General features: G+C 44.8%; 98 protein-coding genes, 3 tRNA genes and 3 pseudogenes. 55 read left to right on the top strand and 49 right to left on the bottom strand.

Annotated elements, in window-relative coordinates; translation table 11 throughout:
• Positions 1–238: 238 nt before the first annotated feature.
• On the bottom strand, positions 239–1,330 hold the full coding sequence (gene ald / locus H6F74_RS15525; protein WP_190442625.1) for an alanine dehydrogenase: 1,092 nt from the start codon (positions 1,328–1,330) through the stop codon (positions 239–241).
• Positions 1,331–1,849: 519 nt separating this feature from the next.
• On the opposite strand from ald, the gene H6F74_RS15520 reads away from it, so the two are divergent.
• The 5 genes from H6F74_RS15520 to H6F74_RS15500 all read left to right on the top strand — a co-directional run bounded on the left by H6F74_RS15520 (position 1,850) and on the right by H6F74_RS15500 (position 4,605).
• Entirely contained in the window at positions 1,850–2,020 is a 171-nt protein-coding gene (locus tag H6F74_RS15520) for a chlorophyll a/b-binding protein (protein ID WP_190425002.1), read from the top strand.
• Positions 2,021–2,242: 222 nt separating this feature from the next.
• Positions 2,243–2,536, top strand: coding sequence for a hypothetical protein (locus tag H6F74_RS15515; RefSeq protein WP_190442646.1), 294 nt, complete (start codon positions 2,243–2,245; stop codon positions 2,534–2,536).
• Between the two features lie 21 nt (positions 2,537–2,557).
• Positions 2,558–2,986: a heavy metal-responsive transcriptional regulator gene (locus H6F74_RS15510; RefSeq protein ID WP_190442623.1), complete on the top strand. Its 429-nt coding sequence runs from the start codon at positions 2,558–2,560 to the stop codon at positions 2,984–2,986.
• A gap of 236 nt (positions 2,987–3,222) precedes the next feature.
• Positions 3,223–4,134 (top strand): WD40 repeat domain-containing protein, encoded by a 912-nt coding sequence (locus H6F74_RS15505; RefSeq protein ID WP_199301265.1) that lies wholly within the window; start codon positions 3,223–3,225, stop codon positions 4,132–4,134.
• Between the two features lie 273 nt (positions 4,135–4,407).
• Entirely contained in the window at positions 4,408–4,605 is a 198-nt protein-coding gene (locus H6F74_RS15500; RefSeq protein WP_190442619.1) for a hypothetical protein, read from the top strand.
• A gap of 60 nt (positions 4,606–4,665) precedes the next feature.
• Here H6F74_RS15500 and H6F74_RS31050 read toward each other — a convergent pair whose 3' ends face one another.
• The 5 genes from H6F74_RS31050 to H6F74_RS15480 form a co-directional block, all read right to left on the bottom strand.
• Entirely contained in the window at positions 4,666–4,896 is a 231-nt protein-coding gene (locus H6F74_RS31050) for a hypothetical protein (protein ID WP_347269521.1), read from the bottom strand.
• Positions 4,897–4,967: 71 nt separating this feature from the next.
• Positions 4,968–5,051, bottom strand: a tRNA-Leu gene (locus tag H6F74_RS15495).
• Positions 5,030–5,905 (bottom strand): M48 family metallopeptidase, encoded by an 876-nt coding sequence (locus H6F74_RS15490; RefSeq protein WP_190424990.1) that lies wholly within the window; start codon positions 5,903–5,905, stop codon positions 5,030–5,032. Before H6F74_RS15490 ends, H6F74_RS15495 begins: the two co-directional genes overlap by 22 nt.
• Before the next feature lie 349 nt (positions 5,906–6,254).
• Positions 6,255–6,674 carry a tetratricopeptide repeat protein gene (locus tag H6F74_RS15485; protein WP_190442616.1) on the bottom strand — a complete coding sequence of 140 codons (420 nt, stop codon included), beginning with the start codon at positions 6,672–6,674 and terminating at the stop codon, positions 6,255–6,257.
• Between the two features lie 106 nt (positions 6,675–6,780).
• Positions 6,781–7,137, bottom strand: coding sequence for an iron-sulfur cluster assembly accessory protein (locus H6F74_RS15480; protein ID WP_190424984.1), 357 nt, complete (start codon positions 7,135–7,137; stop codon positions 6,781–6,783).
• 305 nt (positions 7,138–7,442) lie between these two features.
• Here H6F74_RS15480 and H6F74_RS15475 point away from each other — a divergent pair, with 305 nt between their 5' ends.
• The 4 genes from H6F74_RS15475 to H6F74_RS15460 all read left to right on the top strand — a co-directional run bounded on the left by H6F74_RS15475 (position 7,443) and on the right by H6F74_RS15460 (position 11,695).
• Positions 7,443–9,122: a hypothetical protein gene (locus H6F74_RS15475; RefSeq protein ID WP_190442615.1), complete on the top strand. Its 1,680-nt coding sequence runs from the start codon at positions 7,443–7,445 to the stop codon at positions 9,120–9,122.
• A gap of 58 nt (positions 9,123–9,180) precedes the next feature.
• Positions 9,181–9,666, top strand: a complete 486-nt coding sequence (locus H6F74_RS15470; RefSeq protein ID WP_242022113.1) for a DUF29 domain-containing protein — start codon at positions 9,181–9,183, stop codon at positions 9,664–9,666.
• A gap of 73 nt (positions 9,667–9,739) precedes the next feature.
• Complete coding sequence (gene zds, locus H6F74_RS15465; RefSeq protein WP_190442611.1) at positions 9,740–11,203, top strand: 9,9'-di-cis-zeta-carotene desaturase; 1,464 nt, start codon at positions 9,740–9,742, stop codon at positions 11,201–11,203.
• 33 nt (positions 11,204–11,236) lie between these two features.
• Positions 11,237–11,695 carry an SRPBCC family protein gene (locus H6F74_RS15460; protein WP_190442609.1) on the top strand — a complete coding sequence of 153 codons (459 nt, stop codon included), beginning with the start codon at positions 11,237–11,239 and terminating at the stop codon, positions 11,693–11,695.
• 62 nt (positions 11,696–11,757) lie between these two features.
• Here H6F74_RS15460 and H6F74_RS15455 read toward each other — a convergent pair whose 3' ends face one another.
• The 4 genes from H6F74_RS15455 to H6F74_RS15440 form a co-directional block, all read right to left on the bottom strand.
• Positions 11,758–13,410 (bottom strand): site-2 protease family protein, encoded by a 1,653-nt coding sequence (locus H6F74_RS15455; protein ID WP_190442607.1) that lies wholly within the window; start codon positions 13,408–13,410, stop codon positions 11,758–11,760.
• 28 nt (positions 13,411–13,438) lie between these two features.
• Positions 13,439–13,678, bottom strand: coding sequence for a 2Fe-2S iron-sulfur cluster-binding protein (locus H6F74_RS15450; protein WP_190425062.1), 240 nt, complete (start codon positions 13,676–13,678; stop codon positions 13,439–13,441).
• 70 nt (positions 13,679–13,748) lie between these two features.
• Positions 13,749–15,251 carry a cobyric acid synthase CobQ gene (gene cobQ, locus H6F74_RS15445; RefSeq protein ID WP_190442605.1) on the bottom strand — a complete coding sequence of 501 codons (1,503 nt, stop codon included), beginning with the start codon at positions 15,249–15,251 and terminating at the stop codon, positions 13,749–13,751.
• Between the two features lie 94 nt (positions 15,252–15,345).
• Complete coding sequence (locus H6F74_RS15440) at positions 15,346–15,750, bottom strand: Npun_F0494 family protein (protein WP_190442603.1); 405 nt, start codon at positions 15,748–15,750, stop codon at positions 15,346–15,348.
• 213 nt (positions 15,751–15,963) lie between these two features.
• Between H6F74_RS15440 and H6F74_RS15435 the strand changes: the two genes are divergently transcribed.
• On the top strand, positions 15,964–16,404 hold the full coding sequence (locus H6F74_RS15435) for a peroxiredoxin (protein WP_190442602.1): 441 nt from the start codon (positions 15,964–15,966) through the stop codon (positions 16,402–16,404).
• A 148-nt stretch (positions 16,405–16,552) separates the two neighbouring features.
• Here H6F74_RS15435 and H6F74_RS15430 read toward each other — a convergent pair whose 3' ends face one another.
• From H6F74_RS15430 to uvrC, 5 genes are all read right to left on the bottom strand, one after another.
• Positions 16,553–16,936 (bottom strand): hypothetical protein, encoded by a 384-nt coding sequence (locus tag H6F74_RS15430; protein WP_190442600.1) that lies wholly within the window; start codon positions 16,934–16,936, stop codon positions 16,553–16,555.
• Between the two features lie 38 nt (positions 16,937–16,974).
• Positions 16,975–17,862 (bottom strand): ABC transporter permease, encoded by an 888-nt coding sequence (locus H6F74_RS15425; protein WP_190442598.1) that lies wholly within the window; start codon positions 17,860–17,862, stop codon positions 16,975–16,977.
• Positions 17,863–17,971: 109 nt separating this feature from the next.
• Entirely contained in the window at positions 17,972–18,991 is a 1,020-nt protein-coding gene (locus H6F74_RS15420; RefSeq protein ID WP_190442596.1) for an ABC transporter ATP-binding protein, read from the bottom strand.
• A 66-nt stretch (positions 18,992–19,057) separates the two neighbouring features.
• Positions 19,058–19,627 (bottom strand): Uma2 family endonuclease, encoded by a 570-nt coding sequence (locus H6F74_RS15415; RefSeq protein ID WP_190442594.1) that lies wholly within the window; start codon positions 19,625–19,627, stop codon positions 19,058–19,060.
• A 66-nt stretch (positions 19,628–19,693) separates the two neighbouring features.
• A complete protein-coding gene (uvrC, locus tag H6F74_RS15410) occupies positions 19,694–21,574 on the bottom strand; it encodes an excinuclease ABC subunit UvrC (protein WP_190442645.1) in 1,881 nt (626 codons plus the stop codon).
• Between the two features lie 445 nt (positions 21,575–22,019).
• Between uvrC and H6F74_RS15405 the strand changes: the two genes are divergently transcribed.
• Positions 22,020–22,199, top strand: a complete 180-nt coding sequence (locus H6F74_RS15405) for a hypothetical protein (protein ID WP_190442592.1) — start codon at positions 22,020–22,022, stop codon at positions 22,197–22,199.
• 10 nt (positions 22,200–22,209) lie between these two features.
• On the opposite strand, the gene H6F74_RS15400 is transcribed toward H6F74_RS15405, so the two are convergent.
• Positions 22,210–22,659: a response regulator gene (locus H6F74_RS15400; RefSeq protein WP_190442590.1), complete on the bottom strand. Its 450-nt coding sequence runs from the start codon at positions 22,657–22,659 to the stop codon at positions 22,210–22,212.
• Positions 22,660–23,071: 412 nt separating this feature from the next.
• Here H6F74_RS15400 and H6F74_RS15395 point away from each other — a divergent pair, with 412 nt between their 5' ends.
• Entirely contained in the window at positions 23,072–24,907 is a 1,836-nt protein-coding gene (locus H6F74_RS15395) for a M3 family metallopeptidase (RefSeq protein WP_190442643.1), read from the top strand.
• 73 nt (positions 24,908–24,980) lie between these two features.
• On the opposite strand, the gene H6F74_RS15390 is transcribed toward H6F74_RS15395, so the two are convergent.
• From H6F74_RS15390 to H6F74_RS15380, 3 genes are all read right to left on the bottom strand, one after another.
• Complete coding sequence (locus H6F74_RS15390; protein WP_190442589.1) at positions 24,981–25,166, bottom strand: hypothetical protein; 186 nt, start codon at positions 25,164–25,166, stop codon at positions 24,981–24,983.
• A gap of 50 nt (positions 25,167–25,216) precedes the next feature.
• A complete protein-coding gene (locus H6F74_RS15385; RefSeq protein ID WP_190442587.1) occupies positions 25,217–25,435 on the bottom strand; it encodes a type II toxin-antitoxin system HicB family antitoxin in 219 nt (72 codons plus the stop codon).
• Between the two features lie 160 nt (positions 25,436–25,595).
• Positions 25,596–25,775 carry a hypothetical protein gene (locus H6F74_RS15380; RefSeq protein ID WP_190442585.1) on the bottom strand — a complete coding sequence of 60 codons (180 nt, stop codon included), beginning with the start codon at positions 25,773–25,775 and terminating at the stop codon, positions 25,596–25,598.
• 121 nt (positions 25,776–25,896) lie between these two features.
• On the opposite strand from H6F74_RS15380, the gene H6F74_RS31045 reads away from it, so the two are divergent.
• Positions 25,897–27,627: an NACHT domain-containing protein gene (locus tag H6F74_RS31045; protein WP_190442583.1), complete on the top strand. Its 1,731-nt coding sequence runs from the start codon at positions 25,897–25,899 to the stop codon at positions 27,625–27,627.
• Complete coding sequence (locus H6F74_RS15370; RefSeq protein ID WP_190442581.1) at positions 27,614–28,600, top strand: hypothetical protein; 987 nt, start codon at positions 27,614–27,616, stop codon at positions 28,598–28,600. Before H6F74_RS31045 ends, H6F74_RS15370 begins: the two co-directional genes overlap by 14 nt.
• Before the next feature lie 146 nt (positions 28,601–28,746).
• On the opposite strand, the gene H6F74_RS15365 is transcribed toward H6F74_RS15370, so the two are convergent.
• Positions 28,747–29,334 carry a Uma2 family endonuclease gene (locus H6F74_RS15365; protein WP_190442578.1) on the bottom strand — a complete coding sequence of 196 codons (588 nt, stop codon included), beginning with the start codon at positions 29,332–29,334 and terminating at the stop codon, positions 28,747–28,749.
• A 232-nt stretch (positions 29,335–29,566) separates the two neighbouring features.
• The gene (locus H6F74_RS15360) at positions 29,567–30,748 is read right to left on the bottom strand and encodes an RtcB family protein (RefSeq protein WP_190442576.1); all 1,182 of its coding nucleotides are present in this window, start codon (positions 30,746–30,748) and stop codon (positions 29,567–29,569) included.
• Positions 30,749–30,989: 241 nt separating this feature from the next.
• On the opposite strand from H6F74_RS15360, the gene H6F74_RS15355 reads away from it, so the two are divergent.
• From H6F74_RS15355 to H6F74_RS15325, 7 genes are all read left to right on the top strand, one after another.
• Positions 30,990–31,880: a class I SAM-dependent methyltransferase gene (locus H6F74_RS15355; RefSeq protein ID WP_190442575.1), complete on the top strand. Its 891-nt coding sequence runs from the start codon at positions 30,990–30,992 to the stop codon at positions 31,878–31,880.
• The gene (locus tag H6F74_RS15350) at positions 31,877–32,578 is read left to right on the top strand and encodes an HAD family phosphatase (RefSeq protein ID WP_190442573.1); all 702 of its coding nucleotides are present in this window, start codon (positions 31,877–31,879) and stop codon (positions 32,576–32,578) included. Before H6F74_RS15355 ends, H6F74_RS15350 begins: the two co-directional genes overlap by 4 nt.
• Positions 32,579–32,624: 46 nt before the next feature.
• Positions 32,625–32,697: transfer RNA gene (locus H6F74_RS15345), tRNA-Ala, on the top strand.
• A 359-nt stretch (positions 32,698–33,056) separates the two neighbouring features.
• Positions 33,057–35,177, top strand: a complete 2,121-nt coding sequence (locus H6F74_RS15340; protein WP_190442570.1) for a DUF87 domain-containing protein — start codon at positions 33,057–33,059, stop codon at positions 35,175–35,177.
• A 3-nt stretch (positions 35,178–35,180) separates the two neighbouring features.
• The gene (locus H6F74_RS15335) at positions 35,181–36,545 is read left to right on the top strand and encodes a DNA double-strand break repair nuclease NurA (protein ID WP_190442562.1); all 1,365 of its coding nucleotides are present in this window, start codon (positions 35,181–35,183) and stop codon (positions 36,543–36,545) included.
• Complete coding sequence (locus tag H6F74_RS15330) at positions 36,542–37,663, top strand: DNA methyltransferase (RefSeq protein ID WP_190442561.1); 1,122 nt, start codon at positions 36,542–36,544, stop codon at positions 37,661–37,663. The genes H6F74_RS15335 and H6F74_RS15330 overlap by 4 nt, the downstream gene beginning before the upstream one ends.
• Before the next feature lie 573 nt (positions 37,664–38,236).
• Complete coding sequence (locus H6F74_RS15325; RefSeq protein ID WP_190442559.1) at positions 38,237–38,536, top strand: hypothetical protein; 300 nt, start codon at positions 38,237–38,239, stop codon at positions 38,534–38,536.
• Between the two features lie 98 nt (positions 38,537–38,634).
• On the opposite strand, the gene H6F74_RS15320 is transcribed toward H6F74_RS15325, so the two are convergent.
• Positions 38,635–38,949, bottom strand: a complete 315-nt coding sequence (locus H6F74_RS15320; RefSeq protein WP_190442557.1) for an RNA-binding protein — start codon at positions 38,947–38,949, stop codon at positions 38,635–38,637.
• A gap of 840 nt (positions 38,950–39,789) precedes the next feature.
• Here H6F74_RS15320 and H6F74_RS15315 point away from each other — a divergent pair.
• On the top strand, positions 39,790–40,023 hold the full coding sequence (locus H6F74_RS15315; protein ID WP_190423680.1) for a hypothetical protein: 234 nt from the start codon (positions 39,790–39,792) through the stop codon (positions 40,021–40,023).
• Between the two features lie 73 nt (positions 40,024–40,096).
• Here the strand turns inward: H6F74_RS15315 and H6F74_RS15310 are convergent, their stop codons facing one another.
• Both H6F74_RS15310 and ribD read right to left on the bottom strand, forming a co-directional pair.
• Positions 40,097–40,708 (bottom strand): hypothetical protein, encoded by a 612-nt coding sequence (locus tag H6F74_RS15310; RefSeq protein WP_190442555.1) that lies wholly within the window; start codon positions 40,706–40,708, stop codon positions 40,097–40,099.
• A 69-nt stretch (positions 40,709–40,777) separates the two neighbouring features.
• Positions 40,778–41,911 carry a bifunctional diaminohydroxyphosphoribosylaminopyrimidine deaminase/5-amino-6-(5-phosphoribosylamino)uracil reductase RibD gene (ribD, locus tag H6F74_RS15305; protein ID WP_190442553.1) on the bottom strand — a complete coding sequence of 378 codons (1,134 nt, stop codon included), beginning with the start codon at positions 41,909–41,911 and terminating at the stop codon, positions 40,778–40,780.
• 220 nt (positions 41,912–42,131) lie between these two features.
• Between ribD and H6F74_RS15300 the strand changes: the two genes are divergently transcribed.
• A complete protein-coding gene (locus tag H6F74_RS15300; protein WP_190442551.1) occupies positions 42,132–42,941 on the top strand; it encodes an HAD family hydrolase in 810 nt (269 codons plus the stop codon).
• Between the two features lie 29 nt (positions 42,942–42,970).
• Here the strand turns inward: H6F74_RS15300 and mreD are convergent, their stop codons facing one another.
• The 3 genes from mreD to H6F74_RS15285 all read right to left on the bottom strand — a co-directional run bounded on the left by mreD (position 42,971) and on the right by H6F74_RS15285 (position 45,517).
• The gene (gene mreD, locus H6F74_RS15295) at positions 42,971–43,516 is read right to left on the bottom strand and encodes a rod shape-determining protein MreD (protein WP_190442550.1); all 546 of its coding nucleotides are present in this window, start codon (positions 43,514–43,516) and stop codon (positions 42,971–42,973) included.
• Between the two features lie 84 nt (positions 43,517–43,600).
• A complete protein-coding gene (gene mreC, locus H6F74_RS15290; protein WP_190442548.1) occupies positions 43,601–44,335 on the bottom strand; it encodes a rod shape-determining protein MreC in 735 nt (244 codons plus the stop codon).
• A gap of 174 nt (positions 44,336–44,509) precedes the next feature.
• On the bottom strand, positions 44,510–45,517 hold the full coding sequence (locus tag H6F74_RS15285) for a rod shape-determining protein (RefSeq protein WP_190423691.1): 1,008 nt from the start codon (positions 45,515–45,517) through the stop codon (positions 44,510–44,512).
• Between the two features lie 299 nt (positions 45,518–45,816).
• Here H6F74_RS15285 and H6F74_RS15280 point away from each other — a divergent pair, with 299 nt between their 5' ends.
• The gene (locus H6F74_RS15280; protein ID WP_190423693.1) at positions 45,817–46,179 is read left to right on the top strand and encodes a single-stranded DNA-binding protein; all 363 of its coding nucleotides are present in this window, start codon (positions 45,817–45,819) and stop codon (positions 46,177–46,179) included.
• A 73-nt stretch (positions 46,180–46,252) separates the two neighbouring features.
• Here the strand turns inward: H6F74_RS15280 and H6F74_RS15275 are convergent, their stop codons facing one another.
• The gene (locus tag H6F74_RS15275; RefSeq protein WP_190442546.1) at positions 46,253–46,987 is read right to left on the bottom strand and encodes an SIMPL domain-containing protein; all 735 of its coding nucleotides are present in this window, start codon (positions 46,985–46,987) and stop codon (positions 46,253–46,255) included.
• Positions 46,988–47,321: 334 nt separating this feature from the next.
• Between H6F74_RS15275 and H6F74_RS15270 the strand changes: the two are divergent.
• From H6F74_RS15270 to murI, 3 genes and pseudogenes are all read left to right on the top strand, one after another.
• Positions 47,322–47,945: pseudogene (locus tag H6F74_RS15270) on the top strand (cation:proton antiporter); the annotation flags it as partial.
• A gap of 445 nt (positions 47,946–48,390) precedes the next feature.
• Positions 48,391–50,319 carry an N-acetylmuramoyl-L-alanine amidase gene (locus H6F74_RS15265; RefSeq protein WP_190442543.1) on the top strand — a complete coding sequence of 643 codons (1,929 nt, stop codon included), beginning with the start codon at positions 48,391–48,393 and terminating at the stop codon, positions 50,317–50,319.
• A gap of 51 nt (positions 50,320–50,370) precedes the next feature.
• Positions 50,371–51,234, top strand: coding sequence for a glutamate racemase (gene murI / locus H6F74_RS15260; protein ID WP_190442542.1), 864 nt, complete (start codon positions 50,371–50,373; stop codon positions 51,232–51,234).
• Between the two features lie 63 nt (positions 51,235–51,297).
• Here murI and H6F74_RS30565 read toward each other — a convergent pair whose 3' ends face one another.
• A complete protein-coding gene (locus H6F74_RS30565; RefSeq protein ID WP_277873836.1) occupies positions 51,298–51,426 on the bottom strand; it encodes a hypothetical protein in 129 nt (42 codons plus the stop codon).
• A 597-nt stretch (positions 51,427–52,023) separates the two neighbouring features.
• On the opposite strand from H6F74_RS30565, the gene sds reads away from it, so the two are divergent.
• Together sds and menB are read left to right on the top strand one after the other, a co-directional pair.
• Complete coding sequence (gene sds / locus H6F74_RS15255; protein WP_190442541.1) at positions 52,024–52,995, top strand: solanesyl diphosphate synthase; 972 nt, start codon at positions 52,024–52,026, stop codon at positions 52,993–52,995.
• A 150-nt stretch (positions 52,996–53,145) separates the two neighbouring features.
• On the top strand, positions 53,146–53,979 hold the full coding sequence (menB, locus tag H6F74_RS15250; RefSeq protein ID WP_190423705.1) for a 1,4-dihydroxy-2-naphthoyl-CoA synthase: 834 nt from the start codon (positions 53,146–53,148) through the stop codon (positions 53,977–53,979).
• A 198-nt stretch (positions 53,980–54,177) separates the two neighbouring features.
• Here menB and H6F74_RS15245 read toward each other — a convergent pair whose 3' ends face one another.
• Positions 54,178–54,492, bottom strand: coding sequence for a hypothetical protein (locus H6F74_RS15245; protein ID WP_190442648.1), 315 nt, complete (start codon positions 54,490–54,492; stop codon positions 54,178–54,180).
• Between the two features lie 553 nt (positions 54,493–55,045).
• Positions 55,046–55,612 carry a DciA family protein gene (locus H6F74_RS15240; RefSeq protein ID WP_190442540.1) on the bottom strand — a complete coding sequence of 189 codons (567 nt, stop codon included), beginning with the start codon at positions 55,610–55,612 and terminating at the stop codon, positions 55,046–55,048.
• Positions 55,613–55,773: 161 nt separating this feature from the next.
• On the opposite strand from H6F74_RS15240, the gene H6F74_RS15235 reads away from it, so the two are divergent.
• The 3 genes from H6F74_RS15235 (at position 55,774) to H6F74_RS15225 (ending at position 59,002) form a co-directional block, all read left to right on the top strand.
• Complete coding sequence (locus H6F74_RS15235; protein ID WP_190442539.1) at positions 55,774–57,075, top strand: hypothetical protein; 1,302 nt, start codon at positions 55,774–55,776, stop codon at positions 57,073–57,075.
• A gap of 142 nt (positions 57,076–57,217) precedes the next feature.
• The gene (locus tag H6F74_RS15230; RefSeq protein WP_190442538.1) at positions 57,218–57,976 is read left to right on the top strand and encodes a PspA/IM30 family protein; all 759 of its coding nucleotides are present in this window, start codon (positions 57,218–57,220) and stop codon (positions 57,974–57,976) included.
• Positions 57,977–58,222: 246 nt separating this feature from the next.
• Positions 58,223–59,002: a PspA/IM30 family protein gene (locus H6F74_RS15225; RefSeq protein ID WP_190442537.1), complete on the top strand. Its 780-nt coding sequence runs from the start codon at positions 58,223–58,225 to the stop codon at positions 59,000–59,002.
• 312 nt (positions 59,003–59,314) lie between these two features.
• Here the strand turns inward: H6F74_RS15225 and H6F74_RS15220 are convergent.
• Positions 59,315–60,195, bottom strand: a pseudogene (locus H6F74_RS15220) (IS982 family transposase).
• A gap of 136 nt (positions 60,196–60,331) precedes the next feature.
• A complete protein-coding gene (locus H6F74_RS15215) occupies positions 60,332–61,198 on the bottom strand; it encodes a hypothetical protein (protein WP_190442536.1) in 867 nt (288 codons plus the stop codon).
• A 304-nt stretch (positions 61,199–61,502) separates the two neighbouring features.
• Between H6F74_RS15215 and H6F74_RS15210 the strand changes: the two genes are divergently transcribed.
• The 3 genes from H6F74_RS15210 (at position 61,503) to H6F74_RS15200 (ending at position 64,547) form a co-directional block, all read left to right on the top strand.
• Positions 61,503–61,829 (top strand): thioredoxin family protein, encoded by a 327-nt coding sequence (locus H6F74_RS15210; RefSeq protein ID WP_190442535.1) that lies wholly within the window; start codon positions 61,503–61,505, stop codon positions 61,827–61,829.
• A 66-nt stretch (positions 61,830–61,895) separates the two neighbouring features.
• Positions 61,896–63,128 carry an LL-diaminopimelate aminotransferase gene (locus tag H6F74_RS15205; RefSeq protein WP_190442534.1) on the top strand — a complete coding sequence of 411 codons (1,233 nt, stop codon included), beginning with the start codon at positions 61,896–61,898 and terminating at the stop codon, positions 63,126–63,128.
• A 300-nt stretch (positions 63,129–63,428) separates the two neighbouring features.
• Complete coding sequence (locus H6F74_RS15200) at positions 63,429–64,547, top strand: NF038130 family PEP-CTERM protein (RefSeq protein ID WP_206756325.1); 1,119 nt, start codon at positions 63,429–63,431, stop codon at positions 64,545–64,547.
• Between the two features lie 333 nt (positions 64,548–64,880).
• Here H6F74_RS15200 and H6F74_RS15195 read toward each other — a convergent pair whose 3' ends face one another.
• The 9 genes from H6F74_RS15195 to arsM form a co-directional block, all read right to left on the bottom strand.
• Positions 64,881–65,552: a TVP38/TMEM64 family protein gene (locus H6F74_RS15195; RefSeq protein WP_190442532.1), complete on the bottom strand. Its 672-nt coding sequence runs from the start codon at positions 65,550–65,552 to the stop codon at positions 64,881–64,883.
• A 1-nt stretch (position 65,553) separates the two neighbouring features.
• Complete coding sequence (gene arsS / locus H6F74_RS15190; protein ID WP_190442531.1) at positions 65,554–66,555, bottom strand: arsenosugar biosynthesis radical SAM (seleno)protein ArsS; 1,002 nt, start codon at positions 66,553–66,555, stop codon at positions 65,554–65,556.
• Positions 66,556–66,702: 147 nt separating this feature from the next.
• On the bottom strand, positions 66,703–67,338 hold the full coding sequence (gene arsH, locus H6F74_RS15185; RefSeq protein ID WP_190442639.1) for an arsenical resistance protein ArsH: 636 nt from the start codon (positions 67,336–67,338) through the stop codon (positions 66,703–66,705).
• Between the two features lie 87 nt (positions 67,339–67,425).
• The gene (locus H6F74_RS15180) at positions 67,426–67,899 is read right to left on the bottom strand and encodes a dual specificity protein phosphatase family protein (protein ID WP_190442530.1); all 474 of its coding nucleotides are present in this window, start codon (positions 67,897–67,899) and stop codon (positions 67,426–67,428) included.
• A 7-nt stretch (positions 67,900–67,906) separates the two neighbouring features.
• Positions 67,907–68,320: an arsenate reductase, glutathione/glutaredoxin type gene (gene arsC, locus H6F74_RS15175; RefSeq protein WP_190442529.1), complete on the bottom strand. Its 414-nt coding sequence runs from the start codon at positions 68,318–68,320 to the stop codon at positions 67,907–67,909.
• A 13-nt stretch (positions 68,321–68,333) separates the two neighbouring features.
• Entirely contained in the window at positions 68,334–69,047 is a 714-nt protein-coding gene (locus H6F74_RS15170) for an MIP/aquaporin family protein (protein ID WP_190442528.1), read from the bottom strand.
• A 73-nt stretch (positions 69,048–69,120) separates the two neighbouring features.
• Positions 69,121–70,173, bottom strand: coding sequence for a PstS family phosphate ABC transporter substrate-binding protein (locus tag H6F74_RS15165; RefSeq protein ID WP_190442527.1), 1,053 nt, complete (start codon positions 70,171–70,173; stop codon positions 69,121–69,123).
• Between the two features lie 123 nt (positions 70,174–70,296).
• Positions 70,297–70,620, bottom strand: coding sequence for a metalloregulator ArsR/SmtB family transcription factor (locus H6F74_RS15160; protein ID WP_190442632.1), 324 nt, complete (start codon positions 70,618–70,620; stop codon positions 70,297–70,299).
• Between the two features lie 177 nt (positions 70,621–70,797).
• Complete coding sequence (gene arsM / locus H6F74_RS15155; protein ID WP_190442526.1) at positions 70,798–71,766, bottom strand: arsenosugar biosynthesis arsenite methyltransferase ArsM; 969 nt, start codon at positions 71,764–71,766, stop codon at positions 70,798–70,800.
• A gap of 144 nt (positions 71,767–71,910) precedes the next feature.
• Here arsM and H6F74_RS15150 point away from each other — a divergent pair, with 144 nt between their 5' ends.
• The 3 genes from H6F74_RS15150 to H6F74_RS15140 all read left to right on the top strand — a co-directional run bounded on the left by H6F74_RS15150 (position 71,911) and on the right by H6F74_RS15140 (position 74,910).
• On the top strand, positions 71,911–72,234 hold the full coding sequence (locus tag H6F74_RS15150) for a (2Fe-2S) ferredoxin domain-containing protein (RefSeq protein WP_190442525.1): 324 nt from the start codon (positions 71,911–71,913) through the stop codon (positions 72,232–72,234).
• Between the two features lie 198 nt (positions 72,235–72,432).
• On the top strand, positions 72,433–73,404 hold the full coding sequence (locus H6F74_RS15145) for a M48 family metallopeptidase (RefSeq protein WP_190442523.1): 972 nt from the start codon (positions 72,433–72,435) through the stop codon (positions 73,402–73,404).
• 213 nt (positions 73,405–73,617) lie between these two features.
• Positions 73,618–74,910, top strand: a complete 1,293-nt coding sequence (locus tag H6F74_RS15140) for a hypothetical protein (protein ID WP_199301261.1) — start codon at positions 73,618–73,620, stop codon at positions 74,908–74,910.
• A gap of 31 nt (positions 74,911–74,941) precedes the next feature.
• Here H6F74_RS15140 and H6F74_RS15135 read toward each other — a convergent pair whose 3' ends face one another.
• On the bottom strand, positions 74,942–75,907 hold the full coding sequence (locus H6F74_RS15135; protein ID WP_190442520.1) for a YbhN family protein: 966 nt from the start codon (positions 75,905–75,907) through the stop codon (positions 74,942–74,944).
• Positions 75,908–75,969: 62 nt separating this feature from the next.
• Between H6F74_RS15135 and H6F74_RS15130 the strand changes: the two genes are divergently transcribed.
• The 3 genes from H6F74_RS15130 to H6F74_RS15120 all read left to right on the top strand — a co-directional run bounded on the left by H6F74_RS15130 (position 75,970) and on the right by H6F74_RS15120 (position 77,676).
• Entirely contained in the window at positions 75,970–76,110 is a 141-nt protein-coding gene (locus H6F74_RS15130; protein ID WP_190442518.1) for a hypothetical protein, read from the top strand.
• A 246-nt stretch (positions 76,111–76,356) separates the two neighbouring features.
• Positions 76,357–76,914, top strand: a complete 558-nt coding sequence (locus H6F74_RS15125) for a DUF6658 family protein (protein WP_190442516.1) — start codon at positions 76,357–76,359, stop codon at positions 76,912–76,914.
• A gap of 93 nt (positions 76,915–77,007) precedes the next feature.
• Positions 77,008–77,676 carry a DUF6658 family protein gene (locus H6F74_RS15120; protein ID WP_190442514.1) on the top strand — a complete coding sequence of 223 codons (669 nt, stop codon included), beginning with the start codon at positions 77,008–77,010 and terminating at the stop codon, positions 77,674–77,676.
• A gap of 82 nt (positions 77,677–77,758) precedes the next feature.
• On the opposite strand, the gene larC is transcribed toward H6F74_RS15120, so the two are convergent.
• Positions 77,759–79,108: a nickel pincer cofactor biosynthesis protein LarC gene (gene larC / locus H6F74_RS15115; RefSeq protein ID WP_190442512.1), complete on the bottom strand. Its 1,350-nt coding sequence runs from the start codon at positions 79,106–79,108 to the stop codon at positions 77,759–77,761.
• Positions 79,109–79,306: 198 nt separating this feature from the next.
• Between larC and H6F74_RS15110 the strand changes: the two genes are divergently transcribed.
• The 4 genes from H6F74_RS15110 (at position 79,307) to H6F74_RS15095 (ending at position 83,371) form a co-directional block, all read left to right on the top strand.
• Positions 79,307–79,960 carry an L-threonylcarbamoyladenylate synthase gene (locus H6F74_RS15110; protein ID WP_190442510.1) on the top strand — a complete coding sequence of 218 codons (654 nt, stop codon included), beginning with the start codon at positions 79,307–79,309 and terminating at the stop codon, positions 79,958–79,960.
• Positions 79,961–80,413: 453 nt separating this feature from the next.
• Positions 80,414–81,610 (top strand): HetZ-related protein, encoded by a 1,197-nt coding sequence (locus H6F74_RS15105; RefSeq protein WP_190442507.1) that lies wholly within the window; start codon positions 80,414–80,416, stop codon positions 81,608–81,610.
• Positions 81,611–81,823: 213 nt separating this feature from the next.
• The gene (locus H6F74_RS15100) at positions 81,824–82,525 is read left to right on the top strand and encodes a PHP domain-containing protein (RefSeq protein WP_190442505.1); all 702 of its coding nucleotides are present in this window, start codon (positions 81,824–81,826) and stop codon (positions 82,523–82,525) included.
• 672 nt (positions 82,526–83,197) lie between these two features.
• Entirely contained in the window at positions 83,198–83,371 is a 174-nt protein-coding gene (locus tag H6F74_RS15095) for a hypothetical protein (RefSeq protein ID WP_190442503.1), read from the top strand.
• A 5-nt stretch (positions 83,372–83,376) separates the two neighbouring features.
• Here the strand turns inward: H6F74_RS15095 and H6F74_RS15090 are convergent, their stop codons facing one another.
• From H6F74_RS15090 to H6F74_RS15080, 3 genes are all read right to left on the bottom strand, one after another.
• Complete coding sequence (locus H6F74_RS15090) at positions 83,377–84,063, bottom strand: response regulator transcription factor (RefSeq protein ID WP_190442502.1); 687 nt, start codon at positions 84,061–84,063, stop codon at positions 83,377–83,379.
• 238 nt (positions 84,064–84,301) lie between these two features.
• Positions 84,302–85,414, bottom strand: a complete 1,113-nt coding sequence (gene mraY / locus H6F74_RS15085; RefSeq protein WP_190442499.1) for a phospho-N-acetylmuramoyl-pentapeptide-transferase — start codon at positions 85,412–85,414, stop codon at positions 84,302–84,304.
• A 100-nt stretch (positions 85,415–85,514) separates the two neighbouring features.
• Positions 85,515–85,766, bottom strand: a complete 252-nt coding sequence (locus tag H6F74_RS15080) for a DUF3134 domain-containing protein (RefSeq protein ID WP_190442496.1) — start codon at positions 85,764–85,766, stop codon at positions 85,515–85,517.
• Positions 85,767–85,962: 196 nt separating this feature from the next.
• Here H6F74_RS15080 and H6F74_RS15075 point away from each other — a divergent pair, with 196 nt between their 5' ends.
• From H6F74_RS15075 to H6F74_RS15030, 10 genes are all read left to right on the top strand, one after another.
• Positions 85,963–86,553: a PAP/fibrillin family protein gene (locus tag H6F74_RS15075; RefSeq protein WP_190442629.1), complete on the top strand. Its 591-nt coding sequence runs from the start codon at positions 85,963–85,965 to the stop codon at positions 86,551–86,553.
• 80 nt (positions 86,554–86,633) lie between these two features.
• The gene (locus H6F74_RS15070; protein WP_190442493.1) at positions 86,634–87,449 is read left to right on the top strand and encodes a PD-(D/E)XK nuclease family protein; all 816 of its coding nucleotides are present in this window, start codon (positions 86,634–86,636) and stop codon (positions 87,447–87,449) included.
• Between the two features lie 22 nt (positions 87,450–87,471).
• On the top strand, positions 87,472–88,143 hold the full coding sequence (locus H6F74_RS15065) for a GNAT family N-acetyltransferase (protein ID WP_199301257.1): 672 nt from the start codon (positions 87,472–87,474) through the stop codon (positions 88,141–88,143).
• Positions 88,144–88,419: 276 nt separating this feature from the next.
• Positions 88,420–91,011, top strand: a complete 2,592-nt coding sequence (locus tag H6F74_RS15060; protein WP_190442491.1) for a sigma 54-interacting transcriptional regulator — start codon at positions 88,420–88,422, stop codon at positions 91,009–91,011.
• Positions 91,012–91,288: 277 nt separating this feature from the next.
• Positions 91,289–91,999 carry a hypothetical protein gene (locus H6F74_RS15055; protein WP_190442489.1) on the top strand — a complete coding sequence of 237 codons (711 nt, stop codon included), beginning with the start codon at positions 91,289–91,291 and terminating at the stop codon, positions 91,997–91,999.
• Positions 92,000–92,008: 9 nt separating this feature from the next.
• Positions 92,009–93,766 (top strand): zinc ribbon domain-containing protein, encoded by a 1,758-nt coding sequence (locus H6F74_RS15050; protein WP_190442487.1) that lies wholly within the window; start codon positions 92,009–92,011, stop codon positions 93,764–93,766.
• Between the two features lie 341 nt (positions 93,767–94,107).
• Positions 94,108–96,477, top strand: a complete 2,370-nt coding sequence (gene recJ, locus H6F74_RS15045) for a single-stranded-DNA-specific exonuclease RecJ (RefSeq protein ID WP_190442485.1) — start codon at positions 94,108–94,110, stop codon at positions 96,475–96,477.
• A 113-nt stretch (positions 96,478–96,590) separates the two neighbouring features.
• Complete coding sequence (locus tag H6F74_RS15040) at positions 96,591–97,664, top strand: tocopherol cyclase family protein (RefSeq protein ID WP_190442483.1); 1,074 nt, start codon at positions 96,591–96,593, stop codon at positions 97,662–97,664.
• Positions 97,665–97,712: 48 nt separating this feature from the next.
• A tRNA-Arg gene (locus tag H6F74_RS15035) sits at positions 97,713–97,786 on the top strand.
• 127 nt (positions 97,787–97,913) lie between these two features.
• Positions 97,914–98,537: a YdcF family protein gene (locus tag H6F74_RS15030; protein ID WP_190442481.1), complete on the top strand. Its 624-nt coding sequence runs from the start codon at positions 97,914–97,916 to the stop codon at positions 98,535–98,537.
• A 282-nt stretch (positions 98,538–98,819) separates the two neighbouring features.
• Here the strand turns inward: H6F74_RS15030 and H6F74_RS15025 are convergent, their stop codons facing one another.
• Together H6F74_RS15025 and H6F74_RS15020 are read right to left on the bottom strand one after the other, a co-directional pair.
• The gene (locus tag H6F74_RS15025) at positions 98,820–99,011 is read right to left on the bottom strand and encodes a hypothetical protein (protein ID WP_190442479.1); all 192 of its coding nucleotides are present in this window, start codon (positions 99,009–99,011) and stop codon (positions 98,820–98,822) included.
• Positions 99,008–99,291, bottom strand: a pseudogene (locus H6F74_RS15020) (hypothetical protein); the annotation flags it as partial. The gene H6F74_RS15025 and the pseudogene H6F74_RS15020, both read right to left, overlap by 4 nt.

The following is a 99,291-nucleotide window of genomic DNA, read 5'->3' as shown; positions in this document are numbered from 1 at the left end:
ACCCAGTCTGGGGCTGCTTTTTTACTGCATCTACTTAATCACAATCAATCCCAGAATTCAAGCCCCGCAACAAATGTCACTTCTTATACCTATTCTGTTTCTGCTATTTTGATTAGCTATTTTTAACATTTTTACATAACAAGTTCGGTAGAGCCAAATTTACCCTTGGTAATTGGTAGATTTTTTCCCAATTGTAGAGACGTTGTACACGTCTCTACAATATCCCCTTATCAATTATCTAATGGGCTAAATCTGGGAAAACCTCCTGCACAGCAGGATGCACCAACCGATGATTCTGTACATTCACACCCCTCGCCAAAGCAGGGTCTAATTCTAATGCTTTCATGCCTTGATTCGCCAATTTCAAGACATAGGGTAAGGTACTATTATTAAGTGCCTGAGTTGCAGTCCAGGGAACTGCTCCCGGCATATTAGGAACGCCGTAATGAACAACACCTTCCTCTATATATGTAGGATTAGTGTGAGAAGTAGGGCGCAGCGTCTCCACACATCCACCTTGGTCTACAGCCACATCTACAATTACCGAACCAGGAAGCATCTGTTTTACTAAACTTCTCGGTACGAGGATGGGGGCGCGACGGCCTAAGACTAACACTGCACCAATAAGTAAGTCGGCTTCTCTGACAACCGCTTCAATTTGCAGAGAGTTACTATAAAGCAGTTCAACTCTGGAACCAAAGAGGGTTTCCAAATAAGCTAAACGCTCGACATTGACATCCAAAATCTGCACATGAGCGCCTACGCCTACCGCCATTCTTGCGGCTTCTGTACCAACGACGCCGCCTCCTAAAATTACGACTTTACCAGGACGAACGCCAGGAACGCCGCCTAAGAGAACTCCGCGACCTCCTTGCTGGCGTTCGAGAAATCTTGCCCCAAATTGGACGGCGAGGCGACCAGCAATGATACTCATGGGGGTGAGGAGGGGCAGAGTTTTTTTGTCTGGTATTTCTACGGTTTCGTAAGCGATCGCGCAAACTCCACTATCAATCAAATTCTCAGTTAAAGTCCGATCTGCTGCTAAGTGTAAATAAGTAAACAGTAGCTGCTCTTTGTGGATAAACTCGTACTCGTGCTTGAGTGGTTCTTTCACCTTAACCACGAGTTCTCGACTCCAAGCATCCTTAGCTTGGGAGACAATTTTCGCCCCAGCAAGAATAAAATCTTCATCGGTGAAGCCAGCACCAACACCAGCGCCGCTTTCCACAAATACTGCATGACCATTTTCATACAACACCCGGACGCTGCTAGGACTTAACCCGACTCGAAATTCTTGATCTTTGGTTTCCTTGGGAACGCCAATTTCCATTTCTTACCTCGATGATTAGCTTCGTTATTATTGACTGTATTTACAACTAATATTTATTAGTTGCACATTGGAAAAGTTACTCTATAAAGGTATAGAGAGTTGAAGTTTTACTTTTCTTCAACTGAATTTTTGTGTATTTGTCTCTATGCAAAGAGTGAAGTTTTTCTCTCCTATTCGGGAGAAGCCTTTTAAGAAGGCTGCTATAACAATTATAATTGAGTTATGAAAGTTACAATTTCCACCAAACTCGGTAACTTTATCAAAACCAGGTTTCTTTGGCTTCACAAAGCATAAAAGAATTGCTATCTCCTATGGAAAGCATTTAAAAGCCAAAACAGAAAATCTCAAAATTCCGTTGCAGATGAAGTAACTGCCCCACCCAAAGCAAGCTAAGGCATGGTCATCACAGAAGTTTATGAGATTTTCTGCTTTCCCATTGACTCAAGGACTAGCACCTTTAAAATATATTAAGGATTGTAAAATACTCTAGAAGCATCAAGAAGTAAGGATTGCCAAACTATGACCCAACTTCAACCGACCGTCACTCCCAAGCTGGAGCAGCCAAAGTTTGGCTTTAATGATTACGCAGAGCGCTTGAATGGTCGAGCAGCAATGATTGGCTTTCTGCTGATGGTGATTATCGAATACGTGACCGGGAAAGGTGTACTATCCTGGCTGGGCTTGCAATAATCAGGAATCTTGACGTTAGGACTGAGGAATGAGGGAGAAGATAAGCGATAGGATATGTCTTATTCACTCAGCACTCAGTCCGCGATAGAAGCGCCGCGAGAGCTAATATGGCTCAGTCTGGGAGCAGCCGATGTGTGATGCTTGTTTTCTTTCAGGCTCCTGGCTGCTAGATGAGATAACCTGAAATTAGAATAAATACTATAGGGAATAGAGTAAGTCGTGATGAATGCTTTGATGCCTAGATTTTTGAAGTCAGCTTACCGTAAAGAACCAATTACCAGTTTTATTGTCATTGTTGGTGCCGTAGATGCAGTGATTGGTGGAGTGGATCAAAGCTGGTCATTGCTGACCTTTGGAGTGGCGATGGTGGGGATAGCGATCGCTCTGCGGTGGTGGCAGCAGCAGCAGCATGAAGTTGAACCCCAACCCCAAAAAGCACAACGCTATCTCCCCGCTTCTTCCCCCCGGACTGCTTTACCTACACTGAGTGCATCTAAGCACAATCCACGCCAGTAAAGACTTTGTAAGCATACAAGAATGATAGCCACTTCTACTTCAGGTAAATGGCTGAAAATTGGTGAAGTTGCAGATCGTAGTGGTCTTTCGGTGAAAACTATTCGCTACTACGAAGATATTGGGCTATTGTCGCCAGTGGTGAAACGAACAGAATCCGGCTATCGACTGTTTAGTAGCGAGATAATTAATCGGCTGGCGTTCATCAAGCGATCGCAATCTCTCGGACTCAGTTTGGGCGAGATACAAGAAATTTTAGCTGTCCACGATGGGGGTGAGTTGCCTTGTGGTGCATTAAAACAGCATCTGCTTTCCAAAGTAGACGCGATCGCTTCTCAAATTGAATCCCTCGAAATCCTCAAAGCTGAACTACAAGGGTTACTCTCTGGTTGGCAAGACCGTCCACCCGCTCATCGCATCGATCGGACTATTTGCCCAAATATCCAAGATTAAAGGCAAAACAAAAAAGGTAAAAAATCAGAATGAAAAGGGACAGGTGCCAAAATTTAAAGTTACGTACATCGAGAAAAATAGAAAAACGTAATATATTTTACACTTTTCTCTTTTTTCCTACTTTTGTCTTTTGCCTTTTACCTTTCGCCTTTGTTCAAGTTAAGGCTCAGACTGAAATTCCCCAGGTTCTGCCGTCTGAAACTTTAGACACCTTACTACCTCAAGCCTGGAGAAATGTGCAGCTTATCCGCACACTCAAAGGTCACTCCACAACTGTTGAATCCTTAGCCTTCAGTCCTGATGGGACAATTCTTATTAGTGGGGGCAGTGACAATGAGGGCAGAATTAGATTTTGGTGGTTGAAAACAGGGAGGCAAGTTTCTAGCCTCCGGGCGCATCGTCGGGCAGTTCTTGCCTTAAAATTTAGCCCCGATGGAGAAACATTGACCAGTTCTAGTAATGACTCCTCGCTCAATTTTTGGAACTGGAAAACTGGAAAATATACTCGTACCTTTTTAGACCATACGAGTAACATTTTGTCAACAGCAATCACGCCAGATAATGAAATTCTGGTGACAGGTGCTTTGGATGGAATTAGAGCATGGAATCTGAAGACACAGCGCCCTATATATACTTTGGTGCGGTTTGATAACCAAACCTACGCTGTAGCGGCTAGTTCGCAAGGAGATATCCTTGCAAGTGGGGGTAGAGACCCAGTAATTAAACTGTGGAACATAAGGACTGGAAGCTCCATTGGTTCAATTCCGGGGCATTCTGGTGCAATCAGCACCCTGGCATTTGACCCTAGAGGTAATATTTTGGTCAGTGGCAGCTATGACCGCACAATTAAAGTTTGGAATTTAACAACTGCGCGATCGCTCTACACGCTTTCGGGACATACAGGCTTGATTCGGGCTATTGCCATCCATCCTTCGGGAGAAATGCTTGCTAGTGCCAGTCGTGATGGTGTCCGCTTGTGGAATCTGAGAACTGGGGAGCTAATAGCCTTACTTGTAGGACATTCAGACTGGGTGAACTCGGTAGCTTTTAGTCCTGATGGAAGCACCCTTGCTACTGGCGGTTTTGATAGAACAATTAAAATTTGGCAAGTTCCCGGCACACAAACCGATACTCAAGTAAGGAAATAGATTGTTTGACCTCTCCCCCAACCCCTCACCTGGAAGGAGAGAAAAGTTTCACCCCCTTCCCAGAAAAAAAGTTCTTCTTTGAGGGGCAATTCTTTAGGTCTGTGTTGGGGGCTTCTGTAGGGACATTGCCATGTCCCTGTTGTGGACTGAACATTATAATCGCGATATATTCCAGCCAACGGAGAAACGCTATATAACGCTATATAGAGGTTAGGAGTCCAGTTTTGGGAAAACTAATTTTAGTTTTTTATAAGACTTAGGAAGTAAAGACTGGTGATGATTGACAATGCCAGCGAAGTAAGTAGTATAAATGATTACAAAAAACCAGCGGTAGAGCGTTTTTTCAATCTATCCCTAGAGATGCTTTGTATCGCTGATGCTGATGGATATTTTCAGCACCTAAACCCAGCATGGGAAAAAACGCTAGGCTTCACTCTCTGCGCGAACTCCAACACACTCAAGCTCAACTGATTGGAACTGAGTTTTTAATTGCCATCCCAATTTGCCAACGCCAATAGTGAACAAAAATTTTCATCCAACGCTTGTGCGCGCGAGAGTGCATGAACCTGTCACACAAAAAAACAGAGGGAAGTTAACCTTCCCTCTGTTTGATTTTTTGTTGTTTTCAGCTTCGCCCTGGTCTTTTAGCTTTTTCCGGAGCATCTGCTGTTGCTTTTTCAGTTGTCTAGCTCTTGCAGACCCGCCTTTACCTTTGTCGTTTCTCCCCTGTTTGCGGGGAGATTCCCAGCTTTTTAGTCTCATGGTTATGGCCCCTAATCCAACATCTGATACCCGCAGCCCCCTTTTTAAGGGGGCTTCTAATAATTGAAGAGTGGGCAGGGAGAGAATCGAACTCTCACAACCTTGCGGTCGTCAGATTTTGAGTCTGATGCGTCTACCAGTTTCGCCACCCGCCCTTGGGTTTAGCTTTATCATTATAGCCTATTGAATGCTGTTCTAGCAAGTTTTGGTATTCTTGGCTACTTGCCCAGCGATCAATTTCTCTAGCCCGTAAAACTGGGACTGGGTGGGAGAGTTGGGCTGTTTGGGCTGATTTGAGCATTTCACCTAGCTGGTTGTTGCTGATATCGTCGTAAGCTTTGGCTTGGGCTAAAAATGCCTCCAGGTTTAGTTGAGGCGCGATCGCGGGTGAACCTCCCGCAAGTTTCATTAAAACGGAACTCACTACTCTAGGGTTTTGGGTGGCTAGTAGTGCAGCGCGATCGCACGTAAACTCAGCACATCGCAACCACTCCATCATCTGCGATCGCACGCTTTCAGCTACTACACTCCCCCAAGTGGGAATTAATCCCGCCGCTAACACGATAATATTCAACGGTGTCAGGTAAACCCCATGTTCGCATTTGAGGTGTCCCAATTCATGGGCAATTACTGCCTGAATTTCTTCCTGTGTCAGCATATCAATTAACGAGGTATGCAACACGATAAACGGTTGCTTCCCTCGCATGGCAAATGTGTAGGCGTTTGGCGCTGGATGCTGGCGCACATACAGTTGCGGTGGTTCGAGATCCAGAATCTGGCAAGCTTCTAACAGCAGTTTGTGCAGATGCGGCAGCTGTTGAGGCCCGACTAGCACTCCCGCCGCTATATTTTCTAGGTAAAAAACTTGTTCTGCTAGCGGCCCCAGCAGATTCCGCACTAGCATATCCAACCCCGGCACCTGTTTCAAGGCTGTGGTTGCCTCCAAATCCAGCGGATGGCGGAACTTGTCTGCGGAAAGACCAATTAACGGTGTCTTTGTTGGCAACATGGAGACAATCTCAAAAAATAAGGCTTTTATGTGGTGCTGTTCTGGTTCTTGGCTTTGGTTATTGCCCCTAGAACAGGTAATACTCAATTAGTATAGCGAGGGATCTAGGATTTTCGTTGCTATTGTCTGCCTTCACGGTGACAAATTGTTGTAATTTTTTATACGTCTTTTTATACCGTATATGGTATATTTAAATAATGGAAATCTGTACTTTACCAACAGATACACATATTTCTATTATTCAAAAAATCGTTTTCAAGTAAATAATATCATTAAAATAGAGGAAAAAGATAGCTGTTTTTTCAAAGAAAAGAAAGTAAAAAAACAGCTTGATTTAATGAGAGTAGAATTAGGCAAATAACCAATTTTTGACTTTAGTTAAACTATCCCAGTCAGGTTTTCTGGAGAAGCCATCGGCGATACTTTCTTCAACGTCTTCGCGTAATTCAGATTCAATCGCGATCGCACGCCCAGCGACTTCAACGTGTTGGCGGACACCCTTTTGTCCAGTTTCGAGCATAGCGAGCGCCAAGTTAATCCGAGCTTGAGGATCGGCGGGATTCAACTTGACAGCTTTTTGAGCAGCTTTTGCAGCCAAAGATGGGTTGTTATCCAACAAATATAACCAAGACAGACAAACCCAGGCAGCATTTGTTTTAGGGGAGCGATCGCAAATTTCCTTAAAAACAGGAATCAAAGTATCCGGGCCTTCACCCGCTTTATAGCGTTCCAGTCCGGTATCGAAAAGGTCGTTAACTTGCTCGGTCATTTTAAAAAGGCAATCAAGTAAAAAGTAATTCGTACTTGGGGACTGGGAAGAAGAAAAATTTGCATTCTTGTTTTACCCAGTCCCCAGTCCCTAGTCCCCATCCAATTTAGACACCAAAAGACTTACCACAGCCACAGTTTTGAGCAGCATTGGGATTGGTGAATTGAAAGCCGCCGCCAATCATAGCATCGCTGTAGTCAAGCACTAAGCCATAGAGATATAGCATACTCTTGGGGTCACAGACAATTTTGAAGCCCTCGTAGTCGTAAATCTCATCATTTTCCTGGATTTTGCTGGCATCTTCAAAATCCATCATGTAAGACATTCCCGAACAGCCTCCTTGGCGGACACCGACGCGCAGGCACAAATCCTTACCTTGTTTCTCCCGCAATTGAAGAACGTGCTTTAGAGCCGCTTCTGTCAACTGTATACCTCGTGTTTGCGACTGAGTTGCTTGTGTCATCGCGCTCATTCGACTCCTATTTGCTGTTTGTTATAGACGATTTTGAGTAAACCAGCCCACTGTATTAATTTTATCGAACATTGCTAAGCATACATGGACTAGCGAAGCAAAGCTTTTTATTAGCTATGGTAACGATCGCTCATATAGCAGGGCTATAGCCAAGAGAAATTGTATAGCAGTGTACATAAAAGCGGGCAAAATAGAAGTTTATTAAGCAGACGGTATATAGACGATTAGTATTTAAAATGAGGATCTACCAACATAAAGCGCAGACCGCTTTTTCCTTCACTCAGTTGGCTTAGTATATGTCTGTTCTCAATCGCTCTACCCTTCGTCGGCTCAAAACACTACACCAAATTCCCAGCGTCTGGGAGGGCGATCGCCGTCGATTATCCGCTGGCATGGCACAAAGCTTAGAGTCGGATACTCAGGAAGATGGTGACTGCATTGTTTGGTTAGATGGTGTCGAAGGCATGGTGCGGGCAATGGATATGGTAACGTCCGAAACCGGGCCCGAAGCAATGGTTCGCGCCTTGTTGCGTGCAATGGAGTATCCTCATAGCCCAGCAAAACCAGCCCGACCTCAGAAAATAATAGTCCGCGATCGCGAAGTACAGTTTTATCTGCGGGGTATTCTTCAGGATCTAGATATTGCTATTGATTATGTACCAGAGTTGCCTCTGGTTGACGAGCTGTTTCGCTCTTTTCAGGAGATGTCCAGCACTCGTCCGCCGAAGCTACCACCAGAGTATGTGGAGTTACTGGAGGAAAAGGCTCAGGAAATTTGGGAAGATGCACCTTGGGAAATGCTGGCTGACCACCAAATTATCTCAATTGAAATTAACCAGTGGGATGTTGGTACTCTTTACGCCTCGGTGATGGGAATGCTGGGCATGGAGTACGGAATTTTGTTGTATCGTTCTCTTGATTCTCTAAAGCGATTTCGGGCTTCAGTCTTAGCAAAGGAGTCTTTTGAGGAACTAGAAGAAGCATTTTTAGGACAAGATTGCTTGTTTATGACCTTCGAGAAGGCTGAAGATGACTTCGATGAAGATGAAGACGAGGACGAAATAGATTTATCTGACTTAGCCCTATCAGAAATAGGGCCAAGTTTCGGCAACGTGCATCCTTTGGAGGGAATGCGACCGTTTTTGTATGAAGAAGAAGCGATCGCAGTTTATTTTGCACTGGAAGCTTTACATCGCTTTTTCCGCGCATCCCATCGCCAACTCTCCGACGACAAGTTCCCCAGCCTCACCAAACGCTTCCGCATCGCCACACCCCCAGCCGTAGAACCAAAGCAAACTCTCTCGGTAAAGGTGCAAACTGTGCCAGAAGTGGCGGCGGAACTGTTTAATATGGCCCAGTTGGCCGCGGAGGATGAGGACGAGGACGAATTCGACGACGAATTCGACGATGAATTCGAGGATATGACGGTGCCGTTGCGGGATGATTTGATACCGAAAGGTTCTTTCTTCAGTCTGGGGATGATGACTTGGGAACGGCTGGACTTGCTGCGTCAGACAGCAGAACATTATCAGCCTAAGGATATCGCGGCGGCGGGAGAAGGTTTGCCTGTAATTTTGATTCAAACCTCCCGTCCGAAGGCAAAGGAGTTGATTGAAAAGATCCAGGGTGCCGGAGGGCTGAAAGGAGTATGCTTTAATCCGGGAGAAGATCCTGAAGAAGGGGATCTCTACGACTTGGGAATCTTACAAACTGAAAATGGCAATATGTACCTTTTTGGTGAGTTTACAGGAGATGACCCTGTTCATATCGAAGCCCGTCGCAAGTGGGATCAGCGTTGTCAGAAAACGAAAGGCTACTGTGGCGTGATTATTGCCAGAGGGCTAAAAGGCGCATCGAAGGGAAATCCTCAGCTTGGTGACATGATGGCATTATTTGAAGCGCGATCGCTCTCCTCTGAAGAATTAGGCTTGGGTATGCTTCAGCTAATCCCTCAGTTCGGCTTTGAGTTGGAATAAAGTAGGGGCAGTGTTTCCCCGCCCCTACTAACTTCGATACTCAACCCTTGATCCATTTATGGAAACTGCTATGCCTTCCCTGAAAACGGATAATCAAACTCTATATGAGACTGATTACCTGCAATGGATTGAAAAAACTGTCGAAAAATTGCAGAGTCAGGACTATGGAAACGTGGACTGGGAAAACCTCATTGAGGAAATTGAAGACATAGGGAGGAGCGAGCGCAGAAGCCTGAAGAGTAATCTTCTTGTCGTTTTGCTTCACCTACTCAAGTGGCAATTTCAGCCCGAACGTAGAAGCGGTAGCTGGGAAGGTAGTATTGTTGAACACCGCAGGCGGGTTAGGGAAGCTCTTAGCGATTCGCCTAGTCTTCAACCCTATCTCGAAACCATTTTTGCTGATTGTTACGCCCAAGCTGTTAAACAAGCAAAAGCTGAAACTGGCTTGTCATTAGAGACATTTCCAATTCTCAGTCCCTATTCTCTCTCAGAAGTAATTGATGATAATTTTTTACCTCGCTTCACTACAGAGTCGGGGCAGTAATTTTAGCTGCTGCCCGTCTTGGAGTAACCATTCTTAGTTAAACTTTGTAAAGAAGTTGAAAAGGACAGATTGAATGCGGGTTGCAATCGTCGGGGCGGGATTGGCTGGAATGGCTGCGGCAGTCGATCTAGTCGATGCTGGTTATGAAGTCGAAATCTTCGAGTCTCGTCCGTTTGTCGGGGGAAAAGCTGGCAGTTGGGTAGATGCCGATGGCAATCATGTTGAGATGGGGTTGCACGTCTTCTTTGGTAACTACTACCAGCTATTTGAATTGTTTAAGAAGGTGGGGGCATTTGAGAATCTCCACCGGAAAGAACACGTCCACACCTTTATCAACAAAGGCGGCGTTACGGGGGCATTAGATTTTCGCTTCATCACAGGTGCGCCTTTCAATGGCTTGAAGGCGTTTTTCACGACATCGCAACTGTCATTGCAGGATAAAGTACAGAATGCGATCGCTCTCGGCACCAGTACAATCGTGCGCGGTCTGGTAGATTTCGAGGGGTCGATGAAAACCATTCGCTCTCTTGATAAAATCAGCTTTGCTGACTGGTTCCGCAGTCACGGCGGTAGCAATGGCAGCATCAAGCGGATGTGGAACCCGATAGCCTACGCACTCGGTTTTATCGATTGCGAGAATATTTCTGCCCGTTGTATGTTGACAATATTCCAGATGTTTGCATCTAGAACTGAGGCGTCGGTATTGCGAATGCTGTGCGGTTCTCCTGATGAATATCTGCACAAGCCGATTATTAAATATTTGGAAGCAAGAGGCGCGAAAATCCACACTCGTCGCCAGTTAAGAGAAATTCTGTTTTCCGGGGAAGGCAACGAGACGCGAGTTACTGGTTTCCGAATTGCCAAAGGCGATGGGGAAGAAACCATCACCGCTGATGCTTATGTCTGCGCCTGCGATGTACCGGGAATCAAGCGCATTATCCCGCAAGATTGGCGGAAATGGTCGGAATTTGACAATATTTATAAACTGGATGCAGTGCCAGTGGCAACAGTTCAGTTACGGTTTGATGGTTGGGTGACTGAGTTACACAACCAGGCAGAACGGAAACAGACGGATCATGCGGCGGGGATAGATAATCTGTTATATACGGCGGATGCTGACTTTTCCTGTTTTTCCGATTTAGCTTTAACCAGTCCATCGGATTATTATCGAGAGGGCGAAGGTTCTCTGTTGCAACTGGTGCTGACTCCGGGAGATCCGTTTATCAAGGAAAGTAATGAAGCGATCGCGCAACACGTCCTCAAACAAGTACACGATCTCTTCCCCTCTTCCCGTGAGTTAAACATGACCTGGTACAGTGTGGTTAAGTTGGCTCAGTCTCTCTATCGCGAAGCACCGGGGATGGATGTGTATCGTCCGCAACAAAAAACCCCAATAGCAAATTTCTTCCTTGCGGGTAGTTATACGCAGCAAGATTACATCGATAGTATGGAAGGAGCAACTTTGTCTGGTCGTCGGGCTGCTAAGGAGATTTTGGAGAATATTAAGGTGGAGGTAAGTGAGTTGTCTGCGGTTTAACAGGAAGAAAAGGAATAATAAGTAGAAAAATAAATGTCAGATTGGTTAGAGCATAGTGTGCAGGTAGAAGTTCCAATTCCTATTGATGAGGTGTGGAATCTTTGGTCTGATTTGGAACAGATGCCGCGTTGGATGAAGTGGATTGATTCTGTTAAGGTTTTGGAGGAAGATCCAACTCTATCTCGCTGGAAGCTAGCGACTGGTGGATTAGAATTCAGCTGGTTAGCCCGGATTGTGAAAATGGAACCAAATCAGATTATTCAGTGGGAATCTGTTGATGGTTTACCTAATCGGGGTGCGATTCGATTTTACGATCGCAAGGATAGTAGTATCGTTAAACTGACCGTGGCTTACGGTATTCCGGGCTGGCTTGGCAAGCTGGTAGATAATCTATTTCTAGGGCGGGCTGTTGAATCAACTATCCAAGCTGATTTAGATCGTTTTCGAGAATATGCTATCCAATATCAAGCTAAATCGTCATCAGGAAATTGAGTAGGCTGGCTTCGGAGAACGAAAACCAGCCCTAGGAATTCTTAACCGAAATGTTTTGATAGTTAACGAACTGGTACAAAGCTGATACCTACAAGTATCAAACCACCAACCAAACACACCAAATACACGCTTAATAAAGACAGCCTGCTGTTCCAATTAGAATGGGATTCACCACAGCGTTGGGCGATATCTTTTACCATTTTGTATTTTTGAGCAAAAGGTAGGGAACCGTAGCCAGACTTTTTAAGGGTGCGGAAAATAGCCAGCAGTACACTATCAGAATCGTTAGTTGATTGTGGTAGTTCTCGCCGCAGTTTTCTCAAGATTTTGGCGCTGCGGAAACTAGCAGGAATGGTGAAGGCAATTAGCAATCCCAGGAAAATAAAAATCGCACTCGCCGAACCCAAACTCACGCCTACAAAAACCAGAAGACCAACTGCGAAAAGTTTGAAGAAAACATCTGTGTAAGGATGGCGGGAAAATATTAGTAAATCTAAGATACGTCCGCCATCCAGGGGCAATATAGGCAGTAAATTGAAGTAATTGATGATCATCAGCAAGCCGATAGCCTCGTGCAACCCTAAAGAGCGTTGGAGAGAATCGGGAATTGCCAAAGCGATCGCACTCCCTAAGATTATCCCCGGAACGGGCCCTGCCAACAACACCATCACTTTTTCTGGCAGCGTAGCATCATCTTTGCGTCCGGTAGCAGCAGCACCGAATAAGGGTAAGAAGAAAATCGAGGTGTCTTTATAACCAAACGCTTTCATCGCCAAAAAGTGACCCATTTCGTGGAGAAATAGCACAGCGATGAGGATAAGCAGTGTCTGCAAGTCGAAAAACGGTATAAAGGAAACAGCAAACACTGCCAAACTACCAAGCAACAACCAGGACTTTATCCCCTTTCTGGTGCGTCCCCGTTCTATGCGTTCCATCCGACGAAATCCCTCAACTTCCACCTGTTCAGGAATTTCTACGGTGACAGAGGGATTTATTTTTGCCTTGGAAGTCCACTTTTTGAGAAGATTAGTATACTTGTTGCTTTCCCGTCCCATTTTGACGGCTGCTTTGAAAGCTGCAAGCCCTTTGAGTTCAAATAGCTGCGTGTTTTTGATTGGTGACAATTCGCCTAATTTTACCAGACTGTCGAGGTAGGCAGCATGATGCGATCGCAATGTCTCTATAAATTTCTCTGGAGACATTTTTTGGGGCGTTTTCGTCAATTCCAGCTTAGTTTTATGAACTTGCCACTGCTGTTGTGTTTCCACAACATAAGGATCTTGAAGAATTGTATTCGGTATCTTTCCAATAACACCGAAAGCCTGCCCATTCATTGTTTGTAGCAGGATATTATCTTCCAAAAAGGTGAAAAAATTAATAGTGAAAAGCTTAACCGATTCGGGTAGACTACGAATATCTACACTGGCAAATGTCTTAAACTCCTCGTTATATAGAAGCATTTGCCAAGTCTTCGAGGCATCCAGATACGTCATTTGAGCGACGTTCAAATAGCAACAGAACCTAAAGTCTAATTGTTCAAGTTCTAGCAAGGGAATCTCAAATAAATCTCTAATATAGACGGGTATCTGGTCTTTATCTGTAAAATCGTAGTTGATGTACTGAAGAGTCAAACCCAAAAGACGCTGAAAAATAATCAAATAGCGTCCTATTATCAGCAAACAATAGATTGCTAATCCGTAAAGTAAATATTCCATTTTTTTCCCCAACCTTGTGTCCGGTTTGCTACCAGGCGGGATCAACGTAGAGATTGATAGTTAACTGCTCGCTCCCTGCCGGGACTGCCGTAATACAAGCACAGATGGTATCTTTGCCCTCGACCTCCACTTCGCAGGCGTGACACGAACCCATTAGGCAGCCAGTGGGAATGAACACCCCAGCCCGCTCTGCTACCTGTAATAACGGTTCTCCTGCCTTAGCGTCAACCGTAACATCATCAGGTAAAAAATGTACGCGGATACTCATAGTCGCTAATTGAAGGATTGCTAATTGTTGAAAAGCCATTAGCTAATAGCTAATAACTAATAAGTTAGGACTACAAAAATAAGTTCAAATCCAGGTGAGCCATAACCGCATCTGCTAGCGAGTCCAAAACTGCTTCTCGCTGTTCGCGGTAGTTAGCAACTCCTGTGGCGAGAGACGGAAGTCCCCGCTGCTGCCGCAGATTATTTAACCAGGAGCGTCGCCAAGGGCCATTATCAAAAATACCGTGCAGATAAGTTCCGATAACTGATTGATTCGCATCGACAATTCCCAAATTAGGATCGTCAAATAACGGTTTGCAGAAGGAGTGTTTTTGTGCGTATGCAGAGGCTGGGTTTATTTCTTCCGATTCCAGCAGCCGGGTGCGTCCCTGATGGATTTCGTAACCTGTAACTGGTAAACCAGACTGAGGATAGTTAGAAGTTACAAGTCGCTGGCGGGCGATTTTCTGGGCTGTGAGGACGGTTTTTACAGGTAACAATTCCAGACCTTTAAAGCGTCCCGTTTCTCCTTCAATTCCTTCTGGATCGGCGAGAAATTTGCCCAGCATCTGGAAACCACCACAGATTCCCAGAATAGTGCCACCTGCTGCTGCATAATTTTGAATTGCCTGTGCCATGCCAGTTTTTTGCAGAACCAGCAAGTCAGCGATGGTGGTTTTGGAACCGGGAATAATTACGGCATCCGGATGTCCCAAGGTATCTTTGGGGCTAAGGTATTTTACCGTGACGCTGGGTTCGGCTTCTAGGGGGTCGAAGTCGGTGAAGTTAGAAATTCGGGGAAGGCGGATAACGGCAATAGTGAGATCGCTTTGAGTCTTGGTGGTGCGACGGTCGAACAAGTCTAAAGAATCTTCAGCGGGGAAAGCATTGTCTATCCAGGGAATCACACCAACAACGGGAATGCCAGTGCGTTTTTCCAGCCAAGTGATGCCGGAGTCTAGAAGCGATCGCTGTCCGCGAAATTTATTTATGACAACACCTTTGATTAGCGCCCGTTCCTCTGGTTCTAGCAACTCCAGAGTCCCCACCACATGGGCAAAAGCGCCGCCCCGGTCGATATCCACCACCAGCATAGTTGCGGCGTTTAAATGCTTTGCCACCCGCATATTAGCCATGTCGCGGTGCTTGAGGTTAATTTCTGCGGGGCTACCTGCTCCCTCGCACACCAGCAGATCGAATTCTTCCGAGAGACGTTGCAGGGATTCTTCAACTGCTTGCCAACCGATGTCAAAATACTGCTCGTAGTATTCTGCGGCACCCGCTACCCCGACGGCTTTACCCTTGATAATAACCTGCGAAGTCATGTCCCCTTGGGGCTTGAGTAAAATCGGGTTCATCTCTACCCAAGGTGTCACCCCAGATGCCCAAGCTTGCACTGCCTGAGCATAACCAATTTCTCCTCCGGTGGGTGTCACGTAGGAATTGAGCGCCATATTCTGCGCCTTGAAGGGAGCAACCCGCCAACCGCGCCGCGATAGAATCCGGCACAGGCAGGCAGTTATTAGTGATTTTCCTGCGTGGGAAGTTGTCCCCACAACCATAATGGCTTTCATACGAGTTATCAGTTAGGAGTTACGAGTTATCAGTTAGGAGTTACGAGTTATCAGTTAGGAGCCAGGAGTGATTAGAAAACTGGCAACTGACAATTCAAAACAGTCGAAACCAACGATTTAACGCATTATAGAAGCGATCGCTTAAAGACGGAGCAGGCACTACACCTCCCTGTTTCTCCCAGTTTTCTACCAGTTGGCGTCCCAAGGGCGTGAGGCGGAAGCTATCCGTGATGCCTTGTCCATCCACTTCTCGTCGCAGAATGCCCACCTGGATCAGCCAAGATAGGTAATTTTCTGCGCCTAACTCGCGCAATGGCTTGCGGGTGTATTGGTGCTGCACACCTGAAGAAACGATTGCTCCCAAAGGAACGCTTGTAGAACGCATCGCCGCAAACAAAGGCAGCAGGAAGGGAGAACAACGCATCGCCCGTTCGGCCCTTTTTATACTTTGAGGGGAATACTGAATTGCGGGGGAGCTTTTCGCTGCAACAGAATTCATAGTCAATACCAGTAAACAGCAGGAAATTTAAAGTAGCGATCGCTGCCAATGCCCTTTTTACATTGACTTATTTTTGCAGTCTGCGGAGAGTGGTTTTTTCTTGTAGCCTGAGACTTACTGCCGTCAACTACCTTAACCTAACCCAAGCGCGATCGTAAAATATTGTAAAATCTTATGGCTTAAACGATCGTAACCCAGAAGGAAACAGAATCTATGGCTTTAGCAGTTGGTACGATGGCACCTGCCTTCACAGCCAAAGACACCAACGGTAACACCGTTTCTCTATCTGATTTTTCGGGGAAAACGGTAATTCTGTATTTTTATCCCAAAGACGATACTCCAGGCTGCACCAAACAAGCTTGCAGTTTTCGGGATGCCTATACAGACTATCAGGGCAAAAATATTGTAGTGCTGGGTGTCAGCAAAGATGATGAGAACTCGCACCAGAAATTCACCGAGAAATTCAATCTGCCTTTTCCCCTACTAGCAGATGTTGATGGCAGCATTATCAAAGCTTATGACGTTGAAGGTAGCAGTGGTTATGCCCAGCGCGTAACCTATGTTATTGATGGTGGCGGCAAGATTATTCATGTCGATTCCAGCGTTAATACTGCTTCTCACGCGAGTGATATTTTAGCGGCACTTGCTTCTTAAGCTGAGTGCAAGGTAAGCTAACCAATTAATAAAAAAGGGGCATTTATTATGCCCCTTTTTTATTTGCAGTTGTAAGTGGGTTAGAGGAACGAAACCCAGCACCCAAAATCATTTGTTAGGTTTCGTTCCTACACAGTTTGCTAAAAGATTAATTCTGCGTTGGTGTATTTGTAACTGGGTTTGCCTGATTGTTCGGGGAAGCTTGATTTTGATTGCGAAGCCGCTCTAATTGTATACGCCTAAACTCATCGGCGGCAGTATTTATGTTTTGACGCTGTTCGATAGAATACTCATTCAAATCGCGAGGATTGCCCAGCGTGGCTCGATGAATTAAGTCTAAAACACCGAAAGAACTTCCATTGTCACTTCGAGAAAACGGATCTGTATTTTGCTCGTTTTGGAAGGTATCTGAAGGTTTTACTTCCCCTGGTGGAGTTAGAGTTGATTGAGCTAATGTTGCTTGAGGCAGCAGGCAAGAGAGGACTCCCATGCCAGCAAGGACACCGAAAACCAGCTGGGTTTTTATCTTCATGGCAATTTGGGGTATAACACGCTACTCATGATTGTACGTTAAGCAAAGCGGCGACGCAGCAGGGGTTGAATTGCTAGTAATACTAGAGCATCGAAACCGATAAGCACTAGCAGAGCTGCCCCAAAAGTTACAGTCCCCCACGGAGCCTGCATTACCGCACTACCGAGTCCCCAGTCGCTATGAAGATATAGGTAGCGAATTGACTCAATTGCGTAGCTGAGGGGGTTGAGGGTAGCAACTATCTGCAACCATTTGGGCATGAATGACAAGGGAGCGAGGGCAGTGCTGGCAAATAGTAGCGGCAAGTTAGTAACAAAAATTACCGCAATTAGCTCAACGTGACCGGGTAAAGCAAAAGTCAAACCAAGGCTTAAAGCAGTTACGCCGACAACGAGCAGGAAGACAATTAGAGCGATCGCGCTCAACCCCAGTATATTTGGCAACCCTGCACCAAGCAAAGCACTAGCTGTAACAATTACAGCCGTTTGGATAAAGCTCAAAGCGATGATGTAAATAGCTGAAGCCGCAACAATCGAGAATCGGGAAGCTAGAGGAGCCACCAACAAACGGTTAAGAAACCCGAATTCTCGGTCAAACATTACTGGCAAACCAGCATTCAGCGCTCCCGCAAAGGCGGTAAAAACAATTACTCCAGCACCGAGAAATTGTCCGTAGCTGAGACTATTACCAAACAAGCCTTGAGGCGCATTTTGAAACAGCGCCCCGAACAAAACTAACCACATCAGCGGTTGAATTATCCCAGCGATTAGAGTTGAGGGACGGCGTTGCAACTGTATAAACAAACGCTTTGTTAAAGCCAGAGTTTCTTGAATAAAATCGCCAAACAAACTGGATGCAACTGGTTGACTAGGGGTTTGTGGCTGCAAACGAATGTCAGGTTTTGGAGGCGTTAACGTACTACTCATCTGAATCTCCCTATGATAATTGTCGGGAGGCTGAGCCTCCCAAACCTCTTTCCTGGCCTGCGGACTGGGAACGAGATATCAAAGCTATGCCTTGATGTAAAATCTAAACCTATCGCATATTTTGTTTCTTCTCAGCCTTGGGATCGCGGCTAGCAGATGCTGCAAGTTCAGCATCCATCAAAGTTTTACCCGTAGCAGCCAGGTAAACATCATCTAAACTAGGTCTAGCTTGGGCAATGCCAAAAGTCGGTAAGCCTGCTGATTGTAATGATTGCTGAATCGTTATCAAAGCGTCACTTTGTGGCTTCACCACTAAATTTAGAGAGTTACCTTGAGCGCCATTGATAATTACTTCTTGCACAAAAGGTAAAGATATTAACATATCTTTGGCTTTTTGGGCTTCCTCGATCGGGGAAAACTCGCGGATGCGGAGAGTAATGCGATCGCCTCCTACTTTATCCTTTAACTCAGACGGCGTTCCAGAGGCAATTACCACACCTTTGTCAATAATCGCCACCCGATCCGCCAGCGCGTCAATTTCCTCTAAATAATGGCTGGTAATTAACACAGATGTACCACTCGCCCGCAGCTGGCGTAAAAAGTCCCAAACCACCACACGGCTTTCAATATCCAATCCCACCGTCGGTTCATCTAAAACCAAGACATCCGGCTGATGCAACAACCCAGCTGCCAAATCTAGACGCTTGCGTAAACCGCCAGAGTAAGTACCAGTCTTTTTATCGGCGTATTCATGCAATCCCAGTAAACCCAGCACCGCTTCAATTCTCTGTTTCGCGACCGCACCGGGGAGGTGGTAAAGTGCAGCGGACAGTTGTAGCATTTCCCGCCCAGTTAGCACTTTATCCAGCGCCACTTCCTGAGCCACATAACCTAGTCTAGCCCTTGCCGCTCTAGGATTATCCATAACCGAGATGCCAGATACCTCAACTTTGCCAGCATCAGGCTTGGTCAAGGTACACAAGACACGCAGAGTCGTAGTTTTCCCAGCACCATTTGGCCCTAGAAGACCAAAAATTTCACCAGGTTCGACCTGAAAAGAAACGTTTTTAACGGCTTCTACTGAACCGTAGCGTTTGGCGAGCTTTTCGATTAAAACAGCGGGAGCCATAGATGTCCCAATTTTACAAATCTAAACAATCTTTATTTCTATTCTAACGGGCGAAGGATGCAGGGATTAAGCCAATAGTTCATCAATGGCGACACTAAAGCCTGGTAGAACCTTTTGGGTACTAGCCACCTCACCCGCAGCAAACCACAACCGCTGCGGGTGAGGTATCACAAATATGTAACAATTCTCAGGGAACACCAGCCAAACTTCGTCGCAACCAGACTGGAGATATTCCCTAGCTTTAGCAAACAAATCAAGAGCTAAATCAGTCGGTGAAACTATTTCAGCAACTAGCGGGAAACTCTGCGGCAAAACGTCAGTATTGTCAAACTGATCTACCAGTTCCGGTGTGAGATAAGCTACATCAGGACGACGACCCTGTTTGTGGGTGCGACATGGCACGTCGGTATAGACTTTTCCGCCTTGTCCACTGGAAATCGCGTAACTTTTCCAATAAAAAGCTAAATTAGCCTGAATTTCACTATGTTCTAGCGTCATCCCATTTTTCTCGACGAGTTGACCATCCACCCATTCCATACCATCAGGCGGATTTCGCATAAAATCTTCCAGAGAGAAAACCCCAGTTTCATCTTCCAAAGAGACAACAGAGGTTGTAGTTAAAATTGCATTCGCCATAACAACCTACCCCAATCGCAACACTCACCAAAATTATCTCTTTCCTCAGCGCCTCTGCGGTTCGTATTAAGCCGGATGAAAATAATCGTATATTTCCTGAGCCAAACGCGGGCCAATACCGGAAACCTCAGCCAGCTGCTTTGGTGACGCTTCCCGGATATAATCAACCGAGCGAAAATGCGCCAAAAGTTCCTTTTGTCGTTGGAAACCCAAGCCCGGAATTTCATCCAAACGCGATCGCCTTAACTTATCACTTCGCTGCTGACGGTGGAAACTGACAGCAAAACGGTGCGCTTCATCCCGCAATCGCCGCAAAAGTTGCACGCCCGGTTGTTCCGCATCTGTCTGAAGTGGTAAAGATTCACCAGGTAAGAAAATCTCTTCTCGCTGTTTAGCAAGACTCACGACTCGCAAATCTTCCATCAAATTCATCTCTTGCAAAACAGCGACAACCGATGAAAGCTGACCTTTTCCACCGTCAATCATCACCACATCAGGCCAATCTGAATTTCCCACTCGTTGTAATTGTGGATCTTCAGCATACTTGCGAAAACGCCGCCCAATGACTTCCGCAAGACTAGCAAAGTCGTCAGAGTGACCAGATGTAACAGTGGGATTCTTAATTTTATAGTGGCGATAGTGCTGCTTTGCGGGCAAGCCGTCAATAAACACTACTTGCGACGCTACAGCATTCGACCCTTGGATGTGGGAAATGTCGTAACCTTCGATGCGGTGAGGTAAATCTGGCAAATCCAGAATCGCTGCTAAATCTTGCATCGCTTGTTCGTTGCGATCGCCTACTCGTTGCATCCGCGCCAGTTCGTGTTGGGCGTTGCGCTCCACCATCTCAACCAATTCTGCCTTAGTTTGGCGCTGCGGCGCGAGAATACTAACTTTTCGCCCTTTGCGTTCCGTTAAGAATTCCCCCAGCATCTCGCCTTCTGGCAATTCATGCTGCACTAGAATTTCTGTGGGGATTTCCACAGACTCAGCGTTTTGGTAATGATCGTCCAAAACTCGCTGCAAAATTGCTCCCGGAGTTCCTGAGTCCGCCTCAGCAACAAAGCCTAAACGTCCCACCAGTTTTCCCGCCCGAATCTGGAACAATTGAATGCAGGCGTGTTTTTCGTCAGCGGCCAGAGCGATCGCATCCCGCGAAACGGTATCATCTGGCAAAGACACTTTTTGGTCAGCTGTCAGCGACTTTAACCCCGCAATCTGATCGCGTTTCCTCGCCGCCGCCTCAAAGTTTAATTCCGCCGCCGCTTGTTCCATTTGCGCTGTCAAGATGTCAATTAATTCGCCAGTGCGTCCCTGGAACACCATTGCTACTTTTTGCACTGTTTTATGGTATTCCTCTGGGGAAATAAGTTGTTGACAGACACCAGGACAGCGCCCGATGTCGTAATTTAGACAAGGACGATCTGTAAATAGCGGTTGCGGTCGTTGTCGCAGCAGAAATATTCGCTTGGCTACTCGCAGGATATTTCGCAACAGTCCTGCATCAGTGTAAGGCCCATAATACTTGTCTCCTTTTTTACCTATGCGCCGATTCCTGGTGATGAAAATACGGGGATATTGTTCTGACCAGGTGATCAGTACGTAGGGATATTTTTTATCATCCTTTAGGAGTACATTGAAGTAAGGTTGGTGCTGTTTGACAAGATTTGCCTCTAGCGCCAAGGCTTCGGCTTCGGTGTCGGTGACGATGAATTCAATCTCGGCAACCTGGCGTACCATCATCGCAATGCGATCGCTTAATTTCTGAGAGTCTCGGAAATAGGAACGAACGCGCGATCGCAACTTCTTCGATTTGCCGATGTAGAGAATGCGATCGCACCCATCCCGCATGATATAGACTCCCGGTTCTGGCGGAATCTCCTTCAGGCGATTCTCCAACCGTTCTGGATCTTTGACTAGCGGCAATGTTTTCCCCGCTGGGGTCATTCCAGCAGACGAGACATAACCGCTTTGAGTTGTAGCGGGGGATAACTCGTTCCCATCCCTCAGCATTTGCGGATCTGTCATAAACAAAGCACTCCTTGAAAGCAGTAGTCTTTAACTGGAATATGTCTTTGAGAAAAGGGTAGCGCGATCGCTATATCAGTAAAATCTCGCAAGGGCGATTTCGCACTTCAGTAGCATTTCACGCTAGGCATTCAAAAAAAGTAAAAATCTCAGTAATATTTCGCAACTAGCAATATTTTTGTATTCCCTATAACCTAATTTTAGATCAATTTTAAAGATTCGATAAAGCAATTACTCTTCCAGATAAATTTCTAGTGATTCATAAGATTTTTATCTGGAATAATTTAAATTATTTTTGTTGTTTGATATGCTGATATAGCTAAGTTATTTCTTTATTCACTACCTTGCACTCCAGGTCAAAGTCATGAAATTAGAAGAGTTTGAGGCTAACTACCGAAACGCTATGGATGAAACCCTCAATCAACTGCAAACAGTTGTTTTCTTATTATCGCGAGTCGAAACTCAGGTTGGAGAAATCAGCCACTCCATACAAGTTCTCAGCAGAACCGTGGAGGAATATATTAACAATAATAAAATTGAATGAATTGCCCCACCTAACAAGAAGCCTCTAAACTCCCCATCTGGAGTTCTTCTTGTATGGCTTGCTTCAAATCAACGATATTTACAGGTTTAACGATAAAGCGACGGGCGCCCAATCTAAGAGCTTTTTCTTTGTCTACTTGAAAAGCAAAGGCTGAAACAACAATTATAGGAATGTGCAGCCACTCTGTCCCTTCTTGGATTTGTTGAAGGATGGTATAACCATCGATATCCGGTAACTTCAAGTCTAGCAAAATCAATTCAGGTTGGAAGTCAACCAGCGCCTGAAAAAAGCCCGATCCCTCTGCCAATGCGAAAACTTCGTATCCCAGATATCCCAGGTAGTCATTCAGCAACTCTCGATTCATGGGACTATCCTCAACGATCAAAATTCGCTTGGCAGCTGCGGAGGCGCTGGAGTTTAATTCCTGGTTGGTCGTTGAACTTTGTGTTTCGCTGCTCATGATACGTTAGCTGTGAAGGATTGCTGAAAATTATATGAGCATTAACAAAATAATTTTGATTTATTGTACCTGAGGTTTCCTTAAAAATCTATTAAAATAAAAAATTATATTAAAATTGAGTTTAAAATGTATTAAAAACTCAATTTGCCTCAGAAACTAATCTTTTCCCATAGCCCGCATCTCTAGGATAGGTATTGCTCACACTTTGCTTAGTGATAGGCAATGGGGAAGATACGGTATGCACTATTTAATTATGTCCGCCTACTTATTGGCTAAGGAAATTATCCAAAACAGAAGAACTCTAACCTACTCGCAGCAAGGTTGAAATCAATTTGGATAAAATAGACAAGTAACTACATTCTTCAAAGCATTTTTCAACCACATTTTCTAAAGGAGTTTAACTTTGGCTTTGGTGCAATCGTCTTCTAATGCCAATGAATCTAAAGCACTTACCACTTTAGACCAGCTAGATAGCCCTCAAGAGTGGAATCTTTGTGACCTCTACAAAGGCTTTGACGATCCCCATCTGGCGCAAGATTTGCAGGTACTCCAGCAGGATGCAACCGAGTTTAGGCAAAATTACCGGGGAAAAGTCAGTTCCCTGACACCGGAAGAACTGGCGCAATGCCTGCAACAGCTAGAAGCATTGGCAGAAAAATCTGGTTATCTTTATGCCTTCCCTTCTCTGGTTTTCTCAGCGGATACGCGCAACAATGAGGCGAAGCAATTTCTAGATAAGGTGAGAGAAGCCTTAACTGGAATTGAAAACCAACTGCTGTTTTTTGACCTAGAATTGCAGGATTTAGACGCTGCTAAATTTAGCGAATTGCAGGGATCAGCAGCCTTATCTACCTACAGCCACTACTTAGATCGGATCGCCCAATATCGCCCTCACAAACTTTCTGAAGAAGTCGAGCAAACCCGTAATCAAGATAGTTTAACAGGTCGGCAAGCGTTTATTCAATTGCGTTCTATTCATCTCGGCGAGCAGGAGTATGAACCTGTTACCACGCCAGAGGGAAAAACATCTGATACCGAGGCGGAACTGGGTGCATTACTGTTTCATCCCTCATCTGAGGTGCGCTACAACGCTTATCGGTCGGTGCGGAAAGTGATGCAGCAGCACAACTTGCTGTATGGCTATATTTTAAACACTGTGACGCAAGATCATCGGCTGGAAAGTCAGATGCGATCGCACGCCTCGACGTTGCACAAACAACTGTTGGCGGATGAAGTCTCGGAGGCTGTGTTTCGGGCGATTATGGAAGGAACGCGATCGCGTTTTGATCTGTTCCAACGATACTACCAGCTCAAAGCAAAATCGCTGAATCAAGAAATCCGCATTTGCGACATCTATGCACCTTGGACAGATGGCGACGACCAGGCTGCGCCAATTGAGTACAAAAATGGTGTAGAAACCCTGCTCTCTGCTTTAGAACAGTTTGACATCAACTATGCTCGACGGGCAGAAGAATTTTTCGTTAAAAACTGGGTGGATGCCAAAGTGCGTCCCGGTAAGCGCGGCGGTGCCTTCTGCTCCTACACTCATGGTAAGCACAGTTACTTGTTGCTTTCTTACACAGAAGATTACAACTCTCTGTTTACCTTAGCGCACGAGATGGGGCATGGCTTGCACTTTGCCTGGATAGGCGATCGCCAAACCTATTTTAACAGTAATCCGCCAATGGTGCTGGCAGAAATTGCCTCAACCTTTAATGAATTGCTGTTGTTGGATTACTTGCTGAAAACCGCTGGCGACGACGAAAAACTTAAGCGATCGCTAATAACTCGGCAATTGGAAGATCAGCTAAATTTGCTATTCCGCCAAAGCACAATTAGCCGCTTAGAATTGGCAATTCACGAACGCGCTGTCGAAGGTAGTTTTGACCACAATTTTGTTAACGAAAAGTGGACGGAACTTTACCGCGAACTCTGCGGTGATACAGTGGAAATATTACCCGAACACCAGTATGATTGGGCGCGGATTGGCCACATCTACTTTAAACCGTTCTACTGCTATCAATACACAGCTTCCAACATTGTCAGTCTCGCTTGTTACCAAAAATATCTTCAGGTAGGCAAAGATTTTATTCCTGGCTACTTGGATCTATTAGCAGCAGGAGGAAGCATGAATCAGGTGGAAGCGTTACGCAAGTATGTGGGAATAGACATCGAAGATCCAGCTACAATTAGCGGTGCTTTGACTTATGTTGAGGGTCTTTTAGATCAGCTGCAAGCAACGCTTTAATCGCCGAAATTTCTCGTATTTCTCGCTACCAGGCTCAGCCTGGTAGCGTAGTTTAGGAGGCTCAAGCCTCCTTTCAAGTAATGCTGAAGGCTAAGAAAGTCTTTTCAAACGTACTGAGGAATTTGATAACGGATTTTATGACAACTTGCGATCGCTCCCACTGACAACGCCTTGATTCTGGTGTTAGCGTCCCGCAAGTAACTGAGTGTTTACAGCAATGAGTATCGGTTTGTTTCTTTTGTTTTTCAACCTGGGTCACGTTCTCAAGTTGGGTGAACTGACTATAGAGTAAGAGTTTTAAAATGGTAATCAGGCAATTTGAAGTGTGCTGGGTTCAGGGATGGATTCACCTTCGGCAAGCCATGCTTCCAAGTACATTTCAATCACTTCTTCACCGTAAAGAATTGCTTCCTCACGAGTTTTGCCGTGAGTGCAAGGCATGACAACGCGATCGCAAAACTCTGGGATTGTGACTAGAAAAAGTTGGTCTTCATCTGACCACTGAATAACCATGCTGTATCGATTCATGAATCCTCGTCCTCCCTTAACTCTTCCCGTTCACTTAATAACTGTACTAAGGGAATTGTTGTGTTGCGCTGTTTGCCGAAATCTTTGCGATCGCCCAACGAATTTGGAGTTGAGTATCGGGGGAGAGATCGCCTCGTGATTACTCTCTCGCCCGATACTCTCATGTGCGATCGCTATTATCTGTCTTATCCCGCTCTTCCTTCTGCAACGCTGCCAAGATTTGAAAGCACCATTGCAGCAGAAAGAGCAGAAATCCTGCATTGGGATTAAGCCAAGTGGCAATACCCACTACGGCAAACTCGATTACTTTGAGCCATTTCTTTTGGTTAGAGGGCTTCATTCGCGACTCCTAAGTGCTAAGGTTTTGATACTTTTGAGATTAGGAGTTGTCAAATCGAAGAAAAATTGCCAATAAATAGAGAAGCAAATAGAAATAAATCGGTGATGAGGGCTGGCGCGGAGTGGATTCTCAGCTTAGAGCGACAGAACGACAGTTTTTAGAGGCGATCGCCCTCCAGCTAAACCTGACAGGCGATTCACTGGCGGCATTCTTGGCACGTTTTAGCCGAGAAAATGCTGATAGAGAAAATTTGACACTGGTGAGTTTTATTGCATGGAACAATAAACCAGTAGATGGCGCTCAGAAACTCCAAGATGAATTAGCGAGAATCTGCAAAGCCTTGGAGAAGAATGGTTGCCCAATTGATGGGCAGAAGACACGAGGGAGAGCGCCCAAAGGTCAAAGTCCGTGGGAGCAAGCGTATAAATGGCTCTGGGAGTCTCGTTTTCCAGAATGGCAGTATACTCAACAGCCAGTTGTAGAACAAGGAGAGACACGCGGGAACGGGCAAGCTGATATTGATGCCTTGGTTCAGCAGGTGCGATCGCGCCTCCTGCCTTTCATCACTGCCTCAGATAGTCCCATTGGCACAATGAAGATGTTGTCGGTGAATCGATCTGTGCCAGTGAACGAAATCTACATTGACCTGAATGTGTTTGAACAATTGAGTTGTTCACATTTTTCCGACTTGCGGCAGGAGTTTGACCCAAACAATCGTGAGGAGTTTGATCGCCTGGGTTTGAGCCAGGTTAAAAAGGAACGAAAGGCTGCGATCCCAGTCGTCAAAGAACACCGAAAATTGATGGTGGTAGGTAAACCGGGAGCAGGAAAGACAACGTTTCTCAAATCGTTAGCAGTCGAGTGTATTCAATCAAAGACAGAGTTATTTGCTGATTTAGTGCCGCTGTTTGTGACGTTGCGGGAGTTTGCGGAAGAGGCACGCAGAACGCAGTCCTGGAATTTGTTGGATTATTTAAGGTTGTTATTGGCAGAGCAGTGGAATGGATGCGATCGCGCCAGTGCAGAAAAGATTTTAACTCACGGACGCTCGTTGGTGTTGCTGGATGGTTTGGATGAAGTGCCTCCAGAGGATTTAGAAAATGCCATCGATGCCGTGCGGGATTTTGGGTACAAAAGCAACCGATTGGTCATCACCTGCCGAACCCAAAGCCAGCAAGAACTGGACGGTTTTACGGATGTGGAAGTAGCTGACTTTACACCGGAACAGGTCGATCGCTTTGTGGATAAGTGGTTCAAAATCGTGGATTCAGGTTCTCAGGCATCGCTTGCACCCCAGTTACAGCAGCAACTTCGAGCAGAAGAAAACAACCCTATTGCAGAACTCACGATTACACCCGTACTGCTGAATTTGATTTGTGCAGTGTTTCGGGATGAGCAAGGCAACCTACCGAAAAAACGATTTCAGCTTTATGAAAAAGGGATGCGTCATTTATTAGAGCGGCTGAAACGAACACCCATTGATGAGAGATTAACTATTGATGTCAAAGAGGAATTTTTGGCAGAACTTGCACTAACGCTATTTGAGAAAAATGACTATTTCCCAGAGCAGCAAACTTTAGAAAAGTTCATTAGAGACTACTTTGTGGTTGAGCGTTCTGTTGCTACAAGAATTTTGAAAGCGTTTGAGACAGAAACCGGACTGCTGATCGAACGCTCCGCAGGTTATTGGTCATTCTCACACCTGACTTTCCATGAATATTTTACTGCGTTAAAGGCTGATAAATTAAATCATTCAGAGATGACACAACGATTGAAGAAGTATCGTTTTGAAAAACGTTGGTATGAAGTATTTCTTCTAATTGCGGAGATCAAAGGAAATGAACAAGGATGAGTACGTGCAAGCAATGAAGCAGGAAATTGATGAATCTATTAAAGAAGATGAGAAAATTCAACATTTTCTAGTATGGTTGCATGAAAAAACAGCATCACTTGGTTCTCCCTATCAAGAATCTGCGCTAAGGGCATTCTATTGTGACATTGTTGAAGGGACAAGCGTTAATCGTGAAATATCTCGAATGCTCGACAGTAATCTCGATAAAGATATCGATGAAGTTCGAGGAATAGCCAATCAGTTCAGGGAGTTATGGGATAATGGCCAGCCTGTTGCAAGGTGGGTTTACGAGATTGAGTCAAGGGAGCCAGCATATAGCAGATTTCCTCAAATTAATTTTAAGCGCTTGGTAAATCAGGTTGACACATCGCCTGCTGTAGACATAGTAGTAGATCGAAATCTTGCGCTTGTTTGTAAGATGGAAGCGGTACAAAAAGAATATGCACGTCAAGCGATTGCTTTACTAATCCGAGAATCAGATAAGGATTTTCTGGAAAAAATGATAGATTTTACCAATATTTTTACTAGAGTTACTAAGGGAAAAGAATCAAATGTTTATTTTTATGAAGAAGATTTAAAAGAATGGAAGTCAAGGCTAACTTCCTGGTTATTTAAGTATCGAAATCTGAAGCTTGACTGGCAGTTCAGCGATGAACAGAAACAGCTGTTGAATAACTATTACGCCGCGAATAAACTATTAGTATATTGCTTAAAGGAAAGTAATGCTAGTCCAGAAGTGCAAAAGGAAATTCAAGAAACATTGTTGTTACCCATTGCTGAAATCGAAAAGCGTAAATGGCACAATGGCAAGGGCAAACTCATTTTGTCAGGAAGGATCGTTTTTTCATTCTTTACAAATTTCTTTCTTTACTGCTTTACAACTCTCTTTTTTGGCTGCTTATTAACACTAATTATCTACAGAGTTTTTGTAACTGTCTTTAAACCGATTTACCCAAATAGCGGCGGGTTATGAATTCTTTGGCAATTGCACGCACCAGAATAATCGTTACTGAAGCGAAATTTTACAGGCGGAAGGAGAAACCGCATGACCCCACTAGAACTCGCGATCGCACGCAAGTACCGAAGTCGTCAAAGTTGCGATCGCGCCCTGCATATACTTCAAGATGCCTCTGTCTCAGTAGATTCAAATCTAACTTGTCGATATACAGCATCTACGCTTAGAGAAAGTCCGACACTTTCCAGAGTGAACGTATCTCCAGACTCGTAGGGATAAAGCACCCACAAACCCTCTTCATTGCGCCTGAAGCACTCTACCCCTATCTGTTCTGACTGAATCAGCACATACTCCTGTAAAGTTTCCATCTGACGGTATCGGGCAAATTTCCCACCCCGATCAAAAGCTTCTGTAGAAGGCGAAAGCACTTCTACAATTAGACAAGGATACTGAACAAACTGATTAGAGTTTCGATCTCTAGGGTCGCAAGTCACCACCACATCAGGGTAATGATAGGGGCCATTCTCAGAGGCTTGCACCTTAACATCTGCAATATAGACTTCGCAGCCTCTCTCTTGTAAATGGCTATCTAGAGCAGTTGCTAAGTTGAGGGCGATTCGGTTGTGGGGCTTCGTCCCCCCAGTCATGGCAAAGACTTCCCCATCAATGTACTCATAGCGAATTTCTTGAATGGGTTCCCATTCCAGGTACTCTTGGGGAGTCATCTGGTTAAATTGTTGAATAGCAATCATAGTTTCTATCACTTCCCCGTAAAAGCTTTTTTGATGAGACGAGAAGCCTTAACTCAATCTTTCTCAAATTATATTTTAAAATATACCTATATAAAAATATGATTCTTACTAATTTTTAGAAAATTATCAAATTACATTTTAAGTTAATTAAACTTTGCGTAACTCTGCGTTAACCTCTGCGTACCTTTGCATTAAAAAACAAAAAAGGTGGGCAATGCCCACCCTACATAAACTAACCCTTAATACAGACAACTTGCTTCAACGTCGCCACAACTTCAACGAGATCCGCTTGATTAGCCATGACTTGCTCAATCGGCTTATAAGCACCAGGAATTTCATCCAAAACGCCCTCATCCTTGCGGCACTCTACACCATTTGTTTGCTGAATCAAATCATCCAATGTATAGACATTTTTAGCCTTATTTCGAGACATCAAACGTCCAGCGCCGTGACTGCAAGAACAGTAACTTTCAGCATTACCTTTCCCCTTAACAATGAAGGATTTTGTCCCCATTGAACCAGGAATAATGCCATAATCTTCTTCACGCGCCCGGACTGCACCTTTACGAGTCACATAGACATCTTCGCCAAAATGCACTTCTTTTTCGGCGTAGTTGTGGTGACAGTTCACTGACAGCAGAGGTTTAGTCTGCTTACCACCAGCGAGATGCTTTTCCACAATCCGCTTAAAACGCGCCATCATCACATCGCGGTTGAAACGGGCGTAGTCTTGCGCCCACTGTAAATCGTGCCAGTAGGTGGAAAATTCTGGTGTACCAGCGACAAAGTAAGCTAAGTCTGGATCGGGTAAGCGATCGCCTGCTAGTTTCGCTAGTTCCTTCGCCGTGCCAATATGGTTTTGTGCCAGCATATTGCCAATATTGCGCGAACCAGAGTGCAACATTAACCAAACAGAGTTCTCGGTATCCAGACAAACTTCTATAAAATGATTCCCGCCACCGAGAGAACCCATCTGTTTCATGGCTTTACTTTCTAGGCGTTGTACACCTGAATGTAGTTCCTTGAAATCTCGCCAACCCTGCCAGTTTAAAACTGCTTTTTCAACATCTTTATTTTCATTAAAACCAACAGGAATCGCTGCTTCTAAATCCAGACGAATTTGCTTTAGCTTTCCCTCCAATTGTTCAGCGGTAAATGGGGTTTTAATTGCCATCATCCCGCAACCAATATCCACGCCCACAGCAGCGGGCATAATTGCTTCTTTAGTAGCCACTACAGAACCCACCAAGGCACCTTTGCCAAGGTGAACATCTGGCATTAGCGCTACGTGCTTAAAAACAAATGGTAGGGATGCGACATTCTTTGCCATCTTGGTTTCATCAGAACCAAGGGCATGATTTGCCCAAGATAGCACTGGCTTTGGAGTCGAAATTTCTAACTTTTCGTAGGGCATAAACGTGTGCCAACTATAAACAAAGATCCGTATTGCCGCAAGGTTACGTCCCGTCAATAAAGCAGACTCAGATGGGATAGCTGCGGCAAAATTTGTATATTACTTTCATGCTACATATAAAATACAGTTTTGTCATCCCTAGAGACAACCCGCAGGCAGAGGTTCTGAGGTATAAGTTACATTAAGATTCGTAAAGAGGAGGTATGCTCCTCTGGTATTCACATTACCCGGATGAAATCCTATGGCGGTTGGCAAGAACTCAATCTATGAGCGCTTCTTAGCACCTGTGATTCGGATGTTCATTGATGAGAAGGGGTTACGGCGTTTTTATGAAAGCGTTGATTGGCAAAAGGAGAGCGATCGCTTCCGCAATCCCAATTTAGAATATCCTTCTTACTACAGTAGTCAAAACTTCCACGGCATAGAGGGCGGTTATCTTACCCCTGGTGCGGCAGTTTCCTACGATCCCATTACCCAGTATGTTTTGCCGCCTAACGAAGCCTGGATACGTCAAAGCTTGGTTGATGCAATTTCTGGGCAACCGCGACGGATACTGGATTTAGGTTGCGGTACAGGTTCCACAACTCTGATGTTAAAAAAGGCTTTCCCGGAAGCGGAAGTTATTGGTTTAGACTTATCGCCTTATATGCTGGTAATGTCTGAATACAAAGCCAGAAACGCTGGGGCTAATATTCAATTTCTGCATGGTAGTGCGGAAGCTACGGGGTTTCCCGATGCGTCTTTTGACTTGGTAACGGCTTCTCTGTTGTTTCACGAGACACCGCCAGAGATATCGCGTGCCATTCTGCGGGAAAGTTTCCGCTTGCTGAAGGCTGGAGGAGAGGTTTTAATACTGGATGGGAATCAGAAAACTATTCGCCAAGTTGATTGGTTGAGCGAAATTTTTGAGGAGCCTTATATTAGAGCTTACGCCGCCGATAGCGTCGATGCTTGGATGGGATCGGCAGGATTTGAAGCTGTGCAAACTCAGGATGTGTGGGCGATACACCAATTAACTAAAGGTGTTAAACCTATCGCAGTTAAGAATTCCCGGCGTACAGCGATCGCTGACATAGCTGATAATGAAGATTTGGCGGGCTTGGGTATCCCGGTTTATGGCACATTGGCATGACTTTGAAGGCAGTTCTGTTTGATTTTAACGGTGTAATTATTAAGGATGAGGCAATTCACCGGGGTCTGATTGATGAAATTCTAATTTCGGAAAATCTGCGCTCAAAACCAGGGGAATATCGGCAATTTTGTTTAGGCAGAAGCGATCGCGCCTGTCTAAAACAGATTCTCACAAATCGCGGCAGAGAAGTCAGAGACGGCTATTTAACCCAATTGGTGAACCGCAAGGCGCAAGCCTACCAGCAGGCTTTGGATAAGTTGGAAGAACTGCCAATTTATCCTGGGTTAGAGGACTTTATTCAAAAGCTGCGGCTACATGAGGTGAAACTAGCTATTGTCAGCGATGCCCTTCGTACTGAAGTAGAATTGGTGTTAAATCGCACCGGGTTACTTGAGCATTTTTCGGTTATTATTGCTGCTGACGACATCACCACCAGTAAGCCAGAACCTGATGGGTATCTCTTGGCGATAGAACGCCTCAACCTTAAAGCTTCTAATTGTCTGGCGATTGAAGATACCCCAGCCGGAATTCAAGCAGCGAGATCGGCTAGTGTGCAAGTGGTGGGAGTAGCCCATACTTACCCGTTTCATATGCTCCAGCGTTGGACTAACTGGGCTGTAGATTATTTTACCGACTTAGAAGTGGAGCGGGTGCAGCAAGTATTTTCCCGCACGACACCCCAGACAACCGCAGGTTAAAAGTAAAGTGCTAGAATAGGTAAGGCAAAAATTTAAGTTTATATTAGGGGAATTAGCTCAGTTGGTAGAGCGCTGCGATCGCACCGCAGAGGTCAGCGGTTCAAATCCGCTATTCTCCATTAACAACATCAGCTGTCGATTGACTAATTATTTGTCATCCTTGTCAAATTAGTGTCGTTTTGTCAAATTAAAGGATTTAAGCTTAGAGGAGTTTGAAAGGGAAGATGCGATCGCTTCTGTAGTAGAAGGTAAACCAGTTGTTACGGTGTGGTTAGATGTGATTTATCAGCAGGTAGTCAGCAGGTTAAGGGGGTAGAAATAATTGCAAGTTTCAAGGGTTGGCTGTTAATTTTAATCAATCTGAATGGAATCTAGGAATAGTTTAATGGTAATACTACGAAAGTAGAAAGGTTACGCTTAACTTATAAACTCTCTGATGAATCGTTTAGTTGTGTACTAAAAGAGGAATTGTAACTGTATGGCTTCAGAATTAGAAAAAGCATTTCAAGAAGACCAAGATAAATCTGCTGAAAAAACAGCGAAAGATATATTTACAAAAATAATTCAAACGAACCAATATGTGGGAGAGATTTACTCCATTAGCTACGAAACTGCCTTAGTTCAAATACACGATCATTACCGCAAGCAAGTAGGAGGAATTCCTAGCTTAAGCTTTCTCATTGCTACTCGTATTACCCCTGAAGAATCTATTGACTACAAAACTGAAGACGCATCTGTGCTGCTTTTACGTGTTATGGATGCAGCTCCACTTCCTAATGCTCCAGAAGCTGAACGGGTTAGAGTGGAAGCCGCTCAGAGAGCGAGTGGAGAAGATACACACTGGGACAGCCCAGGAATGATGGATGGACAAACTCATAATCTCTTGTCTTTTGCTGGTGTTAAGTGCAAAGTCATTGGTACTTTCTTTTTAGATCAAGCATCTGAGATGGGAGAAGTTGATTCTTTAGCGTTGCGTTTTGGCAGTGATATTTCTAATTACTATCCAAATAGAGGTTTGAAAGTTTACAAACCTAATAGCAAAGCTTTATCGCTTATAGTCAATTATCGAGAGCCAGAGCGTAAACAACACCAAACTAATCAATCAGTTATTGTAGGTAAAATACGGTACGCATCGACTAATCGTTCATTTCAGGGTGTGTCAGATGTAGAAGTTGAGCTTCTCCCAGAAGATTTACTTGGGCAAAAAACAGCTTTATTTGGTATGACTAGAACGGGGAAATCTAATACTACAAAAATCATTATTCAATCTGTTTTTAATTTAAGATTTGCAACTGAACACCCACATCGCATTGGTCAGATAGTTTTTGACCCAAATGGTGAATATGCGAATGAAAACGAACAAGATACGAATCAACAAAAAAACCCTTCAGCCATAAAGAACGTATGGAAGTCTAATACTTCTGGGAAAGAAGAAGACATTGTAACCTATGGAATTTTGCGTCATCCTAACGACCCAAAACGTAAGTTGATGCTTTTGAATTTTTTCGTTGAAGAAAATCTTCAAATAGGAAAAGAAATTATTGATGCTACGTTAGCTGGTGGGGATTCAATATACATTAAAAATTTTCGGCAGGTAGTTTTTGATCGCCCTGATGAAAATGACTACAGGGCTATGACAAGATATAAACGTCGTGTACTTGTTTACCGAGCTTTGCTAAAAAAAGCAGATTTTGACCCTCCTAACAATATTCAACCGGACACTAAAAAGTTATTTAATCAGGAACTGATATCAGCTTTAGAAAGAAGTGCAGTAATAGTAGATGATACTGGTAATAAACACGTTTTAAATGCTAATTACGAGTCAGCCGCGAAAATTCTTCAGAAGGAAAAACCTACATGGTCAGAGTTGGCAACAGCATTTGAGTATCTTTACAATTTTATGAGTGATAAAAATAGTAGATATCAGGAATTTGAGAACTGGTATATTACAGAACGCAAACAAGCATCTGGAGACCCTTGGGCAGATGAAGATTTAAAGAAACTGCTTGAAATGTTTACTCGTCCTAACGGTTCTAAGCAAATCGGCAAAGTCCGTAATCAGCACACCAGTACTACAACCACTGATTATGCAGAGGAAATATATCAACATTTGAAAGACGGGAAATTAGTAATTATTGACCAATCCAGTGGCGAACCCGATATCAATAAATCATCTGCTGATAGGTTAATGAGGCATATTTTTCGTGAAAACCAAAGCCTCTTTCGCCAAGGAGAAAAAAATATACCTGAAATAATTGTTTATTTGGAAGAAGCTCATAACCTTTTGCCAGCAGGTACAGATATGGATTTGAAAGATGTCTGGGTACGCACGGCAAAAGAGGGAGCAAAATATCACATTGGCATGGTATATGCTACTCAAGAAGTTAGTAGTATCCAAAAGAATATTCTCAAGAATACAGCAAACTGGTTTATTGGACATCTTAATAATACAGACGAGACTAGAGAACTCCGTAAATACTATGACTTTGAAGATTTTGAGTCATCAATACGTCGCGCTCAAGACAAAGGATTTCTTCGAGTTAAAACACTAAGTAATCTTTTTGTTATTCCAGTACAAATTAAAAAGTTTGAGGTATAGACAGTGCCATACGAAGGAGAATTCGCCCAATATAAACCTTTACGCCGTCTTGTAGAAAGTGAACGTGTTCAAAAGTTACTTGGTAGCTACAAAGTTAGAACTCCATCTGATAACACTAACTCTCTACACATACTCCAGCCAATAGAAATTAAACCAGGCGATTGGATACCAGAATTATTGATAGCAATTGATGGGAGTCATGCCGAAGTAGATATAAAAAATGGCTTTCCTGGTGCAGAAGCTTCCTATGTAACAGTAGCTTCGGTAATTTTGGACGTTGCCAAGATGCAAAAGCTTGACCAACAGCGCCCCGTAAATCCTAAAGAATTTAAAACTATAGAAAAAGCAGAGTCTATCGATTGTGCTTTACCAGGTTGTAATGTGATTTGTGAAGGTGAGAAATCAGCTAAAGACTCATTGAGAAAATCAATATTTGAAATTTTGAGTTCAGTAAAGATGTCCGAAGATGGGGAATCTTTACTAGATACTTATGAGGCTCTTTTAAAGTATAAACCCATAACAGATAGGACTCAAAAATGTCCTTACGAAGATTGTCCACAAAACAATGATTATTTGCGAGGGGATGGTCAATATACTTGCTCATGTGAACTAGCACGTTCTTTATATTCTACTGATGCTTTACGCATACATGAAAGGATGAATCCTGCTGGTACTAATGGTTCTATATTTGGTGAAATAATGCAAGTCTGGGAACGATTGTGGATGGTACATATTTTAAGAACATTAGAGTATAAAAAATGGCTTTCTAGTTTACGTAGGTTAGCAATTATCTTAGATGGTCAATTAGCTGTCTTTGGACAACCAGCATGGATTAGTCAAGCTATATATCAGGAATTATGCCGAATTAATACTGTAGCCAAGCAATTTACGGATGGAAAAGATATTCTTATCCTTGGAGTAGAAAAAACAGGAACCTTTGTAGAACATTTTGAAAATTTGGACAAAAAAGAAAATGGTGGGTTTGGAAACTTTCCGTCTCAATCAGTTGGATTATTAACAGACTCATACATTAAACAAAATATTATTTTTTCGGATAGCACAAGACCTTATGGTGATGCTACTTACTTTGGGCGCAAGCTTTTTTATAAAACTAAGTGTGGAGCGCGTCTTGTAGTAACTTTACCTTTTCTAGCTCCTCAACATAGAGATTTAACTCAAGCTGAACAATCTCTTTATCCACGTCTTGCAGATGCGATAGGACTTCTAGATAAGTTGGTTTCTTCTCGTTTCCCTAATGCACTGGTTCCTTTAGTTTCAGCAAATGCAGAAGCTGCTATTCCTCTCCGTCTTGGCAATAAAGTTTTAGAAAAGCTTGCACAAGAACTTATGGCGGACAGTGGAAAATGATTAGTAAAGCTACCGATAAACTCAGCTTAAGTACAGCCATAGGTAGATGGTCTGGTTTAGGCCCATACTACGCTATGTTTCCTAAAGAGTTTGCATTTCATGTTGTTGAAAAGTATTCAAAACTAGGAGATGCAATTATAGACCCATTCGCAGGTCGTGCATCAAGTGTTTATGCAGCAGCAGCGATGGAACGCTCAGGTGTTGGTATTGAAATCAATCCTGTCGGTTGGCTTTATGGTTTTGTAAAACTGAAACCTGCATTAAAAGTTAATGTAATTAAAAAAATTAAAAATCTCGGTAATTTAGCTAGTTCTATTGAAACGCAACGATTAGAGGCTCTGCCTGAGTTTTTTCATTTTTGTTATTCGCCAAAGGTATTGAGTTATTTATTGACGGCTCGTGATGAACTTTGTTGGAAGAGTAGTAGAGTTGATGCAACGCTCATGTCTATAATATTAGTCCACTTACATGGAAGGAGAGATCAATCACTATCAAATCAGATGCGCCAAGGCAAATCTATGAGTCCAGATTATTCAATAAATTGGTGGAAAACAAAGCAGTTAACACCTCCAGATATAGATCCAGTTGAGTATTTACTAAAACGTGTCGAATGGCGTTATGCTAAAGGAATTCCTAACTTGATAAATGGCAAGGTTATACTAGGAGATAGTACATTGTTAATTGATAAGCTAAAAAATAAAGTTTCGGGCAGTATACAAAAACCTTTTAATCTTCTATTTACATCTCCTCCATATTACAAGCTAACCAATTACCACTATGACCAATGGCTACGTTTGTGGATGCTTGGTGGTTCAGATACGCCTGTTTGGATTAGTGATAAATGGCAAAATCGATTTGAATCTAAAAGTGCATATTGTGAACTATTAGAACAAGTATTTAGCCAATGTGCTGAAATTATGGATAGCAAAGCAACAGTATATGTCAGAACTGATGCTAGGGATTTTACCAAACAAACTACATTGGAAGTATTGCGTGAAGTATTCCCAGAAAAATCTATTCAAATAGTGTCTCAACCATATAAAAAGAATACCCAAACAGCTTTATTTGGTGATAAATCAAAAAAACCTGGTGAAATTGATATTATTATGCAGTCTTGAGATATTTAGTAAGGTTTTTGCAAGTCAGCCATATTTTTAAACGGCATAAAACACCTCTAACACCAACCATCCGCCCACAAAGCCGGAATCTTAAACCTTGCCCCACAGTTGGGACATTCAGAAAGTAAACTTAGCTGGTGGCGATCGCACGGTTCAAGCAAACTCTCGATAATTTATAGCTTCAGTTTCGCCTCATGTGAGAGTTCCGTCACAATTCCAGAGGCATCAGCATTATCTGTCGCCATATTTTAACAATAGTGTGTAATTGCAACATAGTGCCATTACACTGATAGCGACAAACAATTTGTCAAAGATGATCATAATCTTTATTTCTAAACTTGGACATATAATTTGGCAATTTTCTGAAATACGACACTTAATTTGTCAATAAAACCCAAACGAGGGTAGATATAGTAAAATAGCCTGTAACCTTTGTATAGTAATGGTTACAGGCTTAAATTTATTTATATCAAATAATTTGGTAACACAACAAATAATTAGTCAATCGACAGGCGTTACTGTGTCCGAAGTAATTAGCGCTAACATTGAGCCAATGTTATTGGAGGATACATTATGGCTCAAGTGTCAGTCGCTACTCTCCTGCTACTAGGGTTCAGCCTGTTCGCTACTGCAACCCGCGCCCAAGAGCATACTGCTATAACTCGTCTGGTTATGCGCGATCGCACCATTACCATCACTTCAGATTCAAACGGGTTGCTATACTCAGTTAGCACACAGGATGGTACTGTGCTTAATGCCAATCTCAGAGAAGAACAGTTACAAGCAAAGTATCCTGATGTGTATGAGAATGTTCGCCCAGCCATCGCCAGTGACAAAGTGACGGATAGTGTTATCCCTTGGGCTGGGATGTAGTCCTTTCTTAGATTGGCAGAACCTATACAGAGATAGCCCCAGTCCTTTAAAGTGGACTGGGGCTATCTATTAGGGCTAAAAGGGTTTAGTCTTAAAGCTTAGTAGCGGTTAGAGAAATTGCTATTTCTCCGACCACCGCCACCACCACCACCAAAGGATGAACCTCGGTCTTCGCGGGGCTTAGCTTTATTAACTTTCAGGTCGCGACCCATCCATTCAGCGCCATCAAGCGCTTCAATGGCTGCGGTTTCTTCAGCATCCGTACTCATTTCCACAAAAGCAAAGCCGCGCATGCGACCTGTTTCGCGGTCAGTAGGTAGCTGAACCCGCTTGACACTACCGTATTCTGCAAAAACACCACTGAGGTCTTCTTGTGTGACTTCGTAGGAAAGATTGCCTACATAAATTGACATAGATTTTCTCCAAAATCAAAGCTTTGTAGAGATTTAGATTTCGGAGACAAGCCTGTCAAAACTAAAAGGAAAATGCCTGTCAATTCTAAAAACAAACGCTGCTACCGAACTTATTCTCACCTACGATACTAGCACAGTCTAGAGCTATGGGTGGGAGAGCTAAAAAAACGTTACAAAACGCAACATTTAGGATGATGAAGTGGAACAAAGCGATCGCCTGATACTATATCTAGATTGGTAAATCCTCGCCAGTACACGATTTCAGGATTTTAACTGTGGCAAATCCATATACCCAATCGTGTTGAGAGTTGGGCGATCGCGTGTCACAACTGGCTCCGAAAGAGATAAAGCCGAGGTTAGTTACAAGCCTCAACAAGAAAGAGAATGGGGCAGTTGACTTAAAACCCCCTAAATGCCAAAAATTGATTTAAAACAGATAAAACCTTTTGCTAGACTGACTTGTAGCGTTATATATTTATTGGTATAATAATATTTAGCATGGTCAGAAATCATATTTAAGCGACAGTTATTACAGATTTTTACAGGCAAAGTTCCCTTGCCTGGGGTAGAGGGGATAATGAAACGGCGAGAAAACTGAGAAAGCGAAACCCCCTACCCTCCATTTTTGTCAAGTTATTATTCACTTTGTTAAGTATTTTGTAACTATTGTTTCAACTTGTGCGATCCCATTTTTGCTATTACCAGATAAGTTATCGTGGAAAACTAAAGGAATAATTAAGTAGAGGCAGCGAACCGTAACCACCGCCTCCCACCGTACAAATAAAACCAGTTACCACCGATTCCACCGCCAAGCACAAGTATCCGCCAAAAGGAGACTGTATGACTCCCACAATGCTACGTCAGCTTTGGACTGTAATTGAGACCACTCAGGCCAATATGCTGTTGAAATTAGACGATGCCAACTTGGTACAGTGGCTACTCAAGCAGATAAAACAACAGCGATCGCTCAATTCCGATGAAGCCAACATAATGAGTGACTATCTGCACTCTAAGCTCTCCTTGATTCGGGATCTGGCTCAAGAGCGTCAGTCTGTATGGCAAGAAACCCACTAGAAGGCTCTGATGGAAAAAAGAATTCTTCGGCATTAGAAAAAGAGACGCGATGTTCATCGCGTCTCGAATGCTTTTATGGAGCCGGAGGGCGCGTTGGGAAAGACAGTTTCTCCGGGGGAGAATCTGGCGGTGAGATAGTCCGAGAGGAATTATCAAGCGTCCGCGACACCAAAACATAGCCCAAATAAGCGGGTAAAGACATAGCAATAACAGCTGCGATTGCGTAAACCCCAGTACGCCGCCTTAACCTAGTCCCATAATGGCTACGGTAAGGGTCATAAGAAAGCGATTCCGATGGAATAATGTCCCGCATAGCGATCGCTCGCTTAAACCGCACCCGCCGATCGTCAAGTTTTTCTAACAAAATCCAGCCAGATTGCGCCTCTTCTTCACACAGCTTTTGAAAAATAGCTGAACTGCGAAACAAATCAGACGAGGCGCGCACAATTTTAAATTCCCAGCCCATCATCCGCGGTTCTTTGGATGCTCCCACAGAACCGCCGTTAGAAGAGAGCAACTCTGCTGGTGCGGAGTCTTGTTTAGATTCATAACGAGTCAAAGTTTCTTCCTCCTCCTCATCTTGCTGACGTGTAACCACCTGCTGCCAGCGCATCCATCCGCTCAGCATCACTGCATCCATTCCCAAACTTCCAACCAACAGGCTGCCAAAAATAACTTCGAGCATATTTCTATAGCTAATGGTTCCTAGCTAATAGCTAATGACAATTGACAATAAGCTATTAGCTATTAGCCACTAGCCATTGACTAACGGTAAATAACCTTCAACCAAGCAATCTGAGCCAACTGTGCGCCAACGGACGCGCTCTAAGGTCAGAGCCTCGGTCATAGTTGCCAACCCCAAATCCCCCACCGGAGAGGGAGCCGCCTTACCACCGACAATTTTGGGAGCAATGAAAGCGAAAATTTTTTGCACTGCTCCTTCTGCGATCGCTCGTGCTGCTAAAGTGCCACCACATTCCCACAGCACCGAAAGTAATCCCTGCTCATATAAATATGCCATTGCCTTTGTCGGTGTCAGCCCAGTTAGCTCTACCACGGTTACACCCTTTTTCAGCAGCAGCTGTTGGAAATCCGGATTAGCTCCTTGCTCTGTTAACACTAAAGTAGGAGCCACCGCTGTCTCCCACACATGAGCCTCTGCGGGTAAATCCAGAGATTGGCTCATCACTACCCTTAAAGGATTGCGAGTCTCAGTTTGATGGCTTGTTAAGTGGGGATTATCCCGACGGACAGTATTGCCGCCCACAATCACAGCATCGCAAGACCCCCGAAGAGTACGATGCACCTCATTTCGGGCATCAATGCCTGTGATCCAGGCGCTGTGGCCCGTAGTAGTGGCAATCTTGCCATCCAGAGTCATCGCGTATTTCAAAATGCCAAACGGACGGTGGTAAAGAACGCGATGGATAAAAGCCTCATTGAGCTGCTTGCAGGCTTCCTCTTCCACCCCTACAACTACTTCTATCCCCGCCTGTCGTAATCGCTCAATACCTCCCCCGGACACGCGCGGATCGGGGTCAACCATACCCACCACCACCTTACTCACACCAGCTGCTACCAACGCTTCAGAACAGGGAGGCGTCCGCCCGTAGTGATTACAAGGTTCCAGATTGACATAAATTGTGGCTCCTTTGGCGCGATCGCCCGCCTCCCGCAATGCAAATACTTCTGCGTGGGGATGACCTGCCCCCGGATGAAACCCTTCGCCCACAATCTGCCCATCCTTGACAATTACAGAACCTACTAGAGGATTGGGAGCCGTTCTTCCTCTGGCGCTTAGGGCTAGTTCTATGCACCGCTGCATCATGGCGCTATCATTGAGGGTTACAGGCGACTCGTGTTGGGCGTCTTTGGGAAATTTATCCATGAGTTTGCTGTCCTGGCTACACCTGAGTTTAATTAATTAAGAGGTAAGCCAGCATAAGATGGCGATGGGATATGCTGGAGGCTGTTTCTAGGCCGCAAGCGATCGCTTGTTATTTCTATAAAAATGTCTAATATAAATTCTCTTCTAAATCCTCTAAAAACTTATGTTACACCTGTTAAGGTAAATAAACGTGTCTAAAAGTTGATATCTGTAACGTCTTATGAAAGGCACAGCACCCTCAGTTTCGCAACCACCCCAGTGTTACCAACGTCAAGCCACTTCCCCGTATTACCCCGAACTGACGGTGTTTTGCGACTTTGACGGGCCCATCGTAGATGTTTCCAGACGCTACTACACAACTTATCAGTTAGCCTTAGCTGAAACTCAAGAGCTGTACCAAGCTCAGGGTGAAATCTTGCCGATTACAATGCTCAAGTTAGAGCAGTTTTGGCAAATGAAGCAAGAGCGCGTCCCAGATGTGGAAATTGCCATGCGCTCCGGCTTAGCTGGAGAGCAGATAGATATATTTTTGCAGTGCGTGGTAAACCTTGTGAATCAACCAGCACTGTTACAAAAAGACAAGATGCAGCCTGGAGTAAATTGGGCGCTGCCGTTGCTACATTCTCAGGGCTTTAAGCTGGTATTAGTGACGTTGCGCTCTTCATCTCAAGTCACCCAAATCTTGCAGAATTACGGTTTGGCGCGGCTGTTTAGTGGCATTTATGGAACCGAAGACGATGATGCTGCGTATGTAAACTACGCCCACGTGAAAACGCAACTTTTAGAAAAAGCTATAGCCCAACACTCTCAGCCGAAAAGCGAAAGCTCATTAGCCTGGATGGTAGGCGATACCGAAGCCGACATCTTGGCAGGACAAGCAGTCTCAATTCCCACAATAGCTCTAACTTGCGGCATTCGCTCTCGCCAAAGATTACAGCAGTTTCAGCCAACTTGCATTCATAGTGACTTACTTTCGGTCGCACATTACCTGCTAGAAGTCAATAGTCCTAGGCTAATGCCTAAGTGCTAATAGTTGAACAATTAGCACTTAGCAACTTTTCAAGATTGCTGCAACAAATTCATCTGCTGCCACCAACGATTCAACGGATAGTAAACTACTGGGGCCCAGAGACTGCTGAGAATGGCGCTAGAGAGGGCGATGCGCTGGTGATAAGTCCAAATTGCTGCCAGAGTGCGATCGCTCCCGATAGTGAACTGAATTGCGCTCACCGTCTCCGCCACAACTGCCATCGCGAACACAATTAACGCCACAGAAATAAAATCTTCCTCAATATACCGCTGCTTTTGAATCCGAGCCGTTAAAATTCCTACTACGGCCAGACTCAAAGCATGACTGGGTTCTGGTGAGGTCATTCCATCTTGGATCAGTCCCAACACCAAACCCGCTACAGCACCTTGAACAGCTGTTCGCTTCACACTCCAAGCCACCACCCAAATCAACAACCAATTGGGGGCAATTCCTAATAACTCCATTCCAGGTAGGCGAGTCGGCAAGATTAGCAAGCACAGCACCACAGAACCAACGGTTACTGCCCAGTTGACAATTTGACGCGCCCAAGGTGACAAATTAGAAACCTTAATCATTAGTTATTAATTATTAGTTATTAATAAATTGTCATTAGCTAATTGTTCAAGAGCCATTAACTATTAGCCAATAACTAAACAAATTTATTTGGGATATATTACCACCCACTCCAAATAACTAATCGGCGCTGTCACCTTAATAATTGCTTCAGGAGCCGGGGTTTTTTCCAAATTTACAGACTCGACGCGACCCAGTGGCAAGCCTGGGGGGAACAGTTTGCTGACAGAGGATGTTGCCACAACATCGCCCCGCCGGACATCCGGTACTTTGTCAAAAAACTGCATCACCACTCGATTAGAGCCGTATCCCCGAATATAACCCATAACGCGGCTGCGGCTAACCACCGCGCCCACGCGACTGCTAGGGTCGCTGATCAGCAAGACGCGGCTGGTATTGGGTGTCGCTTTCACGACGCGACCTATCAAGCCACCTGTACCCATAACAATAAAGTCTTCCTGGATGCCATCTTCAGTGCCACGCCCCAAAGTGACCTGTTGCCACCAATTGTCCGGGGTACGCCCGACTATTGGCGCGGTTATCGCCTTTTGTTTCCTTTGTTGTACATAACCTAGAAGCTCTTGTAACTTCTGATTTTGGTTTTGCAGTTCGGTCAGGCGATCCTGCAATTCTTGTACGCGGGCATTCTCTCTAAGCTCTTGTGGCGGGGCTTCAGTTTGAAAGGGACGGGTAAGCAACTGGTAAACCTCAAACACGGCTGCCCCTTGGGTTTGCCGGATTAACCAGGCACTCCCAATAGCTGTCCCCGCCACCATAACTTGTATGCCGTGCCGAACCCACCAGCGACGCAGTGTATACATTTAGCTATCAGCTTTTTGTCTGTTATTCGTTGTCCGTTGTTCGTTGTCCGTCGTTCATTGTCCACTGTCGTTTGGCATTTGAAAGTTTGAAGGTTGGAAAGTTGTCGCCTGACAACGTTTCAACGTTCCAACATTCCAACTTTTGCCTGACTACTGACCACTGACCGCTGACTGCTACATACTGCGCGATCGCCCACTAAAGACCCGCTCCAGTTGTTTGAAGTTCTCTAACACTCTACCTGTCCCTAGCACCACGCACGACAGCGGATCTGCCGCTACGTGAGTAACAATGCCCGTTTCATGGCTGATTAGCGTATCCAGCCCCTTCAACAAAGCACCGCCACCAGCTAGCATGATGCCTCTATCGATAATGTCGGCTGCTAGTTCCGGAGGAGTTCGCTCTAAGGTTCGCTTCACCGCATCCACAATCACTGAAAGCGGTTCAGACATACTTTCGCGAATTTCCGGCCCCTTGATAGTAACAGTTCGGGGCAAGCCAGAGAGGAGGTGTAAACCCCTCACCTCCATGATTGCCTCTTCATCAAAACTGGTGGGGTAGGCAGAACCAATCTGAATTTTGATTTCTTCAGAGGTACGTTCCCCGATTACCAGGTTGTGGACTTTTTTCATGTACTGCATGATAGCTTCCGAAAGCTCATCACCAGCCACGCGCACCGACTCACTTAAAACCGTTCCTTGTAAAGAAAGCACGGCAACTTCAGTTGTGCCGCCACCAATATCAATGATCATGTTGCCCGTAGGCTCTGCCACTGGTAGTCCAGCGCCAATAGCCGCAGCAACAGGCTCATCAATTAGGTAAACATCTCTGGCACCAGCCTGAGATGCTGCCTCCATAACGGCTCGGCGTTCTACGCCAGTGACACCCGAAGGAATACCGATTACAATCCGAGGAGAGACTAATGCTCTGCCTTCATGAACCCGCCGGATAAAATGCTTAAGCATTAGCTCGGCAGTGTCGAAGTCGGCAATGACACCATCGCGAAGGGGGCGCAAGGCCACCACGTTGCCGGGAGTTCTTCCCAACATTTTTTTCGCGTCTTCCCCCACGGCCAGCGGGGTTTTAGTGTCCATATCCATAGCAACCACAGAGGGTTCTTGGAGAACAATCCCTTTGCCGGATACATAGACCAGGGTATTAGCAGTACCCAAGTCGATACCCATGTCCCGGGATAAGGAAAAGCGACTGAAAAGACCCACTCGTTTCTACGCCCCCAAAATGAAATGCTGTTGTGTGTGACGGAATCTTAACGGAAATGGAACCGAGGTGGATTCTATTACGTTTTCTATCCTGAGTCTAGTCAGGAAGAAGAATTCTTTATGTAAATTTGCCTCAAACTGATTTCCAAGCATGATTCTAATCCTCAAAGAGTAAATCAGGATAAAGTTAATTTGAGACTAAGATTTCAGTTCGCTAAAGTATACTTAACTATACGCGAGTACAAATGTACTAAAAAATTCTTATGACTCTGAATGTTGTAACCCTGGTAGGGCGTGTAGGTGGAGATCCGGATGTTAAGTATTTCGAGTCAGGGAGCATTAAGTGTAAGCTGACGCTGGCAGTAAGAAGGCGATCGCGCAATAACGACCAGCCGGATTGGTTCAATTTAGAACTTTGGGGTAAAACGGCGGAAGTAGCTGAAAACTTTGTCCGTAAGGGCAGCTTGATTGGAGTGCAAGGCTCGTTAAAGTTTGATACTTGGAGCGATCGCAACTCAGGAGCTACCCGTTCTACACCCGTCATTAAGGTAGATCACCTGGATCTATTGGGTTCTAAGCAAGACACTGATGCTAGTGCGGGCAGCTATAACGATAGCGAGTTCTAAAAATTAAAAATTCAAAATTTAAAAAGAAGAATTACCCTTTTAAATTTTGAATTTTTAATGCTTTATCCCTAGATTAATAACTAATTTGCAAGGTAACTGATGCCTCTACCTCTTGCTCGCCGCCAATTACGGGAGTGGTTTTTGCTAGACTCTCAGACCGCATACCCATATCAGCTATGGGGATTGGCCGTGGCGGCGGTACAACAGCGCCATTGACTTGAATGTTAACGATTTCCTTACGAGTGAGATTTAGGGAACTCAAAACAGCATCAGCTTGGGCTTGGGCATCTTGGGTAGCTTCGCGTAGAGCTTGTTTTTGAGCAGACGCGATCGCGCTATCATCAGCTACAAAACTTATACCATCAATCCGGGTTGCCCCTGCTTTAACCGCTTCATCCAGAAGGGTTCCGGCTTTTTGAGTATCAATCCGAAAGCTGACAATATTGGTAGCACTATACCCAGTTAGACGCTGGACATTGTTCTCGTAGCTGTAAATCGGATTGAGGCTAATGCCAGTAGTTTCTAATTTCTCCACATTACGAGATTTTAGCAACTCCACCACAGCAGCTGAGCGTCGGGCAGCTTCCTGCTGCACATCCGCCGCAACTTTCCCCTGAACTTCCACCCCCAGCCGCACCTGCGTCAAAGTTGTGGGAATATTTTCGACACCTCGCCCACTAACAGTCAGGGTTCGCAGCATTTTTTCTTGGGCAACAGCTCTTGTAGCAATACTCAAGCTAAGCACACTTAATACTAACGATATCAGCCCAGCCTGCTTCCAAAAACTAGACGCAAAAGTTAGATTCATAGATTCTCCTCACAGACATAACCGCTTGTAATGCAGTTTGAATGTTCTCACTGTGCCACTACAGCAGCCAGAAAGTGTAAACAGTTACAGTTTTGGCAACTGAACTAAAGATACTTTTAAGGCGATCGCACTAGCCGGTACAAGTATTTATACTCAATAATAAAGACCAAGCTCAAATCCAACTAATTAGGCTGAGTGAGGAATCGCTAAGAGCGATCGCACACCCTAGAGAGCAATCATCTTGTAGCCTAGTTCACTCCAATTCCATAGCCGAATCGACGCAGGGATTTGTAAAGAAGCTTGTACAGTGAGAAGAATGAATTATGCAGACCCAATGGAGATAGTTTCAACTGCCTGGGTGAATTTTATCACCCCATTCTCATTTCCACTTTGGAACAAAACCATTCCTGTGCTGGCAACAGCAACACCAGAAGCAGAAAACGCCCCACTCGTCCTAGCAGGGGTACTGCTGAGTCTAGTCGTAATTTACCTTGCCAGCAAAATCGGGGGAGAATTATCTAACAACATCGGCTTACCGCCCGTCTTAGGCGAATTCGTCGGAGGCGTGGTGGTGGGTGTCTCCGCCCTGCATCTGTTGGTATTTCCAGAAAGTGGTGCAGACAGTTCCAGTTCTGTAATTATGTCTTTCCTCCAATCCACTGGGGGGTTAAGTCCCGACGCAGCAGTAGGCGTGTTTCAAACCGAAAGCGAAGTCGTGTCCGTTCTGGCAGAACTGGGCGTGATCATTTTGCTATTTGAAATTGGACTGGAATCGAATTTCAGGGAACTGATGGATGTTGGTATCCAGACGGTACTCGTAGCAGTAGTCGGGGTAGTAGTACCATTTGCCGCAGGTACTGCGGGACTGATGATCTTATTTGGCATTCCAGCGGTACCAGCGATTTTTGCGGGTGCAGCTTTGACTGCAACCAGTATTGGTATTACCTCCAAAGTTCTATATCCCCAATTTCCTGTAACTCTTACCCACAGACAAGTGACAACTAACAACTAACAAATAAAGGCTTTTAGAGAAACTTAAGTCATTGTCTCAACGTCCTTGGGGCGTGACTCAATGAATTCAAAAGTTTTCTCGCTAGAGGGAATTTTGAGTAACCGATGTAGCGATGGGCAGCATAAGGACACTTAATTGCCAAACACCAGGGGCAAAAATTTACGACACATGAATCCAGTTCGATAGGGCATCTCCAAAGATGGCAAGTAAAATCAGCCAATCCTGCTTAATGTTCTGCATTGCTGCCGCAGTCGTGGTATCGTTCAACCCAGTCTAAAATCATTAACTTGGCTACGCCATGCCCCGGATGCGACTTGATCGCACCCGAAATAGGACTAGAGCGTACAGACCGCTTTAACTCGGTCTTTACCTTTCTTTTGGAGAAACGATAGTGAGACTTTACTGGCTATTACCCAGTTGTTTGAGCCTTTTTCTGGTTACATCTCCCGCTTTTGCGGCAAAACTGGTTTCGTGGCGTTTTGATGCTAATCAAAACCGGCTGGATTTTAGGACTGACGATGGGGTGCAGCCGAAAGCGCAGCTTTTGGCTAATCCTTCACGTCTGGTAATCGATTTGCCTGGTACAACTTTCGGACGCCCAACGGTGACTCAGCAGTTGGCGGGGGCGTTACGCAGTTTGCGAGTGGGGCAGTTTGAGGGTAATGTTACTCGCCTGGTGATTGAATTAGACCCTGGTTATACGCTTGATCCGGAACAAGTAGTATTTCAGGGAGCTTCCCCCAGTCAGTGGTCGGTACAATTACCAAAACCTCAACGAGTTTCACAATTACCAAATTCTTCTGCTAGACCAACTCTAGTAAATTCTTCGTTCTCCTCGATACGGCCAACTTCTCCGAGTAAGCCAACTTTGGGAAATTTGTCGCCGTCCTCTGGATTCAATCGATCTTTAAGCAGTCAAGCAGCCGCCAGCCCAGCTGGGTCAGTTGCTCAAATTGAAGATATACAGGTGACGAATGATGGGTTTTTCTTGCGGACAAATGGCGATCGCCCTTCAATTATTAAGGTAAAGCGGAGTAGCGATCGCCGCAATATTACCTTTGACATCCAAGGCGCTACCATATCCCGTAGTCTCTCATCGCCAGAGTCGCGGGTGAATCGTTATGGTGTCAGTCGCATTCTCTTATCTCAGGTGGATACTTCACCTTCAGTCGTCCGCGTGACGATGAACGTGACCAAGGAAAGTCCCGACTGGCAGGCAAGCGTCAGCGGTTTTGGCGGTATTGTGCTATTACCGCAGGGAACTACTGCCGGAAACATTGAAAGCCCGACTTTGGCTGGGAATCAGCCTTCTCCTTTCAATGCCCCAACTCGAACGGTGCCAACAACGCCAACAACGCCAACAACGCGCCGCGATGGTGAGGTGGCAACGATTCAGTCGGTTGAACTCTCCGGAACTCAATTATTCATCAGAGCAGATCGGTCTGTAAAATTTACTGGTAAATGGGATGGCTCAGCTGGGGCCTACCGAATTACTATTCCTTCTGCAACTCTGGCTGAAAGAGTCAAAGGGCCAACTCTAGATGCTAAGACTATGGTGCGGCGGGTGCGTCTTGTACAGCAAGACCCTCGTACTGTGGTAGTTCTGGTGCAACCGGGAGATGGGGTGCAGATTGGTGAACTCAATCAGTTGACTGACCAGCTATTAGCACTACAACTGCAACGCGGTCGCTTTAGCTCGGTGCTTCCCCGTCCTGATACAATTCCCGTCCCGGCACCGGAAACTAATAATCCCCCAGAGTTTTCACCCCGCCCTCGTAACGGACGATTGGTGGTGGTGGTAGACGCTGGACACGGAGGCAAAGATCCCGGAGCTATCGGCGTTGGTGGACTCAAGGAGGTAGATGTCATTTTGCCGATTGCACGGCAGGTGGAGGCGTTGCTAGAGCGGCAGGGTGTTCAGGTGGTGATGACGCGAAAGGATGACTATTTCGTAGACCTGCAACCGCGAGTGACAATGGCTGAACGGGCAAACGCCGATTTGTTTGTCAGTATCCACGCCAATTCAATCGGTGGTCGTCCAGATGTGCAAGGGCTAGAGACTTACTATTACTCTAGCGGCGGGCGTTTAGCTCGAACCATTCACAACAGTATTTTGCAGGCTACTGATGCTAAAGATAGAGGGGTGAGGCAGGCGAGATTTTATGTACTTAGAAAGAGTTCTATGCCATCTGTGTTAGTGGAAGTTGGTTTTGTTAGTAACCGACAAGAGGCGGCGAAACTTGCCTCGCCTGATTACCAGAGTCAGATGGCACAAGCGATCGCTCGCGGTATTCTACAGTACATTCAACAAAATCTTTAAGCCTCGGTTAAGAGCCTTGGTTCGTGGTGAGTGGGGAGTGATCGATTGAAAATGAACAGCAAACAAGAAGGACACATAAATGGACAAAAAAGCAATGAAATATTACAAAGAAGCAGAATAGGGGTTTTTGATAGCGGTGTCGGTGGTCTGACTGTATTGAGAGAACTCTACCGACATCTGCCTAATGAGTCGATTCTTTATTTTGGCGATACGGCTCGACTGCCCTACGGTACCCGCTCTCAAGCTGAAATTTTGCAGTTTGTGCGCGAAATTCTGATCTGGATGGTAGATCAGGGTGTCAAAATGGCGATCATGGCTTGCAACACCAGTTCCGCTCTGGCGTTGGAAGCAGTGCGGTCTGAGTTCGACCTACCGATTTTAGGGGTCATCTTGCCTGGGGCGCGTGCTGCGGTTGGGCTGGGTAAACGGATTGGTGTGATTGCTACCCCAGCCACGGCTGCCAGTAATGCCTATCGCCGCGCTATTTTAGAAGTTGATGCTACTGTCTCTGTCTGGCAAGTGGGTTGTCCAGAGTTTGTGCCGCTAATTGAGCAAAACCGCATTTATGACCCGTACACCTTAGAGGTAGCGCGGGAGTACCTAGCACCTTTGCTACAATATCGAATCGACACGCTGGTTTACGGCTGTACCCACTATCCTCACTTGGCACCGATTCTTAAGACAATTCTGCCCAGGTCGGTTAACCTTTGCGATCCAGCAGTTCACGTAGTTTCCGCTGCTGCACAAGAGCTTGATTTATTAGGATTGAGAAATGTTCGCCCTCCTTTGGCAACTCGATTTGCGGTTAGCGGCTGTCCCGAACAGTTTGCCCAACTGTCGGTACAGTGGCTGGGCTGTACTCCAGAGGTTGAAAAAGTTTATTTACCAGCAATGCTACACCGACAATTACCTTAAGCTTGCTGTTAGCAGTCGAATTTAGGCTGCTAACAACAAGCTTGTTGTCGGTAAGTGCGATCGCTAGGGCGCAGATTTCGTTCTTCCTGCACCCTTAACAGTCCGCTGTGCCAAAATCAACAGCAGATACACTGTTAACAAATAACCAGTAGCTAGAACGGGAATAATCAAAGGCATATCATTATACGTCATAACGTCGCTATCAACTAAAGGATCGTGAATTTTTATAACAAACTTTTGAATAGCAAACTTGGCTCACGCTATGCTTGAGCTTATTGCTGCCTATAAAATTTTCGGTAGTCGTTTCCGATACCTAAAATTTTTGATTGATTAATGCCAGACCCTAGAAGTGCGTTTGAAAATATAGAATTTTCAACGGTACTTCACCTAGCAAAGCTCCCTATAGGGAAAGCTACTCGCAAGTATTTCATTTTTCTGAGGGCTGTTATCCCCAGGGCTAATGCACTGTGAGATTATGCAGGAAGCCAGAAATGCTACCGCCTACCAAAAACCGTCATAACTACTCATCACAGACACACAGAAAGCGTTATCTGTAATTTTCCTACTCAGTAAGTCTATGAAGTTATTCAAATCCTTACATACTAGAGTAACACAAGATCCTCAGTGGTTAAAGCCGTTTTTTTTATATACTTTACAAATCTATACAATTTCCGAAAAAGCCTTGGTCAGCATCCTCTAACCAATAAAACCTTCCCTCTAGGGGATCATTAGCTTAAAATAAATGACAAGAATGTAAAATTTCGTAACTAACGCCTGAATGGCTAATCCATGACCTCAGTCACTACCCTCTTTGCCCCTGTTGAAGCTGACCTACGTGTTCTCACGGAGAACTTGAAAAAATTGGTTGGTGCGCGTCATCCCATCCTCTATGCGGCGGCAGAACACTTATTCGGGGCGGGAGGAAAGCGCGTCAGACCCGCAATTGTCCTACTGATATCACGGGCGACGATGCTAGATCAAGACATCACGCCACGTCACCGAAGGTTAGCGGAAATTACAGAGATGATTCACACCGCAAGCCTGGTACATGACGACGTAGTAGATGAATCGGAAATACGACGGGGTGTGGCTACGGTTCACAGTCGGTTTGGCAACCGGATAGCTGTGTTAGCGGGGGATTTCTTATTTGCCCAATCTTCTTGGTACTTGGCAAATCTAGATAACCTGGAAGTGGTCAAGCTACTCTCAGAAGTGATCATGGATATGGCAGAAGGAGAAATTCAGCAAGGGCTGAATCGGTTTGACACCAGTTTGTCGATTGAAGCTTATCTGGAGAAAAGTTACTATAAAACCGCCTCGTTAATTGCCAATAGTGCCAAGGCTGCTGGTTGCTTGAGCGATGTGTCGCCGGAAGTGGCAGATAATTTGTATTGCTATGGGCGTCACATTGGGTTGGCTTTCCAGATCGTAGATGATATATTTGACTTCACAGGCTCGACAGAAGCGTTGGGCAAACCAGCCGGGTCTGACTTAAAAAGTGGTAATCTGACCGCACCCGTATTGTTTGCTTTGGAAGAAAAGCCTTACTTAGAGGTGCTAATCGAGCGAGAGTTTACCCAGGATGGGGATTTAGAAGAAGCGATCGCGCTGATAATGGAAGGGAAGGGAATTGAGCGATCGCGCGAATTAGCCTCACATCATGCTCAACTCGCCGTCCAACAATTAGCTTCTTTACCCACCTCAGAATGCCATCAAGCCCTGATTGACATGGCTGAATACGTGTTGAGTCGCCTTTACTAGGGGCTGGTTGTAGTGGTTGTACTGGGAACTATAACAGTGAGGTAGAGATAAGGGTTAGCCCCTGTCTCTACGAGTGAAAAACTATTAATTCCTAACTCATAACTTGTTCCCTAGTCCCCAGTCCCCAGTCCCTAGTCCCTAATATCCTCTATGCAACCTAACTGGCAAACCGCCAAAACTTACGAAGACATTCTATATCACAAAACAGACGGCATCGCCAAAATTACCATCAATCGCCCCCACAAGCGCAACGCCTTTCGCCCCAAAACTGTTTTTGAACTTTACGATGCTTTCTGCGATGCCCGTGAAGATACCAGCATCGGCGTAGTTTTATTTACCGGGGCTGGCCCTCACACAGATGGCAAATACGCTTTTTGTGCTGGTGGCGATCAAAGCGTGCGGGGTCAAGCTGGATATGTGGATGATGATGGCATCCCGCGCCTCAACGTCCTCGATTTGCAACGCCTGATCCGTTCGATGCCCAAAGTTGTAATCGCCCTTGTAGCTGGTTACGCTATTGGTGGGGGACACGTTTTGCACTTGATTTGCGACCTTACCATCGCCGCAGATAATGCTATTTTTGGGCAAACTGGCCCGAAAGTCGGTAGCTTTGATGGTGGATTTGGTGCCAGCTACCTCGCCCGGTGTGTCGGACAAAAAAAAGCGCGAGAAATTTGGTTTCTCTGCCGCCAGTACAGCGCACAGCAGGCGTTGGAAATGGGTTTAGTAAATTGCGTTGTGCCAGTGGAACATCTGGAGACGGAAGGTATCCAGTGGGCTAGCGAAATTTTAGAAAAAAGTCCGATTGCGATTCGCTGTCTCAAAGCTGCCTTTAATGCTGACTGCGATGGTCAAGCGGGGTTGCAAGAACTTGCTGGTAATGCCACCTTACTCTATTACATGACCGAGGAAGGAGCCGAGGGGAAGCAGGCGTTTCTCGAAAAGCGATCGCCTGATTTCCGTAAATACCCTTGGTTGCCCTAATAGTGTATTGCATAGTTAATGGTTTGCCCCACAAGAGCAATGAACCATTAACTGACACCAGTACCTCCAACCTATGAAATCAAAAGTCGCACTTTTGTTTAAAAAAGTGCGACTTTTGGAAGAGGTAATATTTATTTTCTATGGCGTATATATTTATCAAGATATCCTGCTTGGGATAGCTTGCGAATGGCAGTTTAATCACACAAGCAGTGCATCATCTACTGGCTGTTGGTCAGTAGAGACGTTCTCTTGCTCCTCGCTTGGTTGCTGAGAACAAGCGATCACGCATTTCGATGAGGTTGCTTGCTGCACCCGCAAATTTTCATCTTGCCAGCGCATAATTCCTTCCAAACTTTCCCATGAAGGAGCAAAGGCTTTTAGCGCTAATGAACACGCTATCCAGCTAGCTCGAACTGGTACCCCAAGTTGCTGACAAACACCACCACGTCGTCCCTCCGGCTTGTAATACTGACAATACCGGCAGGCAGAAGTCATAGAATTTTCAGTCTTCATGGGAATCCTCTTGAGGGAATTTTTTCTTCTATGTCTTATATTAAAATTCCCTATAAACGGTCAAAGAACCCTGAATCAAGCAATCTATTATCCTGCCTGTGTTCTACGATCCCCGCTCCAAAAAACGGCTTTATATTTTCTTAATTTTCTTGTGATAAACATACATAAACAGAAATAAATAGGCTCTTCAATCAGAATATAAAATTTAGGTAATAATACTGATTTAAATACAAACCTGATGGGGATCAAGACAAACGTTAGGGGTATGCGTTTAAGAAGAAACCTAATTTAATTTCAAACAGGGGCAGAAAAACGCTTAATTGAAGTGACTAATTGGGACAAAGAATACTTGATGTAGAAATTAGATGTTTAAGTAGGCATTAGCGTTAAATGGTGCGATCGCGATCACGCTCATTATCTTACTTTTGGGAGTAGGCGGAATGCAAGAGAGACGGTACATAAAGCGGTAGCAGCACCTAAGAGTAACAAATGTAACTGCTCAGGGTTACTTGAGCAGTTACATTTAAAACAAAAAAAACATAGCAGGGGAAAACTAGCGTTGCCATTTATGGACGGCACACAGAGCGCAAACGTTCCAGCGCTGGAGTTCACCTGGGGGTGTGGGACACTGACACTGGGGACAAAGAGGTGAGAGATGCGATCGCTCCCGCATTACCGATTCCCAATGTTGAAAAGCAGCTTTTGGCTCTTTTAGCTCAGGTTTCTCGCTAGATGCTGCCGAAGACATCCCCTCAACCCGACTGGGATGCTCTTGCCAAGTCACAGATTGTTCCTCAGCATAGGGAGAGCGGTTAGAGACAGATTTGTTCTGCCACTGAGCCGTCGAAAAGCGAATATCCACCAACTGGCTGCTCAACTTAGCATTCAACTTTTGCAAAATCCGCTGACGCTCAAAAGTAAGAGTTTGCGCCCAAGCAGCACCACTCGTTGCAACCGATAGCACTCCTCGCGATATCGAAATTGGTCGCGTCTGGGCTGCCACCGCCACTCCCACCACCTCAGGCCAACACTTGAGCAAACGCTTAAATTCTTGTTGAGCCTGCCACGCCGCCTGATTTTCGATACTGTCTAAGATATGGTTAAGAGATTTAAAAGACATTGTTGTAATCCGGAGTTAAATGGCAGAATAATCAGCCATCAGGTTTGATCGTACCGAACTAACGACAGAGAACAAATTACGGTTACGGTTGCCTAGAAGCCGAAAAAAGCGTCTAATGAATAGGCAAAGCAGCTCTCCAAGATTCGTCAGTTGCAACAGCTATGAGTCAAGGTCATTCGGTTGAATCTTCTAGTCGCTCCTCTTCAGCCCAGTCCATCAACCCAGCCTTGCAGGCGGCTCTGGGCAGCCTCGACGTGCATCTAGAAGAGGAATTATCCAGATATCGGCGCGAACGGGCAGGGCGGGGCGTGCCGCCAAATCGTGGCATGGGTCACAACCAGGTTCGCAAACCCATCGACATGATTTCCGTAAACGCCACGGGCGGCAGGAATCCATCGCCAGCTCCAAAAGAGGCGTATTCCACCCCAGCAACGCCAGCAAGCGAACCACCACTGGCAGCACAGGAAATCAAGGCAGTTGAGCAAACACACAAGGAGCCGATAGAGTCACATAGCGCAGCAGCGCCGTCTTTTAACTTAGCCGCCGCCTCAGATATAGCGATTCCTAGACCGCCGGAAGCAGCACCACCAGAGGTGCCAGTACCGCCGGAACCTATCGACCAGGCAGCAACTACTATCCAGCCGGATGACTATCTGGAATCTTCCGAGCAACTGCTGCGAAGCCTTGCACAGGAAGAAGCGGCAGCTCGGTCACAACGTAGTTTTCTGGACAATATTCTTACTCCCTTGGGGGTTGGTTCCCTGTTGCTTTTGCTGTTTTCCACAGCGATGCTGGGCTATGTGGTGACAAATCCATCTACTCTGAGTTCTCTGGGACTAGATCGATTCTGGAAGCCATCCACCCCCACTGTGGCTCAAAGTCCGACAGCAACGACTCCCCAAACTAATGCCTCACCAGCAACCGATACAGGGAAACCCAACGGGCCAGACCTTTCATCGGATGAATTTAAGGACTTGAATTTGGACACGCTGAGTACGTTGAAACCTACTCCCAGTTCATCATCAAGAACGCCTCAGGTGGCAGTACCTAGCCCTCAAGTATCGGTGCCACCGATTGCCCCGTTACCCAATCCTCCTGCTATTGAATCTACTACTGGTGTGCCGTCAGGAACTGGGGCTATAGTGCCAGTTAAACCTCCTGCCCCTCTACCAGTATTGCCCGCGCGATCGCCTGTTGCTGCCACAATTCCTCCGGCACAACCAAGCGCTTCCCCAACTGTAACGGAACCTGCCCCACCGAATCCGGAAGGGTTCTACTATGTGGTTGTGAAATACAACGGGCCATCCTCCTTTGAGCAGGCGCGGAAAGTTGTACCCGATGCCTATATGTCACCGCAAGGAACCCAAATTTATCTGGGAGCCTTTAAAAAAGATTCTGAGGCTAAAACATTGGTGACAGAACTTGAAAAACAAGGGATTTCTGCATCGGTCTATCAGCCTTAAGCTGGAGGTGGCAAGCTTTGTAGGTGACATAGCATTCAGTTAACGTTTCTACCGTGTCCGCGATCGCTAATGTCTTGATTATTCAGTAGCCGACCGGAGAGCCACCAACACTAAATCCAAGCGTCGTGAATGGAGACTTGAGATGGGATTGATCGACCGCATTCTGCGAGTAATTCGAGCCAACATTACCAATTTGATTGGAAAAGCGGAAGATCCAGAAAAAGTGTTGGAAGAAACGGTTTTGGAAATGCAGGAGAATTTGATTCAACTGCGCCAAGCTGTGGCTCAAGCGATCGCTACTCAAAAACGCACTGAGCGGCAATACTCTCAAGCGGAAAACACCGCCTCTGAATGGTATGATCGCGCCCAACTAGCACTCTCTAAAGGCGACGAGAACTTAGCCAGACAAGCTTTGACCAAGCGCAAAGGCTATCAAGAAACAGCAGAGGCAATGCGCGAGCAAATAGACCAGCAAAGCCAGATGGTTAATCGGCTCAAACAAGATATGCGATCGCTAGAAGCAAAAATCTCTGAAGCCAGAACCAAAAAAGATATGTACATCGCTCGCGCTCGTTCTGCCCAAGCTAGTGCGAAAATTAACGAAATGATCGGCGGCGTGAATACGACCAGTACCCTGACCGCCTTCGAGCGCATGGAAGATAAAGTTTTGCAACTAGAAGCACAAAGTGAAGCGATCGCTGAACTCGGAACTGACGATTTGCAAAAGAAATTTCTGACGCTGGAAGATGCTGGTGAAATCGACACCGAATTAACCGCCATGAAAGCTCAACTCGGTCAAGGCACCCAGACACCGCAATTGCCGTCTACTCAAAGTGCCAACTCAGATCCTAGCTTAGATCCTGAATTACAAAAAATTCGCTCCCAGTTGGAAAGTTCTTGATCTGGAAGCTACCGATTTTGTTGTGAAGTTTCTAGACTAGAAAGAAAAGCGATCGGTCTTTAACAATTCCTAAAGGTTGCGTGAGTCATTTTTGCATACCACCCTAGACTGGAAATGGTGTTACCAAGAATTGCCGACAGCACAACCAACGGAAAAACTGATCTACTAAATTGAACTTGCTCTTTTCTACTCCATAGAGCCTGCAAAATACCTACTTTAGTACACGCCAAGAGGATAAACAGCGTCATGGGATTATTTGATCGCATTAGCCGAGTCGTCCGAGCCAACCTAAACGACGTGGTGAGCAAGGCTGAAGACCCAGAAAAGATTCTGGAGCAGTCGATCATCGATATGCAGGAAGACCTGGTGCAGTTGCGTCAGGCAGTTGCCAGATCCATTGCCGCTCAAAAACGGACTCAGCAACAGTATAACCAAGCCCAAACTGAAGCAAACAACTGGCAGCAACGCGCTCAGCTAGCTATCCAAAAAGGCGATGAGAATCTTGCTAGAGAGGCGCTGGTACGCAAGAAGACACACGCCGAAACTGCTGGCACCCTGAAAACTAGCCTGGATCAGCAAACGACTCAGGTGGATGCCCTCAAGCGCAACTTAATTGCTCTAGAAAGTAAAATTTCTGAAGCCAAGACCAAGAAGGATATGCTTAAGGCACGGGCGCAAGCTGCCAAAGCTAACGAGCAGCTACAAAACACCGTGGGACGCTTGGGAACTAGCACCGCAATGGGAGCCTTCGAGCGCATGGAAGAAAAAGTCTTGGAACTGGAAGCCCGTTCCGAGTCAGCGCAAGATCTAAATCGCAATGCTTTAGATGAGCAATTTGCCATGCTGGAATCCGGCAATGACGTTGATGATGAATTGGCGGCGTTGAAAGCTCAGATGTCTTTGGGCCCTGCAACGGCATCAGGAGGCGCACTACCAGCAGCTAAACCAACTTCTACCTCGTCGCCATCTAATGCAGCAGTTGATAACGAGTTAGAAGACCTGAAAAAGCAACTGGATAACCTCTAAGCTGAGGCTTTACTGAGACGCTAAAAGTGTCATATTTTAGGTTGGGTAATGCGATCGCGTTACCCAACTTTTGCTTTATAATCTTGGGTTTCTTACCTGAAGAGCCGGGAAATAAATTTCCGGCTCAAAGCCAAAGTCCGTTAAAACGGACTCAAATGCTTGCTAAATATTGATTTGAACCTGTTTTAACTCAAATGCTTGCTAAATATTGATTTGAACCTGTTTTAACAGGTTTGAGCTTTCAGCCCGAACTTTAGTTCAGGGCTTAAGTTAAGCGCGATTCCACCCTCCCTAACTAAACCTGAGTTCGGGTTAAGCAGAAGGAAGGAAAAACGCATTGATATTGAGAGAGGGCTTCTTAGGCTGATGGCATTCTTGCAATTAATCCACAGACCAAATTTACCAAGAAATTGACCGGACTGCGATGCCTAGAATGCTCAATGTGAGAGATGTTTTTCAATTGGAAGGGTAATTGTCTCAATTAGGTCGCGTTTGCGGATAAGCAGCTTATCTATCAGTGGCATCAGCTTATTCTTCATATTGCGCTTCGGCTTAGTAATCAGTTGAATCCCCATCTGGGTTAATAGCTGCTCAAACAACTTTTGCGATATATAGCCTCGGTCAGCCACCACCTTACCAGACAACCCTTTGAGTAGAGTCAGCACAGGCAATAGGTCATCTATATTGCCAGCAGTGACAGCGATATTCAGCAGTTCCCCTTGGTCATTACAAACCAGATGTAGTTTAAAGCCGAAGAACCAATCTACAGAAGTCTTACCCCGCCTGCCGATATCCTTGAACACCTTGTGGCTTTTGATTCGTCGGTTATGACAGACCGCAATCTTGGTCGAGTCCATTACAGACACACCTGTACACTGACCAAAACAACTGTGTAGATAGATACTTAAAGGAATCAGGGTGGAAGGCATCCATTCTACAAAGCGTTGATAACTCACCAACTTGGGAAAAGCTGCACTCCACTGTCCATGTACCTTCTCTTGGTAAAACGCTTTAAAATTCCGGTAATGAGATTGATGAAATGCAATCTCGATGGTCATAATTTCGCTCAGGCACAGTTGACGATGGCGGTGGCGATGTTTGAGTGCATCCCTCATCAGTTGTTTATGCCACAAAGGTTCAAAAAGAAGGCAGAAATCATCGACAGAGCAAAAAAGTTCTTCTAGACTAAGCATGGGACGAGCCTGTAAAGCTGTTGTGTGATGACTTTTAGCTTACTCGCTTGTCCCCTCCTTATCCCGAACTCAGGTTAACTAAAATTTTATATTTTGTTACTATCATCCCCAGGCTCGGACTGGAGATGAAAACTTATTAATTATCAACCTTATCTTTCTGTTGCTGTTGGCGTTTTAGCAATGAACCAACACCGAAAGCACCAAACATTACAACACCTAATGTAGTAGAAGCTTCGGGTACAGATTCGACGGCTGAAACACTAGCTTGGTTACTAAAACTACTTTGTCTAAAAGCAAAAGTGGCTTCAGGAACAGGAGTCAAAGGATTAATTAAAAAATCATTGACATTGTTGGCAATTAGTTGATGCAAACGCACGTCATTATCAATGCCGAGGTGAACAATGTTTTGGTCGTTGAACAGTTCTTCAACGTTTATATTGTCGGCACCTTTAACATCCTTTTGTACCGCTGGCGTTACTGCCCTTTCTATAACTTTTTGTGTTAAAGAGCCGCCGGGATAGCTGGGATTCCGCTGAAAATAATTAAATCCCTTGCTCACATTGTCCGGTACTTTATCATCAGAAATACCCACGGAATCAATTTGAACTAGCAGATTAATTGGCTGGGGTGCTGGAAAATTTTTAGCAAACACAGACGCTGCATTTCCGCCTAAGCTGTATCCGATTATGCCTATAGAACTAAGGTTATCGAAACTTTGGAGATAGTTTAATGCGTCGCTTGACTGCGCGTATGTAAAAACTCTGCTGTCGAATGATCGAGCAGAATTGCCCCCAAACTGGTTCTGTAATAGGGTATTAAGTATATTCAAACCGGTCTGCGGATTAGCAGGGTCTTCGCCGAATCCAGTGAATAACGCGATCGCAGTGCGTGGAGTATTAGGCGAATCGCTATCCCCAGACAAGCTTACCGCTATTGCCCCATCAGGCAACAGAGCAAGTAAAGTCACAGGAAATGTGTAAATAAACGCCTTGGCAAGTGTCAAACAAACTCTTGGAAAGAACATTGCGTCGTTTTAATAATGAATTTTAAAGCAGCTATTTTCGGCGCTGAACAAGCTTGACTATCCAAAAATTAGAATAAATGTAGGCGCAATGACTCTACCCTGAGCGATAGAAGCGGGCTAGTATGTACTTTCCTTGGCTCAAGTGAAACTGCCACAGACCAGAAAACACCGCCTGTACTTTTTTCAGGGTAAAATTCGGTCTATTGTATAAACAGCAAGCCGCAGGGTTGATACCTGCCTAATGGGTTAGTGCAATCAAAATAGTGTTAGATGGTAGGTTGCGATGAGCAGCAGTGTTATTTCTATTACAGATACCGAATTTGAAACGGAAGTCCTGAAAGCAGGACAGCCCGTATTGGTGTACTTTTGGGCTGCTTGGTGCGGCCCTTGTCGCCTGGTATCGCCAACAGTGCAAGCAGCTGCCGATACTTATGGCGATCGCCTCAAGGTCGTGAAGATGGAAAGCGACCCCAATCCCGAAACTGTGGCAAAGTACAAAGTGGAAGGTCTGCCAGCTCTCAGGCTGTTTAAGGACAGTGAGGTGATTGAATCTCACGAGGGAGCCATTGGGAAACAGGCATTGATGAGTATGCTGGAAACTCACTTGTAAATGACTAATAGCTAATGACTAATTGTTAAAAGCCATTAGCTATTAGCAAAGGACAAAGGATTAAATATGCAGTTTGCCAAGCGTTTACAACCACTGCAATCAAATGTCTTTGCTGATATGGATCGGGCGAAGGCAAAAGCTAGGGCAGCTGGACAGGAGATAATTGATCTGTCGCTGGGTTCTTCTGATTTACCGACATCGGCTCATATCATCGATGCGATCGCGCAATCTCTATCTGACCAGAGTACCCACGGCTACTTACTTTTTCACGGAACTCAAGCTTTTCGTCAAGCCGCTGCTAACTGGTATACGCAGAAATACGGTATTCCTATCGATCCAGAAACTGAAGTGCTGCCTCTAATTGGTTCTCAGGAAGGCACCGCCCATTTACCCTTAGCGGTACTGAATCCGGGGGATTTTGCCTTATTGCTTGACCCTGGTTATCCTTCTCATGCTGGGGGAGTGTACTTGGCTGGCGGCCAAATCTATCCGATGCCAATACGGGCAGAAAATGGATTTTTGCCCGTATTTGAAGAAATACCACTGCCAGTTTTGCAAGAGTCGCGGATGATGGTATTGAGCTATCCCCATAATCCTACGACTGCGATCGCGCCTTTATCTTTCTTTCAGTCAGCAGTTGCTTTTTGCCAGCAGCATAATCTCGTGCTGGTTCACGATTTTCCTTACGCCGATCTAATATTTGAGGGGACTGGGGACTGGGGACTGGGAACTGGGGGCTGGGAAAAGAAGGATCAATTACCAAATACCCATTCCCTTGTGCCTTCTATTTTGCAAGCCGACCCGGATAAAAGCGTCTCGATTGAGTTTTTTACCATGTCCAAGTCCTACAATATGGGCGGCTTCCGCATCGGCTACGCAATTGGGAATGCTCAACTGATTCGCGCTTTGCGTCAGGTAAAAGCGGCAATTGATTTTAACCAATACGGGGGAATTTTGAATGGCGCGATCGCTGCCCTTAATGGCCCGCAAGAAGGTGTCAAGGCAGCAGTTGAAACTTTTCGCCAACGTCGGGATACCTTTGTTAAAGCGCTTCACAGCATTGGCTGGGAAGTTCCTACCCCAGGTGCCACCATGTACGTATGGGCTAAGTTGCCCGAACCTTGGGCAAACGATTCCATCGGATTTTGCACCCAGCTAGTAGAAACTACTGGTGTTGCTGCTTCCCCCGGTGCCGGGTTTGGGAAATCTGGGGAAGGTTATGTGCGCTTCGCCCTGGTACACAACCCAGCAATTTTGCAAACTGCGGTGGAACGGGCATCGTTGTTTTTACGCAAGTAATTACACGTAAATAAATAGTCATTATTTTCGAGTTAAAACCAGTCTACGTACTCACGTATTAATACTGGTAAATAGCTAGTAAAAATCTGTTTAATTCTTTACTCAGGCGTGACAATAGTTCACGCTAAATTTGCCTATTCAGCTTTGGGAATTTCTACAATTGAGATGACCTGTGAGAGAAATCCTCGCCGAGGGGAGTGCAGACAAAAGCAACTCCGGTGTGAGGAAAAACCCACGTCCAAAGTGAAAATCCTCAGACAGGCTATATCCCACCGTAGTTAACTTTAAAAAGGTCAAGTCATGTTAATAGGTTCTTCCAAGAAACTGAACAACCAGGAATTATCAAAGCAAACCCGTATGCTAAAGGCAATCGAGAAACTATTAATTAGTGCCTCGGTTGTAGGTGTAAGCGCGATCGCATCTAACCCAGCCTTCGCTACAACACTCAAGCCTAGTAATATTCAGTTCAGCACTTACCAGGACAAACCCCAAGTTCAGACCTACCTTTTTGGAGATACTCAATATAAAACTGTCAATGGGATTGAAAGGCAACTTTTAAATGACATCACCAGAGATGACATTAATAAAGCAACTCAAGCTTTAACCGATGACAGCGCCGCCACCAACGTTGAGTTTTGGTATGGAAGTGAAAACCCTCAAAGAGTTGGATTCACTGCCAATCTAGGAAAAAACACAGTTAAAGTCGAGACTGTCGTACAAGAAGACTGGCAAGATGAGAAGCTGGCAAAAGGCTGGCTAGACGGCTTCCTCGGCGCTTACGGTTCCCTGCTACCAGCCTCACCGACTGCGGATCAATATAATTTGATGCTGGATACGCTGAAAACAAAAGGTCTGTACAGTGCTGGAGATCCTAACGTCGGCGCTGTGGCACTGGATGACCAAACTGGTAAATTACAAATTGACCTGGTGGGACACTTGGATCGGGCTGGACTTTATATAGATACCAGACAGACTATTCCAAATCCCATAAAGACCATTCGTCAAAATGGAAAGACAATACCTAACCCTACTTTTGGGCAGCCAATTCCCAACCCGAATTATCTAAAGCCAAAAAATGATGCTCGTTACGCCACAGGTAATATATTTCTGGATCAAGCTATAGTCGCTTTAGCCACAAAATCAGTCCAACAAGGCAAATTCTTCCAAATGAGTGAGATTGCCAAAGTAACCTTCAATGGCGTGGTTGATTATGCTTTCGGCTTCTCAGCAATAGATTCTGGCGCTTTTGCTGCGGACGCTTCTGTTAGCGATACTACATCTCACACTGCCATTTACAGCTGGAACCGGACGTATCAGCTACCCCCATCTGAGTCTGTACCTGAACCTTCTGCCATGTTAGGTTTAATTTCTGTGGGTGGTTTCTTGGTTGGTAAGCGTAAGATGTTGAAAAAAGCTTAGTTTTTGCGATATCGATTGCTTTAAACAATACCTTCGCCAAAAATAGAAAGGGCTTTTGTAGTTCAGTTGTTTACTAAGACAACAACTCAGAATCTACGAAAGCCCACGCCACGTTTCTCAGTTGGGTGGAATATATCGCGGTTGTTTTATTTTCGCCACCTTGGTAGGGACATGGCAATGCCATGTCCCTATAGATATATTTGCAGGAAGATATAAAAATTCAAATAGGATTGTGAGATACCCACCCTTCAGATACCGGACTTCTTAAAGAAGTCCGGTATCTCGCGTTCACGAACCATTTAGGGCTGCTATATAGAACTTCCCTATGAAAAGTTAAGGCTTTTTTTTCCTAGCCAAAATTGGTAGGAAGGAGAGTAAGGCAAGGAAACTCAATGCTAAGAAAAAAGGGAAGCGATCGCCTCCCCGCAAAACCGACTCTCCCGTGGCTCCCACCCAGACGTAAGCTATCATTCCAGGGATAATTCCTAAAAAGGTGCCGACTGCATACGGAACCCAGTTAATCGGTGTTAGTCCAAAGAGAAAATTGACGACGGTGAAGGGCGAAATTGGCGCAAAACGCACCGCTAACACAAAAGTTAGAGGTTGACGGGCGATCGCTTGATTAAACCGCATCAAGGCTGGATGTTCGCCAAATCGACGTTTTGCCCAGTCATGCAACAGATAACGTGCAGTCCAGAAAGCAGCGATCGCTCCCAGTGTAGCGCCCACGGTAGACCAAAACGTTCCCCAAACTAAGCCAAAAACGGCACCACCAACAATGGGAAACATCACTCCAGGTATCCCTACCGCCGTTGCTGCGGTGAAAATTAAAAGAAACAAAAAGATGCCCCAATTCCCCCAGCTTTTTATCTGCTGAGTGAGAGCAGTTGGATCGAACAAAACTTTCAACGGGCTAAAGATACACAGCAGCAGGAAAAATAGCAGCGCGATCGCTATCCAAAATCGCGGATTTTTGAGCAATTTGACTGGCGACCGATTTATCATTTCACACTAAAGCACCGCCGCAACTAGAACCACTCCCAGCCGTACAACCGTAACAATACGGTGCCGTCTGTATCTCGTCTATTAAGTCTAACCTTCCAGCTTCCAGCAACTTAGCTACCGTCAGCGTTTCACCTGTGCGAGTTTTCGCTGGAATATTTGTCATCTGGTTAAAGTCGCAATCATAAATATTGCCCATATAGTCGATTGAAAGTTCATTTCGACACATTAAATTTTCAACTGTATCGCCATTGAAATGAGCCTCTAAAAACTGCAAATACGGGGTGTATAGCTGCTTACGTTGTAAATGCTGCTGCACTCGCCCTATCGGTAAATTCGTAATCGTAAATAGGTTATTAAATTCAATCTCAAAATGTTCTTTCAAAAAATCTTTGTAATCTTTTTGCAGCTGACTCTGATTAGGAGTTAAAGAAAATTTTTCTGTTTGCGGCACTTGCGGGTTAAACACCAAATCTAGGATTAAATTTGTGTCTTGGGCATAACCCAACTTATTCAACCATTGCAGCGCCCGAATTGAAGCGTCATAAACCCCGTTTCCACGCATTCTATCAACATTGTCTTCCAGATAACAGGGCAGAGAAGCAACAATTCTTGTTTGATGTTTGGCACAGTATTCAGGGATATCTTCAAACCCTGGTTCAAAGTAAATCGTGAGGTTAGACCTGACAATTACTTGTTTGCCATTTTCTCTGGCTGCTTCTACCAATGGCTTGAAACCATAATTCATTTCCGGTGCGCCGCCCGTCAAGTCTACTATTTTGAGTTCGGGAAATTTATATATGACTTCAATCAGTTGATTGCAAACTTCTGGGGTGAGTTCTTCGGTGCGTTTTGGCCCTGCTTCCACATGGCAATGAGTACAGGCAAGATTGCAGCGCTTTCCTAAATTGATTTGCAAAACACTGATTTTGCTTTTACTTAGAGGAAGTCCGATTTTTTCTTTAAATTGGGTTATTTTTGGTTGATTTGATTGAATCTGGAGCATTTCTTAACAAAAATTTATTGTTCTCTCCCGATCATACTGTTCTATTTTGTAGCTGAGTAGTTGAAAAACCCGTAATCTTTGAGATTACGGGTTTTGAAAAACAGTATTTCGCAGCTAGACTTGTTGCCCTCTAGCTGTGGTATGAAATTACATCTGAAGCAGCTTGGCTTCTTTTTCCTTGCGTTCGCTGTAGCGGTCGGTGAGGTGGTCTACTTGATCTCTGAGTAGCAGCGTAAACTTGTAAAGTTCTTCCATTACGTCGATAACGCGATCGCGATATGCGGAATCCTTCATCGTCCCGTCTTCGTTGAACTCGTTGTAAGCTTTTGCAACTGAAGACTGATTCGGGATGGTAAACATCCGCATCCAGCGTCCCAAGATTCGCATAGTATTGACGGCGTTAAACGACTGAGAACCACCGCTGACCTGCATGACTGCCAAAGTTCTACCTTGAGTTGGTCTGACTGCCCCTAAAGTTAGGGGAATCCAGTCGATTTGGTTTTTCAGAATGCCAGTAATATTCCCGTGCATCTCTGGACTAGACCAAACTTGTCCTTCAGACCACAAACTTAGATTCCGCAATTCTTGAACCTTCGGATGGTCAGCTTCTACGCTGCCGTGAATCGGCAATTCACGCGGGTCAAAAAATTTGGTTTCTGCACCAAGACCCTGGATGATTATGGCGGCTTCTTCTGCTAATAAACGGCTGTAAGAACGCTCTCTTAAAGAGCCATACAAGAATAAAATTCTGGGTGGATGATCGAAAGTTGTCATGACAAGGATAACTTTTGCTGAAGAACCTGCTTTGTCCAAACTTGGGCGCTTATATCTAAAGAGTCCCCAGCGCTACAGAGGGATTGTGTGTAAGGCTTATCTTCCTGCCAAATCTCGCAAAAAGGCGCTTTGGGCTTCCCGCAGTTCGACTTCGGAGTTCGCACTCTCAATTGTCTGCATTGCGTCGTTATAAGACGAGCCAGTGCAAATCAGGTAAGAAGCCAGCATCGTTCCCGTCCGTCGTCTCCCACTGGTGCAATGGACTGCAACAGCCTTGTCTTGGCGATTTTGACTGTCAACAAAGTTTTGTAATTCTTCAACCTGTTCCCGGCTGGGTTGGGTACCGCCTTTGGTTGGCAACCAGAGGTGGGGAATGTTTGCTTGGTGATACAAATCTAGGTTGGAAGGGTCATCCATAACAGAGACAATCGCGCCAACGCCCGCAGCCTGTAGTTCGGTCAGTTCCTCTGCCATTGGCTTACGAACACCTGCTAGTTTGCCTGGAATTACCCACCACAGGTTCTCTAAAATCGGTTGAATTGGTTGCTCTATCGGTGTTTGGTTTGTCATTGGAACCTTATCCAACAGGTGTTGCTTCTTCCTTGAGCGATTCAATGAGTTGAGTCACCCGTTCTTTAATCTCATCACGCACTCTGGGGAAAATTTCAGGTTGTTCAGCCGGATCGTCAAGCTGCCAATCCTCAAAGACTTCCCGAAGTACCCAATCTGTCGGAAGATTAACGCCACAACCGCACAGGGAAATTACCACATCAAAGTCTTCAGCCTTGAAGTCGCTAAGGGGTTTAGAGTGTTGATTGGTAATGTCAATGCCGATTTCTTTCATGGTTGCGATCGCTTCCGGTCTAACCTGAGAGGCTTCTAATCCAGAGCTAATCACTTCAATTTTTCCCTTAGCCAGCGTTTTTGCAAAGCCTTCCGCCATTTGGGAACGGGCAGAATTTTTCTTGCACACAAACATGACACGTTTCATTTCGTTTCCTCGCTTACTGAATATCCCGAAATCCGTTGGAAAGTTGCCTGTACACTAGCACCGCTAATTGCGCCCCTAAAATCGGTGCCACCCAATAAACCCAATGGTGCTGCCATATTCCGCCAACCAAAGCGGGGCCAAATGACCTTACGGGATTCATACTCGCTCCCGTAATCGGCCCCATAAACGCCGCCTCTAACCCCACAGTTAAGCCAATCGCCAATCCAGCAAAGCCAATCGGGGCGCGGCGATCTAGCCCAGAACCAAAAATCACAAACATCAATATAAATGTCAGCACTGCTTCCAGCACCAGAGATTGCAGCCAATTCCCCTCTAGCGGCAAAGTTGCACCCAGATTAGCTACGCGCCCCAAAGCTATTAACAGTAAAGCTGAGGCGAAAACTGCTCCCAATGACTGCGCCAAAATATAAGGCAGCACTCGCCGCTTAGGAAAAAAGCCACTTGTCCAAAAAGCCAGCGTCACCGCCGGGTTAAAATGAGCGCCGCTAATATGTCCCAGCGTATAAATTAAAGCAGCAACAACTGCCCCAAATACAAAGCTGATGCCGAGATGAGTAATGGCCCCATTGCTGATTTGATTAACCATCACAGCGCCAGTCCCAGCAAAGACTAAAACAAAACTGCCAATGCCTTCCGCCACCGTCTCTCGCCAGCAATGGGAAACTGATTTCCACAAAAAAAATTTTGAATTTGATTTCAAAGCCATTCTCAATGGGGGATTGGTAATAGGTAATAGGTAATTGATAATTGACTGATCACCTATTACCAATGTCCTAAAATTAAAACTTTGCTTCTTGGCGTAACAACTCACCAATTGTCAGATTTAGCTTCTGTTCTCCAGCAAACACCGTCCCTACTTTTCCTCTTTCAAAGTGGACAAACCCAATGTGATAACCTTCTTCAGGTAAAGGTATGTAGCCTACAGTGTTAACTAATCGGTTCGCATTTTTTAAGTAGAATTCTACAAAAGCTTGGACTTCCGGTTTGTTTTGAGCAGATTTAGCATTAACGTAGATTAAAAGCGGCCGAGAAAGGGGTTGATACTGAGCGTTTTCTACAGTCTGACGTGCAGGAAGCACCGATCCATTGCCACTGTTAACCGCTAAAGCTTTTAATCTATTTTGGTTAGCTTCGTAATAAGCGTATCCAAAGTAACCCAAAGCGTTTGGATCTGTGCCAACTCCTCGCACTAGAACGTTATCATCTTCACTGGCTGTATAGTCAGTGCGGCTGGCTCTGGTTTTACCGACTGTTGCTTCTGTAAAGTAGTCAAATGTACCAGACTCACCGCCTGCACCATACAGTTTAAGCGGTTTGTTAGGCCAAGAAGACCGAACTTGATTCCAACTGGTAATTTTTCCTTGGGCTGCTGGTTCCCATATTTTTTTCAACTCTGCAATCGTGATGTCCTTTGCCCAATCATTTTGGGGATGAACCGCGACGGTGAGGGCATCATAGGCTACAGGTAATTCTATGTAACGCACACCAGCTTGGCGGCAAGCTTCTATCTCATTGGTGAGGATGGGGCGCGAGGCGTTGCTGATGTCTGTTTCGCCAGCACAGAACTTTTTAAATCCAGCGCTGGTTCCGGAGAAGGCGACTTGTATTTCGCTTTTGCCATTTTTATTTAATTTATATTCTTTGGCTACTGCCTCCGTAATCGGAAAAACCGTGCTAGAACCATCAATTTTAACTGCTCCGTTGCTTGAAGCACTGCTCTGATTTTGCTGCGCGGATGGGGCTGAAGTACATGAGGAAAGTGTGGCAGCGACACTAGCTGTCAAAGCAAGAATACCAAGCCGGATAGCCGAACCCTTTGCTGTTATGTCCATTGCCCTCCCCCCGATTACATATTTTAGGGGTACACCTATATCATTTCAAAAAAACTTGATTTGTCAAGTAGCAGTGAAAGCGGCGGGGACAATAACCTTATTAAAAAAGTTGATGGGTGAAGGCTAGTCAGGGCAGGAGCGAGCAGGCAACATCACAGCTTTTGTACGGTACTCGGCGAGGTACTGCTCCAAGACGACAAATTGGGGGAGATTTAGGCTGTAGTAAATCCAGCGCCCTTCTTGACGCGATCGCACGAGTTCGGCTTCTTTAAGTGTTTTCAGGTGAAAAGAGAGTTTAGACTGCGTAACCCCTAATTTCTCGCAAAGTTCGCACACGCATAGCTCTTGCGATCGCAGCAAATCTATGACTTGAAGCCGCAGGGGGTCAGACAGAGCATGAAAACTAGAAGAAATGGAAGCTGGTGCGATCGCCTTTAAGTTAACCATCAAGTTCTGTTGAAACGACTCTTTAGCTATCCTAAACCTTGCACCAACCAATAAGGCGGATGCGATCGCCTCCCAAGCTTTGTTAGCCAGCTTACGCCTGCTCACAAGAAAAGAAAAGTTTCCTCCCCGTTAACCAACCAGGCTGGGGAGGGATTCGGAATATGTTTGCAGTCTATATCAACAGCAACCGCCGCCAATGTAGTGCCAAGTTGAATCAGTAATTAATACTTCATTTGGCATTAATCCTCCCAGTTTTCCCGCTGTTTTATCGCACACGGCTGCTGGAATGCCACGCTGAAGTATATGCCCATTTGAGTCATCAAAAAACTCTTCAGAGCCAGCATAAATTGCTGTCTTTCCTGTAAAAATACAGGCACCATCTTCAGGAATTTGAACTTTAAAAGAGACAGAATCCAAACTTTCCAAAAGCAAAGGTTCCTGCAAACCGTAAGTAGCAGAATCCAGCAGCCGATATGGACGACGGGCGCGAATTTCCACCTGACCAAACCCAGCATCAATTAGTTGCTGAGTATACTGTTCGTAAGTCATAGCACCAGACAAACACATTGCCCGTAACCTTTCATCTTTCTGAAGATGGGATGGAATTGGACGAGTAGCAATCGGGTCGCTCATTAACAGCCTTCCACCCGGTTTTAATACCCGATACGCTTCTTGAAGCGCCTTATTCAAGTCGGCGGGTTCAAAGATATTAAAAAGACAATTTTGGGCAACTACATCCACAGAGGCATCTGGTACTGGTAAGGCGAAAGCGTCGCCTTCCCGAATCTCTACAAAACTGAGGTCAAACCAGGCGTTTTGGGCAGAAGCCATTCTCAGGTTCCTAGCAGCAGCTTCGCGCATTTTTGCGACTGGATCGACGGCAATTACCCCACCAACTCGTCGAGAAAAATAGGCAAATTGCAGCGCTTCCAAGCCACCGCCAACACCCACATATAGCACACTCGGAGAGTTAGCCAGTTCCGCCGCATGGACAGTAGTGCCGCAGCCATAATTCATCTCCTGCATCTGGGGCGGAATTTTCAGTCCTGGTAATTGTAGCGGACTGCTTTGAACGCAGCATAAACCAACTTCTGGTGTCTGTGCCACTTCCCCATAAAATTCAGCAGCGGTTTCAAGATAGCTCATTAAAATGTTCCCTTTTCTAGCAATTTGCAAGAGAAAGACGCTAGACTCCTTTCAAACACTAGCAAAACCTGTCCCTACTGAACGAGTAGGGTGAAGTTAATATGGATCAATAATCATTCGGGACACAAGAGCGGACAGGGGAAATTGGAAAATATTACACCAGAAAATTCTTTAGAACAACAGCAGCGTTGCCTATTTGTTTGCCAGTACCGCTCATGTCTAGCACATGGCTCCGCCCAAGTGTTAGCCGCTTTTGAGGCTCAGGAAGTACCAGGAGTTACGGTAAAGGGGAGCGGTTGCCAAGGACAGTGTAGCTGTGGCCCTACTGTGCGGATCGTTCCAGAAGAAACTTGGTACTGCCGAGTTCAACCCCAGGATGTAGCGGCTATTGTTGAACAACATTTAAAAGGGGGCCAGCCGATAGAAGCCAAGCTCAACCCTAGAATTCATATGCAAATAACTTTTTAAGGTTATTTATGCTACATATAGTAACTTCTGACTATGATTTTTTTTCAGGGGTTAACTGGTTGTTTGCTTCTAAAGATATTTTTGGGGCTGTTTGCCTGCATCCGTAATCGCGTTTAAATGTAATGTAGATCAAGACCTGATTAGTTTATTGGTAAGCTTTCATAGTTTCAGTAGAATGCTGTATAAGATTTGATTAGTATGCCTACTTATACCGGAATTTCCAGCGAAGCATTTAGACACCCCCTCGACCGACAAGCCGAGGAAACTTTACGCAGCGTACCTGGATTTGACCTTGCGGCTCGCAAGTTTGTCGAATTTTTCTCTGAGCGTCCGCAGTTTGTCTATCAGATGGGGAATAGCATTCAGGTGGGGCCGCGCCAGTATTCCACCATCTACGGGATATTTCGGGAATGTGTACGCGATTTGGACATTTACCCAGAGCCATTGTTGTTCATCTCTCAAACTCCAGAGGCTAACGCTGGAGCAATTGGAGAAGAACGCCCTTTTATTATCTTAAATTCTGGTCTTTTAGACCTGCTAAACGAAGTAGAAATTCGAGCAGTAATTGCTCATGAATTAGGACATCTTAAATGCGGTCATACGACTTTAACTCAAATGGCGATTTGGGCGCTGCGAACAATTAACTATATCGGTAATGCGACATTTGGATTTAGCAATTTGCTAAGCAGTGGCTTAATTTTGGCGTTTTATGAATGGAGCCGAAAAGCTGAATTATCAGCAGATAGGGCAGCTCTTTTAGTAATGGATGACATTAATCCAGTAATGAACAAAATGATGAAACTCTCAGGTGGGAGTATGCGTTATGTGAATGAAGCAAGTTTAGATGAATTTATTCGCCAATCAGAGAGGTATCAAGAACTTGATCAAGATGGACTAAATCAAGTGTACAAATTTTTACTTTATAACGGAGGTCAAGGCTGGTTTGTTACCCACCCATTTACAGTTGAACGTGTCTACCACTTGCGAAATTGGGCAACATCCGAGGAGTATGGTCAAATTCGTAGGGGGAATTACCAGCGTAAAGGAGCGTCGGGAGCGGTGAATGTTCCCTCGGAAGCACCAGTTGATGACGTGGAAGCACTGCGGCGTCAACTTGAGGAATTACAAGCTGAAATTAACCGCTTTAGGTCGCGATCGCAAGATCCCTAGCAGTTGAAAATTATTTTCAACTCTGGCTATTGCAGCCAGAGCAAATAGGATAAACTGCAATTACTCTGTGACGACGGGTGCTATTTACTTTCTCTTTTCATACTCTAAGGAAGGACTCAATAGTCCTAAAGTGCTGGAATGATCGGGGATCTTCTATCAGATGGGTATCAAACTAAGGCTCGCGTCAACTCTAATCAGTCAGAGCGCGAAATTTTGCCTAGTCAAGACATGATATATCGGTTCTTATTGGAGATCGTTCAGCACTGGCCTCCAGAAGATGTTTTGCTGGAATTTAAGAGATTATTTATTTATTATGATACTAATCCTGTTAATGCTACAGCAATAAAATCGCTGTCAGAAATTATATTTTCTAATAACGAGGAGGAGTTTAGAAATACACTGAAGCGGTCTTGTTATATTCTCATTAATAATTGGGAGACAACCAGAAACTATAACTCTATAAAAGAGTTAATTCATTCATTTGATAATTTGCTAATTAGCAAAAAAACTCTGTCTCATAATTTAAGTAGACTGAGACTTTGGCTAGCAAATTTTATTAAAAGCAAAGACTATCAAGAGTTAAAGTTATTTGCTGCGAGATACGAAGATAGTGACAACTTCCACTGGAGCCAGCGCTATACTTCTTATTTATTAGTACCTCAGTATGCTGATCTCAAAAACCCCGTGGAACAGCGGGAAGCTGCGAGAGTGCTATCGCAAGAACTAAAAGACAAGTTTAAGTTTGATCTGGCGATGTATACTGCGCGATCGCAATCGGCGATAGGTAGAGAACAATTGCCGAAAAACCCGACTAGCTTGGGAGATGAGGTTCTGCGTCTTATCAAGGCAATTGTCGCCAAAAGAGGGCCATTCAGTTATGAAAATCTGGCCAATATTTTTAAACAACAAACGAAAGAACTTCCCTATCAAGATTTTAAGCAAAGCTTAAAAAAATACTTAATTTTTTCAGTACAAAACCCAAATTTTGTCGAAGTTCTGAGAACTAAATTATCTGAAAAGTTAGACAGATTATATAATACTCATAACGAAAACGTCTTAAATGATGCGATAATGCTCCGAACCTGTAATCGGGTTATCGAGTATTTAACAACTGAAAACCATCAAGAACCATCGCCGTTATTTGGTTTGTTGATGTCTCAGGGGAATCCCTTAACTTTGGTGATTGTGTTATTAAAAGTTATTTTAATCTCAAAAAATTCTCGCACACATTTGGAAACTTGCATTGCTAAATTAATTCAGTATTATATGGACTATCCAGAAGAAGATTGCAAGTGGGTGATTAGTTTTTTTGAGATATTCAATATAACATTTGCGATTTATGGAGAGAATGTGCAATACAATTTAATAAAAATGCAAGAACATAGAAAAGAATATCAGTCGGATAAACCTGTGGAGGTATACCGGGTTTTTTCTCAATTGAAAATGAATGCCGAGCTAGAAGCAGCGAATGAGGCGATCGCAGAGCCTCCAATAACAGATGAATAAATTTAAGATTAAAAATGAACAATCCCCATTTTTAATTTTTCACCAACGATGCTAGTCCCGCAGCGGCTACTTCCGCCAAAATACTTACCATGCGGAACAAGGCAACGACACTAATGAGAATAGCGGGAGAAAACTGTTGCCTCAATAGTGCCAAAGCAGTTGCTTCAAATACCCCAATCCCCCCAGGAGCGCCTGGTACAACTAAGCCCAAAAGCCACGCCAAACTAAAAGCACTTAACAGCATTGGTATCTGACTGGAATTGATAGCCACAAGCGCCTGCATAACAAACAAAAAGCCAGTACCGCGCAATAATAAAAAGCCAATTTCTCCCAACAATGGTAACAGGGGATAGCGTTCTAGCCGAAAAGAAGTTTCTTTTTGTTGAATTGGGGACTCTTGATTGGGGGGTGGGAATCCTATCCCCTCTGCTTGTGGACTTGTGGGTTGCTGTATTTTTCTTTTTCCCTTCAACTTGCTCGCCAACTGCATCAGTGGGTTCAAAATCCGGGGATGAACCCCAAGCAAAACGACAGCCAAACTGAGAACTTGCAAGCCCCAATTTTGGGCTTGACTACCTATCAAAGCAATTAGTAAAGCCGCCGCAACCATCAGCAGAGGTTCTAGTACCACGCTGAGAGTTGCTGCACCTAAAGAGCCACCATGCGATGTCACCGCCACGATGCGCCCGTAGTAATGCCAGACATTTCCTGGTAAATATTTAGCAAGGTTGGTTTTCAGATAAACCTGGATTACCCATCGGGGTTGAACAGGTTGGCGGAAGGATTGCAGAATCCAACTCCACACCCATCCAGACCAAGTGTGAGCAAGTAAGGTAATTAAAAACGCGATCGCTAAACAAGCCCATCCGTTACCAGTAATGTGAATTGCTGCAACCTCTCGCCAGTTGTCTTTCAGAGCTTTCGCTAAAAAAAACAGCGTCGCGCCGAGAATTACCCAGCGCAAGTATGGCTTTAGAGTTGACCAAATTTTTTTCATGGGCTTCTAAATTGAGTGGTCAGTTGCAGCAGATACCTGATCCTAGGGTAAGAGCGTAACGGGTGGGGATTGGTAGCGAGAATGTGATTTTGGAAACAGGTAGCGATCGCAAAGTCATCGTTACACTTTGCAAGCATTGGCGAACTATAGACCTTATTTATGCTCTAGCTAATGGTCTAATTTCTCCACAACCTCACAAATAGGCGTTGGCAACTATACTTCCAATAGAGCGATAAATCAGCCAAGTTCTATACTAAGACAGCGATTTAGCTTTCTTAGGGGCGCTGCTGACAACTAGATACGCACTTTTGGCTAATTCTTGTGAATCTCTCTAGAGTTAGATACGATTGGCTTGCAGTCGCTGCCAGAATGTGACCTTCGCTAGATGAGCGATCGCGCTGCTATTTGTATTAATTACAACAGTTGGTAAAAATTGTTGGGGGCGGTGTGTGAAACACTTAACTACTTTCTTTAAAAAACTACGCTTTGGTCAAATATTGACCATCTTTTTCGCAGGCGTGCTGCTCATGGTAAGCACAGCTTGCAATAACGGTGACAATTTAGGTGCGCGTCCAAGTAATCCTCCGGTGCAAATGGGAGGTAACAACAACCCGCACTCAAATGGTGGAGATGGCTACACAAACTACAAAATGTCTACCGATCCATCTGTAAAAAATCAAACAGCCAAGCCAAATCGCGCTGAGATTAACACATTCAATCAACTAATTGCCACCAATAAAGATTCTGAAATACTTTACCCAGGCGCAGAGACACCAGCGGGTAGAATAGCAAAAGAGAACGAACTACCAATAAAAACCGCCAAAGATTTCGTGCAGCCTGAACCCGGTGGGCTAAATCAGCGTAATCCAGACTTAGGTGAACGAGTGGAAAATCGTCTGGAGAGAGTTGGGGAAACGTTCAAAGAAGCTACCGAATTTGTCACAGAAAAGGCGGATGAGGCTGGTGCAAGACCAGAAGCCCAAAGCAACCCCGCTTTGCACAAGTAAACTCAGAATTTTAGATTTTGAAAAAGCAATCATTTCAAAATCTAAAATTCTGTTGCTAACAACTATTAACTCTACAAAAAAAGGAGCTTTTCTATGGACAGAATAATTGCACGAATTAAAAGCATCAATCTGGGCAAAATCATTACCGTCTTATTGTCGGTAATCATCATGTTTGTTAGCACCGCTTGCAATGGTGGAGCGCAAGCAAAAACCCCAGCCTCACCCAAAACCGCAGATCAAATAAGACATGAAGTTCCTTCAGGTGCCGTAACGTCTGAATACAAAGGCGGGATGAACGACTATAGCGATGTAGATCCCAGAGCCGACTTCTCAGAGGCACAAACAAAAGCCAAAGGTCTGATAGACAAAACTGAGCGCAACGTCATTGACCAAACTGAAGATGTAGGAACAAACACCAAGCGGATACTTGATAAGAAGGGTGAAAACGCCAGAGATTTCGGTAAGAATGTGAACGAAAATGCCGAAGATGCTGGCGACAAAGCTCAAAAATCAGCTCGTGATTTCTCTAAGGGAACACAGCGGGGTATTGAGAATATCAAGGACAATGCTCAGGATGCACTCTCTGGCGCGAATAAGTCAGCAGCGCGCGCAGCTGATGACGTTAAGCAAAATGCCTCAGAAGTGAATCAAAAAGCAATGCGGGCAGCTGACAACGTTAAGGACAATAGCAAAGACGCAGGCAAAAACGTACTTGACAGTGCCAAACGGGCTGTAGATAAAGCGGTTAATGCTATTGATTAGCAGCCTCTAGAGTTAAACCGAAACTCAATAAGCTATTCATAGGGTGGGCCTTGTCCACCCTATTTGTTATTTTGGGCTAGTGTCACAAGCCCCTGGCCGCCCGGTGCTGACTATACCAAGCATCCAGCGCCAGTTGATGCACCTCGCGCCAGGGCAGGTTGTTAGCCCGTGCCAAAGCCGCGCAATCTTCATATTCTGGCTGTACGTTAGCGATCGCTCTTTCTCCATCAACACCACTCCAAGCAACCTTGACGCGGATTAAGCCAATATCTGTTTCAAGCTGCTGAATTTCCCGTTGCAAGATGGAACGTTGTTGCATCAGCCGCCGGATGCCCAGTGTAGATGTTTCGCGGAACAAAACGGCTTCGCAAGCAGCTAAATGCTCTAGATGGCAGATAACCGTCAGCAAGACACCAGGGCGGGACTTTTTCATACCAATTGATTGAGTGAAAACATCCACCGCGCCAGCCTCAAAAAGTACCTCAAACACATAGCCGATAGCTTGGGGATTCAAATCATCAATTTGCGTTTCCAGCACCGAAATCATTTCTAATTGAGGCGACTGGGGAATAGAGATTGGGGTAGAGAGATCCCCAGCCTGTAGCGCAGGCGTCTCGCCTGTGAATTCCCCAATCCAGAGACGTAGGATATTGGGAATCGCTAACTGGCGGGAACCAGCACCATTACCAACCCGCAGAATAGTCATTGGCGGCGGAGAACCAAAACTGGTGGCAAGGGTAACTGCGATCGCTGCCCCAGTCGGTGTCACCATTTCCCGGTCAATCCCATTACTGTAAACTGGCACCTGGCGGGATTCCCACAACTTCAGCACCGCTGGTACTGGCACTGGCATCACACCATGAGATGCCCTGACCGTACCGCCACCAGTGGGAAGTGCCGAACAATACAGTTCGTCAATCCCTAACCAATCCAAACCCAAGCAAGTACCCACAATATCTACAATGGCATCAGTAGCCCCAACCTCGTGAAATAAAACCTCTTCTGGAGCAATACCGTGAACCGCCCCTTCCGCCTCTGCCAGTCGTCGAAACACTGCCAGACTCGATGCTTGCACCCGTAAAGGCAACCCGGCGGCGGTAATTAACTGCACAATTTCTGGCAAGCGCCGCGTCGGGGGATGAGCATCCTCGTGGTGGTGATGGTGATGATCCTCATCCTCGTGATGGTGATGGTGATGTTCTTGGTGCTGACTTCCATTGCCATTATCCACACTCAAATCTACGTGAACTTTGGTGGCTTGCTGAGCGTTACGATGGACTTTTTCGGCTCGTAACTGGTACTCGTGGGACATCCCCAAACCATCAAGCTTTTCTATCAGGTAATCCAAGGGAACCCCCGCATCTACGAGCGCCCCCAAACACATATCACCAGCAATTCCCGTCGGACATTCTAGATAAGCTAGCTTGTTCATAGAGTAATGAAGAGTCAGGGGCTTTTAACCAAATTATCTGTTAAACGGGTTTTGAGGTTTAAATAAACTGAAAACTTGCACCATTTTCAACAATTCGGAGGCTCCCGCCTCCCATCGTCTCGTTCCTAGCCTCTGACTAAGGACGAGAATAATAACTGGTAACTAAATATAAGCTAAGTGCGAGAGAGTTAATTTTTCATGGCGACCATCTACACCATCCATCCTGATACACCCCAAACACGTCGAATAGAACAAATAGTAAAGGCAATGCGAGATGGTGCTGTAATCCTTTATCCCACAGATACTGTCTACGCGATTGGCTGTGACATTAACGTTAAGTCAGCTGTGGAGCGGGTGAGGCGGATTAAGCAGCTATCGAATGATAAGCCCCTGACGTTCCTGTGTCCGTCTCTGTCTAACATTGCCCAATATGCCATAGTCACCGATGCCGCCTACCGCATTATGAGGAATTTAATCCCAGGCCCCTACACATTTGTGCTACCTGCCACCAAGTTAGTACCCCGACTGGTAATGAACCCTAAACGCAAAACTACAGGCATTCGGGTTCCGGATCATATAGTGTGCCAGTCGCTGTTGCAGGCATTGGGCAATCCGATTATTTCCACGTCAGCACATTTATCAGACGAGAATGGGGATACCCCGATAGTGGGTTTGGAGAAGGCGGAACTGTTCGACCAATTGGACAATTTGGTAGACGTAATTGTGGATGATGATTCTCAAGTAACCTTCGAGGTTTCCACAATTTTAGATTTGACCGAACAGGAACCTGTAATCGTCCGCAAGGGTCTGGGATGGGAGGCTGCTACGGCTTGGGCGACATCGGTCAGTTAATTTGACTAGATAGAGGCGATCGCTAATTTATCCAAAATCGCCATCCAAAATCCCACTGTGGACGATAAACCATAAACTACAGCCGAAAAAACGGGAACTTCGGACTAAAAACTACCACCAACCCAGTTTGTGAATTGTCTACTAAACACTGAGTATAGATGCCCCACAGTAACGGTCATGCACCGATGTTCTGCGGGGCTTAAAGTTTAGGCACAGCAAGGGTTTGAGGTTCTCTTGAGCGGCTTTTCATCCCTGGAGAGCATCAAGAGTCTCCTTAGTTAGATAAACGTAGTAACACACAAGCTGCCCGGTGTCTAACGGCAAGCCTCTACAGTCTAAATATAGAGAGCTGAAACGGTCAATCGCAGGCACTGCCTGATATTACTCAAAATTGCACCGTTTAAGAGCGCCTCTAGTTGACTTTAATTACTACCACCGCCAGGGGCTTTCACCATGACTACTATAAATTCTCTCAGCCAAACTTCTGACAATACGTTTAATTCGGCTGAGCAATTGTTAGGATTCGATTCGCAAACTTTGACAGAGCTTTTAGTAGAGGAACTGCGGGCTGAAATCAAAGTGATGTCTAGGCACGTTCAGGCAGTTGCCAGCAGGATTGCGTTGGAGGTAGAACGGATTTGCCACAAAAGTTCTCGCATTCAAACTTCAGGCGAAATCAGTTCCTGGCAGCTAAACTTAGCGCGTCATCGGTTGCAAAAGTGTCTGTCGTACTACCGACTAGGTTCTAAGCGCGGTCGCGTGGAACTGCACAGCAATCTCAGTGCTATGGTTTATCGCTATGTGGTAGCGCCTCAATCCCAGTTAGGTTTTCAAGCTCGCTACAACCTGATTGAGGACTTCTTGCAAGAGTTTTATGTAGAGTCTATCAAAGCTTTCCGGCGGGAAAATCAGCTTGGGGCAGACTATACGCCGCGCACTCAGTTGGAATTGGCGGAGTATATGGCGTTCAGCGAACAGTATGCCAAGCGGCGGATTAATTTGCCGAATCGCACCAGCCAGCAGCTGGTTGTGTTGCGGGCGCAGAGTTTTGCTCGTCGCTTGCCCTCTGAGACGACAATGGATATTGAACAGGCGGTGGAGTTTCCCAAGGGTGAGGATGCTCAAACGCAAAGTCGGTCAGCGGCAATGCAACAAGTGCGATCGCAATTAGTTGCTGATACAGTTGACCCAGCAGAAGCTGTTTTGCGCGATCGCGTGATCATTGAGCTGATAGAATACCTAGAATCTCAAGGTCAACAAGACTGCGTAAATTACCTTACCTTAAAACTGCAAGACCTTTCCGCTCCTGAAATTGACGAGTTTCTAGGTCTAACCTCGCGCCAGCGTGACTACCTGCAACAGCGCTTCAAGTACCACGTTGAAAAATTCGCTCGTCAGCACAACTGGCAACTGGTGCATCAATGGTTGGGTGCTGACCTTGACCAAAAGCTGGGAATGTCTTCTACTCAGTGGGAAGAGTTTTATAATCAGCTTTCCCCGGAACAGCAGCAGTTGTTGCAGCTAAAACAGGCTCAAATGGACAATCAAGAGATTGCGCGATCGCTCAAATGCACCCCTAAGCAGCTGCAAAAGCGCTGGACTCAAGTCCTAGAAATGGCTTGGAAAGTCCGCAACCAAGGAGACTTATGACTCATGAGTTATGAGTGCTGAGTTTAGAATAAATTCTCTCTATTCAAAATTCAGCACTCAACACTCAGCCCAGCCCCAAGTGTATAGCAGAAAAATTTTCTAAATTCCTAACTTATAATTCATATCTCCTAACTTTTTTCAAGCCATCCTAGTTTAGTTTTGCTAGGGTATTGTTAACAATTATCAATGAAAGCGCACGACTCATTTGAGGTTATGGCGATTAATCTTGTTCATTCTGCTTCACCCCATCCCCCAGCGCAAAATACAACAGCGCTCCGGGAGGTCTTTGAGACAATTCAGGCTGATAGCTGTCCCAGTACCTATAACTTCCATATGCACACCATCTGCTCTGATGGTAGGCTGAAGCCAGAAGAGTTGATAGAGCAGGCAGTCGTCCTCGATCTCAAAGGTCTTGCTATCACCGATCATCACTCTGTTCGTGGTTACAAGGCGGCTCAATGTTGGCTAGATAAGGTATTTGATGGCTCTAAAGTGGACGCTCCTCACCTGTGGACTGGTGCGGAAATTACCTCTAAGCTGCTGGAAATAGAAGTCCACATCCTCTGCTATGCCTTTGACCCAGAACATCCGGCAATGCAGCTGTATTTACAAGGCAAGGCACCGAGGGGAAGCGATGCTGAAGCTGCTAATGTAATTAACGCCGTTCATCAAGCTGGTGGCTTGGCGGTTTTGGCGCACCCATCCCGCTATCGCCTTCGGGCCGCTGAACTCGTGAGAGCGGCTGCGGAGATAGGTGTTGATGGCATGGAAAGCTACTATGCTTACAATAACCCTAGCCCCTGGAAACCCAGCCCCAAGGAAACCACGGAGGCAATACAATTGGCTACTACCTATGGTTTGCTAAACACTTGCGGCACTGATACCCACGGCTTGAGCTTGCTTCAACGTTTGTAGGGGAGCTGGGGGGCTGGGGAGGAGTATTATCAATTAAAACTAAATATCAAGAAACCCGTTTTCCCTATCGAAAACGGGTTTTTTAAGCAATTCTCTCGGTTAGTGATGTTTAATCTAAGGAGATACCCAATCGCCCTTTTTAAGGTGGGGGATTAAGCGTTAACCGAAAAGTATTGTTTAAATTGCGATCGCATTACGCCTAATTGATTAAATAAGCTTAGGACTTACGCACTAAGAACCACGAAATCAATTTCCTGGCCCAAAGCCCAAGTCAGTTGAAACTGACTAAAAAACCTCAAACCAACCCATTTCAATGGGTTTTAGCTTTGAGCAGGAACTTTAGTTCACGGCAACTGCGTAAGTCCTGAAGCTTTCAGCTAATCAATAAATTATTGCCTCTTCCCAAAGTAAGATATGTTTTATGACTTATAAAATAAATGCCGCTCACTAAGGAGCGGCACAAATAGCCCGGATCAGGAATAATGAAAAATTATTATTAAAAATTGCTACTTTGCATCAGCATCAGAACGGTGACGCTAACGCTCATCATCACCAATAGGATAGCCAGAGAAACTGATTGACCCAAGTGGTTAGAAGATTGTGAAACTTTCATTTTTTCTCTTTTAAATTACGAATCTGTTTAATAAACATATCAGTAACCTTAAGGGATCAATGAGAAAAGCACAAGTTTCTTTAACTAACGCAAGGTTTCTTAATAAGAAGGATAGCGATCGCTCAGTTTTCCAGATGCCGAAATACTCGAAACTCCCGCACACCAACAAAGCCAGCCTGCGCGGGCTAATTCCTCGTTATCGGGGCAGAAGCCTGGATAACGAGGAAAGATAGAGTAATTACCTAGTTAAGCCGTGTTCCAGGGCATACCGCACCAACTCGGTACGGCTATTTGTTCCAGTTTTGCTGAACAAGCGGCTGACGTACTTCTCGACGTTGCGGACGCTGGTTTCCAAACGACGGGCAATTTCTTTATTCATCAATCCTTCCGCCACCAAGTCTAAAACACTCTGTTCTCTGGGAGTCAAGTCGATGCGGATAGGTGGGGGCGTTTGCACAATGCGATTGGTATCTTCTAACATTCCCCTGATGGCGGCAATCTGAAGCTTGATATCTTCAATATCGCTGCCACCGCCTGCTGAGTTTGCGCCTGTTGTGCGACGTTCCAGCAAATTTTTGACAATTGCCTCTAATTCTTCCGGGTCAAAAGGTTTGGGGAGATAGGCATCGCACCCAGCTTGATAACCTAGTATGCGATCGCTTGTCATGCCTCTGGCGGTTAAAAATACGACGGGAAGACTCTTAAACCGAGGATCTTCCCGCAACTGCTTGAGGAACTGATAACCATCCACCTTGGGCATCATCACGTCCGAAATCACTAAGTCCGGTACGTTCTTCTGCAACATCTGCCATGCGTCAGTAGCGTTACTGGCAACCTGAACCTTAAAACCACTATCTTGCAGATACTCTTTGACTGCTTCGCGCAATCCAGGTTCGTCGTCTACCAGTAATAATTGTGCTGACATTGTTGTTTCCTTGCCGCTACGTTTTCTTTACAGTTTTGCTGGCATTAGTGTTTTTTTGCCGCTATTTTTTCAATGTAGCGAACTTTTTTCACAGCTATTTGATCGGAATTCTAGACTATACAAATTACACTATTAATGCTAATACTTATTTTTATATTTATTTTATAAAAAATTCTCGTTCTCCAGGCATCACCCCAAAGAACGAGTTTTGTGATGTCTAGCCCCTAGTCCTTAGCCCTTAATGCAGCACCAGACCTAACAAAGCTAAGACACCGTTAATCAGGTAAAACACCCCTACAATCTGCGTTTCACTCCAGCCACTCAGTTCTAGATGGTTGTGGAACGGAGACATTTTAAACAAGCGCTTGCCGATGCCATCTGGGCCTTTGGTGGCTTTGTAGTAGCTAACTTGGGCGATGACCGAAATTGCTTCCACAAAGAAAATCCCACTGAGTATGAACAGCGCCCAGAGGTTGTTACTCAGAAGCCCGACTGCTGAGAGTGCGCCTCCGAGTGCCAGCGAACCTGTATCGCCCATAAAAACGCTGGCTTTGTTGCGGTTGTGAACCAAAAAGCCCAGACAACTGCCACTCATACAGGCGCAGAAAATCATTAGACTGGGCGAGTTTGGGGCAACTATAGCACCAAGTCCAACGAGAGCGATCGCGCAGGTTCCCGCCGCTAGTCCATCCAAACCATCCGTGAGGTTTGTAGCATTACTCTCCGCCACCACAACAAAAACCGCTAAAGGCCAGAACAACAGCCCCAGAGGTAAAGCTAAATTGAAAGGCAACGAGATAGTTGTAATCCCCGCAGGTTGACTTATAACCAGCCACGTACAAAAAAGCACGCCCACCCCAATCTGCAACCCCAGTTTCATTCGGGGCGAGATGCCTTTATTCGAGCGGAGTCTGATTACTTGCCAATCGTCAACCCAGCCAATCGCTCCATATGCTAAAGTTACAATTGATACTCCCATTACAGGCGCAAGCTCTTGCACCCCTACAGTTAAGCAAGACCAAATCAAAGCCACAAATACACCCACAGGCACAAAAAACAAGCCCCCCATCGTTGGGGTGCCTGCTTTTTTTAGATGAGTTTGGGGGCCATCCTCACGAATAAATTGACCAGTTTTCAATGCTTGCAGGAGGGGTACTGCCCAGTACCCTAATCCCGCCGTCACTACAGCACACAGGCACAGGGGCAAACTCATAGAAATGCCCAGCGCTGCAAGATAACCTGCTTGCCAATCGAAAATCAGTGTTCCCACACTCAACCCAACCGCAAGCAACGCTAGTAGGCTCGTTCCTGAGAACTTTAACGAACGATCGGAAAATAATTTAGCGTCCACAGATTTTTAGTTCACTTCTCACACCAAAATTCAGAAGCCTAAATTCAGAATCCAGAAGTTTCTCTTGCCTCCTGAAGCCTGAATTCTTATGTGCTGACTATTAATCCTCGACCTCAACGACATCATCATCGTCGTCTAGGTCATCGTAAGCACCATCATCGACCGTCATCAGATCGGCGATTTCTTCATCTTCATCCATAAATGTGTCTGCTACGACTTCACGCGCCAACAGCCGTCCTGTTGATTCCAGCCAGTCGAGAATTGAAGGTTCTTGTTGTAGCGGAATGATACCAGCGAGTTGATGACGCGGTTCTTCGCGCAGAGACGGATTGTAAAACTTAGGGTCGGACATAAGAGGATAAGAGCCAGGGTCGCTAACTAGACATATTGAGTTTACCATTCAGAGAATGGCGATCGCTCCTAGATTATCCCTTTTGTGTCAAGGTGAGCGTTACTAAACTTATCAAAAATGAAGATGAGGATGTCAGTTTGGTTGGAAAAACAAGGGCTAAGCTGATGGTAGTGTCACGCAACGCAAGTGTAAGGTCATAATGAGGAAAGCAGCACTGCTGGAAGCGATCGCTTTTCAAAATCGTGGACTGCTGGCGACAGAAACCGACAAAGCAGCCATTCTCGCCGCCGTTGCCCAATTGGAAGACATAAATCCCACACCCCGTCCGGTTGAGGCGGCTGACTTACTAGACGGCAATTGGCGGCTGCTTTATACCACCAGTCGCAGTTTATTAAACATTGACCAGGTTCCATTGCTTAAACTTGGTCAAATCTATCAATGTATTAGGGCAAAAGAAGCCAAAATTTACAACATTGCTGAAGTTTACGGCTTACCCTATCTCGAAGGCATAGTCAGCGTTACCGCCCGGTTTGAACCGCTTTCTGAACGCCGCGTATTAGTAAAATTTGAGCGTTCCATCTCCGGTTTACAGCGCTTAATCGGCTACAACTCACCCTCTGATTTTATCCAGCAAATTGAAAGCGGGAAAAATTTTCTCGCCTTAGACTTTGGTATCGAAAGCCGCGATCAAAAAGGTTGGCTGGATATCACTTATCTCGACAACGATTTGCGGATAGGTCGAGGCAATGAAGGTAGTGTTTTTGTACTAACAAAAGCCATTAAGTAGTACAGGTGTCTCGCCTGTGTTCTTAGTCAATCAGAGGCGAGACTACAAAATGACAAGGGACGACAAACAACAAATAAAAAATGCAATTAAATCAAGAAACCTTGTTAAGACTATCTCAAGGACAACTGAATTTATTAGAAACTTGTCCAAGAAGATTTCAACACATTTACTTAGACAAACTAAGTTCTCCCACCCATCCAGAACAACAAGAAAGATTGACTTGGGGTAGTCGGTTTCACTTGTTGATGCAGCAGCGAGAACTTGGATTGCCAGTAGAATCCCTGGTGCAGGAAGACGCGCAACTACAACGTTGGGTGAATGCGTTGTTGAATGCAGCACCAGAACTTTTGAAAACAAACTCGACATTTCGTCAAAGCGAACATTGTCGGACACTGAATTTTCAGGGATATTTGCTGACTGTTATCTATGATTTATTAGTTGAAGATGTAGAAAATGCTCAGATTTTTGATTGGAAAACTCATCTTCAACCGAAAAAGCGACAATGGTTAGAAGGAGATTGGCAAACACGTCTTTATCTCTATGTTTTGACAGAAACAAGCGATTATTTGGTTGAACAAGTTTCTATGACTTACTGGTTTGTTCAGTCTCAACCTGAGCCAAAAAGCATTAAGATACAATACAACGCCAGAAAGCACGAGCAAACGGAAAAAGATTTAAAACACCTGTTGACGCAGCTAACAGAATGGCTGCAAGGCTACCGGGATGGGGTTGACTTTCCGCAAGTTCCAGAATCTGCTAATCGTTGCGGTGACTGTAATTTTGCGGTGCGATGCGATCGGGACGCGATCGCATCGCACCTTCGCGCTGACGAAGAAAATCCCATTAATAGAGATTTGCTGCTAAATATCGCTAATATTCAGGAAGTTTCTCTGTAAAGGAAAAAAAATTTCAAAAGTTATGATGGACGAGAAAAATGATCAGGCATTTTCTAATCACTCTTCTGTATATGTCCGCAATTTAGAAATCGACGATCTGGCTCCCGTTTACCACTTGGGAGAATCTGTTTTTACTAGCGATTTGTACCCCTATTTATACAGAACTTGGGACGAATGGGAGGTAATTGGACTATACAACACCGATCCAGAATACTGTCTGGTTGCCGAAATTGATGAACAACTAGCAGGATTCATTTTGGGAACGGTTATTAGCAAAGCAACCTGGACTTATGGATATATTATTTGGCTAGGAGTTAGTCCGAATTTTCAGCGCCGGGGTGTAGGAGATAAGCTGGTTGATAAGCTGATAGAAAGGATGATTGAAGATGGAGTGCGGTTCATGCTGGTTGACACCGATCCTGCTAATACTCCAGCTGTAAAATTCTTTGGACGCAAAGGTTTTGGCAATACTCGACAGCACATTTTCTTGTCGATGAACTTGAGCAAGCACGAGTATTATGGGAGACTGATTTCCTACGAACGCGAAAAAGCTGAGAGGGCTGCATATAAGCGATCGCGTCGTCGTCCTTCGACGCAACCCCAAGGAATTACCAGCGAAGCTGCAACTAAGGTAATGGTGACAGAAACCCCGCCGCCGACTGGGGATGATCCCAGTAGATTATCAGGTGAATAGAAAGCCGGACGACTAAAGCCGCGGCTTTCGCGTACAAAGTCCGCCTTGGCAGGTTTTGTTTGTGTAGCGCCACCCTTCAAGGTGAACGTACTAGCTGCTGAGGCGACTAAAGAAAATCGCAGCTAAGATAATCAAACCCAACAGGGCTAAGGGAACCCAGAAATTAATAGGCTCTATCATCTCAGTTAATTTTATCCCAGCGATCGGGTATTTAAATTAATAATCTTTATAGAATACAGCTAGAATGTAAAGCGAAAATTATTTTAAAAGGCAACCATGACATCACAAGATACGGTGACATGGCTACAAGAACGCACCGCACTGGGCGTACTGTCCGCACCGATATTAAATGCGATCGCGCAAGTTTTAGAAGAGAAAATTGTACCAGCACAGACGAACCTGGTAGTAGAGGACACCCCCCCGGAAGGACTCTACATTTTAAGACAAGGGCAGCTAGAAGGCGATCGCAAAGAGCAAATCGGTTCAGCCTGGGGAATTAGTTTCCTCCCTGGAGCCGCCATACACCTACAGGAATTGCTATTAGACCAGCAGGCGCAGCGCACTGTCAAGACTTTGAGCGAATGCCAACTCTGGTTGCTTCCCGCCGCCCAATTTCGGGAATTAGTTGCCAAATATCCGGAAATTTCCCAGGCGTTCTCCCAACAAATGGCGCAAGAACTGGCGAAGCTATCTTCCCAGCTAAGCTACGAACAAGAACGTCAAATAGCCTTGCGTCCCTACCTAGTAGCTAGAGCCAAACGCGGTATTGTGGGGAAAAGTCGCTATGCTACCAGGCTCCGAGAACAAATTAAACAGGCAGATCGCGATCGCCGTCCAGTCCTAATTTTCGGAGAACCTGGGTTAGAAAAAGACAATACCGCCGCCCTCATTCACTTCAGTTGTCCAAACCGACGCGAACCTGTAATTAAAGTAGACTGTAGTACCCTACAAGCTAGCGGTGCAGAACTATTTGGGCGCGTCGGCGGTAAACCAGGGCTAATCGAATCACTAGGGACAGGCACCTTAATACTCAACAATATCCAAGAACTGCCCCCAGAACTCACGCCCAAACTAGCGCAACTTTTAGAAACCAACATCTACAACCCCGTTGAAAGTTCCCAGCAGCGTAGCGCAGACAAGATGCCTGCGGGACAGGAACACAAAAGTAGGAAAGAAAATTCCTCACTCAGCCCCAAAGCCGAAGCGCTCATTTGTCAAGCCCGCATCATTATGATTGCGGAAAAACACCTACCTACAATTGAACGTCAAGTTGGTCATTTAATAAAAGTACCGCCGCTACGAGTGCGAAAAGCTGACATCGAAGCTCAGGTAGAATACTACATTAGCCTCTTGTGTCGGGCAAAAGGTATTCCCAAACCCACAGTCACTCCAGAAGCTTTGCGCCGTTTACAAGCGTATGATTTCCCCGGCAACCTCAGAGAACTGCAAAGTCTCGTAGAACGAGCCATCGTCCAGTCTCCTGGCACTAAAGAGTTAACCGAAGAAGTTTTTTGGTCAGTTGAAAGTAAAAAAAAGCAATTTCGCGTCAATCTTTTAAATGCCTATCCCGCTTTGCGGCGGTTTCTCAGAAGTTCTTGGTGGCCGGATAGAATTAACTACAGCTTCACCTCCGGCTTTTTTGCCCTCGTCGTCGGACTATTATTTTTTGGCCCCCAGAGTCGTTCGGAAAATGTGACTCTAAACTTATTCTGGGCGTGGTGGTGGCCTTTGATACTAATCGGTTTTCCCTTTGTCGGAAGGCTTTGGTGTGCTTTTTGTCCTTTTATGATTTATGGGGAAATCACCCAGAAGCTTTCCCTGTGGATATTTCCGCGTCAGTTGAAACGTTGGCCCCGACAGTCAGCGGAAAAGTGGGGCGGATGGTTTCTGTTTGGGCTATTTGTCCTAATTTATCTCTGGGAAGAACTTTGGAATTTAGAAGATACTGCTTATTTATCCGCTTGTTTGCTGTTATTAATTACCGCCGGAGCGATGATTTTCTCAGCAATTTTTGAACGGCGGTTTTGGTGTCGGTATCTGTGTCCGATTGGCGGAATGAACGGGCTATTTGCTAAGCTTTCAATGATAGAATTAAGGGCGCAGCAAGGCACTTGTTCAGCAGAATGTACTACCTATCAATGTTACAAGGGCGGCCCGCAAAAAGGGGAAGGTTTGGAAACTGGCGGCTGTCCGGTTTACTCTCACCCTGCCCAATTGGAAGATAACAAAGACTGTGTATTGTGTATGACGTGTCTTAAAGCTTGTCCGCACCGTTCAGTTGAACTAAATTTGCGTCCGCCGGGAATTGAGTTATGGACAAGTCATACACCCCACGCTTATGAAGTGGCGTTGTTACTGTTGCTATTGGGAGGAGTTTATTTGCATCGATTGCCAGAGTTGCAATCAATTTTAGGGTTGAATTTAGATTTAACGCAATTTTGGCAACATTTCGGATTATCGATTTTCGCTTTAATTATTCCTGCTACTGTGCCTTTTTTAGCTTATGGTGGAATCTTGCTTTTTAAGGGTTCTCTAAAACCTCGCTCGTTTGTAGAGTTAGCTTATGGGTATTTGCCGTTAGTTTTGGGGGCAAATTTATCTCACTATTTGCAGCTAGGTTTGGGTGAAGCTGGACGCATTTTACCGCTAACTATGGCGACTTTTGGGTTAAGTGGTGAAGGGTTGCCCGTGTTGGTGGCTCATCCCGCTGTGATAGAGTTTTTGCAGGGAACGACGCTGATTTTCTCGCTGCTGTTGACGATGCTATTAACTCAGAAAATTGCCAGACAGCAGATGCGATCGCTTTTACCCCAACATTTGAGCGCGATCGCGCTTTTCGTCTCCCTCTGGATGATTATCCTCCGTTAGTTGTCTTTCATCCCCAACTGCTGCTCATTAGTTGGTAGTTGGGGTGCTTGAATGGAGATGTGATCGCCCAAATACCCGACAACTTGACCACCTATTATCAAATTCTATCAACTAGAAGTCTTTGATTTGTGCTAACTGTATCCCAGGGATAAGGCTAAGGCTACAATATTAGCGTCAGACTTTCGCACTTAACCAGCTGTAGTAGTTGTAGCGGTTGTGTCTAATCTGCGAACCACTTTACTGAAAAAATGTATAAAGATAATAGAGAGGTAAAATCATGGACTTGAGTGAGGAGCAAAGTCTGGGAGTAACCCAAATTTTTATAGAACTTCAAGAGAAACTAAAGCAAAACCTAAAAGTTTCTCTTTTAGAAAATATAGAAAAACTCTCTCAAGTAGAAATAAAAGCGCGTGCTTTTGCTATCCTCGGTCAAGTCATACGCGAAAAAACATATTTATCTCAATCTCAGAAAGAAATTACCACAATATTTGATGAGGTGTTTGCAGATGTCGTAACTTCAGTGTATCTAGCTGGATGCTCTCTGGATAAACCTGCTCAAACTCTTCTTCGTAGAGTATTAGAGCTAGGTGTTGCTATTATATACTTATGGGATATGCCTCATCAGTTTTGGGCATGGAAGTGCCACGATAAGGATCTTAACTTTAATGAAATGATTGATTACCTCAATAGTGCAAGTTATACATCATTTATTTTAGGTGAAAATTATAAAAAATATACTGGCTTTTCACTTGAGGTAGACGAATGTAAAAAAATATATAGAACTCTTAGTAATACTATACATGGCAAAATTTCAACTTTTGAGTCTGTTCTACCAGATCGTTTTAATCATAACTCTGCGGATTGGCAAAAGCATCTCGATCTGGTAACAAAAGTTCAAAACATACTGTTACACCTGTGGGAAAATCGATTTAGTGACAGTTTTTTTGAATTAGAAAAAAGATTACCATCACTTTCACGATTGCAATAAATTATAAGAATGTCTGAAAATTCACAAGTTTTAGAGTTACTACAGGCTGCTAGATGTGAGGATCTAGTCTATGCCCAAATTCCGCAGTTAACAGTTTTAGGTGACTTTGAACGCAAAGTTGTAGACATTTTAAAAGGTGGTGGTGCTCATCTTTTGGAAGGTTCTCGTGGCGTTGGAAAGTCTATGCTACTTAGGCAAGCAGAATTTGAGATGGACAGCGACTTTACGATACATCGAAAGTTAGCTGTATATGTTACGTTTCAAACCAGTACCTTGCTAGAGGGAATTAAAGTAGGTGAACGGGATGCCTTTCAATCTTGGGTAGGTGCAAAAATCCTCGAAAATTTACATGAGAAACTTCTTTCTCTCGATTTGATTAGTCATGAGAGTGTTATCGACCCATACCAGGCGATGTTTGGTATAAAGTCTCCTAAAGAGACAAAAATATATTTGCAAGAAAAAGCCCATCAGTTGCAAAACCTAGCGATGGCAGTAAATAAAGAAGAAATAATAGCTAAAATCGGAAATGATTTTTTTGATAAAGTTAACGATTTAGGCTATGTAATGGAAACTCTTAAGGAAATCATTGCAAAATTTGAGCTACAAAAAATAGTCTTTTTATTTGATGAGGCCGCTCACACTTTTATTCCTAGACAACAAGAAATTTTTTTTGAAATATTTAAACGTATTCATGGCGGTTCAATAGCCGTTAAAGCAGCTGTTTATCCAAGCATAACTTCTTATGGAAAAAACTTTGAACCTGAGCAAGATGCGATAGCTATACCAATGGATAGATTTGACCATACTATTGAAGGACGTCAGGCAATCAGAGAAAATTTTAGGGATATGTTGAAAAAGCGAATAGATTCTGATAATTCTTTATGTAAAAAGATTTTTAGTAAAGGTCAAATATTAGATATTTGTATTTATCTTTCTACAGGAAATCCTCGTGCATTTTTACATATTTTGAATCGCACTCTTGAAAAAGCTCAACAATTAAAAGAAGGATTTTCTGAGAGGGCAGTTAGGTTAGCAGTACAGGATTTTATTGATAAAGAACTTATTCCTTATCATCAAAACTTATCTAAAAGAATCCCTAAGTTTTCTCACCATGTCAGGGTTGGGATGGATTTATTAAGGAGTTATATTATTCCAGAACTTAGAAGTAAAAACCATCGTCAAAAGCAAAATAACTACCAGTCAGCTTTTTTCACAGTTCGACGTGATATGTCGCCTAATCTTAAACTAGCATTAAACATTTTATGCTACTCAGGCGTACTAACAAACAAGGGAACAATCGCTGTTTCTGATAAAAAAACTGGTTTTCGATATATGGTGCATCTTGCATTTCTTGTTACAGAAAAAGCATTTTTAATGCCTGATTTGGCAGAGGCAATCAATGTTTTAAGTATTAGATATTCTAAAGAGTTTGCGGGTGATGATCCGCAGTTTGAAACTTATTTAAGGGCTTTAAAAGAAGCATCAGACCAATGCGCTAATTGTTCGGCAGACTTACCACCAAATGCAAAGTTTTGCCCTGAGTGTGGACAAAAAGTTCAAGCAACATCTATTATAAGTGGCTTACTAGACGAATCGATTGAGGCTTTATCTATTAGTGGAAAGCTTAAAGATAGAATTAGGCAACAATTCCCTAAAATTGGTGATATTGTTCAGGCGAAACGTACACAATTAATGGGTATAAGATTTATAGGGGAAGTTCGTTCGAGAATAATCAAAAATGCAGCCAATGAATTCATCTCTGGGTAACTATTGCTTCGGTATTACTAGACTAATTTGACAATGGCTCGGAAGTATTAGCTATCTCTAAATTAAACAAAATCCTGGCAATAGCTCAAAAATTTTTCCTCTCATTAGTTGGGTCGTCGCATAATCGCAAGTAATCCTCTCAATTAGCGGTTTTCCACTGAGGCAAAGTTGTTGTGAGGTTTGTTGGGCTATCTGTGAAAATTGAGGCAGTCATGGCACTAAAATTAATTAGGGTTGTAAAATAACTCTATTCAATTTAGCCATTTATCTCAGTAACAACTGATAGTTAAAGTCGCTAAAATGTAAAATTGGTAATGGTCGATTAGGGTATTTTAGGAAAAATGTCACAGCAGCAACTCGAATGGCAGGTACAGCCAAATATTCAACCACCAGCGGCCTTTATTGAAGAAGTTAAACGTTACGCATCTGGATTACCAGGACATTATGCTGCTCAATTGTTATGGCAACGGGGAATTAGAGATACAACCCAGTTAGCAGGTTATTTGAACCCAAATCTGTATCAACCTGCAAGTCCGTTTGAATTTGGACAGGAAATGCGGTGGGCGACAGAAAGATTACTGGAAGCCCGAAACTCTGGTGAAAAAGTTGCTATTTGGGGAGATTTTGATGCTGATGGCATTACATCTACTTCTATTTTATGGGATGGATTAGGACAGTTCTTCGCTCAGTATCTACAACTAAGCTATTATATTCCTAATCGTTTAACCGAGTCTCATGGACTTAATAATAATGGAATTAAAGCACTTGCCGAAAGTGGAACAAAGCTGATTGTTACTTGCGACACAGGTAGCACTAATATCAGTGAAATTGAGTATGCCCAAAAATTGGGTATTGATATTATTGTCACCGATCATCACACGCTACCTACAGAACGTCCCGATGTAAAAGCAATTATCAATCCTCGCTATTTGCCACCAGAACATCCGATGTTTCATCTTTCTGGTGTTGCAGTTGCTTACAAGTTAGTGGAAGCACTTTATGAAACTTTGCCAGATGTTCCTCAACAACCTTTAGAGGATTTGTTGGATTTAGTTGCAATTGGTTTAATTGCCGATTTAGTACAACTTAGCGGTGATTGTCGCTACCTAGCACAGCGAGGAATTGAACGCCTGCAACAGCAACTCAAAAAACGCAATCGTCCTGGTGTAGCGCGTCTGTTAGAATTATGTCAAAAAAGTGGCGATCGCCCAACTGACATTTCTTTCGGTCTTGGCCCTAGAATTAACGCTGTGAGTCGCATTCAAGGCGATGCTTCTTTCTGTGTAGAGTTGCTGACAAGCCGTGATGAAAAACGCACTCAGCAGTTAGCAACAGAGACAGAATTAGCTAATTGTCGCCGCAAAGCTTTGCAAAAAGATGTCGCTTTTGATGTTAACAAAAAGTTAGCCCAACTCGATTTATCAACAACTAGCGTAATTGTTCTTTGCGACCCTCAGTGGGCTGTAGGCGTTTTGGGTTTGGTGGCGGGACAAGTAGCGCAAGAAACTGGTCGTCCGACTGTTTTGTTGAGTACAGAAGGCGATTTGAGCGAAAATGCGATCGCACGCGGTTCTGCGCGTTCTGTTAATCAGGTTGATCTCTATCAGTTAGTAAACGCACAAGCACACTTATTACATCGATTTGGCGGTCATCCCTTCGCTGCTGGATTGAGTCTCCCAGTCCAGAAAATTCCTCTATTTACAGAAGCAATTAATCAGCAGTTACGTGCCACTGTTGGCACCCCAGACGGCACTCCTTTACCGCCAATTGTACAAGCAGATTTAGTTTGTACGGTGCGCGAATTAGGAAAAGATTTGTTTCGCGAATTAAAATTGCTGGAACCCTGCGGTATGGGCAACCCAGTCCCAAAATTGCTGATTCAAAATTGCTGGTTTGAAAGTATGTGGAATAGCAATACTCAGGACTTCAAAGGTAGAAAAGTTCAATACATTAAAACTAACTTTAAAATTTGCGATGATTCCTGCGAAACTGGCTTTGAAGGTATTTGGTGGGGACACTATAAAGAAGATTTACCTAAAGGTAGATGCGATGCAATTGTTGAACTCGATTTCAATAGTTATGAAAATCCCAGTAAAGGAATAAAACCTCATTATGAAGTGCGGATGATTGCGGTGCGTACTGTTGCCCAAACACACTCGCTAGGCACTACTAGCCAACTAGACTGGATTTTAGACTGTCGTGAGGAATCCTTAGTTTGTAGCACAGATGTCTCGCCTGTGAGTTTGCACTCGTCAGTCCTACCAGTTAGAGAGTGTCCTAGCAGTTGGGATGAGTTGCAAATGTGGTTCAGACGCGCCCAACAGACAAATCGGAAACTAGCGATCGCATATCACCCCCCTGAACCAATTCCACCCGACCACATTTGGCTACAACTTGTAGGAATCGCCAAATACCTCAGCCGTACAGGAGAAACGGCAAGTGATGACCAAATATCTCAGAAGCTAGGAATAAGCGATCGCACTCTCCAACTGGGACTTGATGCTTTATCTCATCTTGGTTTTTTTGTCAAACAACTAGACTGGAATTTTCAGATTAGTTTCCATCCAGAAGAATCTTCTCCCAGTCTTGCCAAGAATGCCATCGAGCAATTTATCGCAGCTGTCCAAGAAGAACAATTTCGCCAAAAATACTTTTATCAAGTTCCCTTGTCCGCCATTCGAGCGATGGCTACTCAAAATACAATCAGTTAAAAATAGTGGATTATTAGTTAGTAGAACAGCCCAGACCCCTGTCCGTGAATCCTCAATTGTTCATTACTACTAATCAATAATCACCAAACATAAACCATCAACAGATTCAATTGATGCAAAATTCTCTCCAAACGCCCCACAGTGGATATCATTGGAACGGCAGCAGCCAGCGATTTTTTGAAGGTTGGTATTATCGCGTTACTTTACCAGATTGCGGTCATACCTTCGCTTTCATGTATTCAATTGACGATCCCATTGGCGGCAAACCGCAAAGTGGCGGTGCAGCACAAATTCTTGGCCCAGAGGATAGCTATCTTTGCCGCACCTTCCCAGATGTCAACAAGTTCTGGGCATCACGGGACGTTTTAGCCTTCGGACACTGGGGAAAAACCGATTTGTCCACCAAACCCGCCTACCTCCCCTCCGATCAATTTCAGCTTAACGTTCAAGAAGGTTATCAAGCTACAGCAACCTTAAATCAGGGCTTTTTACAAGATCCCGGTACGGGTGCATCCGCACGGTGGGAATATCAGATTCAGCCAGTGTACGGTTGGGGAAATCAACATCAACCACAGCAATCAACAGCCGGATGGTTGTCTTCTTTCCCGATTTTTGAACCGGGATGGCAGATATTGATGGCTCACGGTTTAGCAACAGGCTGGATTGAGTGGAATGGCGATCGCTACGATTTTACCAACGCCCCAGCTTACGGGGAAAAAAACTGGGGACGCGCTTTTCCGCAAAAATGGTTTTGGGTGAATTGTAATAGCTTTGACAATGAACCCATCGCTTTAACTGCTGGTGGCGGTAGACGCGGGGTGTTGTGGTGGATGGAATCTGTAGCGATGATAGGTTTGCATTATCGCGGCAAATTTTACGAGTTTGTACCCTGGAACTCAAAGGTAAGCTGGAATATCGAGCCTTGGGGGAATTGGCAGATGCAAGCCAGAAATGAGCATTTTGAAATTGAACTCACAGGAACTAGCGATCGCCCCGGAACTCCCCTACGTGCGCCCACAGAAAACGGTTTAGTTTTCTGTTGTCGCGATACCATGAACGGTCAGCTTAGCCTGGAACTGCGAGAACTGTCCGCCAGCAAACCGAAAACCATCCTGAAAGCACACAGTTCTCTATGTGGATTAGAAACAGGAGGTACTTCTTGGGAAGAAACCTGGCGGTCTGCTTAAAGATAGGTGAGTGATGGTTCGCTCAACTGCTATGATCTGCTTAGAGTTGGGGCTGTAGCTCAGATGGATAGAGCGAGCGCCTCCTAAGCGCTAGGTCGCCGGTTCGAGTCTGGCCAGTCCCGTTGTCTGCTAATCTCTAATAGTATTTCTCGCTCAGCAAAGTGCATCTACCGTTGACGCACTTGTTGAGATAGGGAAATTTCATATTGGGCGCACTTGCCCAAACTTTAAACTCGGCTTCTTCGATTGATGATTCTGAAAATTTCTCCCAGCGGACAACAAAAATTATTTTCCAAGACTTCTCAGTCTAAAGGTAAATCTTATCGGTTGCTGTTGCTAGTCCTACCTATAGTGCTTTGGTTTGGGTACAAGCAGGTTGAAAAAAGTTTTATTAAACCCCAAGCATTATTAGTTTTGGGTGGTTCCACTAAAGATTTGGAGCGTGAGAAGTTTGCAGCTAAATTGGCGCGTGAAAACCCAGATTTACCAATCTGGGTTTCTTCAGGTAGCACCAACAAAACCTACGTCAAACGAGTTTTTGCCAAAGCTGGAGTTGATCCTAGTCGCCTGCGCTTGGACTATAAGGCGTTGGATACGGTCACGAACTTTACCACCCTGGTTGACGAAATGGAAGCTAAAGGAATCTCTAGCATCTATTTAATTACCTCTGACTACCATATGCGCCGCGCCAGGGTAATTGGAGAGATTGTTTTGGGCAGTCGGGGAATTGCGATTAAGCCTGTAGTAGTGGAAACGGGGAACCCATCTGAGCCGATTGAAAAATCAATCCGCGATGGAGCCAGAGCTATTCTCTGGGTGACTACCGGATATACAGGGGCTACCCTAAGTAAGTCGTATAGAACCCCTCCCTAATCCCCAGGGACTATTCATTCTAAAAGGGAAAATATCCCTTTGAGATCGTGCCCTAACATTCGTTGTGCCGTCGTCAAAGACTCATAACCATTCCGGCGGGCGACATCCTTAACCCAATGCAGCCGATTTTCAATCTGCCAATGTCCTCTAATCAGTTAGGCTAATCGTTGTCCTGTGGCGCTCAGGCTAGTGATATAGTAATGGGTCTCCTGATAAGAAACGTTTTGTCGCCAACCGCGACGCTCGACTTTGACAAAACAACTTATTCCTTGCCAAGCCGGATTAATCCCAGTCAAATTTGTAAAGACGCTGAGCAAGACGTTGGGTAATTCGGTTTCTGGTTTTTTCTGTTTGAGTATAAATATCTATGGGTCTACTCTCGTCGGCATTCTGCTGTAACTGCCGATGCAATTTCGGTTGATTCTGCTTGACAGCTAAAAGATAGTCGTTGCCCGACTCAATGATGGCACTCACAGTTTTTTTTGGCAGTGTAAAGAATCTATTGTGATCACCATATCCTCTAAATGCAAGGCTTCAAGCAAACTTCTGACCACTTCAATTTCGCTACTCTCTTTATTGAGGAAGGCTTGTTGGGCGAAGACACAGCCTTGTTCTTGGGAATAAATTGAGACAATATTCACCCCACATTCCGCCCTTTCAACTGTCACAGTCGATAATTTTGAACAGGTAGAAGTAAGTGATGGCAAAGTTTCGGGTGCATCATGGTTTCTGGAGAAATTCGGGTTCAAACTCT

The sequence above is a fragment of the Trichocoleus sp. FACHB-90 genome (assembly GCF_014695505.1).
GTDB classification, from domain to species: domain Bacteria; phylum Cyanobacteriota; class Cyanobacteriia; order Cyanobacteriales; family FACHB-T130; genus Funiculus; species Funiculus sociatus.
The sequence above is the reverse complement of the archived record's forward strand: the minus strand, read 5'-3'. Positions and strand labels throughout refer to the sequence as shown.

Excerpts from the sequence above, each read along its gene's own strand:
- ald (WP_190442625.1), bottom strand. The coding sequence starts at position 1,330 with ATGGAAATTGGCGTTCCCAAGGAAACCAAAGATCAAGAATTTCGAGTC.
- H6F74_RS15520 (WP_190425002.1), top strand. The coding sequence starts at position 1,850 with ATGACCCAACTTCAACCGACCGTCACTCCCAAGCTGGAGCAGCCAAAG.
- H6F74_RS15515 (WP_190442646.1), top strand. The coding sequence starts at position 2,243 with ATGAATGCTTTGATGCCTAGATTTTTGAAGTCAGCTTACCGTAAAGAA.
- H6F74_RS15510 (WP_190442623.1), top strand. The coding sequence starts at position 2,558 with ATGATAGCCACTTCTACTTCAGGTAAATGGCTGAAAATTGGTGAAGTT.
- H6F74_RS31050 (WP_347269521.1), bottom strand. The coding sequence starts at position 4,896 with ATGAGACTAAAAAGCTGGGAATCTCCCCGCAAACAGGGGAGAAACGAC.
- H6F74_RS15490 (WP_190424990.1), bottom strand. The coding sequence starts at position 5,905 with ATGTTGCCAACAAAGACACCGTTAATTGGTCTTTCCGCAGACAAGTTC.
- H6F74_RS15485 (WP_190442616.1), bottom strand. The coding sequence starts at position 6,674 with ATGACCGAGCAAGTTAACGACCTTTTCGATACCGGACTGGAACGCTAT.
- H6F74_RS15480 (WP_190424984.1), bottom strand. The coding sequence starts at position 7,137 with ATGACACAAGCAACTCAGTCGCAAACACGAGGTATACAGTTGACAGAA.
- H6F74_RS15475 (WP_190442615.1), top strand. The coding sequence starts at position 7,443 with ATGTCTGTTCTCAATCGCTCTACCCTTCGTCGGCTCAAAACACTACAC.
- H6F74_RS15470 (WP_242022113.1), top strand. The coding sequence starts at position 9,181 with ATGGAAACTGCTATGCCTTCCCTGAAAACGGATAATCAAACTCTATAT.
- zds (WP_190442611.1), top strand. The coding sequence starts at position 9,740 with ATGCGGGTTGCAATCGTCGGGGCGGGATTGGCTGGAATGGCTGCGGCA.
- H6F74_RS15460 (WP_190442609.1), top strand. The coding sequence starts at position 11,237 with ATGTCAGATTGGTTAGAGCATAGTGTGCAGGTAGAAGTTCCAATTCCT.
- H6F74_RS15455 (WP_190442607.1), bottom strand. The coding sequence starts at position 13,410 with ATGGAATATTTACTTTACGGATTAGCAATCTATTGTTTGCTGATAATA.
- H6F74_RS15450 (WP_190425062.1), bottom strand. The coding sequence starts at position 13,678 with ATGAGTATCCGCGTACATTTTTTACCTGATGATGTTACGGTTGACGCT.
- cobQ (WP_190442605.1), bottom strand. The coding sequence starts at position 15,251 with ATGAAAGCCATTATGGTTGTGGGGACAACTTCCCACGCAGGAAAATCA.
- H6F74_RS15440 (WP_190442603.1), bottom strand. The coding sequence starts at position 15,750 with ATGAATTCTGTTGCAGCGAAAAGCTCCCCCGCAATTCAGTATTCCCCT.
- H6F74_RS15435 (WP_190442602.1), top strand. The coding sequence starts at position 15,964 with ATGGCTTTAGCAGTTGGTACGATGGCACCTGCCTTCACAGCCAAAGAC.
- H6F74_RS15430 (WP_190442600.1), bottom strand. The coding sequence starts at position 16,936 with ATGAAGATAAAAACCCAGCTGGTTTTCGGTGTCCTTGCTGGCATGGGA.
- H6F74_RS15425 (WP_190442598.1), bottom strand. The coding sequence starts at position 17,862 with ATGAGTAGTACGTTAACGCCTCCAAAACCTGACATTCGTTTGCAGCCA.
- H6F74_RS15420 (WP_190442596.1), bottom strand. The coding sequence starts at position 18,991 with ATGGCTCCCGCTGTTTTAATCGAAAAGCTCGCCAAACGCTACGGTTCA.
- H6F74_RS15415 (WP_190442594.1), bottom strand. The coding sequence starts at position 19,627 with ATGGCGAATGCAATTTTAACTACAACCTCTGTTGTCTCTTTGGAAGAT.
- uvrC (WP_190442645.1), bottom strand. The coding sequence starts at position 21,574 with ATGACCCCAGCGGGGAAAACATTGCCGCTAGTCAAAGATCCAGAACGG.
- H6F74_RS15405 (WP_190442592.1), top strand. The coding sequence starts at position 22,020 with ATGAAATTAGAAGAGTTTGAGGCTAACTACCGAAACGCTATGGATGAA.
- H6F74_RS15400 (WP_190442590.1), bottom strand. The coding sequence starts at position 22,659 with ATGAGCAGCGAAACACAAAGTTCAACGACCAACCAGGAATTAAACTCC.
- H6F74_RS15385 (WP_190442587.1), bottom strand. The coding sequence starts at position 25,435 with ATGAATCGATACAGCATGGTTATTCAGTGGTCAGATGAAGACCAACTT.
- H6F74_RS15380 (WP_190442585.1), bottom strand. The coding sequence starts at position 25,775 with ATGAAGCCCTCTAACCAAAAGAAATGGCTCAAAGTAATCGAGTTTGCC.
- H6F74_RS15370 (WP_190442581.1), top strand. The coding sequence starts at position 27,614 with ATGAACAAGGATGAGTACGTGCAAGCAATGAAGCAGGAAATTGATGAA.
- H6F74_RS15365 (WP_190442578.1), bottom strand. The coding sequence starts at position 29,334 with ATGATTGCTATTCAACAATTTAACCAGATGACTCCCCAAGAGTACCTG.
- H6F74_RS15360 (WP_190442576.1), bottom strand. The coding sequence starts at position 30,748 with ATGCCCTACGAAAAGTTAGAAATTTCGACTCCAAAGCCAGTGCTATCT.
- H6F74_RS15355 (WP_190442575.1), top strand. The coding sequence starts at position 30,990 with ATGGCGGTTGGCAAGAACTCAATCTATGAGCGCTTCTTAGCACCTGTG.
- H6F74_RS15350 (WP_190442573.1), top strand. The coding sequence starts at position 31,877 with ATGACTTTGAAGGCAGTTCTGTTTGATTTTAACGGTGTAATTATTAAG.
- H6F74_RS15340 (WP_190442570.1), top strand. The coding sequence starts at position 33,057 with ATGGCTTCAGAATTAGAAAAAGCATTTCAAGAAGACCAAGATAAATCT.
- H6F74_RS15330 (WP_190442561.1), top strand. The coding sequence starts at position 36,542 with ATGATTAGTAAAGCTACCGATAAACTCAGCTTAAGTACAGCCATAGGT.
- H6F74_RS15325 (WP_190442559.1), top strand. The coding sequence starts at position 38,237 with ATGGCTCAAGTGTCAGTCGCTACTCTCCTGCTACTAGGGTTCAGCCTG.
- H6F74_RS15320 (WP_190442557.1), bottom strand. The coding sequence starts at position 38,949 with ATGTCAATTTATGTAGGCAATCTTTCCTACGAAGTCACACAAGAAGAC.
- H6F74_RS15315 (WP_190423680.1), top strand. The coding sequence starts at position 39,790 with ATGACTCCCACAATGCTACGTCAGCTTTGGACTGTAATTGAGACCACT.
- H6F74_RS15310 (WP_190442555.1), bottom strand. The coding sequence starts at position 40,708 with ATGCTCGAAGTTATTTTTGGCAGCCTGTTGGTTGGAAGTTTGGGAATG.
- ribD (WP_190442553.1), bottom strand. The coding sequence starts at position 41,911 with ATGGATAAATTTCCCAAAGACGCCCAACACGAGTCGCCTGTAACCCTC.
- H6F74_RS15300 (WP_190442551.1), top strand. The coding sequence starts at position 42,132 with ATGAAAGGCACAGCACCCTCAGTTTCGCAACCACCCCAGTGTTACCAA.
- mreD (WP_190442550.1), bottom strand. The coding sequence starts at position 43,516 with ATGATTAAGGTTTCTAATTTGTCACCTTGGGCGCGTCAAATTGTCAAC.
- mreC (WP_190442548.1), bottom strand. The coding sequence starts at position 44,335 with ATGTATACACTGCGTCGCTGGTGGGTTCGGCACGGCATACAAGTTATG.
- H6F74_RS15285 (WP_190423691.1), bottom strand. The coding sequence starts at position 45,517 with ATGGGTATCGACTTGGGTACTGCTAATACCCTGGTCTATGTATCCGGC.
- H6F74_RS15280 (WP_190423693.1), top strand. The coding sequence starts at position 45,817 with ATGACTCTGAATGTTGTAACCCTGGTAGGGCGTGTAGGTGGAGATCCG.
- H6F74_RS15275 (WP_190442546.1), bottom strand. The coding sequence starts at position 46,987 with ATGAATCTAACTTTTGCGTCTAGTTTTTGGAAGCAGGCTGGGCTGATA.
- murI (WP_190442542.1), top strand. The coding sequence starts at position 50,371 with ATGAACAGCAAACAAGAAGGACACATAAATGGACAAAAAAGCAATGAA.
- H6F74_RS30565 (WP_277873836.1), bottom strand. The coding sequence starts at position 51,426 with ATGACGTATAATGATATGCCTTTGATTATTCCCGTTCTAGCTACTGGT.
- sds (WP_190442541.1), top strand. The coding sequence starts at position 52,024 with ATGACCTCAGTCACTACCCTCTTTGCCCCTGTTGAAGCTGACCTACGT.
- menB (WP_190423705.1), top strand. The coding sequence starts at position 53,146 with ATGCAACCTAACTGGCAAACCGCCAAAACTTACGAAGACATTCTATAT.
- H6F74_RS15245 (WP_190442648.1), bottom strand. The coding sequence starts at position 54,492 with ATGAAGACTGAAAATTCTATGACTTCTGCCTGCCGGTATTGTCAGTAT.
- H6F74_RS15240 (WP_190442540.1), bottom strand. The coding sequence starts at position 55,612 with ATGTCTTTTAAATCTCTTAACCATATCTTAGACAGTATCGAAAATCAG.
- H6F74_RS15235 (WP_190442539.1), top strand. The coding sequence starts at position 55,774 with ATGAGTCAAGGTCATTCGGTTGAATCTTCTAGTCGCTCCTCTTCAGCC.
- H6F74_RS15230 (WP_190442538.1), top strand. The coding sequence starts at position 57,218 with ATGGGATTGATCGACCGCATTCTGCGAGTAATTCGAGCCAACATTACC.
- H6F74_RS15225 (WP_190442537.1), top strand. The coding sequence starts at position 58,223 with ATGGGATTATTTGATCGCATTAGCCGAGTCGTCCGAGCCAACCTAAAC.
- H6F74_RS15210 (WP_190442535.1), top strand. The coding sequence starts at position 61,503 with ATGAGCAGCAGTGTTATTTCTATTACAGATACCGAATTTGAAACGGAA.
- H6F74_RS15205 (WP_190442534.1), top strand. The coding sequence starts at position 61,896 with ATGCAGTTTGCCAAGCGTTTACAACCACTGCAATCAAATGTCTTTGCT.
- H6F74_RS15200 (WP_206756325.1), top strand. The coding sequence starts at position 63,429 with ATGTTAATAGGTTCTTCCAAGAAACTGAACAACCAGGAATTATCAAAG.
- H6F74_RS15195 (WP_190442532.1), bottom strand. The coding sequence starts at position 65,552 with ATGATAAATCGGTCGCCAGTCAAATTGCTCAAAAATCCGCGATTTTGG.
- arsS (WP_190442531.1), bottom strand. The coding sequence starts at position 66,555 with ATGCTCCAGATTCAATCAAATCAACCAAAAATAACCCAATTTAAAGAA.
- H6F74_RS15180 (WP_190442530.1), bottom strand. The coding sequence starts at position 67,899 with ATGACAAACCAAACACCGATAGAGCAACCAATTCAACCGATTTTAGAG.
- arsC (WP_190442529.1), bottom strand. The coding sequence starts at position 68,320 with ATGAAACGTGTCATGTTTGTGTGCAAGAAAAATTCTGCCCGTTCCCAA.
- H6F74_RS15170 (WP_190442528.1), bottom strand. The coding sequence starts at position 69,047 with ATGGCTTTGAAATCAAATTCAAAATTTTTTTTGTGGAAATCAGTTTCC.
- H6F74_RS15165 (WP_190442527.1), bottom strand. The coding sequence starts at position 70,173 with ATGGACATAACAGCAAAGGGTTCGGCTATCCGGCTTGGTATTCTTGCT.
- H6F74_RS15160 (WP_190442632.1), bottom strand. The coding sequence starts at position 70,620 with ATGGTTAACTTAAAGGCGATCGCACCAGCTTCCATTTCTTCTAGTTTT.
- arsM (WP_190442526.1), bottom strand. The coding sequence starts at position 71,766 with ATGAGCTATCTTGAAACCGCTGCTGAATTTTATGGGGAAGTGGCACAG.
- H6F74_RS15145 (WP_190442523.1), top strand. The coding sequence starts at position 72,433 with ATGCCTACTTATACCGGAATTTCCAGCGAAGCATTTAGACACCCCCTC.
- H6F74_RS15135 (WP_190442520.1), bottom strand. The coding sequence starts at position 75,907 with ATGAAAAAAATTTGGTCAACTCTAAAGCCATACTTGCGCTGGGTAATT.
- H6F74_RS15120 (WP_190442514.1), top strand. The coding sequence starts at position 77,008 with ATGGACAGAATAATTGCACGAATTAAAAGCATCAATCTGGGCAAAATC.
- larC (WP_190442512.1), bottom strand. The coding sequence starts at position 79,108 with ATGAACAAGCTAGCTTATCTAGAATGTCCGACGGGAATTGCTGGTGAT.
- H6F74_RS15110 (WP_190442510.1), top strand. The coding sequence starts at position 79,307 with ATGGCGACCATCTACACCATCCATCCTGATACACCCCAAACACGTCGA.
- H6F74_RS15105 (WP_190442507.1), top strand. The coding sequence starts at position 80,414 with ATGACTACTATAAATTCTCTCAGCCAAACTTCTGACAATACGTTTAAT.
- H6F74_RS15100 (WP_190442505.1), top strand. The coding sequence starts at position 81,824 with ATGGCGATTAATCTTGTTCATTCTGCTTCACCCCATCCCCCAGCGCAA.
- H6F74_RS15095 (WP_190442503.1), top strand. The coding sequence starts at position 83,198 with ATGAGAAAAGCACAAGTTTCTTTAACTAACGCAAGGTTTCTTAATAAG.
- H6F74_RS15090 (WP_190442502.1), bottom strand. The coding sequence starts at position 84,063 with ATGTCAGCACAATTATTACTGGTAGACGACGAACCTGGATTGCGCGAA.
- H6F74_RS15080 (WP_190442496.1), bottom strand. The coding sequence starts at position 85,766 with ATGTCCGACCCTAAGTTTTACAATCCGTCTCTGCGCGAAGAACCGCGT.
- H6F74_RS15070 (WP_190442493.1), top strand. The coding sequence starts at position 86,634 with ATGCAATTAAATCAAGAAACCTTGTTAAGACTATCTCAAGGACAACTG.
- H6F74_RS15065 (WP_199301257.1), top strand. The coding sequence starts at position 87,472 with ATGATGGACGAGAAAAATGATCAGGCATTTTCTAATCACTCTTCTGTA.
- H6F74_RS15060 (WP_190442491.1), top strand. The coding sequence starts at position 88,420 with ATGACATCACAAGATACGGTGACATGGCTACAAGAACGCACCGCACTG.
- H6F74_RS15055 (WP_190442489.1), top strand. The coding sequence starts at position 91,289 with ATGGACTTGAGTGAGGAGCAAAGTCTGGGAGTAACCCAAATTTTTATA.
- H6F74_RS15050 (WP_190442487.1), top strand. The coding sequence starts at position 92,009 with ATGTCTGAAAATTCACAAGTTTTAGAGTTACTACAGGCTGCTAGATGT.
- recJ (WP_190442485.1), top strand. The coding sequence starts at position 94,108 with ATGTCACAGCAGCAACTCGAATGGCAGGTACAGCCAAATATTCAACCA.
- H6F74_RS15040 (WP_190442483.1), top strand. The coding sequence starts at position 96,591 with ATGCAAAATTCTCTCCAAACGCCCCACAGTGGATATCATTGGAACGGC.
- H6F74_RS15030 (WP_190442481.1), top strand. The coding sequence starts at position 97,914 with ATGATTCTGAAAATTTCTCCCAGCGGACAACAAAAATTATTTTCCAAG.